General features: G+C 69.3%; 113 protein-coding genes and 3 tRNA genes (2 of these 116 running past the window's edge). 70 read left to right on the forward strand and 46 right to left on the reverse strand.

Annotation, left to right across the window (positions count from 1 at the left end; genetic code table 11):
- From JOF29_RS05615 to JOF29_RS05630, 4 genes are all read left to right on the forward strand, one after another.
- Window positions 1-87 carry the end of a MogA/MoaB family molybdenum cofactor biosynthesis protein gene (locus tag JOF29_RS05615; RefSeq protein ID WP_209693162.1) on the forward strand. The gene continues 402 nt to the left of window position 1, outside the view, so 87 of the gene's 489 nt are visible here — the last part of the coding sequence; its start codon lies beyond the left edge, outside the window; it ends in the stop codon at window positions 85-87.
- Complete coding sequence (locus JOF29_RS05620) at window positions 87-704, forward strand: GNAT family N-acetyltransferase (RefSeq protein WP_209693163.1); 618 nt, start codon at window positions 87-89, stop codon at window positions 702-704. Before JOF29_RS05615 ends, JOF29_RS05620 begins: the two co-directional genes overlap by 1 nt.
- A gap of 97 nt (window positions 705-801) precedes the next feature.
- Window positions 802-1,596: a divisome protein SepX/GlpR gene (sepX, locus tag JOF29_RS05625; protein ID WP_209693164.1), complete on the forward strand. Its 795-nt coding sequence runs from the start codon at window positions 802-804 to the stop codon at window positions 1,594-1,596.
- Window positions 1,597-1,669: 73 nt separating this feature from the next.
- Window positions 1,670-1,742: transfer RNA gene (locus tag JOF29_RS05630), tRNA-Ala, on the forward strand.
- A 417-nt stretch (window positions 1,743-2,159) separates the two neighbouring features.
- Here JOF29_RS05630 and JOF29_RS05635 read toward each other — a convergent pair.
- The 5 genes from JOF29_RS05635 to JOF29_RS05655 all read right to left on the reverse strand — a co-directional run bounded on the left by JOF29_RS05635 (window position 2,160) and on the right by JOF29_RS05655 (window position 7,152).
- Window positions 2,160-2,480 (reverse strand): hypothetical protein, encoded by a 321-nt coding sequence (locus JOF29_RS05635; RefSeq protein WP_245357458.1) that lies wholly within the window; start codon window positions 2,478-2,480, stop codon window positions 2,160-2,162.
- Window positions 2,477-2,830 (reverse strand): nucleotidyltransferase domain-containing protein, encoded by a 354-nt coding sequence (locus JOF29_RS05640; RefSeq protein WP_307863163.1) that lies wholly within the window; start codon window positions 2,828-2,830, stop codon window positions 2,477-2,479. The genes JOF29_RS05635 and JOF29_RS05640 overlap by 4 nt, the downstream gene beginning before the upstream one ends.
- A 949-nt stretch (window positions 2,831-3,779) precedes the next feature.
- Window positions 3,780-4,910 (reverse strand): alkaline phosphatase family protein, encoded by a 1,131-nt coding sequence (locus JOF29_RS05645; RefSeq protein WP_209693165.1) that lies wholly within the window; start codon window positions 4,908-4,910, stop codon window positions 3,780-3,782.
- A 15-nt stretch (window positions 4,911-4,925) separates the two neighbouring features.
- The gene (locus JOF29_RS05650; RefSeq protein WP_209693166.1) at window positions 4,926-6,491 is read right to left on the reverse strand and encodes a S53 family peptidase; all 1,566 of its coding nucleotides are present in this window, start codon (window positions 6,489-6,491) and stop codon (window positions 4,926-4,928) included.
- Window positions 6,492-6,579: 88 nt separating this feature from the next.
- Window positions 6,580-7,152: a TetR/AcrR family transcriptional regulator gene (locus JOF29_RS05655; protein WP_209693167.1), complete on the reverse strand. Its 573-nt coding sequence runs from the start codon at window positions 7,150-7,152 to the stop codon at window positions 6,580-6,582.
- Between the two features lie 84 nt (window positions 7,153-7,236).
- Between JOF29_RS05655 and JOF29_RS05660 the strand changes: the two genes are divergently transcribed.
- From JOF29_RS05660 to katG, 3 genes are all read left to right on the forward strand, one after another.
- Entirely contained in the window at window positions 7,237-8,118 is an 882-nt protein-coding gene (locus JOF29_RS05660) for an SDR family oxidoreductase (protein ID WP_209693168.1), read from the forward strand.
- A gap of 101 nt (window positions 8,119-8,219) precedes the next feature.
- A complete protein-coding gene (locus tag JOF29_RS05665) occupies window positions 8,220-8,645 on the forward strand; it encodes a Fur family transcriptional regulator (protein ID WP_209693169.1) in 426 nt (141 codons plus the stop codon).
- 38 nt (window positions 8,646-8,683) lie between these two features.
- On the forward strand, window positions 8,684-10,897 hold the full coding sequence (gene katG / locus JOF29_RS05670; RefSeq protein ID WP_209693170.1) for a catalase/peroxidase HPI: 2,214 nt from the start codon (window positions 8,684-8,686) through the stop codon (window positions 10,895-10,897).
- A gap of 60 nt (window positions 10,898-10,957) precedes the next feature.
- Here the strand turns inward: katG and JOF29_RS05675 are convergent, their stop codons facing one another.
- Both JOF29_RS05675 and JOF29_RS05680 read right to left on the reverse strand, forming a co-directional pair.
- Window positions 10,958-11,389, reverse strand: coding sequence for a hypothetical protein (locus JOF29_RS05675; protein ID WP_209693171.1), 432 nt, complete (start codon window positions 11,387-11,389; stop codon window positions 10,958-10,960).
- Window positions 11,390-11,818, reverse strand: a complete 429-nt coding sequence (locus JOF29_RS05680; RefSeq protein ID WP_209693172.1) for a hypothetical protein — start codon at window positions 11,816-11,818, stop codon at window positions 11,390-11,392.
- Between the two features lie 329 nt (window positions 11,819-12,147).
- Between JOF29_RS05680 and JOF29_RS05685 the strand changes: the two genes are divergently transcribed.
- The 4 genes from JOF29_RS05685 to JOF29_RS05700 all read left to right on the forward strand — a co-directional run bounded on the left by JOF29_RS05685 (window position 12,148) and on the right by JOF29_RS05700 (window position 15,772).
- A complete protein-coding gene (locus JOF29_RS05685) occupies window positions 12,148-12,543 on the forward strand; it encodes a hypothetical protein (protein WP_209693173.1) in 396 nt (131 codons plus the stop codon).
- Window positions 12,540-12,851 carry a hypothetical protein gene (locus JOF29_RS05690; protein WP_209693174.1) on the forward strand — a complete coding sequence of 104 codons (312 nt, stop codon included), beginning with the start codon at window positions 12,540-12,542 and terminating at the stop codon, window positions 12,849-12,851. The genes JOF29_RS05685 and JOF29_RS05690 overlap by 4 nt, the downstream gene beginning before the upstream one ends.
- 168 nt (window positions 12,852-13,019) lie before the next feature.
- On the forward strand, window positions 13,020-14,459 hold the full coding sequence (locus JOF29_RS05695; protein WP_209693175.1) for a GuaB1 family IMP dehydrogenase-related protein: 1,440 nt from the start codon (window positions 13,020-13,022) through the stop codon (window positions 14,457-14,459).
- A gap of 329 nt (window positions 14,460-14,788) precedes the next feature.
- Window positions 14,789-15,772, forward strand: coding sequence for a helix-turn-helix transcriptional regulator (locus JOF29_RS05700; protein ID WP_209693176.1), 984 nt, complete (start codon window positions 14,789-14,791; stop codon window positions 15,770-15,772).
- 8 nt (window positions 15,773-15,780) lie between these two features.
- Here the strand turns inward: JOF29_RS05700 and proS are convergent, their stop codons facing one another.
- Complete coding sequence (proS, locus tag JOF29_RS05705; protein WP_209693177.1) at window positions 15,781-17,193, reverse strand: proline--tRNA ligase; 1,413 nt, start codon at window positions 17,191-17,193, stop codon at window positions 15,781-15,783.
- A 132-nt stretch (window positions 17,194-17,325) separates the two neighbouring features.
- On the opposite strand from proS, the gene JOF29_RS05710 reads away from it, so the two are divergent.
- Window positions 17,326-18,339 (forward strand): metallophosphoesterase, encoded by a 1,014-nt coding sequence (locus JOF29_RS05710; protein ID WP_307863164.1) that lies wholly within the window; start codon window positions 17,326-17,328, stop codon window positions 18,337-18,339.
- Between the two features lie 46 nt (window positions 18,340-18,385).
- Here the strand turns inward: JOF29_RS05710 and JOF29_RS05715 are convergent, their stop codons facing one another.
- The 3 genes from JOF29_RS05715 to JOF29_RS05725 all read right to left on the reverse strand — a co-directional run bounded on the left by JOF29_RS05715 (window position 18,386) and on the right by JOF29_RS05725 (window position 22,628).
- Window positions 18,386-20,602 carry an NADP-dependent isocitrate dehydrogenase gene (locus tag JOF29_RS05715; RefSeq protein WP_209693178.1) on the reverse strand — a complete coding sequence of 739 codons (2,217 nt, stop codon included), beginning with the start codon at window positions 20,600-20,602 and terminating at the stop codon, window positions 18,386-18,388.
- Window positions 20,603-20,670: 68 nt separating this feature from the next.
- Entirely contained in the window at window positions 20,671-21,333 is a 663-nt protein-coding gene (locus JOF29_RS05720) for a pentapeptide repeat-containing protein (protein ID WP_209693179.1), read from the reverse strand.
- Between the two features lie 458 nt (window positions 21,334-21,791).
- Window positions 21,792-22,628 carry an ROK family protein gene (locus JOF29_RS05725; protein ID WP_209693180.1) on the reverse strand — a complete coding sequence of 279 codons (837 nt, stop codon included), beginning with the start codon at window positions 22,626-22,628 and terminating at the stop codon, window positions 21,792-21,794.
- A 317-nt stretch (window positions 22,629-22,945) separates the two neighbouring features.
- Between JOF29_RS05725 and JOF29_RS05730 the strand changes: the two genes are divergently transcribed.
- The 14 genes from JOF29_RS05730 to JOF29_RS05795 all read left to right on the forward strand — a co-directional run bounded on the left by JOF29_RS05730 (window position 22,946) and on the right by JOF29_RS05795 (window position 35,833).
- The gene (locus JOF29_RS05730) at window positions 22,946-23,482 is read left to right on the forward strand and encodes a hypothetical protein (RefSeq protein WP_209693181.1); all 537 of its coding nucleotides are present in this window, start codon (window positions 22,946-22,948) and stop codon (window positions 23,480-23,482) included.
- Window positions 23,483-23,528: 46 nt separating this feature from the next.
- Window positions 23,529-24,212 (forward strand): YcnI family copper-binding membrane protein, encoded by a 684-nt coding sequence (locus JOF29_RS05735; RefSeq protein ID WP_209693182.1) that lies wholly within the window; start codon window positions 23,529-23,531, stop codon window positions 24,210-24,212.
- A gap of 2 nt (window positions 24,213-24,214) precedes the next feature.
- The gene (locus JOF29_RS05740; RefSeq protein ID WP_307863165.1) at window positions 24,215-24,727 is read left to right on the forward strand and encodes a copper resistance CopC family protein; all 513 of its coding nucleotides are present in this window, start codon (window positions 24,215-24,217) and stop codon (window positions 24,725-24,727) included.
- Window positions 24,724-25,710: a CopD family protein gene (locus JOF29_RS05745; RefSeq protein ID WP_245357459.1), complete on the forward strand. Its 987-nt coding sequence runs from the start codon at window positions 24,724-24,726 to the stop codon at window positions 25,708-25,710. The genes JOF29_RS05740 and JOF29_RS05745 overlap by 4 nt, the downstream gene beginning before the upstream one ends.
- A gap of 38 nt (window positions 25,711-25,748) precedes the next feature.
- Complete coding sequence (locus JOF29_RS05750) at window positions 25,749-26,225, forward strand: MarR family winged helix-turn-helix transcriptional regulator (protein ID WP_209693183.1); 477 nt, start codon at window positions 25,749-25,751, stop codon at window positions 26,223-26,225.
- A 210-nt stretch (window positions 26,226-26,435) separates the two neighbouring features.
- Window positions 26,436-27,968, forward strand: coding sequence for an ABC transporter substrate-binding protein (locus JOF29_RS05755; protein ID WP_245357975.1), 1,533 nt, complete (start codon window positions 26,436-26,438; stop codon window positions 27,966-27,968).
- Entirely contained in the window at window positions 27,969-28,907 is a 939-nt protein-coding gene (locus JOF29_RS05760) for an ABC transporter permease (protein WP_209693185.1), read from the forward strand. It abuts the gene before it with no gap.
- 47 nt (window positions 28,908-28,954) lie between these two features.
- Window positions 28,955-29,749, forward strand: a complete 795-nt coding sequence (locus tag JOF29_RS05765; RefSeq protein ID WP_307863166.1) for an ABC transporter permease — start codon at window positions 28,955-28,957, stop codon at window positions 29,747-29,749.
- Entirely contained in the window at window positions 29,746-31,566 is a 1,821-nt protein-coding gene (locus JOF29_RS05770; RefSeq protein WP_209693187.1) for an ABC transporter ATP-binding protein, read from the forward strand. Before JOF29_RS05765 ends, JOF29_RS05770 begins: the two co-directional genes overlap by 4 nt.
- The gene (locus JOF29_RS05775) at window positions 31,563-32,606 is read left to right on the forward strand and encodes a pyridoxal-phosphate dependent enzyme (RefSeq protein ID WP_209693188.1); all 1,044 of its coding nucleotides are present in this window, start codon (window positions 31,563-31,565) and stop codon (window positions 32,604-32,606) included. Before JOF29_RS05770 ends, JOF29_RS05775 begins: the two co-directional genes overlap by 4 nt.
- A 10-nt stretch (window positions 32,607-32,616) precedes the next feature.
- Window positions 32,617-33,054, forward strand: coding sequence for a phytanoyl-CoA dioxygenase family protein (locus JOF29_RS44330; protein ID WP_307863167.1), 438 nt, complete (start codon window positions 32,617-32,619; stop codon window positions 33,052-33,054).
- A complete protein-coding gene (locus JOF29_RS05785; protein ID WP_209693189.1) occupies window positions 33,051-33,848 on the forward strand; it encodes a Rossmann-like domain-containing protein in 798 nt (265 codons plus the stop codon). Before JOF29_RS44330 ends, JOF29_RS05785 begins: the two co-directional genes overlap by 4 nt.
- Window positions 33,845-35,038, forward strand: coding sequence for an MFS transporter (locus JOF29_RS05790; RefSeq protein WP_245357460.1), 1,194 nt, complete (start codon window positions 33,845-33,847; stop codon window positions 35,036-35,038). The genes JOF29_RS05785 and JOF29_RS05790 overlap by 4 nt, the downstream gene beginning before the upstream one ends.
- 123 nt (window positions 35,039-35,161) lie before the next feature.
- Entirely contained in the window at window positions 35,162-35,833 is a 672-nt protein-coding gene (locus JOF29_RS05795) for a DUF1707 SHOCT-like domain-containing protein (RefSeq protein ID WP_209693190.1), read from the forward strand.
- Between the two features lie 30 nt (window positions 35,834-35,863).
- On the opposite strand, the gene JOF29_RS05800 is transcribed toward JOF29_RS05795, so the two are convergent.
- A complete protein-coding gene (locus JOF29_RS05800) occupies window positions 35,864-37,414 on the reverse strand; it encodes a dolichyl-phosphate-mannose--protein mannosyltransferase (RefSeq protein ID WP_307863543.1) in 1,551 nt (516 codons plus the stop codon).
- A gap of 195 nt (window positions 37,415-37,609) precedes the next feature.
- Between JOF29_RS05800 and rsmI the strand changes: the two genes are divergently transcribed.
- The 3 genes from rsmI to JOF29_RS05815 all read left to right on the forward strand — a co-directional run bounded on the left by rsmI (window position 37,610) and on the right by JOF29_RS05815 (window position 41,193).
- Window positions 37,610-38,452 carry a 16S rRNA (cytidine(1402)-2'-O)-methyltransferase gene (rsmI, locus tag JOF29_RS05805; RefSeq protein ID WP_209693192.1) on the forward strand — a complete coding sequence of 281 codons (843 nt, stop codon included), beginning with the start codon at window positions 37,610-37,612 and terminating at the stop codon, window positions 38,450-38,452.
- Between the two features lie 29 nt (window positions 38,453-38,481).
- On the forward strand, window positions 38,482-40,047 hold the full coding sequence (metG, locus tag JOF29_RS05810; protein WP_209693193.1) for a methionine--tRNA ligase: 1,566 nt from the start codon (window positions 38,482-38,484) through the stop codon (window positions 40,045-40,047).
- Window positions 40,048-40,323: 276 nt separating this feature from the next.
- On the forward strand, window positions 40,324-41,193 hold the full coding sequence (locus JOF29_RS05815) for an NADP-dependent oxidoreductase (RefSeq protein WP_307863168.1): 870 nt from the start codon (window positions 40,324-40,326) through the stop codon (window positions 41,191-41,193).
- A 12-nt stretch (window positions 41,194-41,205) separates the two neighbouring features.
- On the opposite strand, the gene JOF29_RS05820 is transcribed toward JOF29_RS05815, so the two are convergent.
- From JOF29_RS05820 to JOF29_RS45170, 5 genes are read right to left on the reverse strand one after another with little or no spacing between them, the layout of a single operon-like run.
- Window positions 41,206-42,117, reverse strand: a complete 912-nt coding sequence (locus JOF29_RS05820; protein ID WP_209693195.1) for a phytanoyl-CoA dioxygenase family protein — start codon at window positions 42,115-42,117, stop codon at window positions 41,206-41,208.
- Window positions 42,114-43,385, reverse strand: a complete 1,272-nt coding sequence (locus tag JOF29_RS05825; RefSeq protein WP_209693196.1) for an ABC transporter substrate-binding protein — start codon at window positions 43,383-43,385, stop codon at window positions 42,114-42,116. Before JOF29_RS05825 ends, JOF29_RS05820 begins: the two co-directional genes overlap by 4 nt.
- Before the next feature lie 13 nt (window positions 43,386-43,398).
- Window positions 43,399-44,208, reverse strand: a complete 810-nt coding sequence (locus tag JOF29_RS05830; RefSeq protein ID WP_209693197.1) for a carbohydrate ABC transporter permease — start codon at window positions 44,206-44,208, stop codon at window positions 43,399-43,401.
- Complete coding sequence (locus JOF29_RS05835) at window positions 44,205-45,116, reverse strand: carbohydrate ABC transporter permease (RefSeq protein ID WP_209693198.1); 912 nt, start codon at window positions 45,114-45,116, stop codon at window positions 44,205-44,207. Before JOF29_RS05835 ends, JOF29_RS05830 begins: the two co-directional genes overlap by 4 nt.
- On the reverse strand, window positions 45,109-46,437 hold the full coding sequence (locus tag JOF29_RS45170; protein WP_209693199.1) for a glycoside hydrolase family 36 protein: 1,329 nt from the start codon (window positions 46,435-46,437) through the stop codon (window positions 45,109-45,111). Before JOF29_RS45170 ends, JOF29_RS05835 begins: the two co-directional genes overlap by 8 nt.
- 76 nt (window positions 46,438-46,513) lie before the next feature.
- Between JOF29_RS45170 and JOF29_RS05845 the strand changes: the two genes are divergently transcribed.
- Entirely contained in the window at window positions 46,514-47,431 is a 918-nt protein-coding gene (locus JOF29_RS05845) for a helix-turn-helix domain-containing protein (RefSeq protein ID WP_209693200.1), read from the forward strand.
- Here the strand turns inward: JOF29_RS05845 and JOF29_RS05850 are convergent.
- Window positions 47,403-49,562, reverse strand: a complete 2,160-nt coding sequence (locus tag JOF29_RS05850) for a discoidin domain-containing protein (RefSeq protein ID WP_209693201.1) — start codon at window positions 49,560-49,562, stop codon at window positions 47,403-47,405. The two genes, JOF29_RS05845 and JOF29_RS05850, sit on opposite strands and share 29 nt — an antisense overlap.
- Window positions 49,563-49,711: 149 nt before the next feature.
- On the opposite strand from JOF29_RS05850, the gene JOF29_RS05855 reads away from it, so the two are divergent.
- From JOF29_RS05855 to JOF29_RS05900, 10 genes are all read left to right on the forward strand, one after another.
- Window positions 49,712-50,125 carry an SRPBCC family protein gene (locus JOF29_RS05855; RefSeq protein WP_209693202.1) on the forward strand — a complete coding sequence of 138 codons (414 nt, stop codon included), beginning with the start codon at window positions 49,712-49,714 and terminating at the stop codon, window positions 50,123-50,125.
- 9 nt (window positions 50,126-50,134) lie between these two features.
- Entirely contained in the window at window positions 50,135-51,046 is a 912-nt protein-coding gene (locus tag JOF29_RS05860; RefSeq protein WP_209693203.1) for a TatD family hydrolase, read from the forward strand.
- A gap of 88 nt (window positions 51,047-51,134) precedes the next feature.
- Entirely contained in the window at window positions 51,135-51,443 is a 309-nt protein-coding gene (locus JOF29_RS05865; protein ID WP_209693204.1) for a hypothetical protein, read from the forward strand.
- Between the two features lie 21 nt (window positions 51,444-51,464).
- The gene (locus JOF29_RS05870) at window positions 51,465-52,079 is read left to right on the forward strand and encodes a nitroreductase family protein (protein WP_209693205.1); all 615 of its coding nucleotides are present in this window, start codon (window positions 51,465-51,467) and stop codon (window positions 52,077-52,079) included.
- 217 nt (window positions 52,080-52,296) lie between these two features.
- Window positions 52,297-53,430 carry a resuscitation-promoting factor gene (locus tag JOF29_RS05875; RefSeq protein WP_209693206.1) on the forward strand — a complete coding sequence of 378 codons (1,134 nt, stop codon included), beginning with the start codon at window positions 52,297-52,299 and terminating at the stop codon, window positions 53,428-53,430.
- 18 nt (window positions 53,431-53,448) lie between these two features.
- Window positions 53,449-54,327: a 16S rRNA (adenine(1518)-N(6)/adenine(1519)-N(6))-dimethyltransferase RsmA gene (gene rsmA, locus JOF29_RS05880; RefSeq protein WP_209693207.1), complete on the forward strand. Its 879-nt coding sequence runs from the start codon at window positions 53,449-53,451 to the stop codon at window positions 54,325-54,327.
- Window positions 54,328-54,345: 18 nt separating this feature from the next.
- The gene (locus tag JOF29_RS05885; RefSeq protein WP_307863169.1) at window positions 54,346-55,278 is read left to right on the forward strand and encodes a 4-(cytidine 5'-diphospho)-2-C-methyl-D-erythritol kinase; all 933 of its coding nucleotides are present in this window, start codon (window positions 54,346-54,348) and stop codon (window positions 55,276-55,278) included.
- Window positions 55,279-55,309: 31 nt separating this feature from the next.
- Entirely contained in the window at window positions 55,310-55,561 is a 252-nt protein-coding gene (locus JOF29_RS05890) for a type II toxin-antitoxin system Phd/YefM family antitoxin (RefSeq protein ID WP_209693208.1), read from the forward strand.
- Window positions 55,558-55,953, forward strand: coding sequence for a type II toxin-antitoxin system VapC family toxin (locus tag JOF29_RS05895; protein WP_209693209.1), 396 nt, complete (start codon window positions 55,558-55,560; stop codon window positions 55,951-55,953). The genes JOF29_RS05890 and JOF29_RS05895 overlap by 4 nt, the downstream gene beginning before the upstream one ends.
- A gap of 149 nt (window positions 55,954-56,102) precedes the next feature.
- Window positions 56,103-57,986, forward strand: coding sequence for an elongation factor G (locus tag JOF29_RS05900; RefSeq protein WP_209693210.1), 1,884 nt, complete (start codon window positions 56,103-56,105; stop codon window positions 57,984-57,986).
- On the opposite strand, the gene JOF29_RS05905 is transcribed toward JOF29_RS05900, so the two are convergent.
- A complete protein-coding gene (locus tag JOF29_RS05905) occupies window positions 57,970-58,818 on the reverse strand; it encodes a fructosamine kinase family protein (RefSeq protein WP_209693211.1) in 849 nt (282 codons plus the stop codon). The two genes, JOF29_RS05900 and JOF29_RS05905, sit on opposite strands and share 17 nt — an antisense overlap.
- A gap of 60 nt (window positions 58,819-58,878) precedes the next feature.
- On the opposite strand from JOF29_RS05905, the gene JOF29_RS05910 reads away from it, so the two are divergent.
- Complete coding sequence (locus JOF29_RS05910) at window positions 58,879-60,717, forward strand: ABC-F family ATP-binding cassette domain-containing protein (RefSeq protein ID WP_209693212.1); 1,839 nt, start codon at window positions 58,879-58,881, stop codon at window positions 60,715-60,717.
- Window positions 60,718-61,108: 391 nt separating this feature from the next.
- On the opposite strand, the gene JOF29_RS05915 is transcribed toward JOF29_RS05910, so the two are convergent.
- Window positions 61,109-61,594, reverse strand: coding sequence for a MarR family winged helix-turn-helix transcriptional regulator (locus tag JOF29_RS05915; protein WP_209693213.1), 486 nt, complete (start codon window positions 61,592-61,594; stop codon window positions 61,109-61,111).
- Between the two features lie 96 nt (window positions 61,595-61,690).
- On the opposite strand from JOF29_RS05915, the gene JOF29_RS05920 reads away from it, so the two are divergent.
- Together JOF29_RS05920 and JOF29_RS05925 are read left to right on the forward strand one after the other, a co-directional pair.
- On the forward strand, window positions 61,691-62,470 hold the full coding sequence (locus JOF29_RS05920; protein WP_209693214.1) for a methyltransferase domain-containing protein: 780 nt from the start codon (window positions 61,691-61,693) through the stop codon (window positions 62,468-62,470).
- Window positions 62,471-62,473: 3 nt separating this feature from the next.
- Window positions 62,474-62,821, forward strand: coding sequence for a VOC family protein (locus tag JOF29_RS05925; protein WP_209693215.1), 348 nt, complete (start codon window positions 62,474-62,476; stop codon window positions 62,819-62,821).
- 8 nt (window positions 62,822-62,829) lie between these two features.
- Here the strand turns inward: JOF29_RS05925 and JOF29_RS05930 are convergent, their stop codons facing one another.
- From JOF29_RS05930 to JOF29_RS05955, 6 genes are all read right to left on the reverse strand, one after another.
- Complete coding sequence (locus JOF29_RS05930; RefSeq protein ID WP_209693216.1) at window positions 62,830-65,316, reverse strand: ABC transporter permease; 2,487 nt, start codon at window positions 65,314-65,316, stop codon at window positions 62,830-62,832.
- 1 nt (window position 65,317) lies between these two features.
- Entirely contained in the window at window positions 65,318-66,097 is a 780-nt protein-coding gene (locus tag JOF29_RS05935; RefSeq protein WP_245357461.1) for an ABC transporter ATP-binding protein, read from the reverse strand.
- Window positions 66,098-66,195: 98 nt separating this feature from the next.
- On the reverse strand, window positions 66,196-66,864 hold the full coding sequence (locus tag JOF29_RS05940) for a response regulator (protein ID WP_209693217.1): 669 nt from the start codon (window positions 66,862-66,864) through the stop codon (window positions 66,196-66,198).
- Window positions 66,865-68,043: a sensor histidine kinase gene (locus JOF29_RS05945; protein ID WP_245357462.1), complete on the reverse strand. Its 1,179-nt coding sequence runs from the start codon at window positions 68,041-68,043 to the stop codon at window positions 66,865-66,867.
- 74 nt (window positions 68,044-68,117) lie between these two features.
- On the reverse strand, window positions 68,118-68,759 hold the full coding sequence (locus JOF29_RS05950) for a TetR/AcrR family transcriptional regulator (RefSeq protein ID WP_209693219.1): 642 nt from the start codon (window positions 68,757-68,759) through the stop codon (window positions 68,118-68,120).
- Between the two features lie 59 nt (window positions 68,760-68,818).
- Complete coding sequence (locus JOF29_RS05955; RefSeq protein WP_209693220.1) at window positions 68,819-69,814, reverse strand: acyl-CoA desaturase; 996 nt, start codon at window positions 69,812-69,814, stop codon at window positions 68,819-68,821.
- 124 nt (window positions 69,815-69,938) lie between these two features.
- On the opposite strand from JOF29_RS05955, the gene JOF29_RS05960 reads away from it, so the two are divergent.
- From JOF29_RS05960 to JOF29_RS05970, 3 genes are all read left to right on the forward strand, one after another.
- Window positions 69,939-70,010 (forward strand) — tRNA-Gln (locus tag JOF29_RS05960).
- A 108-nt stretch (window positions 70,011-70,118) separates the two neighbouring features.
- Window positions 70,119-70,637, forward strand: a complete 519-nt coding sequence (locus tag JOF29_RS05965) for an RNA polymerase sigma factor (RefSeq protein WP_209693221.1) — start codon at window positions 70,119-70,121, stop codon at window positions 70,635-70,637.
- Window positions 70,630-71,805 carry a WD40/YVTN/BNR-like repeat-containing protein gene (locus JOF29_RS05970; RefSeq protein ID WP_209693222.1) on the forward strand — a complete coding sequence of 392 codons (1,176 nt, stop codon included), beginning with the start codon at window positions 70,630-70,632 and terminating at the stop codon, window positions 71,803-71,805. The genes JOF29_RS05965 and JOF29_RS05970 overlap by 8 nt, the downstream gene beginning before the upstream one ends.
- Window positions 71,806-71,921: 116 nt before the next feature.
- Here JOF29_RS05970 and JOF29_RS05975 read toward each other — a convergent pair whose 3' ends face one another.
- From JOF29_RS05975 to JOF29_RS06010, 8 genes are all read right to left on the reverse strand, one after another.
- Entirely contained in the window at window positions 71,922-72,098 is a 177-nt protein-coding gene (locus JOF29_RS05975) for a hypothetical protein (RefSeq protein WP_209693223.1), read from the reverse strand.
- Window positions 72,099-72,151: 53 nt separating this feature from the next.
- Window positions 72,152-72,436 carry a hypothetical protein gene (locus JOF29_RS05980; RefSeq protein WP_209693224.1) on the reverse strand — a complete coding sequence of 95 codons (285 nt, stop codon included), beginning with the start codon at window positions 72,434-72,436 and terminating at the stop codon, window positions 72,152-72,154.
- Window positions 72,437-73,184: 748 nt separating this feature from the next.
- Window positions 73,185-73,928: a potassium channel family protein gene (locus JOF29_RS05985; protein WP_209693225.1), complete on the reverse strand. Its 744-nt coding sequence runs from the start codon at window positions 73,926-73,928 to the stop codon at window positions 73,185-73,187.
- Between the two features lie 46 nt (window positions 73,929-73,974).
- Entirely contained in the window at window positions 73,975-74,199 is a 225-nt protein-coding gene (locus JOF29_RS05990) for a hypothetical protein (protein ID WP_209693226.1), read from the reverse strand.
- A gap of 214 nt (window positions 74,200-74,413) precedes the next feature.
- Window positions 74,414-74,881: an NUDIX hydrolase gene (locus JOF29_RS05995; protein WP_209693227.1), complete on the reverse strand. Its 468-nt coding sequence runs from the start codon at window positions 74,879-74,881 to the stop codon at window positions 74,414-74,416.
- Window positions 74,882-75,889 (reverse strand): threonine ammonia-lyase, encoded by a 1,008-nt coding sequence (locus JOF29_RS06000; RefSeq protein WP_209693228.1) that lies wholly within the window; start codon window positions 75,887-75,889, stop codon window positions 74,882-74,884.
- 182 nt (window positions 75,890-76,071) lie between these two features.
- A complete protein-coding gene (locus tag JOF29_RS06005) occupies window positions 76,072-76,647 on the reverse strand; it encodes a nucleotidyltransferase domain-containing protein (RefSeq protein ID WP_209693229.1) in 576 nt (191 codons plus the stop codon).
- 171 nt (window positions 76,648-76,818) lie between these two features.
- Window positions 76,819-77,619, reverse strand: a complete 801-nt coding sequence (locus tag JOF29_RS06010) for an alpha/beta fold hydrolase (protein ID WP_209693230.1) — start codon at window positions 77,617-77,619, stop codon at window positions 76,819-76,821.
- A 72-nt stretch (window positions 77,620-77,691) separates the two neighbouring features.
- On the opposite strand from JOF29_RS06010, the gene JOF29_RS06015 reads away from it, so the two are divergent.
- Complete coding sequence (locus JOF29_RS06015; RefSeq protein ID WP_209693231.1) at window positions 77,692-78,675, forward strand: phosphotransferase family protein; 984 nt, start codon at window positions 77,692-77,694, stop codon at window positions 78,673-78,675.
- On the opposite strand, the gene JOF29_RS06020 is transcribed toward JOF29_RS06015, so the two are convergent.
- Window positions 78,594-78,932 carry a VOC family protein gene (locus JOF29_RS06020; RefSeq protein ID WP_209693232.1) on the reverse strand — a complete coding sequence of 113 codons (339 nt, stop codon included), beginning with the start codon at window positions 78,930-78,932 and terminating at the stop codon, window positions 78,594-78,596. The two genes, JOF29_RS06015 and JOF29_RS06020, sit on opposite strands and share 82 nt — an antisense overlap.
- A gap of 263 nt (window positions 78,933-79,195) precedes the next feature.
- On the opposite strand from JOF29_RS06020, the gene glmU reads away from it, so the two are divergent.
- Window positions 79,196-80,671 (forward strand): bifunctional UDP-N-acetylglucosamine diphosphorylase/glucosamine-1-phosphate N-acetyltransferase GlmU, encoded by a 1,476-nt coding sequence (glmU, locus tag JOF29_RS06025; RefSeq protein ID WP_209693233.1) that lies wholly within the window; start codon window positions 79,196-79,198, stop codon window positions 80,669-80,671.
- 33 nt (window positions 80,672-80,704) lie between these two features.
- A complete protein-coding gene (locus JOF29_RS06030; protein WP_209693234.1) occupies window positions 80,705-81,685 on the forward strand; it encodes a ribose-phosphate diphosphokinase in 981 nt (326 codons plus the stop codon).
- A gap of 53 nt (window positions 81,686-81,738) precedes the next feature.
- Here JOF29_RS06030 and JOF29_RS06035 read toward each other — a convergent pair whose 3' ends face one another.
- Window positions 81,739-82,224, reverse strand: a complete 486-nt coding sequence (locus JOF29_RS06035; protein WP_209693235.1) for a hypothetical protein — start codon at window positions 82,222-82,224, stop codon at window positions 81,739-81,741.
- A 131-nt stretch (window positions 82,225-82,355) separates the two neighbouring features.
- Here JOF29_RS06035 and JOF29_RS06040 point away from each other — a divergent pair, with 131 nt between their 5' ends.
- A complete protein-coding gene (locus JOF29_RS06040) occupies window positions 82,356-83,117 on the forward strand; it encodes a DUF1932 domain-containing protein (RefSeq protein WP_209693236.1) in 762 nt (253 codons plus the stop codon).
- Here the strand turns inward: JOF29_RS06040 and JOF29_RS06045 are convergent.
- On the reverse strand, window positions 83,110-83,766 hold the full coding sequence (locus JOF29_RS06045; protein WP_209693237.1) for a hypothetical protein: 657 nt from the start codon (window positions 83,764-83,766) through the stop codon (window positions 83,110-83,112). The genes JOF29_RS06040 and JOF29_RS06045 overlap by 8 nt on opposite strands.
- Before the next feature lie 276 nt (window positions 83,767-84,042).
- Here JOF29_RS06045 and JOF29_RS06050 point away from each other — a divergent pair, with 276 nt between their 5' ends.
- Genes JOF29_RS06050 through JOF29_RS06070 form a run of 5 tightly spaced genes read left to right on the forward strand, consistent with a single transcriptional unit; the run spans window position 84,043 to window position 90,647 of the window.
- Complete coding sequence (locus JOF29_RS06050; RefSeq protein WP_209693238.1) at window positions 84,043-84,663, forward strand: 50S ribosomal protein L25/general stress protein Ctc; 621 nt, start codon at window positions 84,043-84,045, stop codon at window positions 84,661-84,663.
- Between the two features lie 47 nt (window positions 84,664-84,710).
- A complete protein-coding gene (gene pth / locus JOF29_RS06055) occupies window positions 84,711-85,286 on the forward strand; it encodes an aminoacyl-tRNA hydrolase (protein WP_209693239.1) in 576 nt (191 codons plus the stop codon).
- Between the two features lie 13 nt (window positions 85,287-85,299).
- Entirely contained in the window at window positions 85,300-88,929 is a 3,630-nt protein-coding gene (gene mfd / locus JOF29_RS06060) for a transcription-repair coupling factor (RefSeq protein WP_209693240.1), read from the forward strand.
- Window positions 88,930-88,957: 28 nt separating this feature from the next.
- Entirely contained in the window at window positions 88,958-89,587 is a 630-nt protein-coding gene (locus JOF29_RS06065; protein ID WP_209693241.1) for a SurA N-terminal domain-containing protein, read from the forward strand.
- 10 nt (window positions 89,588-89,597) lie between these two features.
- Entirely contained in the window at window positions 89,598-90,647 is a 1,050-nt protein-coding gene (locus JOF29_RS06070; protein WP_209693242.1) for a nucleoside triphosphate pyrophosphohydrolase, read from the forward strand.
- Between the two features lie 190 nt (window positions 90,648-90,837).
- Here the strand turns inward: JOF29_RS06070 and JOF29_RS06075 are convergent, their stop codons facing one another.
- Window positions 90,838-92,790: a 13E12 repeat family protein gene (locus JOF29_RS06075; RefSeq protein ID WP_209693243.1), complete on the reverse strand. Its 1,953-nt coding sequence runs from the start codon at window positions 92,788-92,790 to the stop codon at window positions 90,838-90,840.
- A 253-nt stretch (window positions 92,791-93,043) separates the two neighbouring features.
- Between JOF29_RS06075 and JOF29_RS06080 the strand changes: the two genes are divergently transcribed.
- The 7 genes from JOF29_RS06080 to JOF29_RS06110 all read left to right on the forward strand — a co-directional run bounded on the left by JOF29_RS06080 (window position 93,044) and on the right by JOF29_RS06110 (window position 97,980).
- The gene (locus JOF29_RS06080) at window positions 93,044-93,877 is read left to right on the forward strand and encodes a phosphotransferase enzyme family protein (RefSeq protein WP_209693244.1); all 834 of its coding nucleotides are present in this window, start codon (window positions 93,044-93,046) and stop codon (window positions 93,875-93,877) included.
- Window positions 93,878-93,942: 65 nt separating this feature from the next.
- On the forward strand, window positions 93,943-94,290 hold the full coding sequence (locus JOF29_RS06085; protein WP_209693245.1) for a LysR family transcriptional regulator substrate-binding protein: 348 nt from the start codon (window positions 93,943-93,945) through the stop codon (window positions 94,288-94,290).
- A gap of 28 nt (window positions 94,291-94,318) precedes the next feature.
- On the forward strand, window positions 94,319-94,684 hold the full coding sequence (locus JOF29_RS06090; protein ID WP_281067298.1) for an RNA 2'-phosphotransferase: 366 nt from the start codon (window positions 94,319-94,321) through the stop codon (window positions 94,682-94,684).
- 60 nt (window positions 94,685-94,744) lie between these two features.
- Window positions 94,745-96,025 (forward strand): phosphopyruvate hydratase, encoded by a 1,281-nt coding sequence (gene eno, locus JOF29_RS06095; RefSeq protein WP_209693247.1) that lies wholly within the window; start codon window positions 94,745-94,747, stop codon window positions 96,023-96,025.
- 17 nt (window positions 96,026-96,042) lie between these two features.
- Window positions 96,043-96,600 carry an FtsB family cell division protein gene (locus tag JOF29_RS06100; protein ID WP_209693248.1) on the forward strand — a complete coding sequence of 186 codons (558 nt, stop codon included), beginning with the start codon at window positions 96,043-96,045 and terminating at the stop codon, window positions 96,598-96,600.
- Window positions 96,597-97,079, forward strand: coding sequence for a DUF501 domain-containing protein (locus JOF29_RS06105; RefSeq protein WP_209693249.1), 483 nt, complete (start codon window positions 96,597-96,599; stop codon window positions 97,077-97,079). The genes JOF29_RS06100 and JOF29_RS06105 overlap by 4 nt, the downstream gene beginning before the upstream one ends.
- On the forward strand, window positions 97,072-97,980 hold the full coding sequence (locus JOF29_RS06110; protein WP_209693250.1) for a Ppx/GppA phosphatase family protein: 909 nt from the start codon (window positions 97,072-97,074) through the stop codon (window positions 97,978-97,980). Before JOF29_RS06105 ends, JOF29_RS06110 begins: the two co-directional genes overlap by 8 nt.
- 7 nt (window positions 97,981-97,987) lie before the next feature.
- Here the strand turns inward: JOF29_RS06110 and JOF29_RS06115 are convergent, their stop codons facing one another.
- A complete protein-coding gene (locus JOF29_RS06115) occupies window positions 97,988-98,560 on the reverse strand; it encodes a TetR/AcrR family transcriptional regulator (protein ID WP_209693251.1) in 573 nt (190 codons plus the stop codon).
- 132 nt (window positions 98,561-98,692) lie between these two features.
- Here JOF29_RS06115 and JOF29_RS06120 point away from each other — a divergent pair, with 132 nt between their 5' ends.
- The 4 genes from JOF29_RS06120 (at window position 98,693) to JOF29_RS06135 (ending at window position 102,618) form a co-directional block, all read left to right on the forward strand.
- Complete coding sequence (locus JOF29_RS06120; protein ID WP_209693252.1) at window positions 98,693-100,123, forward strand: MFS transporter; 1,431 nt, start codon at window positions 98,693-98,695, stop codon at window positions 100,121-100,123.
- A 69-nt stretch (window positions 100,124-100,192) separates the two neighbouring features.
- Window positions 100,193-101,038 carry a uracil-DNA glycosylase gene (locus JOF29_RS06125; protein ID WP_209693253.1) on the forward strand — a complete coding sequence of 282 codons (846 nt, stop codon included), beginning with the start codon at window positions 100,193-100,195 and terminating at the stop codon, window positions 101,036-101,038.
- Between the two features lie 49 nt (window positions 101,039-101,087).
- Window positions 101,088-101,837, forward strand: a complete 750-nt coding sequence (locus JOF29_RS06130) for a hypothetical protein (protein WP_209693254.1) — start codon at window positions 101,088-101,090, stop codon at window positions 101,835-101,837.
- 67 nt (window positions 101,838-101,904) lie between these two features.
- Window positions 101,905-102,618 carry a DUF4190 domain-containing protein gene (locus JOF29_RS06135; protein WP_209693255.1) on the forward strand — a complete coding sequence of 238 codons (714 nt, stop codon included), beginning with the start codon at window positions 101,905-101,907 and terminating at the stop codon, window positions 102,616-102,618.
- A 25-nt stretch (window positions 102,619-102,643) separates the two neighbouring features.
- Here the strand turns inward: JOF29_RS06135 and JOF29_RS06140 are convergent.
- The 3 genes from JOF29_RS06140 to JOF29_RS06150 all read right to left on the reverse strand — a co-directional run bounded on the left by JOF29_RS06140 (window position 102,644) and on the right by JOF29_RS06150 (window position 103,792).
- Window positions 102,644-102,726 (reverse strand) — tRNA-Leu (locus tag JOF29_RS06140).
- 20 nt (window positions 102,727-102,746) lie between these two features.
- Window positions 102,747-103,289: a peptide deformylase gene (gene def, locus JOF29_RS06145; RefSeq protein WP_307863170.1), complete on the reverse strand. Its 543-nt coding sequence runs from the start codon at window positions 103,287-103,289 to the stop codon at window positions 102,747-102,749.
- On the reverse strand, window positions 103,286-103,792 hold the full coding sequence (locus JOF29_RS06150) for a glycine cleavage system transcriptional repressor (RefSeq protein WP_209693256.1): 507 nt from the start codon (window positions 103,790-103,792) through the stop codon (window positions 103,286-103,288). The genes def and JOF29_RS06150 overlap by 4 nt, the downstream gene beginning before the upstream one ends.
- Window positions 103,793-103,896: 104 nt before the next feature.
- Between JOF29_RS06150 and JOF29_RS06155 the strand changes: the two genes are divergently transcribed.
- Together JOF29_RS06155 and JOF29_RS06160 are read left to right on the forward strand one after the other, a co-directional pair.
- Window positions 103,897-105,006: a sensor histidine kinase gene (locus JOF29_RS06155; protein WP_209693257.1), complete on the forward strand. Its 1,110-nt coding sequence runs from the start codon at window positions 103,897-103,899 to the stop codon at window positions 105,004-105,006.
- Window positions 105,003-105,662 (forward strand): response regulator, encoded by a 660-nt coding sequence (locus tag JOF29_RS06160; RefSeq protein WP_209693258.1) that lies wholly within the window; start codon window positions 105,003-105,005, stop codon window positions 105,660-105,662. Before JOF29_RS06155 ends, JOF29_RS06160 begins: the two co-directional genes overlap by 4 nt.
- An 87-nt stretch (window positions 105,663-105,749) precedes the next feature.
- Here the strand turns inward: JOF29_RS06160 and JOF29_RS06165 are convergent, their stop codons facing one another.
- Together JOF29_RS06165 and JOF29_RS06170 are read right to left on the reverse strand one after the other, a co-directional pair.
- On the reverse strand, window positions 105,750-107,057 hold the full coding sequence (locus JOF29_RS06165) for an NAD(P)/FAD-dependent oxidoreductase (RefSeq protein ID WP_209693259.1): 1,308 nt from the start codon (window positions 107,055-107,057) through the stop codon (window positions 105,750-105,752).
- 421 nt (window positions 107,058-107,478) lie between these two features.
- A complete protein-coding gene (locus tag JOF29_RS06170) occupies window positions 107,479-108,672 on the reverse strand; it encodes a bifunctional GNAT family N-acetyltransferase/class I SAM-dependent methyltransferase (protein ID WP_209693260.1) in 1,194 nt (397 codons plus the stop codon).
- 83 nt (window positions 108,673-108,755) lie between these two features.
- Here JOF29_RS06170 and JOF29_RS06175 point away from each other — a divergent pair, with 83 nt between their 5' ends.
- Together JOF29_RS06175 and JOF29_RS06180 are read left to right on the forward strand one after the other, a co-directional pair.
- Window positions 108,756-109,523 (forward strand): DUF4118 domain-containing protein, encoded by a 768-nt coding sequence (locus JOF29_RS06175; protein WP_307863171.1) that lies wholly within the window; start codon window positions 108,756-108,758, stop codon window positions 109,521-109,523.
- 148 nt (window positions 109,524-109,671) lie between these two features.
- Window positions 109,672-110,499 (forward strand): Bax inhibitor-1/YccA family protein, encoded by an 828-nt coding sequence (locus tag JOF29_RS06180; RefSeq protein WP_209693261.1) that lies wholly within the window; start codon window positions 109,672-109,674, stop codon window positions 110,497-110,499.
- An 84-nt stretch (window positions 110,500-110,583) separates the two neighbouring features.
- Here JOF29_RS06180 and JOF29_RS06185 read toward each other — a convergent pair whose 3' ends face one another.
- Together JOF29_RS06185 and JOF29_RS06190 are read right to left on the reverse strand one after the other, a co-directional pair.
- A complete protein-coding gene (locus JOF29_RS06185; protein WP_209693262.1) occupies window positions 110,584-111,606 on the reverse strand; it encodes a DUF2252 family protein in 1,023 nt (340 codons plus the stop codon).
- On the reverse strand, window positions 111,603-111,869 hold the end of the coding sequence (locus tag JOF29_RS06190) for a cation:proton antiporter (RefSeq protein WP_209693263.1). 873 nt of this gene lie beyond the right edge of the window; 267 of the gene's 1,140 nt are visible here — the last part of the coding sequence; its start codon lies beyond the right edge, outside the window; the stop codon is at window positions 111,603-111,605. Before JOF29_RS06190 ends, JOF29_RS06185 begins: the two co-directional genes overlap by 4 nt.

The raw sequence follows: 111,869 nt of genomic DNA on the forward strand, positions 1-111,869 counted from the left end.
GACGGGCTCGCCGTACTGGAACCGCTGCTGCGACACGCCGTCGAGCAGGTGCACGGTGGGGACCACCTGCGGACGGACACCGACTGATGGCGATCGTGCAATGGCCGGTCGAGCTGAAGCACGGGCAGGTCGGCCTCCGACCGCTGCGCGCCGGCGACGGCGGCGAATGGGCCGCGGCACGCCAGCGGAACGTCAGCTGGCTACGACCGTGGGACGCGACCCAACCACCAGGCGCAGAGGACGGCGCGCGCACCTTCCGCGCGATGGCCCGCGACTGGAACCGGCAGGCCCGCTTCGGGCGGATGCTCCCGTTCGTCATCACGTACGGCGGTGCGGCCGGCGCCGGCGCCCGCGCGAAATGGCCGCTGGTCGGACAGCTCACGGTGTCCGGAATCACCTACGGCTCTGCCCGTTGGGCGAACCTCGGCTACTGGGTCGACGAGCAGTACGCCGGTCGCGGCATCGTGCCGACCGCCGTCGCGATGGCCGCCGACCACTGCTGGTTCACCCTTGGTCTGCACAGGATCGAGGTCGCGATCCGCCCGGAGAACAAGGCAAGTCTGCGGGTGGTGGAGAAGCTCGGCTTCCGGTACGAGGGCGAGCGGCCGCGGTTCCTGCACATCGACGGTGATTGGCGCGACCACCGGATCTTTGCCCTCAATATCGAGGACGTAGGACCCGGTCTCGTAGCGCGACTGCGCTGACTACGCTGCGTGCTATTCACATCAGTCACACGAGTCTTCTTGCGACACACCGTGCCACGTACCTGATCTGGCCCCCGCCGCGCCTTAGCGTCGTCGCATGGGGACGACAGGACTGATCTATGTGGCGATCGTCGCCGCGTGGGCTGCCTATCTCGTCCCGATGTGGCTGAAGCGCGGTGACGAAGCCCGGCGCAAGCCGGTCGTGCCGTCCTCCGACGAAGCCCGGGTGCTGTCCCGCGATCCGTCCCGACCGCGGTACGTCGTACGCCCGGCCGCAGCCCCCGCGGCCGGCGACCCGTCGCCGCCCAAGCGCTACATCCCGAACCGAGCCCGCCGGGTGGCCGCGATGCGCCGTCGGCGGGTGCTGTCGATCCTGACTCTTTCGCTGCTGTCCGTCGTCGCGCTCGCCGGCCTGTCGATCCTGCCGTGGTGGACCGTCGCGGTGCCCGGGGCAATGATCGCCGGATTCGTCGTCCTCACCCGGGTGCAGCTGCGGCGGCAGGCCCGCGCCCGTGCAGCGATCGCGGCGGACCGACGTACCTGGATCCGCGCCCAGCACGACCGCGGACCCGCCGGCAAGCCCGCGCCGGCCCCCGACGACGAGATGACCGTCGAGGTCGAGCTCCCCGCGGAACCCGCCCCCGCTCCCGCTCCGGCAGCGAAGAAAGAGCCGGCCGCGGAGGGCCTGTGGGACCCCGTGCCGGTGACGCTGCCGACGTACGTCATGAAGGAGAAGGCACCCGACCGTACGGTCCGGACCATCTCGCTCACCGACGACGAAGTGTTCTCCAGCGCCCGCACCACCGACCCCGCGGAGAAGCCCGCCAGCACCGAAACCCCGGCCCCCAGGCCGATCGCCGAACCAGAGGTGAAACGCGCCGTCGGCGACTGATATCCAGTTTTAGATCGCGGGGCTCCACGTGTTAGAGTTTCGCGGTCGCCAGGGAAACCCGGCGAACAAGTCTGGGGCTGTGGCGCAGTTGGTAGCGCGCTTCGTTCGCAACGAAGAGGCCAGGGGTTCGAATCCCCTCAGCTCCACCCAGTAGTCGAAGGGCCGGTCACCCACCTCGGGCAGACCGGCCTTTATTTGTGCGGCGTCCTGGGAGCCCGTCCGCAGACCGACGGCGGCGTTCGATGAGGTCTGACAACTCATCGTCAGGTTTCGAGTCTTCCCCTCGTCGTCCTGGGTGCGCGGCGACATCCGCCTTTTCAGAAGTATCCGACCGTGCACCGACTTCGATCTACGAGCAGCCGGGAGGCTACGATCCTGTACCGGCTTGGACGACACCGGACCTCGGGGACTCAGGAAGTGCAACTCGCCGAGAATGCACCGGTCTATCGGCCACCTGGGCCGGCGCATCAACGGTGCCGGTCAGCGTCCGAGGCGCACGATCTCGATCGCAAGCTCCACCAGTGTGCGTGCCCGGCGGACCGGAGGTTCGGCCTTGATAGCGGTCACCACGTCAGTCCCGTACTCGACATCACCTTTGGCCGCGACCAATTCACGCAGCGCCCTTTCGCCTGCGGTGCCTCGGCCCGTTTGGCCAGCGATTGTCGGAGTTCTTTCGCCGCGGCGGCGTGATCCTTCTTGTTGCTTGTCGAACCGGTGAGCGCGGTGACGATCGCGTCCTTGGCGCTGATTCCGGCGTGGATCGCGTCGCCGGCTGCCGGGGCGTACCTCGTGGCGGCAAGGTTGGCTTCGGCCGAGGCGAGATACTCCTCGGCCTTCTTGAGGAAGCTCTTGGCGTGATTGCGCTGCTCGGCCGTGGCCATCATGCAGCTCCGTGCTTGACGCGCGGCTTGGCGCCGATCAGCGCGACGCCGTCACGGAAGATGTCGCTGACGACCGGCTCTCCCGAGGCGGCCAGCCGATTGAAGTCGGCCTCGGTCAAGACGAGTACATCGCAATTGTTGCCGAGATGCATACGGACACTGTCCTCGAGCTCAACGCGGTTGTCCCAGCCGGGCGGCGCAATGACCGCTAGATCAATGTCACTGTCCGGCGTTGCCTCACCGCGAGCGATCGACCCGAAGAGGAGCACCGCCTGCACGTCGCCGTCGATCACCGCACTGACGGCATCTCGCAGAGCCGCGATCGGGTCCAGCAGAGTCCGCAGCGGAGCCACGGAGGCGTGCTCCTCGTTGATGGTGTGTACGCCAGCCCGCCCGATGGTCTGGGTCTCCGTCAGGCCGAGCTATGGATCTGTCGCCCGGTCAGGGGCGTATCGGTGCGCAGTAGCGCCGCGAGCACGGCGCCTCGTGCCCCGGGGATGATCCCGCCGAACGGCTCATTGAAGAACATATGAACAAATACCTGTCATATGAAAGGTGAGACAGTCATCTGACAGGTGACGTGGGCGAGCAATCCCTGGGGCGGGCGCTAGACATGCCCAGTCTCAGCCGCGAAATCGGCTCAGCCGTCGCGACTATACGCTCGCCGAGCGAGGCGGACACTATGTGCAGGACGATCAGCCGCAGCTCGTCGCAGAGGCGATAGACGAGATCATCCGTGCTTGGCCGGCGGCGGCCGTGCTCGAAGGCGGCCCCCGGGATGTGGTGGCACTCGTCCGCGACGATCAGCCCGTAGCGCGGAGGACCGGCTCGAGGTACCGCGACCCGCTGACATCCCAGCCAACCATCGCCGGAACGTCAAGACCGAGATCCTGTGTGTCTCGCGTGTCGACTCGTCACAAGCGGCCACGTCGGTCCCGCAACTGAATGCTGCGGTTCTGAGGACACGCCGGATCGTCTCAGCATCAACTCCAAGTCGCTCACCCACACGCTTGAGTGACGGGCCCGTCGCATAGAGCCCTTCAGCCTCCACCTCCTGCTCGGGCGAGAGTCCCCGTGGGCGAATTTGGATTCCGTTCCTCCGCAGGATCAATACAGCAATCTCCGGGGGACGCCGAACCGTGTGCCCAGCTTTCGCAGGTTCGAGCCTTCCGCGTAACCGGCGATCAGGTGAGCGGTCTGCTCAGCATCGAGCTGCTTGGCTGTCCGAGTCCGTCTACGCGGTAGGTCGACTGAATCTGGCGTTGAGGACGGCTTCGGTCGTCTTGGGGGCGGTTGGGTCCGTTAGGGGAGGGGGACGTCGTTGGGGGGTGGGAGGGTGCTGCCGTCGCGGAGCAGGATCGGGCCGACTGGGGTGGGGGTGTTCACGGGTGGGGAGGGTGGCGGGGTGGGGGACGGTGTGGGGTTGGGTGGGGGCGGCTGCACGATTGTGGTGCCGTACTTCGGGGGTGGTGGGTTGAGTGCGGCCTGGGGCGACAGGTCGACCAGGTCGGCCAGGCCCTTGTCGTTGTCGACTCTGGCGACCCCGAGTGTGGGCAGGCCGAGGAGGTCTAGCGCGGTCTTGGGGATGCTGGGATGCCAGGACCAGCGGTGATCGATGCCCGGCTTGACCCGGCCGCCGAACATGAGCAGGGGCACCCGCGGACCGTAGGCCAACTGGATGCCGTCGGGCGTCGTCTCGACGTTCGGGGTTTGGACGTGATCGTCGTAGCCGCCCCAGTCGTCCCACGTGAGCAGGAAGACCGTCGAGTCCCAGGCCCCGGCTGCGGTCACCGCGTCCACCACTTGCCAGACCGCATCCATGCCCTGGGTCACGTTCGCGGGCGGGTGCTCGTCGAGCGGCGAATCGTGCCACACCATCGACAGCGCGGGTAGCTTGCCCGCCTTCGCGTCGGTGATGATGTCGGCCGAGCGGACGATGTTCGGAGAACCCTTGAGCTGCTTGTAGAACTCGACCGGGTAGCCGCTGGATCCGGTGTACGCCTTCCACGTCAGCCCGTGGTCGCCGGCATGTCCTGGCAGCGATGGCATGTCCCAGACCGGGCTGGTCCCGCTGCGCGACGGGTTCTTCAGAGTCGGCGTCTGGCCGCCGACGACGAGTAGGTGGTTCGGGGTCGAGTTGGTGCCGTACCCGGAGCAGTGGTTCTCGATGAACGCGCCGCTCGCGGCGAGCCACGCATAGAACGGCAGGTCCTTGACCGTGTCGAACTGGACGTGTGCCCCGGTGCTCTTCTTGGTCAGCCACCGGTAGTAGGCCTTGCGGTCGTGCGGCTGGTCGGACGCGGGCGGATTGGCGCTCGCCGGCCAACCGGTCGCGACGTTCGCACCGAACGCGGCCATCGAAGCGAAGTAGTTGTCGGTGGTGTGGTTCTCCTGGACCATCACGATGACGTGGTCGATCGTGGCGTTGGCCATGGGGACGCCTTTCGGTCAGTGCGTCGGGATCCGCAGTGCCTGCAGGAGCGCTTCGCCGTCGGGAGTGCCGAGCCCGGTACACGCGTCCCAGCCCGGCGCTGCCTGGTAGGCACCGTTGTTTCCGCTCGTGATGTCGTGGAAGCCTGGCTGCACGGTGCCGGCGCGAACGCCCTGGTACAGCTGGGTGTGCACCAGGCCGAGGCTGCGCCCGGTGCCCTGGGCGAGGCGCGCCAGCAGCGCGGCCCACAGCGGGGCGACGGCGCTGGTGCCCCCGACCACGATGCGTTGGCCGTCGACGAGAACCTGGTACCCGGTTGCTGGATCGGCGTTGCCCGCGACATCGGGCACTCCCCGGCCGACGCCACCGCCGGCCCGCGGAGGCACCCCCGCAGCGGACTGGAAGGCCGGCACCGGGAACGCGTCGCTGACGCCGCCACCGGAGGCGCCACCGCCCGGGGTGTTCCATACCGTCTCGGAGGTGATCTTCGGCGGGAGGCCTTCGAGGTGCGTGCCGCCGCACGCGAGAGCGTGCGGGCTCGAGGCGGGGAAGTCCGCGTGCTGCACGCCGTCGCTCTGGCCGTCCGCGCTGCCGTTGTCACCGCTGGCCGCGCACACGGTCACACCGAGCGCCGCGGCGTCGGCGAATGCCTGGTCCATCGCCGTCCTTGCCTGCGCCGTCCACTGGTCCTCGGACTGACCCCAGCTGATGCTGACCACGGTCGGCGTCGGGGTGGCGTGTACCGCGGTGGTGACCGCGTCCAGGAAACCCTGATCGGTGTTGGGCGCGAAATAGACCAGCTGCCGGGCCCCTGGGGCGAGCGCACCCGCGACCTCGATGTCGAGCATCACTTCACCGTCGGCGGAGCCCGGATCGCCGGTCGGGGCGTTCTTGCCACCATCCACCTCGACCGCGCTCACCTGGGGAGCGGGGATCTTCAAGCCGGCGAAGTAGGTGCTGATATCGGCCTGCTTGAATCCACCGCCGAGCTCGATGATCGCGATGGTGTGTCCGGTCCCGTCGGTGCCGGCCGGGAAGTTGTAGAGGGAGCCGAGCTGGTCGGGCGTGAACGCCTGTGCGGCGGCCGGAGCCGCGTGCAGCCGAAACTGGGCGCGCGCCTGCGGGCGGTCGTCGAGACCGAGTACGGCGATGACAATCCCGTCGAGTTCGGCGGGCACCGACACCGCACCGGACCGGACCCGGAGCTCCACGGTGGTGCCGTGGCTGTCCTGGCTGCGGACGAGTGAGAGCTCGGTACCGAAAACGTCCGTCAGCGCGGACGCAGGCCCGCGCACGGTCACCTGCCGGGCACCGACGTGCGTTCCGGTGATGCTCAGCCCGGCTGCCGTGAGCACCTCCTCAACCCGGGCGAGGTCGTCGTCGCCGGCGCCGAACCGTCGGGCGAACTCCTCCGCGGTCACGGTTTCGGGACCGGTCACGAGGTTCTCGTCGAGTTCGGCGCGGCGGCGCAGTACGAGCGTGACCGTGATCGAACTGTCCGGAGAGACTGGGCCGAGTGTCTCGGCGTCAGCGAACGCGGAGCGGGAACTTCCTGGAATGGGAATACGAGCGGAGTTCGACACGCGCAACATCATGAACCACGAACGCCCCCGGAGGCCACCCATTGTGCTGGGATCATTACTCTCAGCGTCTCCTCAGTGAATGTGTGTCTCAGTGCAATGCCGCTGTTGCTGCCTTGAGGTCGTTCAGGGCGGCTAGTACGTGCGGGGCCAGGCCTGACTCATCTTCGGTGGCTGTCCACGATTCGTAGCCCTGCTTGAAGGCCAGGACGCCTAGCTCGGATGCCACGTGGGCCAGCGGGGTGGGTACGCCTCGTGCCTGGAGGGCTGTGGTCATGGCGCTTGCCAGGCCTACGGTTTTGAGGGCGTCTCGTTCTTGGAGTTCTGTGCTTGCGGCTATTGCTGCTTTCAGGCGCGGGCCCAGTTCCCGGTTCATGGGGCCCATGAAGCTTGAGGCTTTGGTGAGACCGGCGGCTACTGCTTCCAGTGGGGTGGCGTCATCGGCGGCGCCGGCGATTCCTTCGGCCAGTAGGCGGCTCAGGGCGTCTTGGCCGGCTACCAGGAGTTCTCGTTTGTCGGGGAAGTGGCGGAAGAAGGTGCTCTTGGTGACGCCGGCGCGGTCGGCGATCTGGGTGACCGTGGTGGCGTCGTAGCCGTGTTCGGCGAACAGGTCCACGGCGGCGAGGACCAGTCGTTCGCGGGCTCCGGGTTGCCATCTCGCCATGAGGGCATTGTAGGTGATGGGACCTTTGTCTCGTCGGTGTTATGGTGATGGGACAAAGGTCTCATCAGGGTTGAGGAGTGTCCTATGAAGGTGTTCGTCACCGGCGGTACCGGGTTGATCGGGTCCGCCGTTGTTCGTGAGTTGCTCGGGAACGGGCATGAGGTCGTCGGGCTGGCGCGGTCCGAGGCGTCGGCGGCGGCGTTGCGGGAGGCCGGTGCCGAGGCGGTGCGGGGTGGCCTTGGTGATCTCGACGTCGTACGGGCGGGTGCTGCGAAGGCCGACGGCGTGATTCATCTTGCCTTTAGCAACGACTTCAGTAGTCCGGAGGCGCTGGCGGCGGGGGTCGCTGAGGAGGGTGCGGCGCTAGAGGCCCTTGGAGAAGAGCTGGTCGGGAGTGGGCGACCACTGGTCACGGTGTCGGGTACGCCGTGGGTGCCGGGGCGGGCGTCCACGGAGGAGGACCCGTTGCCGCTTGACGGGCCGGTCGGTGGGCGGGGGCGGTCTGTGATGGCGGTGCTGGGGTTGGCGTCGCGCGGGGTGCGGAGTGCTGCGGTGCGGATGCCGCGGACTGTTCACAACCAGGGGGACGGCGGGTTTGCGGGGCTGCTGACGCAGATTGCTCGGCAGACCGGAGTGTCGGGGTATCCGGGGGATGGCGCGCAGCGTTGGCCCGCCGTACACGCGCTGGATGCGGCGGTGCTGTTCCGGCTGGTGCTGGAGAATGCACCCGCTGGTACGGCGTGGCACGCGGTGGACGACGAGGGGGATGCCGTACGGGACATCGCCGGCGTCATCGGACGGCGGCTCGAGCTTCCGGTCGAGTCCGTACCCGAGGAGACGTTCGGTGCACTCGGCCCGATCTTCGCGGCCGACCAGCCCGCCTCCAGCGAGTACACGCGCACGACGCTCGACTGGCGACCTCGGCACCCGAGCCTGCTGAAGGATCTGGAGAACATCCAGCCCTGAACGGCGAGGGTTGGTCAGGCGGGTGGTTCGCCGATGTTTCAGATTGAGAATCACGTCAGCTAATCTTGACTCATTCCAGAAAACGCGGAAGACTGCGGGACGTGCCGACGGTGGATGAGCTCCAGGGGTTGTTGCGTGGGGTCTCGCTGCGGGTGACGCGGCCGCGGCTGGCGGTGCTGGCCGCGGTGTACGGGAATCCGCATGCGGACACGGACTCGATTATCGGTGCCGTGCGCAACGAACTGCCCCAGACGTCGCACCAGGCGGTGTACGACTCGCTGCAGACCTTGACGGCGGCGGGCCTGGTCCGGCGGATCCAGCCGCTGGGGTCGGTGGCGCGGTACGAATCGCGGGTGGGCGACAACCATCATCACGCCGTCTGCCGGTCGTGCGGTGCGATCGCCGATGTCGACTGTGCGGTCGGGCACGCGCCCTGCCTGACCGCGTCCGAGGACCACGGTTTCGTCATCGACGAGGCCGAGGTCATCTATTGGGGCCTGTGCGCGGACTGCGCACGACGTACCTGAACTCGAAGTTGAAAACGTCCAGTCCTGGAAGGAATCCGATGTCCGAGAACCACGAGCCCCTGCCCGGCGAGGCCTCCGCGGAGAGCCGCGGCGCCGAGACCGGTGGCTGCCCGGTGAACCACGGTCAGGGCGTGCACCCGACCAGCGGGAACGCCAACCGCGAATGGTGGCCGAACCAGCTGAACCTCAAGATCCTGGCCAAGAACCCGGCCGTCGCGAACCCGCTCGGCGAGGAGTTCGACTACGCCGCGGAGTTCAAGACCCTGGACCTGGCCACGGTCAAGGCCGACATCGCCGAGGTCCTGACCACCTCGCAGGACTGGTGGCCGGCCGACTTCGGCAACTACGGCCCGCTGATGATCCGGATGGCCTGGCACAGCGCCGGTACGTACCGGATCCACGACGGCCGCGGTGGCGCGGGCGCCGGTCAGCAGCGGTTCGCGCCGCTGAACAGCTGGCCGGACAACGGCAACCTGGACAAGGCCCGCCGGCTGCTCTGGCCGGTGAAGAAGAAGTACGGCCAGAAGCTGTCCTGGGCCGACCTGCTGATCCTCACCGGCAACGTCGCGCTGGAGACGATGGGCTTCAAGACCTTCGGGTACGCCGGCGGTCGCGAGGACGTGTGGGAGCCGGAGGCCGACGTGTACTGGGGCCCGGAGACCACCTGGCTCGGCGACGAGCGGTACTCCGGCGACCGCGACCTGCAGCGCCCGCTCGGAGCGGTCCAGATGGGCCTCATCTACGTGAACCCGGAAGGCCCGAACGGCAACCCGGACCCGATCGCGGCGGCCCGCGACATCCGCGAGACGTTCGGCCGGATGGCGATGAACGACGAGGAGACCGTCGCGCTGATCGCCGGCGGCCACACGTTCGGCAAGACCCACGGTGCCGGCCCGGCGGAGAACGTCGGCGCGGAGCCCGAGGGCGCCCCGATCGAGCAGCAGGGCCTGGGCTGGAAGAGCACGTACAACACCGGCAAGGGCAAGGACGCGATCACCAGCGGCCTCGAGGTCACCTGGACCACCAGGCCGACCCAGTGGACGAACGACTTCTTCGAGATCCTGTTCGGCCACGAGTGGGAGCTGTCGCAGAGCCCGGCCGGCGCGAACCAGTGGGTCGCCAAGGACGCCGAGGCGATCATTCCGGACGCGTACGACGGCCCGAAGAAGCTGCCGACGATGCTGACCACGGACCTGTCGCTGCGCTTCGACCCGATCTACGAGCCGATCTCGCGGCGGTTCAAGGACAACACGGAGGAGTTCGCGGACGCGTTCGCGCGCGCCTGGTTCAAGCTGACGCACCGCGACATGGGCCCGATCGTCCGGTACCTCGGCTCCGAGGTCCCGAGCGAGGAACTGATCTGGCAGGACCCGGTACCGGCCGTCGACCACGAGCTGGTGTCCGACGCGGACGTGACCGCGCTGAAGGCCGCGATCGCCGCGTCCGGGCTGACCGTGTCGCAGCTGGTGTCGACCGCGTGGGCGTCGGCGTCGACGTTCCGCGGTAGCGACAAGCGTGGTGGCGCCAACGGTGCCCGCATCCGCCTGCAGCCGCAGAGCGGGTGGGACGTCAACAACCCCGACGAGCTCGCCCAGGTACTGCGGACCCTCGAGGGCATCCAGAAGTCGTTCGGGAAGCCGGTCTCGCTGGCAGACCTGATCGTGCTGGCCGGTGGCGTCGGCGTCGAGATCGCCGCGAAGAACGCCGGTGTCGACGTCGTCGTACCGTTCACCCCTGGTCGTACGGACGCGACCGCGGAGCAGACGGACGCCGACTCGTTCGCCGCACTCGAGCCGGTGGCGGACGGCTTCCGTAACTACTACGGCAAGGGCAACAAGCTCCCGGCCGAGTACCTGCTGCTCGACCGCGCGAACCTGCTCACGCTGAGCGCCCCGGAGCTGACCGTTCTGGTCGGCGGCCTCCGGGTCCTCGGTGCGAACTACGACGGTTCGAAGAACGGCGTACTGACCGACAACCCCGGCACGCTGACGAACGACTTCTTCGTCAACCTGCTCGACCTCGGCACCGAGTGGCACGCCGCCGACGGCAGCCAGGAGACGTTCGAAGGCACCGTCGACGGCAAGGTCAAGTGGACCGGCACCCGCGCCGACCTGGTCTTCGGCTCGAACTCCGAGCTCCGCGCCCTCGCCGAGGTCTACGCCAGCGACGACGCCAAGCAGAAGTTCATCACCGAGTTCGTCTCGGCCTGGCACAAGGTCATGGAACTCGACCGCTTCGACCTGCACCGCTGACCGCACACGAACCGGCTCCCCTTTCGCGAGGGGAGCCGGCTCGCATGTGCGCGGGTCTGCTCAGACGTCTTCGCGGTCGCAGCGGAGGTCTTCGAGGACCTCCTGGAGCTCCGGGCCCATCCGCGCCGCCCAGTCGGCGAGGTCGAGCGGACCGGTGGGTGGGAGCAGCGAGGTGGGGTCGGGGCGGAGTCCCCGGTACTGCGCTGCTGACATCACGACGGCTTCAGGCTCGCCGCGTGCTCCCCACACCAGAGGCTGCGTGCGTTCTGCGAGTACGGCGTCGAACTGCGCGGCGAGTGCTTTGGGTGTCAGTACATCGCCGCCGGAGAACTTCTGCGGGCCGTCGAGAGCGGCGAACTCGTCGTACGTGACGACGACGGCCTGAAGTACACCGTCGCCGAAGCCGATCGCTTGTGTCTTCCCGTTGCGGAAGTGGGCGAGGACAGTCGCAAGATCCGAGCGGAGCCCGGCGACGGATTGCCAGCTGGACATTCAGCTGTGGCAGCTTCGTGGCGTGGTGGACGGGGATGCGGATCCACCGAGGATCACCCAGCATCTGTAGTACTTCGTCCCTGGCGGGTAGTCGGCGCCGTACATCGTCGGCAGCGCCGTGTCCGACAGCGTCAGGTAACAGTGCGACTCCGCATCGAAGAACCCATTCTCGGTCCTCTCGTCGGCATAGCCGCGGCCGTGTCCGTCGCCGGACTGCTGCCGGCGTATGCGAACCCCACGACCGACACACGCGCCGAGGGTCAGATCGTTGATCTGACCGCTGGCGTCTTGCTTGCCCACGGTCAGCGGTTTGATCCAGACGACCTGTACATGTCCTACGGAGTGCCACTTTTTTCCGCGGAAGGTCTCGGCCTGGTTGAGCTCGACTTTGAGCATGGTGCCGCTCGCGTAGCGAGGCAGCGCCGCCACATCGACTCCGCCGCTCCTGTACGACGTGTCTGTTGCCGCGACGAGCCCGCGGTACGTCGCAGATGCGGCTGCGACCGCTTGCGTCTCGGGGGAATCACTCGGTGACGAGGACGGCGTCGGGGAAGGCGAGGGCGCGGTTCTGTTGGGCTGGCCGGCCTCCGGGGAGCCTTGGCAGGCGGTTAGCGCGGTGAGGGCGCAGAGGGCTGCGAAGGTGGGTCCGAGGGCCGGTCGGCGGGGCATGCAGGCTCCCGTTCATGGGTGCTGGTGGGTTAAGGGTTGCATACGGAGGGTGTTCGAAGTGCGGGATATCCACAGGGCTGCAGGTTGGGGTGCCGGAGGCGGTGATGCTGACGTACGACGAGTTCGAGGATCTCGGCGGTGAGACGAAGTTCGAGCGTCGGCCTGGTGTGGCCGCGGTGGAGACCGTGGGGGCGGAACTCGTGTCGATGGTCGCGGCGATCCGGGCCGAGACGTTTGTGCCGGTGGTGTGGGGGGACAGTGGTGCGCCGGAGGCAGTGAGCATGTCGACCTCGCAGTACCGCGAACTGCGAGGTGACGACGAGCCGCCGGCCGGGACGATCGACGACCCGACCCGCAGGGTCTACGCCACCGAACCGCTTCCGGACAGCCGTTCGATGACCCTGGACGAATTCGCCGAGATGATGGGGCCGGAGACGCAGCAGATTCTTGATGAGATCCGCAGTGAAGACGACACGTCACGATGACGTCTGCTGCTGGGTACGAGCTCATCATCAACGAGGGTTTCGCGATGGACTACCGACGGCTCACGGCGGCGGCAGGGCGGAATCCGCGGGGACCAGAGGACTACGTCCGTCGACAGGTCCTTCGTGAGATGCAGGAGTTTGCGGCCGGTTCGTCGGAAGGACGGCACGCGCTCGGATATGAGTCCGGCAAGGGGGACCTGCGGGACTGCGTTACCGCGTATCTGCAGTCCGATCCGCAGGCGAAGGCGGACTATCGGCTGACGTTCCGGGAGATGCCGCCCGCGGCGCCGGGTGGGGGCGTTCGGTGATCGAATGCCCAGCCTGAAGCAGAACCAGGCGCAGCGCCAGAGCTGGTGGGCGCGGGCTCGGCGAGCGGTCGACGTCGTCTGGTCGGACACCGGCTGTAACGGGCCTTGTTCCAGCTCGAGCCGTCTGGCAGGCTGGCTAGGTTTGTACACGGGTGGAAGGGGTCTGTCATGCGGTTTCATCATGATCGGGAGCCGTCGGGCGACCTGACCTTCAGCGATGTGTTCCTGGTGCCGAACCGGTCGAGGGTCGCGTCCCGGCTGGATGTGGATCTGTCGACGGCGGACGGGACCGGGGCGTCGATCCCGATCGTCGCGGCGAACATGACCGCGGTGTCCGGGCGGCGGATGGCGGAGACGATCGCGCGCTGTGGCGGGCTGGCGGTGATCCCGCAGGACATCCCGGTGGACGTCGTCGCCGAGGTCGTTGCCTGGATCAAGCAACGCGACCCGGTGCACGACACGGCTCTGGTGCTGCCGCCGACCGGGACCGTGGGGGAGGCCCTCAACCTGCTGCCGAAGCGGAACCACGGCGCGGTGATCGTGGTCGACAACGGCCGCCCGGTCGGCGTGGTGACCGACGCGGACTGCTCCGGCGTGGACCGGTTCACGCAGCTCGACGCGATCATGTCCCGCGAGTTGCTGACGGTGCCCGCGGGCATCGACCCCGAGACCGCGTTCAACAAGCTGCACGACGGCCGGCACCGGCTCGCACCCGTTGTCGACGGCAACGGTCAGATCGTCGGCATCCTGACCCGCCAGCGCGCCCTCCGCGCAACCCTGTACGACCCGGCACTGGACGCCAACGGCAAGCTTCGGGTGGCGGCCGCGATCGGCATGAACGGCGACGCCGAGCAGAAGGCGAAAGCCCTGCTGGACGTAGGGATCGACGTACTCGTGCTCGACACCGCACACGGCCACCAGGAGCGGATGCTCGAGGTCGTCGAACGGGTCCGCGCCCTCGGCCCCGACGTACCGATCGTGGCCGGTAACGTGGTCACCGCCGAAGGCGTCACCGATCTCGTCACCGCCGGCGCGGACATCGTCAAGGTCGGCGTCGGGCCGGGCGCGATGTGCACCACCAGGATGCAGACCGCGGTCGGCCGGCCGCAGTTCTCCGCCGTCCTCGAATGTGCGACCCGCGCCCGTGAGCACGGCAAGCACGTCTGGGCGGACGGCGGCGTACGGCATCCCCGCGACGTCGCGCTGGCACTCGCGGCCGGTGCGTCCAGCGTGATGATCGGGTCCTGGTTCGCCGGTACGTACGAGTCGCCCGGCGACCCGCACCGGGACAGCCAGGGCCGGATCTACAAGGAGAGCTTCGGGATGGCGTCGGCCCGCGCGGTGAAGTCCCGCACCGCCGAGGACTCGCCGTTCCAGCGGGCCCGGAAGAGCATCTTCGAGGAAGGCATCTCGACCGCCCGGATGTACCTGGACGCCGAGCGCCCGAGCGTCGAGGACCTGCTGGACTCGATCGTCTCGGGCATCCGCAGCTCGTGCACGTACGTCGGTGCCGCGAACCTCACGGAGTTCCACGAGCGGGCCGTAGTCGGACTGCAGACCGCCGCCGGGTACGCCGAGGGCAAACCGCTCGAGACCAGCTGGCTGTGATCTCCTCATACCGAGGGTGAGACCGGGCCCCCGCAAGATCATGCGTAGAGCGATGGTCGCGCCCGGCGAACGGTGGCACTGTGTAGCCAACAGGGGGAGGAAGGGCACCGGTCAACCGTCGGGGGGCCGAGGATCCGCTCTGGGGGCGGCGTGGATCCGGTCGGCGCGGGGGCGCACTGTTGCGGTGTCCTGCTCGTGGGCGCGGGTGGTGGCGACATCACCCGCGACCCACCGTGGCGACTCATGGGCAAGCACATGCTTGATCGACTACGGGGTACAGCGGGATAGTCGAAGGACTGATACCGCAACGGTCGTGGGGAGCCGGCTCCGTGGAAGGGCACAAGACCGCTCCGCTGCGGGTTGACGCGGAGACCGCGATCATCCTGCGCGAGGCGTACCACAAGATCGAGGCGTTGTTCCGGTCCGACCACTACGGCCTGTACGACTACGTCCGGGTGGTGGCCGGCAAGGTCTCGCACGTCGACGCGTTCTTCGTCGGGTTCCTGCAGGGCACCAGCCGGGTCCGGTACCCGTACGGGTACGACGACGGAGAGTACGTGAACCCTGACACCCACAACTTCGGCCCCGACGGGCAGACGGCGTGGTTGATCAAGCACCGGCAGACGTACCGGTTCGCCTACGACAACGGCTCCGCGTTGCATGCCGGCGTACCGGTCGGTGATGCCGCTCGGCGGTCCGCGGACGCGGTGACGGTGCCGATCTTCCGGTCTGCGAAGGACGGACCCGGCCAGCTGTTCGGGTTGCTCTCGATGCAGAGCTACACCCCCAGGTCGTACGACGACAACGCGGTCCGGGCGTTCGAGTGGTTGTGCTCGGTGGTGGAGCGGGTGCTGACCCGTGAGGGCGAGGACCGGGAGGCCTTGCGCCGGCTGCCCGCGGGGGACGTCGGCCCGAACCTGCTGACCTCGGACCATGTGGTGGAGTACCTGACGCATCGGGTCGCGTCGATCCGGGAGATCGCCGGCGAGGCGCTGGACGAGCCGGAGGTGAGCACCACCGTCCACACGCACCTGGAGCGGATCGTCGACGTCGCGGAGCACATTCAGTCCGAGCTGATCGAGATGCTGATGGAGGCCGACGAAGGTCCGGAACGCCGCTTCACCAGTCTCACCAAGGCGCAGCAGGGCGTCGCCGTCCTGCTCGCGGACGGCCTCGACAACGACCAGCTCGCCGCCGAGCTGGGCGTCAGCCTCAACACCGTCAAGACCCACCTGAGCGCGATCCTCCGCAAGTACGGTCTGCGGTATCGCGCCCAGGTGGCCGAGGACGTCCGCCGGTACCTCGCCCGCTAGTACGCCCGCTAGTACGAGCGGGCGACGTACGCCGTCAGGCCGGGCTCGTTGTCCTCCACCGGCAGCGAGCCGTCCGGGCGTTGCAGGCAGCGGACCGTGATGCCGGACTCGCCGAGGCGGTCCTCACCCTCCTCGCCGACCGCGTCGTACGGCAGCCGGGCCCAGCCGGACGCGGCCGCCTCGATCGCCTCCTCGACCGTGGCGACGTCGGCGATCCGGGACACTTGCCGCTCGGTCGCCTCCGCCAGCAGGTGCGCCTGGTCCGCGTCGATCGCCGCGACCACGGTTGCGGCCAGGTCGGTCCGGTTGACGGTGGTCTTGGCCGAGTCGCGCAACCTGCGGACGACGGTGGCGACGCCGGCGGACAGGTCCCGCGGGCCGACCTCGATCCGGACCGGGACGCCCTTCAGCTCCCAGTTCACCGCGCGCCGCCCGAACGGCTGGTCGGCGCGGTCGTCGACCGTGACCCGAACGCCCTGCGCGGTCAGCTCGTCGGCGATGGTGTGTGCGGCGGCGATCGCCTCGTCCTTGACCGCGAGTACGACGACCTGCACCGGGGCGACCGCGGGCGGGACCCGGAGGCCTGCGTCGTCACCGTGCACCATGATCAGCCCGCCGACCAGCCGGGTGGTGCTGCCCCACGACGTCGTCCAGGCGAGCTCGCGCCGGCCCTCGCTGGACAGGTAGCCGATGTCGAACGCGCGGGCGAAGTTCTGCCCGAGCTCGTGCGCCGTACCCAACTGCAGGGCCTTGCCGTCGCCGGTCATCGCCTCGAGCGTCATCGTGTTCACCGCACCGGCGAACCGCTCGCGGCGGGTCTTCCGGCCCGGCACTACCGGGATCGCGAGTACGTCGACCATCACGGCGCGGTAGACGTCGTACAGGATCCTGGTCGCGTACGCCCGGGCGTCCGCGGCGGACGCGTGCGCCGTATGGCCTTCCTGCCAAAGGAATTCGGTGGTCCGCAGGAACAGCCGCGGACGCAGCTCCCAGCGTACGGCGTTCGCCCACTGGTTCAGCAGCAGCGGGAGGTCGCGGTAGCTCTGGATCCACTTCGCCATGTACTCACCGATCATGGTCTCCGACGTCGGCCGGATCACCGCGGGCTCCTCGAGCTGCTTCCCGCCGGCATGCGTGACGACCGCGAGCTCGGGGCTGAAGCCCTCGACGTGCTCGGCCTCGCGCTGCAGGTAGCTCTCCGGGATCAGCAACGGGAAGTACGCGTTCACCGCGCCGGTCGCCTTGATCCGCCGATTCATTGCCTCCTGCAACAGTTCCCAGATCGCGTACCCGTACGGTCGTACCACCATGGTCCCCCGCACCGGGCCGTTCTCTGCGAGCTCGGCCTTGGCGATCACATCCTGGAACCAACGGGGGAAGTCCGTGGCCTGCGCGGCAAGCACGGATCGGGTAGCTGTCATGACGGCCAGTGTAGGAACCCCCCACGAGACGCCGCCACACATTTCCCCATCGCCAGAATTCACGGCGGAGTACCCGGGCGTTCACCACCGCACCGAAAAGTTGGCCCGGACCCGCTCGGACTTGGAGGATTTGTGAGAGTACGTCGTGCACCTGTGATCACCGCGTGCCTGGCACTGCTCGGGCTCGCGGTCGGTGTTCCGAACGCCGCCGCGGACCGGGGACCGGACCCGTACACGTTCGCCGTGATCGGCGACATTCCCTACGGTTCCGCCCAGATCGCCCGGTTCCCGAAGGTGGTCGACCAGCTCAACGCGGACAAGCAGGTCAAGCTGGTCACCCACCTCGGTGACATCAAGGACGGCTCGTCGGTCTGCAGCGACGAGTACTTCGCCCAGGTGAAGACGCAGTTCGACCGGTTCGCCGACCCGTTCGTCTACACCGTCGGCGACAACGAATGGACCGACTGCCATCGCGTGAACAACGGCGGCTACAACCCGCTGGAGCGGCTGGCGAAGATCCGGCAGGTGTTCTTCCCGCAGCCCGGCCGGACCCTCGGTCAGCACCCGGCGAAGGTCGCGAGCCAGGTCGCGCAGGGCATCCCGGAGGACGTTCGGTTCAGCCGCGGCGACGTCGCGTTCGCGGCCCTGCACATCGTTGGCAGCAACAACAGTATGGCGCCGTGGACCGGCAAGACCGCGCCGACCCCGGAGCAGACCGCCGAGGTGCTGAACCGTACGTCGGCCGTCATGCAGAGCATCCACGACACGTTCGCGCAGGCGCGGGCCGACCGCGACAAGGCCGTCGTACTGCTGACCCAGGCCGACATGTTCGACCCGACCGTGGCGAACCCGTCGTACGCCGACTACTACGCGTTCCAGCCGATCGTGCAGGAGATCGCCCGCGAAGCGGCGAACTTCCGCGGCCCGGTCTACCTGTTCAACGGCGACAGCCACGTCTACAACAGCGACAAGCCATTGGCGGCGAGCTCGCCGTGGACCAAGTTCTACGGCGTGACGACGCCGGCCGAGAACCTGTCGAGGGTCACCGTCGACGGCTCGACCAAGGTGAACAACTACCTGCGGGTGACGATCGACGCGCGCAACCCCGCCGTACTGAGCTGGACCCGGGTGCCGTTCACGTCCTGACCAACGCAAAGGGCGCCCGGGAGATCCCGGGCGCCCTTTGTCGACGTCAGAGTGAAGCGAGGGCCTCGTTCCAGGTCTTCGACGGGCGCATGATGGCGGCCGCCTTCGCCGGGTCGGGCTGGTAGTAGCCGCCGAGGTCGGCCGGGCTGCCCTGGACGGCGAGCAGTTCGTCGACGATGGTCTGCTCGTTCGCGGCCAGCGTCTCCGCCAGCGGCGCGAACGCCTTGGCCAGTTCGGCGTCGTCAGTCTGCTTGGCCAGCTCCTGCGCCCAGTACAGCGACAGGTAGAAGTGGCTGCCGCGGTTGTCGATCCCGCCGACCCGACGGGTCGGGGACTTGTCCTCGTTCAGGAACGTGGCGGTCGCCCGGTCCAGGGTGTCGGCGAGGATCTGCGCCCGCGCGTTGCCGGTCGACTGGGCCAGGTGCTCGAAGCTCGCGGCCAGCGCGAAGAACTCGCCCAGGCTGTCCCAGCGCAGGTAGTTCTCCTTGACCAGCTGCTGCACGTGCTTCGGCGCCGAGCCGCCCGCGCCGGTCTCGAACAGACCTCCACCGGCCATCAGCGGAACCACCGACAGCATCTTCGCGCTGGTGCCCAGCTCGAGGATCGGGAACAGGTCGGTCAGGTAGTCACGCAGCACGTTGCCGGTCACCGAGATCGTGTTCTCGCCGCGGCGGATCCGCTCCAGCGACAGCTTGATCGCGTCCACCGGCGCCAGGATCTTGAGGTCCAGGCCCTCGGTGTCGTGCTCCGGCAGGTACTCCTTGACCTTCGCGATGATCTGCGCGTCGTGGGCGCGGGTCTCGTCCAGCCAGAACACCGCCGGGTCGCCGGTCGCCCGGGCCCGGGTGACGGCCAGCTTCACCCAGTCGCGGATCGGCGCGTCCTTGGTCTGGCAGGCGCGGAAGATGTCGCCCGGCTCGACGGCCTGCTCCAGTACGACGTTGCCCGCGGTGTCGACCAGCCGGACGGTACCGGCGGTGCCGATCTCGAAGGTCTTGTCGTGCGAGCCGTACTCCTCGGCCTTCTGCGCCATCAGGCCGACGTTCGGCACCGAGCCCATGGTGGCCGGGTCGAACGCGCCGTTCGCGCGGCAGTCGTCGAGGACGACCTGGTAGATGCCCGAGTAGCTGCTGTCCGGCAGTACGGCGAGCGTGTCGTGCTCGGCGCCGTCCGGACCCCACATGTGGCCCGACGTACGGATCATCGCCGGCATCGACGCGTCCACGATCACGTCCGACGGGACGTGCAGGTTCGTGATGCCCTTGTCCGAGTCGACCATCGCGAGCGCCGGTCCAGCGGCCAGCTCGGCGTCGAAGGACGCCTTGATCGCGGCGCCGTCGGGCAGGTCCGCCAGGCCGTTCAGGATCGAGCCGAGGCCGTTGTTCGGCGACAGGCCTGCCTTGGCGAGCGTCTCGCCGTACTGCTCGAAGGTCTTCGGGAAGAACGCCCGGACGGCGTGGCCGAAGACGATCGGGTCGGAGACCTTCATCATCGTGGCCTTCAGGTGGACCGAGAGCAGGACGTCGTCGGCCTTGGCCTTCGCGACCTGGGCGGTCAGGAACTCGCGGAGCGCGGCGACGTGCAGCACCGACGCGTCGACGACCTCACCGGCCAGCACCGGGACCGACTCGCGGAGCACGGTGGTCGTACCGTCGGCGGCGGCCAGCTCGATCCGGAGCGACCCGTCGGCCGCGATCACGGTGGACTTCTCGGTACTGCGGAAGTCGTCCGCGGACATGGTGGCGACGTTGGTCTTGGAGTCGGCCGTCCACGCGCCCATCCGGTGCGGGTGGTTCTTCGCGTAGTTCTTCACCGAGGCGGGGGCGCGGCGGTCCGAGTTGCCCTCGCGGAGCACCGGGTTCACCGCGGAGCCCTTGACCTTGTCGTAGCGGGCCTGGATCGCCCGCTCCTCGTCGGTCTTCGGCTCGTCCGGGTACGCCGGCAGCGCGTAGCCCTGGGACTGCAGTTCGGCGATCGCGGCCTTCAGTTGCGGGACCGAGGCCGACACGTTCGGCAGCTTGATGATGTTCGCCTCGGGCCGGTGGGTCAGCTCGCCGAGCTCGGTGAGCGCGTCCGCGACCCGCTGGTCGTCCTTCAAGTACTCCGGAAAGAGCGCGAGGATGCGGCCCGCGAGTGAGATGTCCCGGGTCTCCACGCCGACACCGCCCTGGCCGGCGTACGCCTGGACGACAGGGAGGAACGAGTACGTGGCGAGCGCCGGAGCCTCGTCGGTGTGGGTGTAGATGATCGTCGAGTCAGTCACAGCCCCACCCTAATGGGCGTTCCGGCCGGGCCGGCCGCCGCGTGGGCAGGCTCACGCCGGGTGCGGGCTCAGTCGAGGTCGTCCGGGTGACCGAGGGTGATACCGCTTGCCGCGGTCACCGCACTGGTGAAGGTGAGCGTGTCGATCGGTGAGGAGAAAGCGACCGTGGCGCCGGTCAGCGAGCTGAGGCCGCGGGCGCCCTCCCAGGCACAGTCGACGAACACCGCGCCGGCCGCCTTCACCTGGGAGAACTCCGCGCCGGTGAAGTCGCATCCGCGGAACACGCCGCCGCGGAGGTCGGCCGAGACGAAGTCGGCGCTCTGCAGCCGGCAGTCGGTCAGCTCGGCCTTCTGGAACTTCGCGAACCGGAACGACGCGAAGTCCAGCACGGTGTCGCGGACCGTCACGTGCTGGAGGTTCGCGCCCGGGCCGGCGAAACCGATCATCCGCGAGCCGGAGACCGCGACCCGGGTGAGCGCCGCGTCCGCCCAGCGGGAGTTCGCGAGATCACACTGGGTCAGCTCGGTGTCGACCAGGATCAGCTTCTCCAGCTCCGACCCGGCCAGCTTGCACCGGGTCAGCCGGCACCCGCCGATCTCGACGTGCTCGGCCTCCGCGTCGCTGAGATCGACCTCCGTCAGCTCGAGATCGAGCAACCGCTCCTCGTCGTCGAGCTCGTCCGGGGCAGCGGAGTCGAGTTGGGCACGGACGCGCGGCGCGGCGATCTTCACGGTTCGACCGTAGCCGGACCCTCCGACACCCCCCCCCACAACCCCACACCCCGCCGGGTTGCCCCCTCACCTGGAGGGTTGCCCACACACCCACACACCCACGCCCCCGCCGGGTTGCCTCCTCATCTGGAGGGTTGCCCACTGAAAATTTCAGTAGGCAACCCTCCAACTCAGTGGGCGCCCACTGAACTGGAGGGTTGTGCGGACGGGCGGATCCGGGCCGAGGCCGCGAGGGTGGAGGGGGCCGAGGCCGCGAGAGTGGAGGGGGCCGAGAGCGCGCGGGGTGCGGAGGGGGGCCGAGAGCGCGGGCGTGGGGGGGGCTGAGAGCGCGAGGGCGTGGAGGGGCCGAGAGCGCGGGGGTTTGGAGGGGGCCGAGAGAGCGCGGGGGTGCGGAGGGGGCCGAGAGCGCGGGGGTGTGGAGGGGGAGGTGGTGGACGGGTGGGGTGGGGGTGGTGGGGCTAGGGGGTGCGGAGGTAGTGGGCGGCGGTGCCGATGAGGGCGGAGTGTTCGGTGTCCTTGGTGGCGGAGGCGGGGAAGTCGAGCGCGGAGGCGATCAGGTCGAAGGCTCCGGAGATCGAGCCGCCCAGGACTGTGTGGGTTACTCCGAAGCGGTCGATCCAGGGTTTCAGCGCGTCGGCGAGGTCGGTGAAGCAGGCGGTGAGGACCCGGCGGGCCGCCGTGTCGCCGGCGCGAGCCTGGTCGGCGATTTCCTTGACGCCGGGGGCTTCCTTGCCGGTGGTCTCGGCGTACCGGCGGAGGATGGCGCGGGCGGAGATCGAGTCCTCCAGCGGCTTCCCGGCGTACGTCGTCCGGTAGAGCTCGCCGCCCGGCGGTACCGTGCCGCCCTCGCGCAGCACCCGGCCGTCGGCGAGGAACGCCGTACCGATGCCGGTGCCGATCGTCACGCCGACGCAGCGCTCGACCCCGCGGACCTCGCCCGCGGTCCACTCGCCGACCGCGAACGCCTCCGCGTCGTTCATGAACATCAACCGCTCGACCCCCAGTTCGTTGCCCAGGGCAGCGCCGAGGTTGAACCCGTACAGCTGGTCGAACTTCCCCTGATCGCGGTACCAGGCGACCCCGGTGCCGAAGTCGAACGGACCCGGTAGCGCGACCGCGAGACCGTTTGCCAGCGGCAACTTCCGGGCCGCGTCCGCGAGCTGCGTGACCACCACCTCGGCCGTCGCCTGGGACTCGAGCTTCGCCCGGTCCACCTCGGTCACCTGCCACGTCCCCGGCGACACCACGGCCGCCGTCACGTGACTTCCCCCGATCTCCAGCACCGCTACGTCCATCCGGACATCATCGCAGCAGGTCAGTACCTGTCCCGGAACGCCTGCTCCACGTGGGCGTACGCCGCGACCACGCCCTCGCGCTGGATCCGGCCCCAGATCCGGTACAGCCGGATCAGGGCATCCAAGCGTCCTCGGCCCGTCGCCAGTCCCCGCACATTAGGTAACCGGTACGGCACAGAGAGTTCGCATCGTGGTGCACCAACTCGGCGTATTCCCGCTCGGTCTCTGCTTTCACCCGTGCTGTGCTCTGGTTGCACGTGGACCGGGGGAACCCGAGCGCGTCGTTGTCCGTAGAGTGACACGAGCGAGGGGATCGAATGCCGAACGAGAGCAGAACCACGTCCGTGGTCGCGGCGCTGAGCGTCGCGGTGGCGGTGGTCGGTCATGTGCTCGTCGGGGGCGGTGGCGTGCCGCTCGGCGTCCTCCCTCCGCTCGCAGCGCTGGCCGGGGTGTGCTGGCTGCTCGGCGAGTACCTCGAGGGGGAGTGGCTGCTGACCGGCCTGGTGCTGGCCGGCGTACAGCTGTTCGTGCACGTCACGCTGGACTCGGCGACCATGCAGCCCGGGATGTCGATGCAGCACGGGATGTCGATCACGGGCAGCCTGGTGATGACCGCCGCGCACCTTGGCGCGCTGCTCGCCGGCGTCCTCGCGGTCGGTCGGGCCCACCGCTGGGTTCATCGGGTACTGCGGGTCTTCGCGCGGCTGCTGCCGGAGCTGCCGGTACTGCGTCCCGTACGCGTCGTCTCCGCGACACCCGGCGTCTTCACGTCCTGGACCCCGACCGGGTCCCGGCTCGGCACGAGCATCTCCGGGCGCGGGCCTCCCGGCGTACGAGTGACACCAGTCGTCTGAACCGGCCCCAGTGCCGGATTACTCGTATGCCCTGAAAGGTTCTCTCATGCCCAAGAGATATGTCCTGCGCGCTGTCGCGATCGCCGCGGCGTCCGCGCTGGTGGTGATCGGCGCCGCGAGCTCGGCGTCGGCGCATGTCACGGTGTCGTCGCCGGACGCCAAGCCCGGCGGCTACGGCAAGCTCGTGTTCCGGGTGCCGACCGAGTCGGACAACACCAGTACGACGAAGCTCGTCGTCTCACTGCCCACGGACCATCCGTTCGCGTCCGTGGGGGCGCAGGTGAAGGACGGGTGGAAGGTGGAGAAGAAGGAGGAGAAACTGCCGGCTCCGGTGAAGGTCGGCGACGTGACGCTGACCAAGGCGATCACCACGGTCACCTGGACCGCGACCGCGGGCGGGATCCCGCCGAACGACTTCGACGAGTTCGCGCTGTCGGTCGGGACACTGCCGAACGGGGTGGACGCGCTGCGCTTCCCGGCCGTGCAGACGTACAGCGACGGCTCGGTGGTGAAGTGGGTCGACGTCGCGAAGGACGGTGCGCCCGAACCGGAGCACCCGGCGCCGACGCTGAAGCTGGCGGCCGCGATCACCCCGGTGGCGGCGACCACCACCGAAGGCAGCTCCGACACCCTGGCCAGGTGGCTCGGCGGTGGTGGTCTGCTCGTCGGCCTGCTCGGTCTGGCGTTCGGGCTGCGGCCGCGACGGACCGCCGCGGAGTCCGGGAAGTAGCTGTGCGCCGAGTGTTCGCAGTACTGGTGGCGTCGCTGTTCATGCTGGCGGGTACCGCCGGCGTGGCGGCGGCGCACGCCAAACTCGAGTCGATGACGCCGACCGACGGTGCGTCGATGGCGGCGCCGCCGGCCAAGGTGGTGCTGACCTTCAACGAGCCGGTCGGCTCCGACGGCACCCAGGTCCAGGTGAAGTCGCCGAGCGGGAAGGACGTCGCGAGCGGCGACGTACAGGTCATCGACAACACGGTCACGCAGCCGGTCGGTGCGATGGTCGAGGCCGGCAAGTACACCGTCGAGGCCCGCGTGATCTCGGCCGACGGCCACCCGGTCACCATCTCCGGTGCTTTCACCGTGACCCATGCCGGGCATCCCGCGACCGAGCCGGCCGGGACCCCGGTGAGCTCGCAGTCCGACGGCGGCTCGAACACGGTCACGATCGTCGCGATGTGCCTGGTGATGCTGGTCGTGGTGGCCCTGGCCGTGGTGATCGTGCGCCGCCGTCCGGCGTCATGAGACGTCCGCTGGCCATCGGCGGATTGGTTGCTGTCGGCATCGTTGTGATGGTGCTCGCGCTGCTCGCCGCCGGTGGTGCGCCGCAGCGCGCCGAGGACGGCCTGCTCGGGGCCGGGCTCGGGGTCTCGTGGGCGGTTCCGGTACTGCGGATCCTCGCCGACGCGGCCGCGGTGGCGACCGGTGGTGCCGTGGTCGCGGTTGTCCTGCTCCTGCCCGCCACCGACGGAAGGCTCGGCGTCAAGGCGCTGCAGGCCTGTCAGGACGCGGCGCTCGCCGCCGGGATCTGGGCGGTCGCGAGTATCGGCGGGCTGATCGCGACCGCGACCGTCATCCTCGGCATCCCGCTGTCCCACCTCGCGGAGCATGCTGGACCGGCTGGGCGGCTCAGCCAGGTCCGCGCGCTGGCGGTCGCCGTCGTGCTCACCGCCGTACTCGCCGTCCTCTTGAGCGGGACCAAGACGCTGCGCGGCGCCCGAGTTGCCGCCGTACTGACGATCGCGGCGCTGATCGGTCCGCTGCTCACCGGGCACGGCGCGATCGACAGCACCAACCTGTGGTCGGTGCTCGCGACCGTGTCCCTCGTCGTACATGTGGTCGCGGCGACCGCGTGGGTCGGCGGGCTCGGCGCCGTACTGCGCTACACGCGGTCGCGGGAGTCCGTCGAGCTGTTCAGCACACTTGCGCTGGTGTGCGCGGTGACGATGGGGATCACCGGGCTGCTCACCGCGGAGATCCACCTCGACGGGCGCCAGGGCGGCTGGGGGCTGATCACGCAGTGGGTGACGAGCGGGTACGGCGTGCTGGTGCTGGGGAAGACGCTCGCGTTCGCGGCGCTGGTGTTCATCGGCTGGCAGCATCGCCGGAGCAGCCTGCCGCGGCTGGCGAGCGGCGACCCGGCCGCGTTCCGGCAGCTCGCGTTCCTCGAACTCGCGGTGATGGCCGGCACCATCGGCCTCGCCGTCGCCCTGTCCCGCACTCCGTGACTCGATGACATGTCAACGTCCTTCCGTACACTGGGTCCATGACCGGGTGGCTCGACGAGCGTGAGGCGCGGCTTTGGCAGTCGTACCGCGACACGCATCGCGAACTGATGCGCGCGCTCGAGGCGCGGATGATCGGCAACTCGGGGCTGTCCGGCGCCGACTACGCCCTGCTGCACCCGCTGTCCGAGGCCGAGAACGGCGTACTCCGGACGCGCGACCTCGGCCGCTCCGTCGGGTGGGAGCGCAGCCGGCTGTCGCACCAGGTCAGCCGGATGGAGAAGCGCGGCCTGGTCTGCCGCGAGGAGTGCGCGTCGGACGCCCGCGGCTCGATGGTCCGGCTCACCGAGCTCGGCCGCACGGCGATCGACGCCGCCGCCCCCGACCACGTCGAAGCGGTCCGCAGCTACTTCTTCGACCGCCTCACCCCGTCCGAGCAGCTCCAGCTCACCACCCTCCTGGACCGGATCGCTGCCGAACTCCCCGCCACCTGCACCCCGTCGGACTGCACGGACTAGAACCCCGTACCGAAGAACGGGCAGTGGTCCGTCTTTTCGCCGGATCGGCGGGCGGGCTGAGCGTGCCCGCCCCTCGGCGGGGTGACCACTACCCGTTCTTCGGTACGCCCTGACACGCCGCTACGGAGCGCGATCCTGGGTGGGTGGCGGAAAGAATGATGGCTGTCCGGATGCGCGCTGGATTTGACAACCGTTTTCACTAACGTGAGGATGTTACGCGTGTCCGAGGCGTTGCGTAGGCGTGGGTTTCTGGGGATGGCCGGCGCTGCCGGGCTGGCGGCGATCGCGGGGTGCGGGACGGCGACCGCGGAGCCGAAACAGGGCGGGCGGTTGCGGGCCGTCTACGCGGGCGGCGGCGCAAAGGAAGTGCTCGATCCGCACGTGCAGAGCCTGTTCGTGGACATCGCGCGGCACAAGGCGATCTACGAGAAGCTGGTCGAGCTCGGCCCGGACCTGAAGCCGGTGCCGCGGCTCGCCGCGAAGTGGGACCACGACGGTACGGCGACCACCTGGCGGTTCACGCTCCGGGACGCGAAGTTCCACGACGGCGCGCGGTTGGTGCCGGACGACGTGCTGTACAGCCTGAGCCGGATCGCCGATCCCGCCGCACCGGACCGGGTCGCGCAGTCCTCGCTCGGGACGCTGGATCTCAAGCGCAGCAAGGCGATCGGCCCGTCGACGGTCGAGCTGGTGCTGACCGAGCCGAACGCCGAGTTCCCCGCGCTGCTCGCCGGCATCGGCACGCAGATCGTCCGGAACGGGTTCAAGGATCCCTCGAAACCCGTCGGCACCGGCGCCTTCCGGTACGTGTCCTTCGAGGCCGGCCGTTCGATGGTCGCCTCCCGGTACGACGACTACTGGGACGGGCCGGCGCGGATCGAGGAGCTGCACCTCCTGTCCGCGGACTCCGACGCCCGGGCGAACGCCGTACAGGGCGGCCAGGCCGAGTACGCGAACGACATGACCGCGACGTTCGCGCGGACCGCCGAGGGCGGTAAGACCGTGCGGATCGTGGCCGCGAAGGCGAGCACGATGCAGGCGTTCGTGATGAAGGTCGACCAGGCGCCGTTCGACAACCCCGACGTACGGCTGGCGTTCAAGCTGCTCGCGGACCGGCAGCGGCTGGTGGACGTCGTACTCGCCGGGCGGGGCGAGGTGGGGAACGACCTGTTCGGCAAGGGATATCAGTACTATCCGGCCGACCTGCCCGCGCGGGAGCGGGACGTCGATCGGGCGAAGGTGCTGCTGGCGAAGGCCGGTCTGGCCGGGAAAGAGGTGGAGATCTTCACCGCGGACGCGTCGGCCGGGTTCGTGGCGGCGGCGACGTTGTTCGCGGAGCAGGTGGCCGAGGCCGGGGTTCGGCTGAAGGTGTCCACCGGGAGCCCGCAGACGTACGCGAAGGACCTGTTGACGAAGGGGGCTATCGGCAACCATCGGTCCGGGGCGATGCCGATCCCGCAGTACGTCACCGATCGGTTGTTGTCGCATTCGCCGTTCAACGTCACGCACTGGCGGCGGCCCGCGTTCGATGCGGCGTTCGCGGCGGCGCGGGCGGTGACGGACGAGGCGGAGCGTTCGCGACGGTACGGCGTACTGCAGAAGACGCTGCGCGACGAGGGCGGGATCCTCGCGTGGGGGTTGCCTGACTACCTGGTGGCGGTGTCGGCCAAGGTGCAGGGTGTGCAGGCGGTGCCGCCGAACACGTTGGACCAGGGCCGGTTCGACAAGGTGTGGCTGGCCTGAATGCGGTCGTACGCCGTCCAGCGGGCGCTGCTCGCGGTCGTGCAACTGGCCGTGCTCTCGGTGCTGGTGTTCGCGCTGACGTCGTTGCTGCCGGGGGATGCGGCCGACCTGCGGTTCACCGAGACGCTGACGCCTTCGCAGGTTGCCGCGTTGCGAGTTGAGCTCGGACTGGATCAGCCGCCGGCCTCGCGCTTCGTGCATTGGCTTGGGAACGTGCTGACCGGTGACCTCGGTACGTCGTTGATCAGCGGCGGACCCGTCGCGGACATCGTGCGGGGTTCGATCGGCACGACGCTGGTGCTCACGCTGGCGACGCTCGCGGTCGTCGTACCGCTGGCCGTTGCCCTGGGCATCGTGATGGGGACCCGCGAGAACGGGCGGGTCGATCGCGCGATCACGTCGGTCACGGTAGCGCTGTCGGCGATCCCGGACTTCGTGATCGCGGTACTGCTGGTGGCGGTGTTCGCGTTGAAGCTCGGGTGGTTGCCGGCTACCTGGGTCGGCGGGAACCTGCTGTCCTCGCCGGCGCTGCTGATCCTGCCGGTCGCGGTGCTGCTCGGTCGTACCGTCTGCCTGTTGTCGCGTCAGGTGCGGGCGGGGACTGTTGCTGCTCTTCGCGCGGAGTACGTCACGCAGGCTCGTCGGCTTGGGGTCCCGCGGCGGCAGTTGCTGTTGCGGCACGTGCTGCCGAACGCGGCCGTGCCCGGCGTACAGGAGCTGGCTCGCACCGGTGACACGTTGCTCGGTGGAGTGCTGGTCGTCGAGGCGATCTTCGCGATTCCCGGGTTCGCGACGGCGCTGGTCGACGGCGTGGAAACGCGCGATGTGCCGGTGGTCCAAGGGCTCACGCTGGTGCTGGCCGTTGCGGCGCTGTTGATCAACCTGGCGGCGGACCTGGTCTGCAATCGGCTGGTCCCGCGATCCGAGCTTCTCCGATGAGCCGGTCCGGGCCGGACGTCCGCCGTAGGCCGGGGCACGTATCCGGCGTGGGACGCCTGCGCGGTGGGGCTGCGCTTGGGCTGGCCCTGGTGCCGCTCGTCGTCGCTGTGTTCGGGCCGTTCGTGCCGTACGACGCTCGGGAGGGGTTGCCGTACTCGTCGGAAGGATTGCTGGGGACGGACGGGTTGGGGCGGGACGTGTTCGGGCTGCTGCTGGTCGGTGGGCGGTCCGCGCTGGGGATGGCGCTGGGGGCGGTTGTGCTGGCGTACGTCGTGGGCGGGTTGATCGGGCTGACGGCCGCGTCCACCCGGCACCGGTGGTTGGACGAGGGGTTGATGCGGCCCCTCGACGTACTGCTACCACTGCCGTCGCTGCTCGTGATCAGCGTGGTCGCGGTCGGCTGGCGGGCGTCCGCGGTCGCGATCACGGTGGCAGTCGCGATGATGAACGTCCCGACCGTCGCCCGCCTGGTCCGCGCGGCCGCCCTGGACGCCGCCAGCGGGCCGGTGGTCGAGGCGCTCCGGATGCAGCGGGAGTCGTGGTTCCGGATCCAGCTCGGGTACGTCGGCCGCTCGGTCCTCGGCCCGGTCGCCGCCGATCTCGGCACCCGGATCACGCTCGCCGTGTTCCTGGTCGCCTCGGTCAACTTCCTGGGCCTCGGCCTGAGCCCGACCGCCCCCGACTGGGCCGTCACCGTCTCCCGCAACCGCGAGGGCCTCCTGCTCCAGCCGTGGTCGGTACTCGCACCCGCCCTCCTCCTCGTCTCCTTCACCCTCGGCTTCAACCTCCTCGCCGACCGCCTCGTCCACAGATCACGTCGTCTGGTGGAGAGCAGAGCATGAGGCACCACTCGCACGACCGCCGATCAACGGCGGACACAGCGGCGGTGGACGCGGCGGCGGTGGACGTGCCGGCGGCGGACGTGCCTGCGGCGGACGTGCCTGCGGCGGACGTGCCTGCGGTGGACGTGCCGGCGGTGGACCCGGCGGCGGCGGACACGGCGGCGGTGGACGTGCCTGCGGTGGAGGTGCCTGCGGTGGACGTGGCGGCGGTGGACAGGGTGGCGGTGGTGCGTGTCGGCGGGTTGTCGGCGACCGCTGGGGACGCGGTGCTGGTGGACGGGGTTTCGTTCGAGGTGATTGCGGGGGAGGTGACCGCGCTGGTGGGGGCCTCCGGGGCTGGGAAGACCACGGCGGCGTTGGCGTTGCTGGGGGAGTGCGGGGAGGGGGTGCGGCTGGCCGGACGGGTCGAGGTCGCGGGGGAAGTGGTTGTCGATGGCAACGGGGTGACCGGTGTCGATGTACGCGGGCGGGTTGTCGCGTACATGCCCCAGCATCCAGGAAGTGCGCTCAATCCCGCCCGGCGGATCGGGGCGACGCTGCGGGAGCTGGGAAAGCTGCACGACGGTGACCCGGCCGCGGCTTTGCGGGCTGCGCAACTGCCCGCGGAAAGCGCAACCCTAAAACGTTTTCCGCATCAGTTCTCCGGTGGCCAGCGGCAGCGGATCGCACTCGCGCAGACACTGACCTGTCGCCCGCAGGTCCTGATCCTCGACGAACCGAGTACCGGGCTCGACTCGATCACCCGGCTGCACCTCGTCCACGAGCTCCGCGACCTGGCCGCGTCCGGCCTCGGCGTCCTGCTGCTCAGCCACGATCTCGACCTGGTCCGCGCGCTCGCCACCCGCGTCGTCGTACTGGACGCCGGCCGGGTACTCACCGACGCGGTCGGCGGGTCGGCGCCGTACCGCGTGCAGGTGAGCGTACTTCCCGAAGCCTCCGACCTCCCGACGCCGGGAACGTCCGCCTCCGACCTCCCGACGCCGGGAACCTCCGCCCGCGCCCAACCGTTGCTGAAGGCAATGAGCCTGTCAGCCTCGCTGCGCCCGCGCGGCCGCGACCTCGTGCTCCGCGAGGTGGACCTCACCGTCCGCGCCGGCAGCTGCCTCGGCATCGTCGGCCGCTCCGGCAGCGGCAAGACCACGCTGGCCCGCTGCCTCGCCGGCCTGCACGAGCGACACACCGGCACGATCCACCTCGACGACACGCCACTTCCCGTACTCCGCAAACGCACCCGCGACCAGCACCGCCGCGTGCAGTACGTCTGGCAGGAGGTCCGCGGCTCGTTCGACGAGCGCCGCCCCGTCGACCAGCAGGTCGCCCGTACGGCGGAACGCCTGCGCGGCCTCGCGCCGGACCAGGCCCACGCCGAGGCCGTCGGCACCCTCGCCCGGCTCGGCGTCGCCGCGATCACCGCCGCCCGCCCGCCGAGCCGCCTGTCCGGCGGCGAACTGCAACGCGCCGCCCTTGCCCGCGCGGTCCTCGCGCACCCCGACGTACTGATCTGCGACGAGATCACCACCGCCCTCGACGATCGCGGTACGGCGCTGGTCGTCGACCTGCTCGGCGAACTGAGGGCCCGCGGTACGGCGCTGGTCTGGATCGGCCACGACCTCGGACTGGTCGCCGCGGTCGCCGACGAGGTCATGGTCCTGGATGCAGGCCGCGTGGTCGACCAGGGTCCGCCGACGACCCTGACGACCGACCCGCAGCACGACCTGACCCGGCAACTGGTCGCCGCCGCCCGGATCAGTACCCCCGAATCTCCGCCCGTGCCATCCCCGACCGGATCCGACACAAGGAGCGAACCGCGCCGATGACGCGACTGCACGACCACCTGGCGGAGGCGATCAAGGACCCGGACCCGATCCGGGTGGACGACCTGATCTGCCTGCGGTTCGAGACCATGAAGGTGTACTCCGCGCTCGGCGCCGTCCGGCACCTGCTCGACTCCGGGCAGGTCCGCCCGGGCGACACGCTGATCGACAGCTCGAGCGGGATCTACGCGCACGCCCTCGCGCTGGCCTGCCACCGGTACGGGATGAAGTGCCACATCGTCGGCTCCACCACGGTCGACCGGACGCTGAGGATCCAGCTCGAGATCCTCGGCGCGACCGTCGAGCAGGTGCCGTCGTCGAACAACCTGCAGCTCGACCAGAACCTCCGGGTCCGCCGGATCGGCGAGATCCTCCGCGACAACCCGACGTACCACTGGATGCAGCAGTACCACGACGACATCCACTACCTCGGGTACCGCGCGATCGCGGACCTGGTCGCGTCGCTGGTGCCGAGCGGGCCGTTGTGCCTGGTCGGCGGCGTCGGTACGGGCGCCTCCACCGGCGCGATCGCGGCCTACCTGCGGGAGAGTGGGCGGGACGTGAACCTGGTCGGCGTGCAGCCGTTCGGGAGTGTGACGTTCGGGGCCGGGCACACGCAGGACCCGGAGATGATCATCGCCGGCATCGGCAGCTCGATCGAGTTCCGGAACGTGCGGCACGAGCTGTACGACCGGTTGCACTGGGTGTCCTTCGAGTACGCGATGTCGGCGGCGGTGGACCTGCTCCGGACGTCAGGGGTGTTCGCCGGGCTGTCGGCCGGGGCGGCGTACCTGTCGGCGCTCTGGGAACACAACTGCGACCGCGGGCGGAAACACGTTTTCCTGGCTGCGGACACCGGTTTCCGGTACGTCGAGTCCGCGTTCGCCCGGCATGCCGAGGCGCGGCCGATGGCGTCGATGCGGCCGCGGGAGATCACCTCGCTGGACGAGCTCGCGGTGCCGTGGTCGGCGATGTCGTGGGACCGGCGGGAGTCCGCGCAGCTCCAGCGCCAGGAGGTTCCATCTGCGACCCCGTCGCATTAGTCTGTGGTCCGTGAGTGGGTATGTGCTGCTGCCGGAGCTGTTCGGGACGCGCGAGGTCGAGCGGTTGCGGGACGTGGTCGAGCGGGTGCATGCGGAGGTGGCCGCGGCCGGCAAGGCGGTGCGTGTCGCCGGTGTCACACCTGGATCCGGCGCTCGACACGCTGTGGGGCGACCGGCGGTTGGTGGAGCCGACGAGTTCGTACGCCGTGATCCGCAGGACCCGACCGGTCTGCTGGTCGACCCAACGATCGTCGACGAATCCCGCGCCCTGACGATCGAGGCCGCGGCCGGCTCGGTCCTGATGTTCCCCGGCCTGATGATCCACCGCTCCGCGCCCAACCACACTCCGACGGACCGCCGCTCGCTCCTCTACTGCTTCCAGCCTGATGGCCGACCGCACCTCCCCGCCCTGCACTACGACCCCGAAAGGCTGGCCGACCTCCCATGACCGTCGCCGAGCTCACCGCCTCTGTTCTCGCCGGTACGCCCTCACCTGCGGACTTCGACATCACCAGCGCGTTCTGGCTGCACCACACCACCCGCCTCCCCGGCGCCGACGTCACCTACCGCAACTACTACGTGCTGCTGAGAGTGGGAGAGGTCTTCGGCGCCTGCTCCTTCGAAGCCGGCGAGCTCGACCCGGCGTACTGCGCGGAGACCTCCGGCCGCACGCTCGCCGACGTACTCACCTCCGACGACCCGCTGCCGGTACGCATCGCCGCCCTCGACGCCTACCTGGCAGCAGTCGAGCCACACCACACCTCGCCGTACGCCGAGGAGGTCGTCCTCCCGGCCGGCACCCCGAGCATCCGCGCAAAGGCCCGTGACGCCGCCGTGGCCGGACTCCTGGACGTTGCCGAAGGCACCAAAGTCGCCCTGATCGGCGTGGTCAACCCGCTCGTCGACGCGATCACCGACCGCGGCGGCAGCTGTCTCCCGTGCGACTTCAACCTCCGTGAGACCGCCTCCGGTCTGCCGGTCACCCGCGACATGACCGAGGTGATCGACGCCGCCGACGCGGTCGTCGCCACCGGCATGACGCTGTCCAACGGCAGCTTCGACGTCCTCCTTCAACGGTGCCGTGAGCAAGGGAAACCGCTCGCGATCTACGCCCAGACCGGTAGTGCGGTCGCCCGGGCCTTCCTCGGCGCCGGCGTCACCGCGCTGTCCGCCGAACCGTTCCCCTTCTCCCAGTTCAGCTCCCGCCCGAGCAGCCTCTATCGCTACAGGACGGACACATGACCACGCAGCAGCTCACCGCCGCAGTGCCGGGCGACCTCCGAATGGCCAAGCGGCTCTGGCCGTTCCTGCTCGCCTCGACCGTGAGCCTGATCCCGTTCACGGTCTTCGGTATGTACCTGGTGCCGATCTCCGACGCCGCGGGCGGCAGCGTCGCGGAGATCGGCGGCCTGCGCGGCCTCGGCGGGCTCGCGGCACTCGCGGTCGGCGTAACCCTGGCCCCGTTGATGGATCGCGCGCCGCGGGAGCTGGTCGCCGCGGGCGGTCTCGCGCTGCTCGGCGTCTCCGCCGCGTTGGGTGCTGTGGGCAACGTGTTCGCACTGGCCGGGTTCTGCCTGCTGATCGGTGCGTCGACCTCGATCCTCGCGCCGTCGATCGGCGCCGCCGCGGCGGACCGCTTCCGCTCCCCGGCGGCGGCGGGCCGGGCGGCGACGCTGGTGTCGGCGACGACGAGTGCGATGGCGATGCTCGCGGCCCCGGTGCTCGCCGGCCCCGGGCTGATCTGGGGCTGGCGCGGCAACCTGCTCGCCGCGTCGGCGATCGCGCTGACCTTGTCGGCCGCCTTCTTCATCCGCGGACGCGGCCGGAAAGCGCCGATCACGGGCAGGCAGCGCGTCAGCTATCTGGCGACGTACCGGGAACTCGCTCGTATCCCGGGCGCCGTCCCGCTGCTCGCGGTGGCGATGCTCCGGACCGCGGCCTTCATGGGGTACCTCGCGTACCTCGCCGCCTTCTACGACGACAAGTTTGACCTCGCGCCGGGGTGGTTCGCGCTGGTGTGGTCGCTCAGCGGGGCCTCGTTCTTCCTCGGCAACCTGCTCGCCGGCCGCTACCTCGCCACCGATCGCGCGTGGACCGAGCGGCTGCTGCTGATCGGGATCGTCGTCGCCCTGGTAGCCGTCCCGGCCTTCTACTTGTCGCCGACCCTGCCGCTGACGCTCGCGCTGACCGCGGTGATGGGCGCCAGCCACGCGACCGTCGCCGCTTGCGTCACCACGCTGCTGGTCCGGCGCAGCGGCGACCTCCGCGGCTCGGCCCTCAGTGTCAACGCGGCAGGCATGAGCCTCGGTACCTTCCTCGGCGCCGCGATCGGCGGCCTGGGCCTCGCCCTCGGCGGCTACCCCGGTACGGCGGTCACATTCGCCGCGATCACCCTGGTGGCCACCGCCTGCGCGGCCCGCGTCCACCGCTGACCCGCTTTCCGGCACTTTTCCGGCGCTGGGTGCGAACTTGTTACCGCAAACCCCCGAACCAGGGGGAGGTTCAGGGTTGTTGCGGGGTTTCACCGGCCGGGACTCGATATATCGTTCAGGTTTATGGAGAACCTGCCCGACAACCCGCATCCGCACGCACATCTGCGGGCGTCCGACATCGATCGCGACCAGGTCGTCGACGTACTGCGGGATGCCCTGATGTCCGGGCGGTTGACGCAGGAGGAGCACGCCGACCGGCTGGAGGGCGCGCTGCAGGCCAAGACGCTCGGCGAACTGGAGCCGATCACCCGGGACCTGGTCGTCCCGGGGCAGGCGGCGCCGATCGCGCAGCCGGCCGCGACCGCGTCGACCAGCCTGGTCCCGATCGAGGAGCCGGCCGATCCGGCGGCGAGTGTGGACAACCTGGTGGCGATCTTCGGCGGTGGCGAGCGGAAGGGCCGCTGGCGGGTGAAGCGGCGTACCAACGCGCTCGCGGTGTTCGGCGGGCACGACCTGGACATGACCGACGCGGTGTTCGAGGGCCGCGAGGTGACGATCTACGCGGTCGCGGTGTTCGGCGGTATCGACATCACCGTGCCCGAGGGCGTGACCGTGCGTAACGAGGGAATCGGGATCTTCGGCGGATTCGCCGCGCAGGGCTCCGACGACCCGGACCCGAACGCGCCGACGGTCGTGATCAAGGGCCTCGCGCTGTTCGGCGGCGTCGGCGGCCAGTCCTCCGCCAAGCGCCACGGCAAAAAGCTGAGGCACCGCAACCGCCACGAGCTGCACTGACAACACCTACGCCCGAGCGGGCCTGCGCGGTCAGATCCAGGACTTGAACCACATGCGGCTGAGCCAGTCCTGGTGCGGGAGCACCTGGTCGGTCAGGATCGGCCAGATGTAGGCGAAGTTCAGCACCACGAGTACGACGAAGGCGCCGACCACCGCGCTGCCGATCAGCCGGCGCGGGGTCGCCGTACTGAGTGCTGTCCGGGCCGGCCCGAGGACCCTGCCGAGGATCAGCGCCAGCGCCATCACGGTGAACGGGATCATCGTCACCGCGTAGAAGAAGAAGATAGGTCTGGTGTCGAACCCGAACCACGGCACCCAACACGTCACGAACCCCAGGATCGGTACGCCGTATCGCCAGTCGCGGGTGCTGATCCACAGCACCACCGCGGCGATCAGCGCCAGCGCACCGCCCCACCACAGCAGCGGCGTACCGAGGGCAGAGATCACCTGCAGACACGTCTGACCGGCCGGCGCGTTGCACCCCGGCGTACCGGGCTTGATGTCGTTGACCGCGTCGAAACCGATCGGCCGGGCGATGATCGGCCAGCCCGCCGGATTCGACTGGTACGGGTGGGTGGCGTGCTTGATGTAGTCGCCGGTGTGGAACGCGAGCACTTCCTTGTGGTACTCGAGCAGCGACCGGAAGTCGTCCGGCACCACCTTCATCACACCGTGCGCCGGGTTGCTTGCCGCCCAGTTGTGGTCGTAGGCGTTGTCGTGCAGCAGCCAGCCGGTCCAGGTCGCGACGTACGTGACCACGGCCACCAGCACCAGGCTGACGAACGCCGGTACGCCGTCGACCAGCGCGGACTTCACGAACGCGAACCGGACGCCGAGCGCGCGGCGGGCGCCGAAGTCCCAGGCGAACACCAGGACGCCGAAGGCCGCCAGCGTCCAGACCGCGGACCACTTGGTGCCGAGCGCGAGGCCGAAGCAGACGCCGGCCGCGATCCGCCACGGCCGGACCAGGAGCCAGCGGCCGATCGTCCGGCGGCCGCCCTCCTCGACCGGCTTGTCCAGGGTCTCGGCGTGCCGGCGGCGGGTCCAGTCCCGGTCGCAGACCAGGCAGGAGGTGGCCGCGACCAGCCAGAACGCCAGGAAGATGTCGAGCAGCGCGACCCGGGACATCACGAAGTGCAACCCGTCGACCGCGAGCAGCAGGCCGGCCACCGCGCCGATCAGCGTGGACCGGGTCATCCGGCGGACAGTCCGGATCAGCAGCAGCACGGTGAGCGTGCCGAACAGCGCCGGCATGAACCGCCAGCCGAACGTGTTCATCCCGAACAGCTGCTCACCGGCCGCGATCATCCACTTGCCGACCTCGGGGTGCACGACCATGCTCGGCGTGCCCTTGAAGACGTCCAGGTTGCCGGCCAGGATCGCCTTGTCGGCGGCTCCCTCCGGCTGGTCGATGAACTGCCGCTCGTACCCGAACTTGAGCAGGCTGAAGGCGTCCTTGGCGTAGTACGTCTCGTCGAAGACGAACTTCACCGGCGAACTCAGGTGCCAGAACCGCAGGATGCCGGCCACCAGCGTGATCGCCAGCGTCGCGATCCACCCGCCGTCGAAGTCCCGCGGCATCGCCGGGTACAACCGCTCCTTGAGCGGCGGCAACCGCCTGCCGAGCACGTCCCGTCCAAGCATCTCGCGGTCGTCCCCAGCCTCGCTCCGCCGGACGGTCCCGTCCTCGATCACAGCAGCCACGCCCGCCATGCTACGGACCCCCCGGTCCGCCCGCCTCCCCCCGCCTGGGGAAACGGCTGGGATGATGGGCCGATGACCGGGCGATTGGTACTTGCGGGGACTCCTATCGGGGATGTTTCGGACGGTTCGCCGCGGTTGGGGAGGGTGCTGGGCGAGGCGGATGTGGTGGCTGCCGAGGACACCCGGCGGTTGCGGCGGTTGACTTCGGAGTTGGGGATCACGGTGGGTGGCCGGGTGGTCAGCTACTTCGAGGGGAACGAGCGGGAGCGGACGCCGGAGCTGCTGCAGGCGCTGGTCGACGGGCAGACCGTGGTGGTGGTGACGGACGCGGGGATGCCGAGCGTGTCGGATCCGGGGTACCGGCTGGTCGCGGCGGCGATCGACGCCGACGTGGTGGTGACCGCCGTACCGGGGCCGTCGGCGGTGCTGACCGCGTTGGCGTTGAGCGGGCTGCCGGTGGATCGGTTCACGTTCGAGGGGTTCCTGCCGCGGAAGCCGGGGGAGCGGGGGCGGCGGCTGGCGGAGCTGAAGGACGAGCCGCGGACGATGGTGTTCTTCGAGGCGCCGCACCGGCTGACCGCGTCCCTGGAGGCGATGGCCGAGGCCTTCGGGGCTGACCGGCGTACGGCGGTCTGCCGGGAGCTCACGAAGACGTATGAAGAGGTCAAGCGCGGTCCACTCGAGGAGCTCGTCACCTGGTCGAAGGACGGCGTACGGGGCGAGATCACCGTCGTCGTCTCCGGCGCGGACCCGCACAAGGTACTGACGCCGGAGGACCTGGCCCGAGAGGTTGCCAAGGACGAAGAAGCAGGCACCCACCGTAAACAGGCGATCTCCGACGTCGCCAAACGCTTCAACGTCCCGAAACGCACCGTGTACGACGCCGTACTCGCCGCCCGCGACCCCGGTAAATAGCGGTGGCGTGCGGCACTACTCTTTAAGGCATGTCCGAGAAGGCCTATTACGTCACCACCCCGATCTACTACGTCACGGCCCCGCCGCACATCGGCAGCGCCTACACGACGGTGGCCGGGGACGTCCTGACGCGCTGGCACGCGCAGCGCGGCGAGCGCAAGTGGTACCTGACCGGTACCGACGAGCACGGCGAGAAGGTGATGCGTAGCGCCGAAGCGCAGGGCATGTCCCCGCAGGCCTGGACGGACAAGCTGGTCGAGGAGTCCTGGAAGCCGGCCTGGGTGGACGTCGACATCGCGTACGACGACTTCATCCGGACGACCGAGCAGCGGCACACCGAGCGGGTCCGCGAGTTCTGGCAGACGCTGTACGACAAGGGCGACGTCTACAAGGGCGAGTACGAGGGCCTGTACTGCGTGGGCTGCGAGGAGTTCAAGCTCCCCGCGGACATCCGCACCGACGAGGACGGTACGCAGCGGTGCATGATCCACGGCACCGAGCTGGAGACGGTCTCGGAGACGAACTACTTCTTCCGGCTCTCGGCGTACGGCGACAGGCTGCTCGAGCTGTACGAATCGCAGCCGGACTTCGTGGCGCCGTCGAGCGCGCGCAACGAGGTGATCGCGTTCGTCAAGCAGGGCCTGCAGGACCTGTCGATCACCCGGTCGACGTTCGACTGGGGCATCCCGGTCCCGTGGGACGAGGACCACGTCCTGTACGTGTGGATCGACGCGCTGCTGAACTACGTGACCGCCGCGGGCTACGGCACGGACCCGGAGCGGTTCGAGGAGCTGTGGCCGGTCGACGTACACCTGGTGGGCAAGGACATCCTCCGGTTCCACGCGGTGATCTGGCCGGCGATGCTGATGGCCGCCGAGCTCGCCGTACCGCGCCAGGTCTTCGCCCACGGGTGGCTGCTGGTCGGCGGGGAGAAGATGAGCAAGTCGAAGCTGACCGCGATCCCGCCGCACGAGATCACCGACCACTTCGGCTCCGACGCCTTCCGGTACTACTTCCTGCGCACGATCCAGTTCGGGTCGGACGGCTCGTTCTCCTGGGAGCACCTGAGCGCGGTCTACACCTCCGAGCTCGCGAACGGCCTCGGCAACCTGGCCAGCCGGATCGCGGCCATGGTCGGCAAGTACTTCGACGGCGTACTGCCCGAGCCGACCGACCACGGCCCGGCCGAGCAGGCGCTCGCGGACAGGCTCGCGCAGACCGTGGCGACCGCTGACAAGGCGCTGGACACGCTCGCGTTCCAGGACGCGCTGGCCGCGATCAACGAGCTGGTCGGCGCGGTCAACGGGTACGTCACCGAGCAGGAGCCGTGGAAGGTCGCCAAGGACGAGTCGCAGCGGGCCCGGCTCGCGACGATCCTGTACTCGGCGGCCGAGGTACTGCGGGCCGTCGCCGTACTGCACAACCCGACCATGCCGAAGTCGTCCGCAAACCTGTGGACCCTCCTCGGCGCCGAGGAAAAACTCGGCGCCCTGGCCGACCAACACATCCAGGACACGGGCACCTGGGGCCAACTCCCCCCCGGCGCCACCCTGACCAAGGGCGCCCCCCTCTTCCCCCGCCTCGAAGAGAACTGATACCAAGTCGCGCCCGGCTGATCGACGTCGTTGTTGTGTACCGACGAACGGGTAGTGGTCCCGCCAGCTCGGCTACGCCACGCTCTGGCGCTCGAGGTTTTCGCCGGATCGGCCTACCACTACCCGTCCGTCGGTACGCCCCGGCGCGTCAAGAATCTGTCCGCGGCGGGAATGCCGGGCGGCGGCGTCGGCTTTCTTGTAGCAACAACCAGTTTTGGAGGCGGGACGATGCGGGCGGTGGAGTTCGGGGAGTTTGGTGGGCCGGAGGTTTTGCAGGTGCGGGAGCGGGAGGAGCCGCACGCGGGGCCTGGGCAGGTGCGGGTGAAGGTGCGGGCGGCCGGGGTGAATCCGTTCGACTTCAAGGTGCGGCGTGGGTGGACGAAGGGGTTCGTCGATCCGGTGCTGCCCGCCGTACCGGGGTTCGAGGTTGCGGGAGTGGTGGACGAGGCCGGTGACGGGGCCGAGTTCGCGGTGGGTGACGAGGTGGTCGGGTGGTCCGAGGGCGGGGCGTACGCCGAGTACACGCTCGGCGGGAACCTGGCGCGCAAGCCGGCGGGCGTGAGCTGGGAGCAGGCGGTGAGTATTCCGATCGCGGGGGAGACCGCGCAGCGCGTGCTCGACCAGCTCGGCGTGAAGTCCGGCGAGACGCTGCTGATCCACGGCGCGGCGGGCGCGGTCGGGTCGGTCGCCGTACAGCTGGCTGTCGCGGATGGTGTGACCGTGATCGGTACGGCGTCGGCGGCGAACCACGACTACCTGCGGTCGATCGGCGCGGTGCCGGTGGAGTACGGCGACGGCCTGGTGGACCGGGTCCGCGCGGCCGCTCCGCAGGGCGTCGACGCGGTGTTCGACACCGCGGGCAAGGGCGGTCTCAAGGAGTCCGTCGAGCTCCGCGGCGGCACTGACCGGATCGTGACGATCGCCGACTACGGAGCAGCCGGCGAGCTGGGCATCCAGACCTCCGGCGGTGGCGGTACTCCCGAGCGGATCCGGGCCGGCCTCGACGCCCAGTTGCAGGCAGCAGCCGACGGCAAGCTCACGACCCGGATCGCGGCCACGTTCCCCCTCGAAGAAGCGGGCAAGGCTCAGGAGCTGAGCGAGTCCGGTCATGCCCGCGGGAAGATCATCGTCCTCCCTCAGGCGTAGGCGAACCCTCCCTCAGACGTAGGCGAACCGTGACGACGGCGTCGGTACGTCGTCCACCCGCGGATCCCAGCGGTCCACGAACCGAACCCCGGTGGGGACCTCGATGCAGTCGGTCGAGGTCCAGCCGCGGGTGAGGGTGGGGAAGTCGGGGACGTCCGGGTGGTAGTGCGGTTTGCCGGTGCCGAGCAGGTCGCGGGCCATCGGGGCGCTCCGCGCCTGGTAGCGGAAGTCGGCCGACAACCGCAGCCGGTTCGTCCGGTTCGGCATGGCGCCGTGCACGGTGAGGCTCCCGAACAGCAGCACGTCGCCGGGCCGGTACGACGTGGTCCGCCACTCCGGATGGTTCTCGTCCGCCTCGGCGCGCATCATCCCCGGCCCGTCGGACGCCTTCACCGGCAGTACGCCGAGCCGCGGCGACCCGGCGAACACCCGCAGCCCGCCGATCTCCGGCGGCGCCTCGCCCAGCGGCAGCCAGGTCGTCAGCGTGTCCACGGACCCCTGGATGAACCGGTAGTCCTGGTGGATCGGCGTCGGACTCGCCCCCGGCGACGGCGGCGCGATCCGGCAGATGTGCGCCGGATGCGCGAACGCCTCCTCCCCGAGCAACCGCCCTGCCAACGCCAGCAGCTCCGGCCGTACGGCGAGCCGATGAAACGCCTCGGTGCTCTGGATCGCCGTATAGGCCCCGAAGAACCCGGCAGACCCTTCTTCCACGGCCCGCCCCGACGCCATCAACTCCCGCGGATCAGCATCCGGATCCAACCAGTCACTGTCGTAGAGGATCCGCGCCAGCTGATCGTGTACATCCCCGACCACCTCCGTCGGCAGCAGCCCACGGAAGAACAGGTATCCGTCCGCCGCCAGCCGATCCCGCAGTACGCCGGCGTCCTGCACGTCGCCGTACGAATCGGTCAGTTCCTTCATTTCTCGTTTCCGATCTTGTCCATGGAAGCGGCGATGTCCGCGACGCCGACCTTGTTCAGGTAGAGGTCGTTGACGGTTTTGTTGATTTCGGGGGACTTGGCGGTCCAGCCTTCGGCGATCGGGAGGTTGACGGTGGACCCGGCGGCGGAGTCGATGAAGGGCTGGACGTCGATGTCCTTCTTCTTCCAGTACGCCTGGTAGCCGGCGCCGGCGCCGTTCAGGGCCGGGATGACGTAGCCGGCGTCGCCCATCAGGCGCTGGGCCTTCTCGGAGCCGAGGAAGGTGACCAGCTTGCCGGCCTCGTCGGGGTGCTTGGTCTTCGCGAACATCGTCTCGGCGAGCCCGTTGATCACGACCGTGCGCCCGGCGGGTCCGGCCGGCATCGCCGTGACACCGATCGGGAACTTCACCTCGGGCAGCGCGAACGGCAGCAGTGCGTTGTTCGCCGGGAACATCGCGACCTCGCCGCGGTAGAACATCTCGGTCGCCTGCCCGGTCGGCGGGTTCGTCCGGGTACCGTCCGGCGACACCTTCCACTTGAACACCAGGTCCCGGGCGAACTGCAGCGCCTCGACGGACTTGTCACCGGCGAAGTCGAAGGTGCCGTACGGCTTGTCCATCGCGTGGCCGCCGTTCGACGCGATCCAGTTCAGCCACTGGGTCTGGCTGTGGTTCCAGGAGCAGAAACCCCACTGCTTGTCGCCGACCGTCAGCTTCCGCGCGACCTCCAGAAAGCTGCCGGATCCGTCGGGTGCCCAGGTCAACTCGGAAGGCATCGTGATCCCGGCCTTCTCGACCAGCGTCTTGTTGTAGAGCAGCCCGACGATGCCCATGTCCTTCGGCATCCCGAGCTGCTTGCCCTCGAACTTGTACGACTGCACGACGTTCGGGTGGTACGCGTCGAGCTTCAGCCCGGCCTTCGAGATCAGGTCGTCGAGCGGCGCGAGCACGCCCTTGCCGGCGAAGTCCGGGAAGTAGTCCACGGTCAGCCAGAACACGTCCGGAGCCTTGCCGCTGGCCAGCTCGGTGGTGAGCTTGGTCCAGTACTGGTCCCACGGCAGCACCTCCATCCGGACCGTGATGTTCGGGTTCTCCTTGGTGAACTCCGCGAACACGGCCTTGTAGCCGACCTCCTGCTGCTCGTCCCAGAGCCGGTACACGAGCTCGACCTTGCCGCCGCTGCCGGCCTTGTCCTGCGACGAGCCGCAGCCGGCCAGCGCGAGCACACTGCCCGCGCCGATCAGAAAAGTCCTCCTGGACAAAGACATCAGTACCTCCGGATTACTTGAGCCCGGTGACCGCGACCGAGCGGACGATGAAGCGCTGGAACACGACGAACAGCACGAGCAGCGGCGCCAGCGCGATCAGGCTGCCGGCCATCACGGCGTTGTAGTCGACGCCGATCTCCCCCTTGAACAAGGCGATCCCGACCGAGAGCAGCCGCTTGTCGTCGCTGCTGGTGATGATCAGCGGCCACAGGAAGCTGTTCCAGTTCGCCACCACGGCGAGGGTGGTGACGGTGACCAGGATCGGTTTCGACAGCGGCAGCACGATCGACACGAGAGTGCGGACCCGGCCGGCGCCGTCGATCCGCGCCGCGTCCTCCAGATCCGCGGGGATGCTGCGGAAGAACTGGCGGAGCAGGAAGATCGCGTACGGCGTACCGAGCATCGTCGGCAGCATCAGCCCGGCCCAGGTGTCGACCAGGCCGAGTTTCTGCATCATCAGGTACAGCGGGATCATCGTGACCACCGGCGGCACCATCAATGTCGACAAATACACCCAGAACAAGGCGTCCCGGCCCGGGAACGACAGCCGCGCGAACGCGTACGCCGCCAGCACCGCGAACACCACCTGCCCGAGCGTGATCCCGGCGGTGACGAACGCGGTGTTCATCAGGTACCCGCCGAACCCGGACGCGAACAGCCGGTGGAACGCCGCCGTACTCGGCGGCAGCCCGGGCTCCCACGGCATCGTCTCGGACAGTTGCCCTGGGCCCTTGAACGCGGTGAGCACGGTCAGGAAGTACGGGAAGATCGCGAGCACGCAGCCGGCCACCAGGACGGCGTACACGAAGATGCGCAGTTTCATCCGGACACCTCGTAGGTCGTACGGCGTTCGAAGTACACGAACTGGGAGATCGTCGCGACCAGCACCACCGCGAACAGCAGCACCGAGATCGTCGACGCGTAGCCGAAGTCGAACTTGTGGAACGCCTCGTCGTAGATCTGGTACGTCGTGACCTCGGTGCTGTGACCCGGCCCGCCCTCGGTCATCACGAAGATCGTGTCGAACGCCTGGAACGACCCGATCACGTTGGTGATCAGCACGAACAGCATCGTCGGCCGCAGCAGCGGCAGCGTGATCGTGAAGAAGTGCGCGACCGGGGAGGCGCCGTCGAGCGACGAGGCCTCGCGCAGGGACGGCGGGATGTTCTGCAGGCCGGCCAGGAAGAACAGCATGTTGTACCCGGCGAACTGCCAGATGTGCACCGCCGCCACGCTCGGCATCGCCAGCACCGGCGACGACAGCCACGCCGGGCCGTGGATCCCGAACAGCCCGAGGAACTGGTTCAGCGCGCCGCGTCCCGGGTCGAAGATCCAGCTCCAGACCAGGCCGAGCGCGACCGGCGTCGCCATCCACGGGATCACCAGCAGGGCCCGGAAGTACTTCATCCCGCGCAGCTTGCGATCCACCAGCAGCGCGAGCAGCAGCGAGAGGATCGTCGTACCGGGGACGCAGATCAGGACGTAGTACAGCGTGACCAGCAGCGAGTGCCAGACGTCGGAGTCCGCGAACAGCTTGCGGTAGTTGGCGAGGCCAATGAACTCCGGGGTCGAGAGCAACTTCCAGTCGAACAGGCTGAGCACCAGCACGATCACGACGGGCGCCAGCAGGAAGCCGATGACGCCGACCAGGCTCGGGGCCAGGAGCGCGTACGCCGCTGCCGTCTGGGCGTTCCTGCTCCGGCGCTTGGCGCGGGGCGCGGGCCTAAGCATCGGGGTCCTTCAGCGGATGCGGCCGCGGCGAGCTCGGGACGAGCAGCTCGCGGGTGCGGTCGAGCGCCCACCGGTCGAGGGCGCCGATCGGGTCGCTGGACATCCGCAGCCCAGGACCGTCGGCGATGTGCTGCGCCCACTGCTCGCGCTGCTGGACGTCCGGCCGGACGATCAGGCAGTCCGAGTCGTTCGCCCACCAGCGGCCGTGCAGGAACTCGCGGGCCACCGACGTGGACCGGGCGCCGTGCTGACCCGGCTGACTGATGTCACCGGACGGTGGTTCGACCAACGGATCCGTGTCGGGGGAGATGCGCATGCAGTCGACCAGCCCGAGGCTCGGCAGGATCGGGGCGCCGCAGCCGTGCAGGATCCGGTTCGGCCCGACCGCTTCGCGGAGCAGGCGCATGCCATGCCGGTACGCCGCGGTGCCGTCGACGTGCTCGTACCGCGGCCCGTCGATCGCGCCGGCGTACACGAAGTCGAGCTTGAAGTGGTCGTACCCCTGCCGGCAGAGCTCGGTGAAGACGTCTTGGATGTGCCGTGCGGCGCCCGGGTGGGTGACGTCGAGGACCAGTTGCTCCTGGCCCCAGTTCGTCCCGGCGTTGATCCCGGGGACCAGCCAGTCCGGGTGCTTGCGGGCCGTCTCGCTGCCGGCCCCGACCAGGAACGGCGCCACCCAGATGCCGGCGCGGCGACCGCTTGAGCGGATGTCGGCGGCCAGCCGGACGGTCGACCCGAAGTCGTCGCGTGGGGTCAGCCAGTCGCCGATCGCCGTCTGGTACCCCTCGTCGAGCAGGACCAGGTCGACGCTGAGCTCGTGCTGGTCGAACTGCCGTACGTCGTTCATCACGTCGCGCTCGGTGACCTTGCCCCAGTACGCGTACCAGCTGCACCAGGACGGGCCGAACACGCGGACCGGCGGCGCACCGGCACCGAAGCTGTCGGCCCAGTCGGCGAGTGCGTGGTTCGGGTTGACCTGCGTGCTGGTCTTCACCTCGACGTCGCCGTCGGCGGTGATCACGAGCTTGTCGCCGTGGACCTCGGCGCGGATCGACGGGACGACGACGTCGGGCGTGGTCGCGGCGACCACCATGACGTCGCTGCCGTTGGCGACCGCAAGCAGCCCCTCTCCTTGGAAGCTGCCGCCGCTGACCGCCTCGACGCCTGGCCGGTAGGCCATGACGTGATGGTTCGGGGCGGTCGGTCGTGGTGGCGACGCGTCCAGCCGGTACCAGCCGCTCGGGCTCCAGGACTGCCAGCCGTGCTCGAAGACCAGCGTGTTCGCGTCGTGGCCGAGCTCGGCGACCGGTCGGAAGGGCACAGGTTCCTCGATTCCCTGGGGTGCAGGATCTTGCTGCTGTGCCGCTAATCTTGGGGCGCCGACGAGGAGATAGACCATGACGGAGCCTGCTGACTTCGAGCACGATCTTGCTACCCAGGTGCTGATCGAGCTGTACAGCGAGATCCCGCCGCCGAGCAAACTGGTGACCGGGCACTTCCACAGCGGCGGTGACTACCGCGTCGTCCGGCCGGACGGGGTGGGCAGCTGGTACCTGCTCTACACGGCGTCCGGGACGGGCCGGTACGTGCTCGGCGACAACAAGCTGATGCTGCGGCACGGGGACGTCGTACTCGTCAGCCCTGGGACGCCGCACGACTACGGGACCGTGGGTACGTACTGGGAGTCGTGGTGGGCGCACTTCCAGCCGCGGCGCGAGTGGCACTCGTGGCTGTCGTTGCCGCAGGCAATGCCCGGGCTGTCGTACGTACGGCTGAGCAGGTCGTCGGAGACCGACCGGGTGGTGTCCGCGTTCGACCGCCTGCACCGGGACGCGCAGCGCGCCGGGCTCTCGCCGACCGGCGACACGGAGCTGAACCTGCTGGAGAAGAATGTCGCGACCGAGCTGACCATGAACGGCATCGAGGAGGTGCTGCTCACCGCGGTCGCCAGCCTGCGCCAGGAGACGCAGCAGCTGGACGCCCGGGTTCACCTGGTGCTCGAGGCGATCACCGCCGACCCGGCGCGGCCGCACACGCTGACCTCCCTCGCGGGCCTCGCGCAGGTCTCGGTTTCCCGCCTCGCCCACCTCTTCAAGGAGCAGGTGGGCGACTCGATCATGAACGTCGTACTGGCGCTCCGGCTGCAACGTGCGGCGGAGCTGCTCGGCGCCACCGACATGTCCGTCGCGCAGATCGCGGCCGCGGTCGGGTTCGACTCACCGCACTACCTGAGCCGCCAGTTCGGCCGCCGGTTCGGGATGTCCCCGACGGCCCACCGCAGGGCGGTCAGGAACCCTGAGCTAGAGCTATATTGAGCTCGGTCGCCGCCGCGTAGTCCGCGCCCCCGGCGAGTCCGACGAGCCGCACGTAGCGGGCCGTCGTACCGGCTGGGAATCGGGCGATCTTGGCGTCGATGCTGCCGTCCCACGAGCCCTTCGTGGCCGAGGTGAACGTGACGCCGTCGGTGCTCGTCTGGACGTCGTACGACGAGATGCGTCCGTTCGGTACGTCGGCGTCCTGGCGCGGGGTGTAGACCAGCGCCTCGAGCGCGCGCGGTGTCTTGAGGTCGAGCGTGATGTACTGCGGCAGCGGTGCGTGCGGGCTCCAGTTCGAGTGCCACATGGTCGTGCAGCTGCCGTCGATCGCCGCGGATGCGCCGTACGCCGACCCGCCCTGGCTGGTTGCGGTCGCTGTCAGCTCGCTCTGCGGCAGGAGGTTCAGCGGGCCGAACGGTCCGTCGGACGGCGGTGGGGTACCCGGGATCGCGGTCACGCGGCCGAGAGCTGGTGCCTTGAGCAACGGATGCGTCCGCAGGTAGTTGAGGAACACGTCCTGCCCCATCCGCGGCGCCCTGGTGAGATCCGTGTACTGCTGGAACCCGGGATAGCCGTACTGCGCTCCGTGCAGCGGCATCGCCGCGCTGGTCGTGACCCGGTACGTCTTGCCGAGCTGCAGTGGCTTGCCGTCGATCAGCACCTTCGCCGGGTCGACCCGATCGCCGACCGGTCTGCCCAGCTCGTACGTGTAGCGGAAGTTCGCCGAGGTCGCGAGTGCGGACAAGCGCGTGCAGCCGTACGCCGGTGGGATCCACTGCTGTTCCAGGACGGCCTCGACGGTGGAGCCCTTCATCGACTGGGTCGTGATCGGCGAGATTCCCGCGACCGGCCAGGCGTCGCCGTACGTGACCGTGCCCGCTTTCAGGCCGGCCGCGATCACGTCGACACCGAGGTCGGCGGGGACCAGCACGAAGTCGCCGTGGGACTCGGACCTGTAGAGGTCCGCGACGAGGTTCCCGGTGCGGCTCTCCGCCTTCGGAGCGAAGTCCAGGTCCCGGTCGAGCTTGGCCAGCGGTTCCTTCTGGCGGGCCGTCCATCTGTCCATCCAGTACTTCACGATCTTCTGGATGCCCGGATCCGGCGTCACGTCCTTGGTCACCGCGTGGTTGGTCGCCGTCGTCGCGGACCGGATCACCTCGCCGGTCGCCGGATCGAGCGACAGGTTCACCTCGCCGAGGATCCGCCCGTGGTTACTCGCCTCCAGCACCGGCCGCGGTACGCCGTTCGGGTCCGGGACCATGCAGTTGAACGCGGTGTGCCAGTGCCCGCCGAGGATCACGTCGATGTCCGGCGACAGCGCCCGCGCGGCGTCGAAGATCGGGCCGGTCGGATTCTTGCACTCGTCGTACAGGCCGCCCTGCTGGCCGCCCTCGTGCATGCTGACCACGATCGCGTTGACGCCTTGCGCCTTCAGTTCGGCCGCGGCCCGGTTCGCCGCCTCGACGACGCCCTGGAACTCGAACCCGGAGCCCTTGATCGACAGCGTCTCGGTCGGCGTCCCCGGGAAACCCAGCCCGATGAACCCGATCCGCTGCGAGCCGGCCTTCGCGATCCAGTACGGCGGGAGCACCGGCCGCTTGCTCTTCGGGTTCACGATGTTCGCCGCGTGGTACGCGTAGTCGGTGCCGTGGAAGTTCCGGCCGGTCGAGTCCCTGAAACAGCTGTCGAACCCGGGCTTCCCGTAGCAGGCACCGGTCGTCATCCGGCGCAGGAACGGGAACTCCCGGTCGAACTCGTGGTTCCCGGCGACGTCGAAGTCCATACCGAGCGCGTTCAGCACCTCGATGGTCGGCTCGTTCGCGAACGCCTGCGTGTAGTCGGGCCAGCCGCTGAACTGGTCGCCGGAGCCGATCAGGAAACTGTTCGGCTTCCGGAGCCGGTCGAGGTGCGCCTTCAGGTACGCCGCGCCGCCGACCTGCTGGGTTCCGGACGGGCCGGCGATCGTCAGGTTCTCGGTCTCGGAGAGGTAGCCGTGCAGGTCGGTGAGGCTGAACAGCTGCACCGGGATCGGGGCGGCTGCTGCCTCTGTCGCCTTGACTGTTGGCGCGGTGGCTCCCACCACCAGGCCGAGGAGGGCGAGAACTGAGCTGATCCGGAACTTCCTGGGCATCGGCTGCTCCTGTCGGTCGGGGCGGAACCGAGACGAAACCTAATCGCCGCCCGCCGCGCCGGGACATGGCCCGGAGTGCTGACTTCCTGCACGATCCGGCTGACGCTTTTCTACAAGCGCGCGCCGGCCGGGAATCGTACTGTCGAGGCATGACTGGATATGTGGCAGTTGCCGAGATCGACATTGCGGCCTCTCCCGAGCAGGTGTGGGAGGTGCTCATCAAGCCGGCCGAGTTGCCGGAGCTGTGGTTCGGCGCCGTGGTGGAGACGGACTGGCAGGTCGGCAGCCCGATCACCTGGAGCGGCGAGTGGCAGGGTAAGGCGTACCAGGACAAGGGCGAGATCCTCGCGGTCGAACCGGGGCGTTCGCTGAAGCTGACCCATTTCAGTCCGCTGACCGGGCAACCCGACGTACCGGAGAACTACCACACGCTCACGTACACGCTGACCGGCAGTACGCACCTGAAACTGGAACAGGACAACAACGGCAGCGAGGACGAGGCCAAGCACGCACAGGCCATGTGGGAAACACTCGTCGCCAAGGTGAAGGAGGCCGCTGAGTAACCTATCCCCATGTCTGAAGGTGTCGAGGTGGGTCGGCCGACCAGGGAGCGTGCGGCGGTCGGGGAGGACGGGCGGTCGCGGGACCGGAGCCGGCCGGCGGTGCCGGATCCGTTGCCGATCAGCGTGGTCGACGCGCACTGCCATCTCGACATCGCGGACGGCGAGGACGGGGCCTGGCTGAGCCCCGCCGAGGCGATCAAGAAGGCGGCGGCGGTCGGCGTGACGCGGATCGTCCAGGTGGGCTGTGACCTGCCCGGCGCGCAGTGGGCCGTCGACGCGGCCGCGCAGTACCCGAACCTGATCGCCGGGGTCGCCCTGCACCCGAACGAGGCACCGAAGCTGAAGGAGTCCGGCGAGCTGGACAGTGCGCTCGCCGAGATCGAACGGCTGGCGTCGAGCTCCGGCAAGGTCCGGGTGATCGGCGAGACCGGCCTCGACTACTTCCGCACCGGCGCCGATGGCCGGGCCGCGCAGCACGAGTCGTTCGCCGCCCACATCGAGCTGGCGAAGCGCCTGGACAAGACGTTGATGATCCACGACCGGGACGCCCACGACGACGTACTGCGCGTCCTCGACCGCGAAGGCGTACCGGACCGCCTGGTGATGCACTGCTTCTCCGGCGACACCGAGTTCGCCCGCGAATGCGTCAACCGTGGCGCCTACCTGAGCTTCGCCGGCGTAGTCACCTTCAAGAACGCCCAGTCCCTCCGCGACGCCCTCGCCGTCACCCCCCTCGACCACATCCTGGTCGAAACCGACGCCCCGTACCTGACCCCGTCCCCCTACCGCGGCAAACCCAACGCGTCCTACCTCATCCCCCACACCGTCCGCAAAATGGCCGACGTCCTCAACATCTCCGTCCCCGAACTCTGCACAGCCCTCAACACCAACGCAAACAACGCGTTCGGTGGCTCGTGGTGAACGTTGGCGCTGGGCGTTGCGGGGCCCGCCGGGGCGGCGCAGGCTGAGGGTGCCGGCCTCGGCCGAGGCGGCACCCGAGGGAGGGGTAATGAGTGTTCTGATGACGATGCGGGTGACTGGGGATCCGACAGCGATCGAGAAGTTGGGCGCCGACAACGGCGCGCTCTTCCAGGGGGTGGTGGAGGACGCGTCGAGTCGCGGTCTGATCTCGCACCACTTCTACGGCAGTCAGACCGAGGTGCTGGTCGTCGACGAGTGGCCGGACGAGGCCGCGTTCCAGGCGTTCTTCGAGCATTCCGGAGCACAGATCCAGCAGATGATGGCGGAGGCCGGCGTGACGGCCGAGCCGAAGCCGGAGTTCTGGCGGCACCTGGAGGTCGGCGACGACGTGGGCTGATGCCGCTGGTAGACACACCTCATGGAGTTCAGCGAGGTGGTCCGCAGGCGGCGGATGGTCCGGAACTACGACCCGGACCGGGCGGTGCCCGACGAGATCCGTGAGCGGATTCTGGAGAACGGGCTGCGGGCGCCGTCCGGAGGGTTCAGCCAGGGGTGGGCGTTCCTGACCCTGGAGGGGGACGAGCGGGAGCGGTACTGGCGGATCGCGGCCGAGGATCCGGACGAGAAGTATGTTGAATGGATCACACGTCTGCGCCGCGCGCCGCTGCTGATCCTGGCGTTCGCGCACAAGGCCGCGTACCTCGATCGGTACACCGAACCGGACAAGGGCTGGACCGATCGCGACGAGGGTCACTGGACAGCGCCGTACTGGTACGTCGACACCGGGATGGCGGTCCTGCTGATGCTGCAGACCGTGGTCGACGAAGGGCTGGGAGCCTGCTTTTTCGGTCCTCCTGCAGACAAAGCGGGCCGGTTGCTCGAGGGGTTCGGCGTACCGGACGGGTTCGATCTGGTGGGGTTGCTGTCGGTCGGCTACCGGGCTCCGGACAAGCGGTCGCCGTCGCTGAAACGGGGTCGCCGGACGACCGCCGAAGTGGTGCATCGGGGGCAGTGGGGCAATCACACGCCGTAAGGGCGCCGTTACACCTTTTCGCGACACTCCGAACAGGGGATTGGCACTTCCGCTACTTCTTCGTTATGGTCCCGTGATGTTGGCCGGGATCGGGGAAGTTCCCGGACATGCACAACCCCTCGGCGGGGTCACCAACTCTGGACAGCCAGTCCAGCGGCGGCGGCCGGTGCCTGTGCTGTCCCACCCCGTGCCCGGGTAGCCCTACCTGGGAGCTTTAGTGCGTAAGTCCATCATCGTGGCCGTCGGTGCGGCGGCTGCGTTAGCCGTCGCCGGCGGCTCCGTGGCATATGCCTCGAAGAGCAAGACCGTGAGCATCTCCGTCGACGGCCAGGTGCGGAAGGTGCACACCTTCGGCTCCACCGTGGCAGACGCCCTGAAGGACGATAAAGTTCAGGTCGGTGGCCACGACAACGTCGCGCCGGGCCTGGACTCCAAGCTGAAGGACGGCCAGGAGATCGCGGTGCAGTACGGTCGCCAGCTGACCGTGAACGCCGACGGCACCAAGAAGGCCTACTGGACCACCGCCGACAGCCTCAACCAGGCGCTCGCCGACCTGGGTCTGCGGTACGACGGGGCCCAGCTGTCCACCAGCCGGAGCGCGCCGCTCGGCCGCCAGGGGCTGGAGCTGACCGTCCGGACGCCGAAGACCGTGCAGATCGTGCACCTCGGCAAGACCGTGACGATCAAGTCGCTGGCCGACACCGTCGGGCAGGCCTTGACCGAGGCGAAGATCCGCTGGAACGCCGGCGACCGGATCACCCCGGCCGCAGCCACCCCGCTGAAGCTCGGCGTGAACACCATCGGCTACGTGCAGGTCGTGCAGAAGACCGTCACGAAGACCGAGGCGATCGCGCACGGCACCGCCGAGACCAAGTCGGCGACGCTGGTCGAGGGCACCACGAAGACCACTGCCAAGGGCACCGACGGCGCGAAGACCGTCACGTACCTGTACACCTACCTGGACGGCAAGCTGTCCACCACGAAGGTCGTCGGGTCGAAGCTGGTCACCAAGGCCGTCGACGAGCAGGTCCTGGTCGGCACCAAGCCGAAGCCGGCCACTCCGAAGACCACCACGACGACCGACAGCAAGCCGCCGGCGAGTTCGGGTGGCAGCGGCGCCTGGGACCGGATCGCCGCGTGCGAGTCCGGCGGCAACTGGGCGTCGGACACCGGTAACGGGTACTACGGCGGTCTGCAGTTCGACCACGGCACCTGGGCGGCCTACGGCGGTACGGCGTACGCCAGCAACGCGAACGGTGCGTCCAAGGCGCAGCAGATCGCGGTCGCGGAGAAGGTCAAGGCCGCCAACGGCGGCTACGGCGCTTGGCCGGTGTGCGGCCAGAAGGCCTGAAGCTGACACACTGACGGCGTGAGCTCGTCTGATTCATCCACCTCCGCCGGACCGAGGCTGCTCGGTCCGGCGGAGGTGCGTTCGCTGGCCGCCGCGCTCGGGGTCCGCCCGACCAAGCAGCGCGGCCAGAACTTCGTCATCGACCCGAACACGGTCCGCCGGATCGTCCGCGCCGCCGAGCTGAGCGTCGGCGAGCACGTGCTCGAGATCGGCCCGGGTCTCGGATCGCTGACGCTGGCGCTGCTCGCCGAAGGGCACCCGGTCACCGCGGTCGAGATCGACCCGCTGCTCGCGCAGGCGCTGCCGTCGACGGTGGCGACGTACGCACCGGGGCAGGCCGCCGACCTGACCGTGGTGGAGGCGGACGCGATGGACGTCGGCCCGGAGCAGATCGGTACGCCGACCGCCTGCGTCGCGAACCTGCCGTACAACGTCGCCGTACCGGTCCTGCTGCACCTGCTCCAGGTGTCGGACTCGCTGCGGCACGGGCTGGTGATGGTGCAGTCCGAGGTCGCGGACCGCCTGGCCGCGCCGCCCGGCTCCCGGACGTACGGCGTACCGTCCGCGAAGGCCGCCTGGTACGCCGACGTACGCCGGGCCGGGCCGATCGGGCGGAACGTGTTCTGGCCGGCCCCGAACGTCGACTCCGGGCTGGTCGCCTTCGAACGCCGGGACCCGCCGGCGACCGCGGCGACCCGCGAGGAGACGTTCGCGGTGATCGAGGCGGCGTTCTCGCAGCGCCGGAAGACGGTCCGTTCCGCGCTGGCCCGCTGGATGCCGGACCGCTCCCGGCTGGACGAGGTGTTCGCCGCGACCGGGATCGACCCGCGGTTGCGCGGCGAGATGCTCGGGATCACAGAGTTCGCCGCCCTCGCCGGTGCGGGGCGGACGCTGTGAGGCACTAGCCTGTCCGACGTGCCACCTTCTGCTGAGGTCACGGTGCGGGCGCCGGCCAAGATCAATCTCGGTCTGTCGGTCGGTCCGCCGCGCCCGGACGGGTTCCACCCGGTCGCCACGGTGTACCAGGCCGTTGCCCTGTACGACGATGTGACCGCGGTACTGCGGGACGACGACGGCGAGGTCTCGGTGGAGATCTCCGGCGACTTCGCGGACGACGTACCGACCGACGAGACGAACCTCGCGGTCCGGGCGGCGCAGCTGCTGCAGGCGGAGTACGACGTGGACGAGGGCGTCGACCTGACGATCCGCAAGACGATCCCGGTCGCGGGCGGGATGGCCGGCGGGTCGACCGATGCGGCCGCGACGCTGGTGGCGTGCAACCGGCTGTGGGGCCTGCAGCTGACGCAGACCGAGCTGCAGCACCACGCGGCCGAGCTCGGCAGCGACGTACCGTTCTGCCTGGTCGGCCACACCGCGCTCGGACAGGGACGTGGTGAGCAGGTCACCGAGGTGATGTCCCGTGGGACGTTCCACTGGGTGTTCGCGATCGCCGACGGCGGGCTGTCGACGCCGGAGGTATACGGCCAGCTGGACCGGATGCGCCCGCTGCGCCGCGTCGAGCCGCCGCAGGTCCGCCCGGAGCTGCTCTCGGCGCTGCTGTCCGGCAAGTCCGCGGCCCTCGCGGTTGCGCTCAGCAACGACCTCCAGGCGGCCGCGCTGGCGCTCCGCCCGGAGCTGGGCGAGACCCTCCAGTTCGGCCTCGACCACGGCGCCCTGGCCGGCCAGATCTCCGGCTCCGGCCCCACCTGCCTGTTCCTCGCCGCCGACAGCCGCAGCGCGGTCGACCTGGCCGTCGACCTCGCCGAGTCCGGCCTCTGCCGGATGGTCCGCCAGGCCGAAGGCCCGGTCCCCGGTGCCCGGATCCTCCCGGCGATCGTCAGTAGGTAGTACCCTTAGCTAAGTGGACTAAGGAGGCTTGATGAGCGAGCTTGCGCAGTACAACATCCACGAGGCCAAAACCCAGTTGTCCCGGATCATCGACCGCGTCGAGCACGGCGAGATCGTCATCATCAGCCGCGCCGGCCACCCGGTCGCCAAGGTCGTGCCGCTGCCTGCCGTACGCCGCCGCACTGGCTGGGGGTCGCTGTCAGGCCAGATCGCCTGGTCCGACGACTGGGACTCGCCTGAGACGAACGAGGCAATTGCCGACGACTTCGGCATGCCGTCGTGAGCGATCCTGCCGGTGCAGGGCGGTTGCTGCTCGACACCCACGTCCTGCTCTGGTGGCTGGCAGGTAGTCCTGAGCTGTCTGACGAGCTCCGGGAAACGATCGACACCGAGCTCGAGGTGTATGTCAGCGCCGCGTCCGTCTGGGAGTTGTCGATCAAGAAGGCCTCGGGCAAGCTGACGCTGCCGGACGACCTGACGGACTGGATCGGGCACGGTGGTCTGAGCGAGCTGCCCATCACCCTGCGGCACGGTGATCTGGCGGGCAGGCTGCCGATGATTCACCGGGATCCGTTCGATCGGATGCTGGTTGCGCAGGCGCTGGCCGAGAAGTTGACGCTGGTGACGCGCAACAGTTTCATCCAGAAGTACGACGTACGTGTCCTCGAAGCCTGAAAATCCGTTCGTCACCGGCGGGCGTGGGTGCTAGCTTCACAGCGGAGTACTCATCGTCAGACAGGAGACCGGGATGCGCCGCGGATCGATCTACCGCATCGGTATTGATCGTTTCGACGCATTCGCGAGGACTCTTGAACTCTCTGACGATGGGTATTGTGGCGCATGTCGACGCCGGTAAGACCAGCCTGACCGAGCGGCTGCTGTACGCCGCCGGGGTCGTCGACCGGGTCGGACGGGTCGACGACGGGGACACCCGGACCGACTCGATGGAGCTGGAGCGGAAACGCGGGATCACGATCCGCTCGGCGGTGGTGTCGTTCCGGCTCGGGGACCTGCCGGTGAACCTCATCGACACGCCCGGGCACTCGGACTTCATCGCCGAGGTGGAGCGGGCGCTGTCGGTGCTGGACGGCGCCGTGCTGGTGCTGTCCGCGGTCGAGGGGGTGCAGCCGCAGACGCGGTTGCTGATGCGTACGCTCGGCCGGCTGCGGATCCCGACGCTGCTGTTCGTGAACAAGGTCGACCGGGTCGGCGCCCGGTACGACGACCTGCTCGCGGACATCCGCCGCCTGCTGACGCCGACTGCCGTGCCGATGCAGTCGGTGCCGGACCTGGGCACGCGGGCCGCCTCCGTCGTACCGCTCGACGTACAGCGTGCAGAGCTCGGCGAGATCCTTGCCGAGCGCAACGACGACTTCCTGGAGCGGTATCTCCAGGGCCTCGTCGACCAGGCCGTGGAGCTCCGGAAGCAGGTAGCGGCGGGCGACGTCCATCCGGTGTACTTCGGATCCGCGATGACCGGGGTCGGCATCGACGAGGTGATCGACGGCATCCGCAACTGGTTGCCGCGGGCAACCGGGTCGCCGACGGGCGAGTTGAGGGCGCGGGTGTTCAAGGTCGAGCGCGTCGCGGCCGGCCAGAAGATCGCGTCCGCGCGGATCGTCAGCGGCACGCTCGCCGCACGCACGCCGGTCGCCGTACATCCGGGAGACGGACCGGAGTACCAGACCCGGCCGAGCGGGATCGAGCTGTACGTCGACGGCGCCCGGCGGCCGGTGGACCGGGTCGAGGCGGGGCAGATCGTGGCACTGCGGGGCCTGAAGAGCATCCGGATCGGTGACCAGCTCGGCGTACCGTCGACGTACGCGCGACGGCTGTTCGCGCCGCCGACGCTGGAGACCGTGGTGAGCGCGCGGGACCGGGTGCGGCTGTTCCAGGCGCTCACTCAGCTTGCCGAGCAGGATCCGCTGATCCGCGTCCGGAAGGCCGGCAGTACCGGCGACATCACGGTCAGCCTGTACGGCGAGGTGCAGAAGGAGGTGATCGCCTCGCTGCTCGCCTCCGAGTACGGCGTCGAGGTCACGTTCAGCGAGACGACACCGATCCACGTCGAGCGGCTGAACGGCACCGGTACGGCGATCCGCGAGATCACCGAAGGCCCGTGGGCGGCCGGTGTCGGGTTCCGGGTCTCACCCGTTGCCGAGGGCATCGAGTACAACCTGGAGGTCGAACTCGGCGCGCTACCGCGGGCGTTCCACACCGCGATCGAGGAGACGGTCCGGCAGACGCTGCACCAGGGCCCGTACGGCTGGGAGATCCCGAACATCCGGATCGACCTGACCCACACCGCCTACTCGAGCCCGGTGACGGTCGCGGCCGACTTCCGCCGGTTGGTGCCGCTGGTGCTGATGCGGGCGATCGCGGAAGCCGGTACGACGGTCCTGGAACCGGTGAACCAGGTCGAGCTGGACGTCCCGCCGGACACCATCGCCCGGATCATGGCGCACCTTGCCGAGCACCGCGGCGTCGTCACGCAGGCCACCCAGAACCATCTGGAGGGCACGATCCCGGCCGCCGGCACGCACTCCTTCGAGTCCCAGCTGCCGACCCTGACGCGGGGCGAGGGCGTGCTCGCCACCGCCTTCCACAGCTACAGCCCGGTGCCGGCCGCGCCCCCGATCCGGCACCGGACCGACGGCAACCCGCTCAACGAGAAGCAGTACCTCCTGCACCTCAATCAAAGCTCTTGAGGATCGTGTGGATCTCGCTGACGGTGTCGGGTACGTCGGGGGTGTGGGCGGTGATGCAGAGCAGCTCCCGCAGGTGCAGGAGCGGGAGCCGTTCGCGCCAGCCGGGCGTCAACGGGTGCATCTCCTCGTACGCGGTGAAGAGCGCATCGGAGAGGTGGTTGTAGATCAGCAGCGTGGCCAGGTCCGCCTCCGGCCAGCCGTAGTACACCGCCGGGTCGATCAGGGCGGGCCCGCCGGTGGGCGAGGGCAGCAGGTTGCCGTGCCACAGGTCGCCGTGCAGCAGGGCGGGGGCCTGCGGCGGGATCAGCTCCCCGAGCCGATGGGCCACTCGCTCCAGGCGGCGGCGATCCTCGAACGGAAGCTGGTGGTGGCAGTTCGGCTCCTCGAGGTACCGGAGCAGCCGATGCTCCGCGAAGAACGCGTGACCGTCCGTGGTCCACGGGTTCCGCTGCGGCAGTACGCCGAGGTAATTGTCCCGCTCGTACCCGAACTTGTCCGCGGTACGCCGGTGCTGCAGCGCCAGGGCCCGCCCGGCGTCCTCCCAGTACGTCGGCGACGGTTCCGACGTACCGAGATCCGCCAGCACGATGAAGTGCGGCGTGACCCGCAACACCTCCGGTACGGCGAACCCGCCGGGGGAGCGCAACGCGTCGAGACCGTCCGACTCCAGCGCGTACAGGTCCGGCGGCAGGTTGTCCTGGGTCTTCACGACGACCGAGCGCCCCCGGGACGTACGGACGCGGAACGTCTTGCTCGCGTACCCGCCCTCCAGCGGATCGGCGGCGACCGGGTCGCCCAACGAGAGGCCTTCGAGCCAGGCAGGAGTCAGCACTCGGACGATCCTGGCACGATCCGGTTCACAGGGCCGGCGTCGGCTACCCTTGGGCGCGTTATGGCGGCACCTAACTTGGTCAGTCTGGAAGCTGTTTCGAAGGGCTTCGGGACCCGCACACTGCTCGACTCGGTCAGTCTCGGCGTAGGCCGTGGTGAGCGGATCGGCGTGGTCGGGCGGAACGGCGACGGCAAATCCACGCTGTTGCAGGTCCTGGCGCGGCGGGAGCCGCCGGACAGCGGACGGATCACACACAACCGCGACCTGCGGCTCGGGTACCTCGGGCAGAGCGACGACCTCGACCCGGAGCAGACCGTGCTGCACGCGGTCCTCGGCGATGTCGAGACCTACACCTGGGCGGCGGACCCGAGGGCCCGCTCGGTGATGGAGCACCTGCTCGGCGAGGTCGACCACGAGGCACTGGTCGGCAGCCTGAGCGGTGGTGAGCGCCGCCGCGCGTCGCTGGCCAGGCTGCTGCTCACCGAGGTCGACCTGCTCATCCTCGACGAGCCCACCAACCACCTGGACATCGAGGCGGTCAGCTGGCTCGCCGAGCACGTCGTCGACCGCGCCGGTGCGCTGATCGTGGTCACCCACGACCGCTGGTTCCTGGACGCGGTCTGCACGGACACGTGGGAGGTGCAGGGCGGCCGCGTCACGTCGTACGACGGCGGGTACGCCGCCTACGTGCTGGCCAAGGCGGAGCGGTCCCGTTCCGCGCAGGTCAGCGAGGAGAAGCGCCAGAACCTGCTGCGCAAGGAGCTGGCGTGGCTGCGCCGCGGCGCCCCGGCCCGGTCCACCAAGCCCAAGTTCCGGATCGACGCCGCGAACGCCCTGATCGAGAACGAGCCGCCGCCGCGGGACAAGCTCGCGCTGTCCCAGCTTGCGACGTCCCGGCTCGGCAAGGACGTGTTCGACGCCGAGGACGTCAGCCTGAGCTTCGGCGACCGGTTGATGCTCGACCACGTGACGTTCCGGCTCGGCCCGGCGGACCGGATCGGGCTGCTCGGCCCGAACGGCGCCGGCAAGACCACGTTCCTCAGGGTGCTCACCGGGCAGCTCCCGCCGGACCACGGCCTGGTCAAGCAGGGCAAGACGGTCCGGGTCGCCAACCTCTCGCAGCACCTCGAGGAGATCGACACCACGATCACGGTCCTCGACCACATCACCTCGATCCGCCGTACGGCGGCACTGGCCGGCCGCGGCGGTGAGCTGACCTCGTCTCAGCTGCTCGAGCGGTTCGGGTTCACCGGCGACAAGCTGACCACGCGGATCTCGGACCTGTCCGGCGGCGAGCGCCGCCGCCTGCAGCTGCTGCGCATCCTGCTGGACGAGCCGAACGTGCTGATCCTCGACGAGCCGACCAACGACCTGGACGTCGAGACGCTGACCGTGCTGGAGGATTTCCTGGACGGCTGGCCGGGCGTGGTCGTCACGGTCACCCACGACCGGTACTTCCTGGAGCGGGTCAGCGACATGGTTTACGCGATCATGGGCGACGGCCGGGTCCGGCATCTGCCGCGCGGAGTCGAGCAGTATCTCGACGAACTCGCGGCCGGAATTCCCCGGCGGGCGCCGTCGAATGTGTTGACACCGGCGGCGGAAGTGTCCACGGATTTGCCGGTCGCGGTTAATAGCGGGGCGGCTGAGCAGGCCGAGGTGGTTGAACGTCCGACCGCTGACGCGGCAGCGGCCCGGGCGGCGAAGAAGGAGCTGAACCGGATCGAGCGGCAACTCGCCAAGCTCACCGAGACCGAGGCGAAACTGCACGACCAGCTGGCCGCGAGCGCGAGCGACTACGAGCGGCTGGCCGAGCTGGACGCCGAGCTGCGCAAGCTCGCGGACGAGCGTGGCGAGCTGGAAACCGCCTGGTTCGACGCCGCGGAACGCGCCGAATAGCGGGGAATTCGAGCCGCGGCGACCCCTCCGATCCCCTGTGATTCGGAGGGGTGCGCCGAGCTCCTGGGTGAGCGGGCCCCGTGCCGGCCGACGTTGTTCGGGCCCCGAGCCCCGGACACCGTACAGCCGCATTCGGCGGGCCACCTCTGGCCGCCGAAGTCACCATGTTTTGACATTTTGTAGTCGGTTGGCCACCGACGGTCATGACCTTAGTAGGGGTGTAGACCGGTGTCGATAGTCGTCGGCTACAGCAGTCTCTCGATCTTGTTGCAACTAGCAACGACTGAAACAGGGTAGAAGTGACGGGTCGTCTTTTCGGATAATTCCGGCACAATTCTTGTGCGGCTTTGTCAGCGTGAACAAGTCACTTTGTTGGTGGCGTCAAACCGCTTTATTCGAACGGGCGGACCAGTTCGCGCAGCACGCGCGCGATCTTCTGCTGGTCGCGGTCGCCGATGGCGCCGAGCAGGGTGCGCTCGTGGGCGAGCAGATCCGCCATCGCGGCGTCGACCTTGTCCCGCCCGCCGGGGGTCAGCTGGACGAGCACGCCGCGCCGGTCGCTCGGATCCGGCAGTCGCTCGACGAGGCCGCGGGCGGCCAGCCGGTCGACCCGGTTCGTCATCGTGCCCGAGGTGACGAGGGTTTCCTTCAGGAGTTTCCCGGGCGACAGCTGGTACGGCGTACCGGCCCGGCGCAGGGCGGCGAGGACGTCGAACTCCCAGGACTCCAGCCCGTGCGTGTCGAAGGCCTGACTGCGGGCGCGGTCCAGGTGCCGCGCGAGCCGACTGACCCGGGACAGCACCTCCATCGGCGCCACGTCGAGGTCGGGGCGCTCCCGCCGCCAGGCCTCGATCAGCCGATCGACCTCGTCCTCCATGGTTCCGAGAGTACCGATCAAGACTCTTGACATCAAGACAAGTGGCGTGGTTAAAGTATCTCGATGTCAAGATAAACCGAGGGAAGGTGCAGGCTGATGCGCAGGTCACCGGTGTGGAGTCCGGAGCAGTACGGCACGTACGCCGACGAGCGGGCGCGGCCGTTCCGGGACCTGGTGGAGCGGGTCCGGGCGAGCGACGTACGGACCGTGGTCGACCTCGGCTGCGGACCGGGCGCGCTGACCGCGACGCTCCGGGACGTCTGGCCGGAGGCGACGATCCGCGGGATCGACAGCTCGCCGCAGATGCTCGAGGCGGCCGCGCCGTACGCCGACGACCGACTGAGCTTCGAGCTCGGTGACGTCCGGGAGTGGACCGGGTCCGGCCTCGACGTGATCGTCACCAACGCGACGCTGCAGTGGGTCCCCGAGCAGCTCGACCTGCTGCCCGGGTTCGTTCGGGCGCTGCGGCCGGGCGGGTGGCTGGCGATCCAGATCCCGGGCAACGGGGACGCGCCGTCGCACGCGATCCTCCGCGAGCTGGCGAACACCCCGCCGTACGCCGAGTACGCGAAGGACGCCTCGCTGCGGCCCGACGTACCGGGGCCGGCCGAGTACGTCGACGCGCTCAGCGCCGAAGGGTGTGTGGTGGACGCGTGGGAGACGACGTACTTCCACCTGCTGTCCGGCGACAACGCCGTACTGGAATGGGTGAAGGGGACCGGTGCGCGGCCGGTGCTGCAGTCGCTGCCGGACGACGTACGGCCTGCATTTGAAGCCGAGTACGGGACGCGGCTGGCGGAGGCGTATCCGCAGAAGGAGTACGGGACGTTGCTGCCGTTCCGCCGGATCTTTGCTGTGGCCCACAAGGAGGGGTGACCGATGCGACTCGATCACGTGCAGGTGTCCTGCCCGCCCGGCGGCGAGGACGTGGCGCGGGCGTTCTACCGGGACGCGCTCGGGATGACCGAAGTGGAGAAGCCGGAGCTGCTGAAGCCGCGCGGCGGGTGCTGGTTCAAGGCCGATGCCGCCGAGATCCACGTCGGTGTGGAGGAAGCGTTCACTCCGGCGAAGAAGGCACATCCGGCGCTGGCGGTGGACGACCTGGATGCGCTCGCCGCCAAGCTCACCGATCTTGGTTTTCCGGTGACCTGGGACAACGAGACGATTCCCGGCCGCCGGCGGTTTCACACCGCCGACGGACACGGGAATCGGGTGGAGATCGTGTAGCCGCCGGCTTACTCGGTGGCCAGTGCGCCGGCCGGGGAGACCTTGGCCGCGCGGCGGGCGGGCAGCACCGAGGCGAGCAGGCCCGCGACCGCGGCGACGGCGGCGATCGCGATCAGCAGCGTCCCGGGTACGGCGTACTCGACACCGCCGGTGACGGTCTGCCCGCCCATCAGCGCACTCGTTCCGGTCCAGCCGTAGACCAGGCCGAGGACGATCCCGAGACCGGCCGCGACCAGTGCCATCAGCAACGACTCGACGGCGAGCATCCGGCGCAGCTGGCGCCGGGACAGACCCATCGCCCGGAGCAGCGCGTTCTCCCGGGTCCGCTCCAGCACCGACAGACTGAGCGTGTTGCCGACGCCGACAAGGGCGATCAGTACGGAGACCCCGAGCAGGCCGATCCCGACGATCAGCAGCACGTCGAAGATCTTCGTGTACGTCGACCGCTCGGCCAGACCGCCATCGACGCCGAGGTCCTTCACGCTCGGGATCGACTGCTGGACGGCGTCGATCACGTTCGGGCCGTTGGCGTTCGGGTCCGTGGCCAGCCAGTACCCGCTCACCGCCGCGTTCGGTGCCAGCTTCGCGAGATCGGTCGAGGTGACCGTGATCGGGTCGAGGTGCCCCACCGACATCCGGACCGTGAGGCTGAGCTTGTGCTGCCCGGAGACCATCGTGATCTGCGATCCCTCGGTAAGCTTCAGCCCCTGCATCACCCGGTAGGCGACCAGCGCCGTCCCCGGCTCGAGCTGCCCGGCCAGCTGTTGGTTGTGGATCACCGAGCCGGCCTTGTCCTGGTCGATCCCGGTGACCGCGAGGTCCTCGCTACCGGCCTTCGCGTCCACGCTGCCGGCCTTCACGTCCACGGAGCTGACCGGGACGACCTGGGTGATGCCCTTGATGTCGCGGAGCTGCTGCTCGGCGTTGGCCGGCATCTTCTCCTTGTATCCCGTCACCACGAGGTCCACCGGGTACTGCTGGCTCATCGACACGTCGAACGTCTTCTGGACCGAGGAAATCCCGACACAGGTCAGGCTGATCAGCGTGACGCCGATGAGCAGCGCGGACGTGGTGGCCGCGGTCCGCTTCGGGTTCCGTACGGCGTTCGCGACCGCGATCCGGGCGGGTACGCCGCCACCGCGGGCGGGCAGTGCGCCGAGCAGCCGGATCAGCGCCGGTACCAACAGGGAACCGACCGCGAGCACACCGAGGAACGAGATCGCGCCACCCGCGGCGCCGATCAGTACCTGGTGCATCGCGGCGCCGGCCGCCAGCAGTACGCCGCCACCCGCGAGCAGCAGGAAGCCGGCGAGCAACCGCAGTACGCCCGCCCTTGATCCGGCCGCCGGGGCAGCCTCCGGACGGAGCGCGGCCAGCGGTGCCACCTTGGTCGCACGGCGCGCCGGGACGACGGCGGCGATCAGCGTGGCCAGCGTGCCGAGCAACAGCGGAACGAACACCGACGCCACGTCCAGGTGCAGCGGCACCTTCGGGATGCCCCAGTCGAACTCGCGGGACAGCGTCAGCGCCAGCGCGGACAGCGCGACGCCGAACACCACGCCGATCGCGGACGCGACCACGCCGACCACGCTCGCCTCGGCGAGAACGGACGTGAACACCTGCCGCCGGGACGCACCGACACAGCGCAGCAGCGCCATCTCCCGGGTGCGCTGCGCGATCACGATCGTGAACGTGTTGCCGATCACCAGGCACGCCACGAACAGGGCGATCAGCGCGAACATCCCGAACACGCCGCCGAGTACGTCGATGCCGTGCGTGTAGCCCTCGACCTCGTGCTGGATGAACTCCGTGCCGGTGTACGTCGTCAGCTCACCCGCCACCACCGCGCGGGTGGCGTCGGCGAGCTGCACCTGGGAGACGCCGGGCTTGGCCGCCAGCGCGATCCCGCGGACGAACGCGTCCGGGGAGATGACCTTCATCGCGGCCGGCGTGACGACCGCGGGCGCCGTCCCGACGGAGTTCCCGTCGTCGATCAGGCCGACCACCCGGAGCGTCCAGGACTTGCCGTCGTACGAGCCGATCCGCAGCTGGTCGCCGACGCCGACCTTGTGCTTGGCCGCCTGCCGGGCCGCCAGCGCGATCTCGTTCGTTGCGGTGGGCAACCGTCCGGACGAGGTGCCGGGCCCGGCGATCACGGTGGTGTCGTGCAGCTCGTCGATCTCGATGCCGGTCGGCCGGACCTGATCCGGGTACGCGGCGTTCAGGTACGCCGTGGTCAGCGTGACGACCGCGGCCGCTTGCGGGACCTGCTTGGCCTTAACGATGTCGGCCGGCGAGACCGTCGCCCGCGACGGGTACACGACCGCGTCGATGCCCTTGTACTGCGCGCCGACCGTCTCGTCGATGCCGTGCGACGCCGACGAGTGCACGATCATCGCGAGCGAGCCGAACCCGACCCCGAGGACGATCGCCAGGCAGGCGGCGACCAGGCGGCCCAGGTGGGCGCGCAGCGAGGCGAGGAGTGAATGTCGCACGTCAGGCCCCCAGCTGCCGCAGCGCGTCCAGAACGCTCTCCGGGGTGGGCTGCTGCAGTTCGCCGGCCAGTTTGCCGTCGGCGAGCATCACCACGCGGTCGGCGTACGACGCGGCCAGCGGGTCGTGGGTCACCATCACCACGGTCTGGCCGAACTCGCGGACCGAGCGGCGCAGGAATCCGAGCACCTCGGCCCCGGACCGGGAGTCCAGGTTGCCGGTCGGCTCGTCGGCGAACACCGCCTCCGGCCGGCTGACCAGTGCCCGGGCCACCGCGACCCGCTGCTGCTGACCGCCGGACAGCTCCGCCGGACGGTGCGTGAGCCGGTCGCCCAGGCCGAGGACGTCGATCAGCGTGTCCAGCCACTGCTGGTCGGGCTTGCGGTTGCCGAGCTCGAGCGGGAGCAGGATGTTGTCCTTCGCGGTCAGCATCGGCAGCAGGTTGAACGACTGGAACACGAAGCCGATCCGGTCCCGGCGGATCTTGGTCAGCTCCGCGTCCGCCAGCCGGGTCAGCTCGGTCTCGCCGAGCAGCACCTGGCCGCTGGTCGGGGTGTCCAGCCCGGCCAGGCAGTGCATCAGTGTCGACTTGCCGGACCCTGACGAGCCCATGATCGCGGTGAACCGGCCGACCCCGAAGTCCACCGAGACCCCGTCGAGGGCGGCCACCGCGGTGTCGCCCTGCCCGTACACCTTGCGCAGCTCGTGGGCGCGGATCGCGGTCCGCGGCGTACCGTCCTGCGGCAACCGGTCGACCGCGGGCTGCGGTGTCTGCAAGCTCATGTCACTCCTCGACTCAACTGAACGTTGGTGACGAAGTTAGTGAGCGCGGCGACTGATCTCGTCGGACCCCAGACTGGACTCCGAGTACGACCTGGGTATTACTTGGTCGGTTTCACCAGTCCGGTCTCGTACCCCAGGACGACCAGGGCGACCCGGTCGCGGAGGCCGGTCTTCGCCAGGATCCGCCCGATATGCGTCTTGACCGTTGCCTCGGACAACGTGAAGAGTCTGGCGATCTCGGTGTTCGACAGGCCGCGGACGACCTCGATCAGCACCTCGCGCTCGCGAGCGGTCAGGTCGGCCAGGTCGGGGCGCTCGGTCTCGGTGTCGGGCAGCGCGCCGGCGAAGTGCTCCAGCAGGCGTTTCGTCGTACTGGGGGAGACGACCGCGTCCCCGGAGTGCACCTGGCGGATCGCGGACAGCAGGTCGGCGGGCGGGGTGTTCTTGAGCAGGAAGCCGGCCGCGCCGGCCTTGATCGCGGCGAACGCGTACTCGTCCAGGTCGAACGTGGTCAGCACGATCACTCTTGGTGCCTGAGGCAACGAGTTCAGCTGCCGGGTGGCCTCGACGCCGTCCAGGCGGGGCATCCGGACGTCCATCAGTACGACGTCGCACGCCGTCACCTGGATCTTCTCCACCGCCTCGCCGCCGTCACCCGCCTGCCCGACCACCCGCATGTCGGCCTGCGAGTCCACCAGCATCGTGAACCCGGCCCGCACCAGCTCCTGGTCGTCCACGAGGAACACCCGGATGACGTCGTCGTTCACTTACCCTCCGTTGGGCAGGTTGTACGGCAGTCTGGCGATCACCTCGTATCCGCCGCCTGCCTTCGGTCCGGCGCTCACCGTACCGCCCGAGACCGACACGCGCTGCCGCATCCCGACCAGCCCGTGACCCGGATCCGCGCTCGGCGCGACCCCGGCCCCGTGGCCGTCGTCGGTGACCACCACGGTCAGCATCTCGCGCCCGAAGTCCAGCGCGACGGAGGTGCGCGCTCCCGGCCCGGCGTGTTTCAGCGTGTTGGTCAGCCCCTCCTGCACGATCCGGTAAGCCGTCAGCCCGAGCAGCGCGGGCAGCTCGCGGGGCTGCCCGGTCACCGTGTACTCGACGGCCAGGCCGGCCTCGCGGACGTTCTCGATCAGCTCCGGGAGGCTGGAGGTGCCCGGCTGCGGGCGCGCCTGGTCCGGGCCGAGCTCGGACTGCTCGTCCTGTTTCAGCAGGCCGAGCATCTTCCGCATCTCGGTCAGGCTGGCGCGGCCGGTGTCGCCGATCGTGGCGAGCGCCTTCTTGGCCGCCTCCGGGGACTGGTCCGCGGCGTACAGCCCGCCGTCGGCCTGGACGATCATGATCGACAGCCCGTGCGCGACCACGTCGTGGATCTCGCGCGCGATCCGGGTCCGTTCGTTGCTGACGGCGAGTTTCGACTCCCGGTCCCTGGTCCGTTCGAGCTGGGCGGCCCGCTCCTCGAGCTGGGCGACGTACAGGCCCCGGGTCCGGCGGCGTTCGCCGAAGGCCCAGACGGCGAACACGAGCGCGGCCAGCCCGCCCATCGTCGTGACCTGCTGCTTCCAGCCCGAGTTGGCCCAGTACCGCGACGTCGCCATCAGTACGCCGAGGCCGCCGATGCCCAGGGCGATCCGGCTCAGGCGGACATCGCCGTACACGGTGATCGCGTACAGGGCGACGAGCAGGCCGACGTTGCCGGGCTGCAGTTCGACGCCGCTCAGCCATTGCAGGCCGGCGACCGAGCAGACGGCGAAGAAGACCAGTTCGGGATGGGTACGGCGCCAGATCAGCGGCACCAGCATCCCGAACGCGAGCAGTCCGCCCATGCGCGCCTGGGCCAGCGACAGGAACCCGAACACCATGCACAGCCCGCCCGCCAGCAGCAGGTCGAAGGCCTTGCTCCGGGCAGGCAGCGGCCGCGCGGTGAACATCCCCGTCATGCCCGCCAGATTACGGGGTGGCTGCCGGGTCGGGGTCATGCTCAGGGCGGATGTCGGCGTACGACCGGAGTCGTCTAGTGGTGTGGACGGGTGGAGAGGGTCGGCTTGGCCTCGAGGCCGGACAGGCCGTTCCAGGCGAGGTTGACCAGGTGGGCGGCGACGTCCGGCTTCTTCGGCTTGCGGGCGTCCAGCCACCACTGGCCGGTGAGCGCGACCATCCCGACCAGCATCTGCGCGTACATCGGCGCGTTCCTCGGGTCCAGCCCGCGGCGCTTGAACTCCTCGGCCAGGATGTGCTCGACCCGGGTCGCGACATCGCTCAGGATCGAGATGAACGAGCCGGTCGACGACCCGACCGGCGAGTCCCGGACCAGGATCCGGAAGCCGTCGGAGTTGTTCTCGATGTAGTCCAGCAGCGCCAGCGCGGCCTGCTCGACCAGTTCGTGCGCCCGGCCTGCCGTCAGTGACTGCGTGACACCGTCGAGCAACGCCCGGACCTCGCGGTCCACGACCACGGCGTACAGGCCTTCCTTGCCGCCGAAGTGTTCGTACACGACCGGCTTGGAGACCTCGGCGCGGGCCGCGATCTCCTCGACCGAGGTGCCCTCGTACCCCTTCTGCGCGAACAGGCCGCGGGCGATCGTGATGAGTTGCTCGCGACGCTCGGCACTGGTCATCCGGATCCGGCCGGACCGCCGCGGTTTGGGTTCCGTCACGTCGTGATCACGTCAGCATCATGCCGTACTTCCGGTGTAGCCGGTGGGAGTTTTACCGGTCAGGCCGCTTTGAGAGTTCGCGGCGTGGCGTCGGTGCGGCGAGCCTCGAGACGCTCGCGGACCGGCCAGCGGATGTCGGTCGCCCAGCCCATCTTCTCGAAGAACCAGATGCACCGGGCCGACGTGTCGAGTTGGCCCTTGAGTACGCCGTGCCGGGCGCAGGTCGGGTCCGAGTGGTGCAGGTTGTGCCACGACTCGCCCTGGCTGAGGACCGCCAGCCACCACACGTTGCCGGACTTGTCCCGGCTCTTGAACGGCCGGTCGCCGATCGTGTGGCAGATCGAGTTGATCGACCAGGTGACGTGGTGCAGCAGCGCGATCCGGACCAGGCTCGCCCAGAAGAACGCGGTCAGCGCGCCCGTCCACGACCAGGACCAGAGGCCGCCGATGACCGCCGGCGCGAGCAGGCTCACGGCCACCAGCAGCGGGAACATGCGGGAGACCGTGACCACGTCCTTGTCCCGCAGCAGGTCCGGCGCGTACTGCCGCTGCGGGGTCTGCTCGGTGTCGAACAGCCAGCCGACGTGCGCGTGGAAGAAACCCTTGGTCAGTGCGCCCATCGTGTGCCCGTACTTCCACGGGCTGTGCGGATCACCCTCGCGGTCGGAGAACTTGTGGTGCTTGCGGTGGTCCGCCACCCAGCGGATCACCGGCCCCTCGATCGCCAGCGACCCGGCGATCGCGAGCGCGATCTTCAGCGCCCGGTTCGGCTTGAACGACTTGTGCGTGAACAACCGGTGGAAACCGATCGAGATCCCGTGGCCGGCGATCGTGTAGAACACCACCGCCAGTACGATGTCCCGCCACCCGAGGAACCCGCCCCACGCGATCGGCACCGCCGCCAGCACGGCCAGGAACGGGATGCCGATGAACAGCCCCAGCGCCACCTGCTCCCAGAGCTTCTTCTGCTCACCACCGAGTGTCCCGGTGTGCACATCGTCGACAGGCGCGGTACGGGTGGGCGCGTCCGGCAGGGTCGCAGTGGGTGGAGTCATGACCTGTTCTTCTCTCGGCTCCAGGGGTCGTTACCTACGCCACCGTAACCTACGGACCCGTAGGTAAGGAACCCCTCAGCGTGTCATCCACGCCACTCATGGCAAACTGTCCCGGCAACCACGATCCCCCGTGGGGTAATCGGCAGCCCGCGAGACTTTGAATCTCGAAGACCAGGATCGAAACCTGGCGGGGGAGCTGGCTCCAACCCCGGCTCGGGACGCCCTGAGCCGGGGTTTTTCGTGATGCAACCGGATCGGTCTGCCGGGACTCGTGAGGGCAAAGGGTCCGATCTGGGGAGTGGTGATGGCTGACGGCGACACGGCCGACATGGTGCGGGAGCTGTACGAGGGGTGCCACCGGCGGCTGGTCGGGCAGCTGTTCGCGATCTGCGGGAACCTGGGCGAAGCCGAGGACGCGGTACAGGAGGCGTTCGTCCGTGCGGTGGAGAAGCCCCGGCGGTTCGCCCAGCTCGACAACCCGGAGGCGTGGCTCCGTGCCGTCGCGCTGAACGCCGTACGCCGGCGCTACCGGCGCGCGACCCGGTTCCACGGGTTGCTGTCGCGCGCGGGCGCCACGGCGAGCACGACGGCCGGGCTGTCCGCGGACCGGGTCGCACTGGTCGAGGCCCTGCGACGACTCCCGTACGAGCAGCGCGAGGCGATCGTGCTGCACCACATCGTCGATCTGCCGGTGCGTGAGATCGCCGTACAGCTGGGTGTTCCGGAGGGGACGGTGAAGGCGCGCCTCTCCCGGGGCCGGGCCGGACTGGCCCCGCTGGTCCACGAGTTCGCCGACGACGCCGAGGAGGTCAGCCATGTCTGAGCTGAAGGAACTGTCCTGGGAGATCCAGGAGACCGTCGAGCCGTTGCCCTTCGAGGCTCTGGAACGCCGCGGCGTTCGCCGCCGGCACCGTCGGCAGGCGTTGACCGGCGCGGGAGTCGTCGTCGCCGTGACGATCGCGGTACTGGCCGTCGTCCTGCCGCTCCGGAACCTGACCGGCACGGAGCGACCGCCGGCCGCCGGAACCGCGGGCTCGATCCCGGTCGACCAGGCGGCCGAGAAGCTGATCGGGGACAAGAAGTCGGGTGCGGTCGACATCGCGTTCGCCACGCCGACGCGGTGGGCCTCGGTGTGGTCGTCGCCGCAGCCGGGATATACGTACGCTTCCGCCGCGGTGCTGTTCCGTGACGGGGTGCGGGCCACCGCGCCGGTGCGCAAGAACGGGTACGTCCCGGTGCGGAACGGTGCCGACGTACTGGCACTGTCGATGCCGACGAGCATGAAGGGGACCGATCCGGCCTGGGCCCAGTCCGTGATGGTCCGCCTGACGGATCAGGGCCGGGTGGAGAAGAAGCTGCAGTGGGCTCCGCCGACGAGCGAGTTCGCCGAGCAGGACGTGCTGCTGGGATACGGCACGCTCCGGGCGCTGAACCCGGAGACCGGCGTACTGCGGGAGGTGAAGATCCCCGGGATCGACAACGCCCTGCAGCCCCAGCGCGACAGCACCGGCCGATGGTGGCTGATCGGCGCCAAGAACAGCGGCGTCGGCAACATCTACTGGACCGACGACCACGGCAGGACCTGGGGCCACTCCGTCATCAGCCCAGGTCGAGGAGGCGGCCAGCTGGGTGTCAGTCCGGACGGCCGGACGCTCGTACTGATCCCCGGCAGCAAGCCCGGTGCACCGGACGTACAGGTGCCGCTGCGGTTGTCCACCGACCGGGGCGAACACTGGACGACGGTGGCCGGCCGCGACGCGCCGTACCTGTCGTCACCCGTTGCCTTCGACAACGGAACGGGTCTCGCGCTCTATCAGGGCAAGACCCGCGAACTGCTCCGGCCCGGCGCCGGCACCCCGCTCACACCACCGACCGACCTGGGCGGGCTGACGGCAGTCGGCGACTTCGTCTACGGAATGCAGTACCACGGCAACCAAGCCATCACGACCACCGACCACGGCAAGACCTGGAAGTACTTCCTACCCCGCTGAGGGTTCGCACGGCGGGGGCGCGAGGAGCTGAAGTCCACCGATGCGGTCTACGAGTTGGGTTCTGGGACCCAGCAGAGGCAGAACGGGTGGCCGGCCGGGTCGGCGTAGACCTGGACTCAGCGGTACGTGGTTGGGAGCGTGCTGCACACCGAGTGCCCACCCGCCGTCGACCCAGATCGCCCGCCACGTGCTGCCCACTCCTCGACCCGCCCGTCCAGGAACGCGCCCCAGAACGCACTCTCCACATCGATGTCGGCAGCGTCGAACACGATCATCCGGTGCTTGACATCCATGCCAGGCAGTCTGCGGTCATTTGCAGGAACACCTAACTGTTACTGCGAGGCCGCTACCGGCGGCGGTGCGCGTGGATGACTGCGGTTGTCCATGCTGCGAGGGCCATGACCAGGCCGATTGCTGCGCCGGTTGCGGGGGAGTTGGTGAGGCTGCCGATGAGTGCGCCGGTTGCGGTGAGCGTGAGTATGGCGACGATCAGCAGGCCGAAGGCGTCGCCGCCGGTGCCGAGGTCTCGGAGGCGTTTGGCGAGCGGTCGGTTGGGTTTCATGGTCAGCAGCAGTTGTGCACTCACGACGACCGCGACCACCAGCGCGAGCAGATACGGCACGGTTCCCACCGGAACAGTCTGTCGTATTTCAGCCGGCGGGTTGAGGCGTCGGCGGACTCCGGCCGGGACGGGGGGTTCGAGGAGGGGCTGGTCGACGCGTACCTCATCCAGTTGTGGCCGGCACGTGCTGAGCCGACGCGATCCTGCGCGTGGGGAGCGCCGACGCCGTGTACTGGCACGACGCTTCGGGAACCGTCGTCCATGATGCTTTACGCGTTGGTTCCGGGAACCCAACAGAGGCAGAACGGGTGGCCGGCCGGGTCGGCGTAGACCTGGACTCCGCGGGCAGCGGCCATCAACTGGTGGCAAGGAGTGCTGCGGTGGCGCAGGAGCACAGGGCTGGCGGTGGTGGAGACGACTAGGGAGACGAGCAGACCGAGGCCTGACGCCAGTAGGACACGAGGGCGTACGGCGCGGCGTACGCCGACAACCACCAGCGCCACTAACCACAACGCTTGCAGGCCGCCGAGCAGCCAGTACGCATCCACCGGTCACCGATGTCGCGCGGGAGGTCGCGGCAGCGGTGGGACCCGGTGAATGCCGCGCCCCAGGTCGGAAATGCGAGTGCCAGGCTCGCTGCATCACCACCGCCGGGGGGAACCGTCTCCACCGCCTCAGTGTGCGGCACCGTTCGCGTGAGGCGACGTCGGGGACAGCTCGCGGTGTCTGTGAACAGGCAATTGCATGTCCCGCGACCCTTTCGACTGTCTCCGGTGGGTTGCCGAGACGCCGGCGTTGGCGTCCAGTTCCTCAGAGGTCACCTGTCGGTCCGATCTCCCGCCTGTGCGTTGTTGAGTTGGGTGCGGAGCGCAGCTAGTTCGGCGGTGAGGGCTGCGAGTTGGTCCGGGGCTTGTGCACCAGCCCGTTCGGCGGCACCGACGTGTTCCACGAACCACGAGGCGAGGGCAGCGGTGATGGTGCCGACCAAAGCGATGCCGCCGACCATCAGGCCGACGCCGACCCACTTTCCCTGCACGGTGGTGGGGAAGTGATCCCCGTATCCGACGGTCGTGATCGTGGTCACGGCCCACCATGCCGCATCGCCGAAGGACTTGATGTTGGCATTCGCGGCGCCACGTTCTGCGTCCAGGACAGCCACGGCCGACACGAACCCGAGCAGGCCGACAGCGCCGACGACGTACGCAGTGGTCTGGCCGCGGAAGCCCATCGACGCGCGACCGAGCCGGGCGAGTGCTGTCGCAGCCCGCAGAGCTCGCAGGGGACGCAAGAGTGGCAGGGCGAGGACCAGCAGGTCTGGAATGTGATCCCGCACGAACCGAGGCTTACTGGGTGCGAGCGCCAGGCGGACGAGGTAGTCGACACCGAAGGTCGTCCAGATCGTGACGTTGGCGACCGAGCAGGCGTGGACCCAACCGGTTGGTAGATCAGGCTGGAGGATGGGCCACGCGTAGACCACGAGGAACAGCACGGCAGCGGCGGTGAGTAACCAGCTGGTACGCCGTTCGTACGTCGCTGAACGTTCTGAAGTCGAACTGACCATGCCAACAGAACAGCACAGCGCGCCGGATCCGACATGCTCGCAGCTTTCAGGACCGCTGCGGATGTCTCATGCGACCGCACTCTACGATGCGGCCGTCGGCGGTCTCGGCGACGAGCAGCAGAGTTCCTGGTACGTCGACCAGTTGCGGCCAGGTGGTGTCGAAGGCCGTGCGTTCGGGGGTGAAGGAGGTGGCGAAGGCGCGGGCCAGCGGCCAGACGTGGTCGGCGTCGTCGAGGCGGGCCGGGCGGATGCGGATCGGCTGGTCGGGCATGGGACCAAGTCTCACAGCTCGTCGGCGAGGGCGGGTTGGCCGCAGCCCTTGTGTAGAAGGGCCTGCGGTGACGGACGTACAGCAGGTGGCGGGGGCTCGTACGGCGGTAAGGTTCGGGCGGTGATCATTCGGCGGGTGTGCGCGGCGGACATCGCGAGGGGCGGTTGCCGGCGGGCTGCGTGATCGCGGGGATCTGGTGTACGACGAGGTGTGGTTATGGACGAATGTCGACGGGGGTGCTGGGGATGCCGTCGGTGAGCAGGGTGGTCAGTAGGCGGCCGAGGTTGGGCGGGAAGACCGTGTCGTGCGTGGCTTCGAGTTCGTGGGCGTGCCACCAGTCGAAGGTGAGGATCGTGCGGGATTCGTACGGGCTCAGCTCGGCGGGGGACGGGTCGAAGTGGTCGACGCGGTGCAGCAGCCATTCCTCGTGTACGTCGTAGCGCTGGTCGTCGTGCTCGTACGTGTGGTCGCGCCACCAGACGCGTGTGCCTGCAGGGAGATCGCGGAGGCCCGTTTCCTCGTAGGCCTCGCGTGTGGCGGCCTGCTGGAGGGATTCGCCGGGCTCGATGCCGCCACCGACCGGGTACCACCAGGTGGCGTGGGTGTGGGGGTTGTGCGACTGGATGAGGAGGAGCCGGTCGTGGTCGTCGAGCAGGAGGAGTTTGACTGCTTGGCGGACCATTCAGATCCAATTCCGGTACTTGGTCTGGTCGACGTTGCTGCCGCAGATGATCGTCGTCACGGGGCGGTCGGCGAAGCGGGCCGGGTCTTCGAGGACGGCGGCGATGCCGAGGGCGGCGGACGGTTCGGCGATCAGGCCGGCGTGGTCGTGGAGCAGGCGGATCGCGGTGATGATCGAGGATTCGTGGACGAGTACGGCGTCGTCGGCGACTACCAGGAGGTCTTCCAGGACCTCTGGGATCGGGTGCCGGCCGGCCACACCGTCGGCGATCGTGTTGGTGGTGTCGGTGCTGACGACGCGACGCTGGTGCCAGGAGCGGGTCATCGCGGGGGCGCCGTGCGGTTGCACGCAGACCACCTCGACGTGCGGGGTAAGCGTCTTCAGCACGTACCCGATCCCGGTCGCCATCGCACCACCACCGAGCGCAACCAGTACGACCGGTCGCCCGTACTCCGGCGGACGGTCGGCGGACCTGAGCGGCCGAAGCGGGTCGTCGTACGGCTCGAGGCAGGGGACGAGTTCGAGGGCGATGGTGGCGGCGGCTTCGCAGGTCTCCAGGTCGAGGCTGTCTTCCAGGAGGCGGATGCCTTCGGAGTGGGCGATCGCGGCGGCCCGTTGGCGGGCGAGTTCGTGGTCGCCGTCGACGAGTTCGAGGGTGGCGCCGAGGGCGCGGATGCGGTCGAGTTTGGCGGGGGTCGCGAAACGGGACGCGACGACTGTGACGTCGAGGTCGCGGTGGCGCCCGGACCAGGCGAGCGCCTGCCCGAGGTTGCCCGCGCTCGCGCACACCACGGCGCGGGAATCGCTGCGGGCGAGCTGATCCGCGACGACCTCGGTAGCGCGGCCTTTGAAGCTGCGTACCGGGTTCGCGGTCTCGAGTTTGATGTTCAGCGAGCACCCGAGCACCGGCTCCAGCGCCTCACACCGGTACAGCGGGCTGTCCAGGAACACCGGATCGATCACCCGCCGCGCCGCCCGGATCCGCTCCATGTCGAGTCGCGTCTGCATGTCGGCAGCCTAGGTGTTCGGCGATCCTTCCCGGGTTGTCCTAGTCGTGCCGGCAGCAGTCGAGGGTGGCGGCGGTCGGCCTCGCGTGATGGCGCCGGAGGTGGTGCTGGTTGGAGGCACTCGGTGTGCAATGCCCCGTGGTCTCGTGCCGCTGTTCCAGACGCCACCCCGGACCCAGGTGTCTACTTCAGGTGCGCCAGCCAGTTGTGGTCGGGGTGGCGGGGTGCGATGTGGTTGTGGAGCCAGGTACGGCGGGGTGCGTCGAGGAGGTCGGCGACGTCGTGGAAGTCGTCGGTGTCCTTCGTGCGGTCGGAGCGGGACTTGAACAGGAGCGCGATCTCCGGCGCCAGGTACGGCAGGCCGGCGGAGGTCGTGAGGGTGATGTCGTCGAGCGATTTGCGGATGGTGCCGCGGCCGCGGTGGTAGACCCAGTCGTCACCGTCGGAGGCCGCGAGGATGATGCGGACCGGGGTCGGGAACAGGTCGTCGGGGAAGGCGAGTACGTCGGGGCCGGGGGTGAGCGGCTCGCCCGGCTGCCACGGGCGCTGGACTCCGGTGTTCGGGTTCTCGACGGTCGGGCGCGGATCGGTGAAGGTGGCGGCGACGAGGTCGAGGTCGCGGGCCAGGACGAGTACGTCGACGTCGGTGTGCGGGCGACGTACCCGATCCGCGAACAGGTCGAGCGCCCATCCGCCGGCGATCCAGTAGCGGCCGGGGTAGGCGGCGAAGTACGCATGTACGGCGTTCAGAGAATGCATGACGGGACTCCCTCGCATGAGGTCGGATGCGGTGAGCCCCGGTGGGAGAGTCAGAGCCGCCGAGGTTTTCGGGGCGGCACCGCGCATGATCTGCGCATAAGAACCACCTCCTCCACGCTCTGACACTCGACCCACGAGGCTAACGGTGTCGCGCCGGTCCCGCACTTGATTTCAGTCCGCGAGGAAGTGGCGGATGTGGTTGGACCAGGTTTCTGGTTGTTCGAAGTGGCACATGTGGGCGGTGTCGGGGATGACCTGGAGCTGGCTGGGGACGGCGGTGTGCAGGCGGTGGGCGAGTTGGACGGGGAAGCCCATGTCCTTCTCGCCGTGCAGGATCAGGATCGGCCGGGCGAACTCGCGGAGGATCTGTTCCGGGTCGCGGGTGCACCACGGCTGTGAGCGTTCCTCGGACCAGTCGCCGAGGTCGGTGCCGAGGGATTCGAGCAGGTGCAGGTACTCCGGTGCGCGGTCGAGGTCCCACACGAAGACCGTCGAGTTGCGGAGCGCGCCGTTCGCGTCGTCCTCGATCCGTTGCCGCCGGTGGTACTCGGGCCAGTCGGCCAGGTACGGCGCGGCGTCCGCCAACGGGTACGCCGACGTCGACGCGAGCACCAACCGCCGTACCTGCTCCGGATGTACGTCGACGAACTGCATCGCCGCCCGCCCACCCGTCGAGAACCCCACCAGATCGACCACCCCGAGCCCGAGCCGCGAGATCAGCCGGGACGTGTCGCGTACGACGTACTCCGGCTGCAGCTCGTCCGCCGGCAACCCCCGACTGCTCCGCCCACACCCGCGGAAGTCGAACAACACGACGTGATGATCCCGCGCCAACGGCTCGAACCCAGGCACCAGATACCCATGTCCGACATCGGGCCCACCATGGATCACCACCACAGAAGGCCGCTCACTCCGCCGCCCGAGCTCCCGCACGAACAACGTCACGTCGCCCACATCCACCAACTCACCCATCCACCCACCCTGCCAGCACCCACCGACAGAAATCAGCGGACAGGAGGCGAGGGTCTGGCTAGGGTCACGGGCATGTCGTACGCCGAACAGTTGCGCGGGCTCGGGTTCCAGGCGCCGGAGGAGTTGGCGGTTGGTATGCAAGGGGCGGTCTACCGGCTCGGTGCGGGCAAGGTCGCCAAGATCTGGTTCCACGCGCAGGAGCGGGAGCTGCGGATGCTGGGGGAGTTGTACGACGCTCTGCACGGGCGGCTGCCCTACGCGACACCGCGGATCCTGGAGCTGCACCGGCCCGGACCGTACTGGGTGACAGTCGAGGACGAGCTGCCGGGCGTCCCGTTGCACACGGTCGCAGCGCCGTACGGCGAGCCGGGGTGGGAGCGGGCGCGGGACTGCGTCGTCGAGGTCGTGGAGGCGCTCGCGCAGGTGGAGGCGCCGGAGGTGCTTCGGCGTACGGCGGTGCTGGACGAAACCGATCCGTTCCGGCCCGAGGGTATGGCGTGGAGCGAGGCGTTGACGGGGTTGCTCCGGCGGCGGGTGGAGCGGTTCGGGGATCAGCTTGCGCCGGTCATCGACGACTTCGGGACGAAGATCGCGACGTTGCTGGAGCTGCTCGGAGAGCTGAAGGAGCCGGACGCGCGGCTCGTACACGGTGATGTGACGAGCGGCAACATCCTCGTCGACGAGGACCTCCGGCCCGTCACGCTGCTCGACTTCGGGCTGTCGACGATGGCGGGCGACCCGGTGTTCGAGGCGGCCGCGGCCCGCGAGCGTCATCGACCTGTGGTCGCCCAGGGTCCGCGAGATCGAGGCGGCGTACGACGCGGCGTTCACCGCCAGGCTCGGGTACGACGGCGGACAGCTGCTCGTCTACCGCTGCGCGTACTCGCTGATCATCGCGAACGCGCACAACGACGACCCGTACGGCCGCGACAGCCACGTCCCGCTGACCGCGAAGTTCTTCAACACACCCGAGGTCACGGCGTTGCTGTCTCGATGACGCAGAACACCGTTCCGTCGGGGGCTTTCAGTACGACGAAGTCGGCGTCCGGCGGATAGGTCCACTCGACGCGCTCGGCGCCCAGCGAGATGAGCCGCTCCACTTCGGCTTCCTGCGTCGAGCCGTCGACCCAGAGGTCCAGGTGCGTCCGGTCCGTCTCGTCGAGATGGAGCCGGGTCGGCCGCGCGCCCGCGGGCGGGAGCAGGAAATCGGGATTGCCGGCCTGGCCGGTGAAGCCGAGTGCCGCACGCCAGAACTCAGCTGCCGCGCCGTTCTGCGGGACGTTCAGGACGATTGCTCCGAGGGTGAGGGCCATGGTCCCAAGGTTGGCAGATCCGGCTCGTCGTGCGTCCAGGTGGACCTGCGCGCACGCAGAACCGGCAGCCGTACCGTGTCTCGGCGTCGAAATGGCGGGTTCTGCATGCGCGCAGGACCAGCCTGACGAGGGCGTGGGGTTGCTTTCGGCTGGGGCGGGGGTTGGTGGTTCTGGGGAGCAAGTAGGCTTGCGCGGGCGCTGTTTCGGGTGCCCGTGCTGATACTGGTTGAAAGAACTCGCAGGGAACTCGAGGAGAAGACCGCGTGACTTCCCATCGCCCCGCGGCGGTCGTGATCATGGCCGCCGGTCTCGGAACCCGGATGAAATCGGCGACCCCGAAGGTGTTGCACGAGATCGGCGGGCGCACGCTCGTCGGTCATGCCGTGCTCACCGCCCGGGCGCTGACCCCCGAATACCTCGTGGTCGTGGTCGGCAACGGCCGCGAGCTGGTCGAGGAGCACCTGAGGGCGGTCGACCCGGAGGCCCGGACTGCCGTCCAGGAGCAGCAGCTGGGCACCGGCGACGCCGTACGCGCCGGTCTGACCGCCGTGCCGGAGAGCTTCGACGGTTCGGTGATCGTCACGTCGGGTGACGTCCCGCTGCTCGAGGCGGAGACGCTGCACGACCTGGTCGCCGCGCACGACAAGGACGGGAACGCGGTGACCGTGCTGACCGCGCGGGTCCCGGACCCGACCGGGTACGGCCGGATCGTGCTCGCAGCGGACGGTACGGTCGCCGCGATCGTCGAGCACAAGGACGCGACCCCGGAGCAGCGGGCGATCGACGAGATCAACGCCGGCATCTACGTCTTCGACGCGGCTACGCTGCGTGACGGTCTCAGCCGGCTGACCACGGACAACGCGCAGGGCGAGCTGTACCTGACCGACGTTCTCGGCATCGCCCGGACCGACGGCAAGCGGGTCGGCTCGCACGTCACCGACGACGCGATGCAGACCGAAGGCGTGAACGACCGCGTTCAGCTCGCCACGCTCCGCGCCGAGCTGAACCGCCGTACGCTCGTCAAGCACATGCGTGAGGGCGTCACGATCGTCGATCCGAACACCACCTGGGTCGACCGGACCGTCGACCTGGCCCGCGACGTCACGCTGCTGCCGAACACCCAGCTGCACGGCGCGACCGCGGTCGGCAGCGGTACGACGATCGGCCCGGACACGACGCTCACCGACGTCGAGATCGGCGAGGGCGCGACGGTCGTCCGGACGCACGGTTCACTCGCGGTGATCGGCGACGGCGCCAGCGTCGGCCCGTTCGCGTACCTGCGCCCGGGCACCAGGCTCGGCGTGAAGGGCAAGATCGGCACGTTCGTGGAGACCAAGAACTCCACGATCGGCGACGGCGCCAAGGTCCCGCACCTGACGTACGCCGGGGACGCGACCATCGGCGAAGGCGCGAACATCGGCGCCGGCACGATCTTCGCGAACTACGACGGCGTCTCGAAGCACCCCACGTACGTCGGCAGGTACTCGTTCATCGGCAGCAACTCGGTGCTGGTCGCCCCGCGGACGATCGCGGACGGTGCGTACCTGGCGGCCGGTACGGCGCTCACCGAGGACGTCGGCCCGGGCGAGATCGCGGTCGCCCGCGGCCGGCAGCGCAACATCAAGGGCTGGGTCGCGCGCAAGCGGGCCGGCACCAAGACGGCCGCGGCGGCCGAGGCGGCGCTGGCGGACCAGCCGGACGCCGAGCCGGACTCGAAGCCGGACGAGCAGCAGGCCTGAGCAGGACACGCGAGGACAACGGGAGGCGCGGCGATGAGCGGGATGAAACGAACCACCGAGAAGAACCTGATGGTCTTCTCCGGCCGGGCCCATCCCGGTCTCGCCGAGGAGGTGTCCGCGGAGCTCGGCTCCGGCCTGGTCCCGACCCAGGCGTACGACTTCGCCAACGGCGAGATCTACGTCCGGTTCGAGGAGTCGGTGCGGGGCAGCGACGCGTTCGTGATCCAGAGCCACACGTCGCCGATCAACGAGTGGATCATGGAGCAGCTGATCATGGTCGACGCGCTGAAGCGGGCGTCGGCCAAGCGGATCACGGTCGTACTGCCGTTCTACGGGTACGCCCGGCAGGACAAGAAGCATCGTGGCCGGGAGCCGATCTCGGCCCGGCTGATGGCCGACCTGTTCAAGACCGCGGGTGCGAACCGGCTGATCTGCGTGGACCTGCACACCTCGCAGATCCAGGGCTTCTTCGACGGCCCGGTGGACCACCTGATGGCGCTGCCGATCCTCAGCAGGTACGTGGCGGAGAAGTACGGCGACCAGCAGCTGGCCGTGGTGTCGCCGGACGCCGGCCGGATCAAGGTGGCCGAGCAGTGGTCCGCCCGGCTGAACGGCGCGCCGCTGGCGTTCATCCACAAGACCCGCGACATCGACCGCCCGAACGAGACGGTCGCGAACCGGGTCGTCGGCGAGGTCAAGGGCCGGGTCTGCATCCTGGTCGACGACATGATCGACACCGCGGGCACGATCACCAAGGCCGCCGACGCGCTGTACGCCGAGGGCGCGGCCGGCGTGGTGATCGCGGCCACGCACGCGATCCTGTCCGGACCGGCAGTGGACCGGCTGAAGAACTGCCAGGCGAGCGAGGTGATCGTCACGAACACGCTGCCGATCGCCGAGGAGCGCCGCTTCGACAAGCTCACCGAGCTGTCGATCGCCCCGCTGATCAGCCGAGCGATCCGCGAGGTCTTCGAGGACGGCTCAGTCACCAGCCTCTTCGACGGCCGCGCCTGACCACCCCGCCCGGCGCCGGGTGGAAGGCCCGGCGCCGGGCCGCGTCGCCCGCGTCAGGGGCTGATTCGGCGGCCGCTGACCGTTCCGGTGCCGGTGTTCAGGACCTGGGTTTCGCTCATCGGCGCGAACACGGTGACCTGGTACTTCGCTGTGAGCTTCCCGTGCGACACCGAGCCCCACACCCGCACCCGGATCGTCGGCCCGGGTGAGTTCGGTCCCTGCGCACCGGCCTGCCCGGTCCACATCGTCACCCGGAACGACTTCCCCTCGGACGACCACGTGCCGGTGAACGGCGGGCCGGCCGGGCTGATGTCGTGCGACAGGAACACGCCGCCGCCGGCGAAACTCAGCACCAGCCGGATCTTGGCGGGCGACCCGGTGTCCTGCCGCGCGCACATCCAGCTGCCGGCTAAGCCGTTGCTCTCGCCGCCGTCCGCCAGAGCCGGCGTGGCCGTGGCCAGGCCGGCAACCGCTACCCCGCCTGCCGCGATACCCACACCCCTGAGCGCCTGCCGGCGCCCAATTGCGTTCTCACTCATGAACCCTCCCCCTGAGAGCCGCTGTTTTCTTCCACGCTGCACACGGATCCGGCGGGTTGGCAACGGTTTGGCGCGCACTATCACTGACATAGGTTTGGTGGTGACTGACCGGATCGAAGATCGGACGCCGCATGCGGATCGCTGTGTTCCACCCCGGGGCGATGGGCTCGAAGCTCGCCGCTCAGCTGGTTGTGGCCGGCCACGAGGTTCACTGGGTGCCGGCTGGCCGCAGCGAGGCCTCCAAGGTGCGGGCGGACGAGGCCGGTCTGATCGGTACGCCGTTCGCTGAGGCGGTCGCGCTGGCGGAAGCGGTGCTTTGTTCGTGCGCACCGCAGGGTGCCGTCGATATCGCGAGGCAGGTCGGGCGCGCGGGCTTCGGCGGCGTGTACGTCGAGGCGAATCCGTTGTCGCCGATGTCACTGCGGGAGGCGCAGTCCGCCGTACCCGAGGCGACCTTCGTGGACGCCGGGGTCGTCGGCCCGCCGCCGACCGGCGGGACGAGCCCGACGCACCTGATGCTCTCCGGTACGGCGGCGGACCAGGTCGCCGGGTGGTGGACGGGTACGGCGGTCACCCCGATGGTCGTCGGTGCCGAGCCGGGCGCGGCCAGTGCGGCGAAGTCGTCGTACGCGCTCTACAACAAAGGCAAGGCGGCGCTTGCCGTTCTGGCGTTCCAGCTCGCCGAGAAGCATGGCGTGACGGACGCACTCGTCGCGCAGCAGACCCGCGCGGACGCCGGTTCGCTGAAGGACCCGAACCTGCCCGACCAGTTGCGCGCGGTCGCCTGGCGCTGGGGCCCGGAGTTCGACGAACTCGCCGAGACCCTCGACGACGCAGGCCTGGAAGGCGACGCGGCCCGCGCTCTCCGCCAGGTCTGGACGTCCCTCACCTGACCCCGTAGTCCTCGATCACGAACGGCGGGAGCAAGTCGATCAGTTGGGTCATCGCCTGCAGGCGGGCGAAGACGTCCGGGACGGCGAAGCTGCCGTTGCTCCAGGAGATAAAGGCGTTGCCGGCGATCTGCCACTCCAGGCCAGGGTTCGCGAGGACGCACTCCATCATCCGCGGGTGCATCACCGCCGACCCGTACCGGTCGTCCAGGCATTCGACCCGGAAGCGCTCGTTGAACTGCTGGTTCTCGAGTTCCAGGTCACGGCCGCGGAACATCCGGAGGCCGTTCTCGCGCGTCACCGTGATCGGCGGCAGGGCGGTCGGGAGGGTCAGCGCGACCAGGTTGGCGTGGTGCGTCTGGGTGGTCTTGCCGTTGCTGGTGACGTAGGTGTAATCGAGGACACACATGCCGCGACCGTTGTACTCGCCGGCGTACGTCTCGCCGGGGTTGCCCTCCCGGAACAGGTTCGCGGCGATCTCCGTCAGCCACGGGTTCGGCGGGACCGGTTTCCAGCCGACCGACTGCACCTGCATCGCCCGCTGCATCAGCTCGTTGCGCCGACGGCGAGCGGCGTACACGACCAGCATGGTCAGGCCGCTGATCAGGGCCGCCGGGAGCAGCAGGATCAGGAGGAGAGGCGCGGCGTACACCCCGGCAACTTAGCCCAGAGCCGGTCCGCGAAACGGGCCACCCAACCGGTCGCACAATGGCCTCGTACCACGGATTTCCCGTCTGGCCGCGCTCGTGGGTAGACTGTTTTGGTTGCCTCGGCGAGGGACGCCCCCCGAGAACTGTTGGGCGCGGCTCCGTGATCGACGCGGTGGTTCGTTGCCTGACGCCTTCTCCGGGGTCAGCAGGGCGCCCGCTGAGGCCGCACCCGAGTTATCCAGACAACAGATCACCGCAACGCTTTGAGGAGTTCAGTCGTGGCCGAGGTCAAGATCCAAGCCGAATCGCGTACGGAGTTCGGCAAGGGTGCTGCCCGCCGAATCCGCCGGGACAACAAGGTTCCCGCCGTCCTCTACGGCCACGGCAGTGACCCGGTGCACATCACGCTGCCCGGTCACGACACCATGCTGGCCCTGAAGACCGCCAACGCCCTGCTGCTGATCGAGGTCGAGGGCGGCGAGTCCCACCTGGCGCTGCCGAAGCAGGTCCAGCGCGACCCGATCAAGGGCTTCATCGAGCACGTCGACCTGGTCATCGTCCGGCGCGGCGAGAAGGTCCAGGTCGAGGTCGCCGTGCACCTCGAGGGCGAGGCCGTCTCGGACGCGCTGGTCGTCACCGAGCACGCGTCGATCCTGGTCGAGGCCGAGGCCACCGACATCCCGACCCACATCGTGGTCTCCATCGAGGGCCTGGAGATCGGCGCGCAGCTGCACGCGTCCGACCTGACCCTGCCGGCCGGCTCCACGCTGGCGATCGAGCCGGACACCCTGATCGTGAACGTCACCGCGCAGCCGACGGCCGAGCAGCTCGAGGCCGACACCGAGGGCGGCGAGAGCGCCGATGCCGCCGCCGAGCCGGTGGCCGCCGCCGCCGAGTAGTCTGCAGCTCGGCAGCGAACAGCAGAACTTCGGGAGGGCCGGGATCCGTGGCGGACGACGTGTGGTTGGTCGTCGGACTGGGGAATCCCGGCCCTTCGTATGCCCGCACCCGGCACAACATCGGGCACCTGGTCGCCGACGAGCTGGCCGCCCGGACCGGGGCGAAGTGGAAGCAGAGCAAGCAGGTCAGGGCCGAGGTGATCGAGACCCGGATCAGCGGGCTGCGGACGGTGCTGGCCAAACCCCGTTCGTACATGAACGAGTCCGGCGGCCCGGTGTCCGCGCTGCTGAAGTTCTTCAAGCTGGAGCCGGCCAACCTGGTCGTCGTGCACGACGAGCTGGACATCGACTTCGGCGTCCTGCGGTGCAAGTTCGGCGGCGGCGACAACGGCCACCAAGGGCTGAAATCGCTGCGCAAATCGCTTGGCACCGGTGAGTACTATCGAGTCCGGTTCGGTGTGGGTCGTCCGCCGGGCCGGCAGGCGCCCGCCGACTTCGTCCTCAACGAGTTCTCCGCGGCCGAACGCAAGGACCTCCCGTTCGCCGTCGACCGGACCGCGGACGCCGTCGAGTCCCTGCTCACCGACGGCCTCGAAGCAACCCAAGGGAAGTACAACTCTTGAAGCTGGACAACTCGTGAAGCTCAGCGGTCTGGTCGACACCCTGATCACCGATCCGGTGGTGTCCGAGGCCGTTCGTGACGCCCGCGCTGAGAGTGTCACGACCCTCGACCTGAGCGCACCCACGCCGGTGCGCCCGGTCCTGCTCGCCGCGATCGCCGCGGCCCAGAACGGCGCCGACCGCCCGGTGCTCGCGGTCACCGCCACCTTCCGCGAGGCCGAAGAGCTCACCGAGGCGCTGCAGTGCCTCGTCGAGGAGCCCGGCGCGGTCGCGTACTACCCCGCCTGGGAGACCCTTCCGCACGAGCGGCTCAGCCCTCGGTCGGACACGGTCGGCCGGCGGCTCGCCGTACTGCGGCGTCTCGTGCACCCGGATCCGTCCGACGAGACCACCGGCCCGATCCGGATCCTGGTCGCGCCGGTCCGGTCCGTGCTGCAGCCGCAGGTCGCGGGCCTCGCGGACCTGAAGCCGGTGCAGTTGCACGTCGGCGACACGGTCGAGCTCGAGGACGTCGTCGAGCGGCTCGCCGGGGCGGCGTACCACCGGGTCGACCTGGTGGAGCGGCGCGGTGAGTTCGCGGTCCGGGGCGGCATCATCGACGTGTTCCCGCCGACCGAGGAGCACCCGATGCGGGTGGACTTCTTCGGCGACGACGTCGAGGAGATCCGGTACTTCGCCGTCGCCGACCAGCGCTCGCTGGAGATCGCCGCGCACGGTCTGTGGGCTCCGCCCTGCCGGGAGCTGCTGCTCACCGACGAGGTGCGCGCGCGGGCCGGTGTACTCGCGAAGGAACACCCCGAGCTGGCCGAGCTGTTCGAGAAACTTGCCGAGGGCCACGCGGTCGAGGGCATGGAGTCGCTGGCGCCGGTGCTGGTCGACGACATGGAGTTGCTCGTCGACCTGATGCCGGCCGGTACGCACGTGGTCGTCAGCGACCCGGAGCGGGTCCGGGCCCGGGCGCACGACCTGGTCGCGACCAGCCAGGAGTTCCTGGAGGCGTCGTGGGCCGCGGCCGCGGGTGGCGGCGAGGCGCCGATCGACCTGGGCGCGGCGGCGTACATGTCGCTCGGAGACGTCCGCTCGCAGGCGCTGAGCAGGGGGCTCGCGTGGTGGAGCCTGTCGCCGTTCGCGGCCGCACCGACCGACTCGGAGGACCTGCGGGACTCGATGGGCGAGCGGGTCGCGTTCGACATCGACACCGAGTCCGGCGCGGTGACCAGCAAGATCCTCGCCGTCCACGAGGTCGACCCGTACCGCGGTGAGACCGGTGCGGCGACCGAGGACATCCGCGGCTGGCTGCGGGACGGCTGGCGGGTCGTCTGCGTCACCGAAGGGCACGGTCCCGCGCAGCGACTGGCCGAGGTGTTCTCCGAGGCCGAGCTGCCGGCGCGCGCGGTCGAGGGCATCGAGGGTATCCCGGAGCCGGGTGTCGTACTGATCTCGCAGGGGCAGCTCGAGCACGGGTTCATTGCCGACGGCATCAAGTTCGCCGTACTCACCGAGAACGACCTGGCCGGGCAGCGCTCGGCGGCCGAACGCCGTTCCCAGCAACGGATGCCGTCCCGGCGGAAGAAGACGATCGACCCGCTCGAGCTGCAGCCGGGCGACTTCGTCGTACACGAGCAGCACGGCGTCGGCCGGTACGTCGAGATGATGCAGCGGACCGTCGGCACCGGTTCCCAGAGGGCCACCCGCGAGTACGTCGTGATCGAGTTCGCGGCGAGCAAGCGCGGGCAGCCCGGCGACCGGTTGTACGTGCCGACCGATCAGCTCGACCAGGTCACGCGGTACGTCGGCGGCGAGCAGCCGACTCTGGACAAGATGGGCGGCGGCGACTGGGCCAAGCGCAAGGGCCGCGCGCGCAAGGCGGTCCGCCAGATCGCCGGTGAGCTGATCAAGCTGTACGCCGCGCGCCAGGCGACGAAGGGGCACGCCTTCGCGAAGGACACCCCGTGGCAGCGTGAGCTGGAGGACGCGTTCCCGTTCGTCGAGACGCCCGACCAGCTGGCCACCATCGACGACGTGAAGCACGACATGGAACGCGTCATGCCGATGGACCGGATCGTCTGCGGTGACGTCGGCTACGGCAAGACCGAGATCGCCGTACGCGCGGCCTTCAAGGCGGTGCAGGACGGCAAGCAGGTCGCCGTGCTCGTGCCGACGACCCTGCTCGTGCAGCAGCACTACGCGACCTTCGCCGAGCGGTACGCCGCGTTCCCGGTGAACGTGGCTCCGCTGTCGCGTTTCCAGACCGACAAGGAGGCCAAGGCCACGATCGACGGTCTCGCCGACGGCTCGGTCGACGTGGTCATCGGGACGCACCGGCTGTTCAGCGGCGAGGTCGCGTTCAAGGACCTCGGCCTGGTGATCGTCGACGAGGAGCAGCGGTTCGGCGTCGAGCACAAGGAGCAGCTGAAGCGGCTGCGGACCGCGGTCGACGTACTCACGATGTCCGCGACGCCGATCCCGCGGACGCTGGAGATGTCGATCACCGGGATCCGCGAGATGTCCACGATCGCCACCCCACCGGAGGAACGGCACCCGGTGCTGACGTTCGTCGGCGCGTACGACGAGCACCAGGTGACCGCCGCGATCCGGCGCGAGCTGCTCCGCGAGGGCCAGGTCTTCGTCGTCCACAACCGGGTGAACACGATCGAGAAGGCGGCCGCCCGGATCCGCCAGCTGGTGCCCGAGGCCCGGGTCTCGGTCGCGCACGGCCAGATGAACGAGCACACGCTCGAGAACGTGATCCAGGGCTTCTGGGAGAAGCAGTCGGACGTCATCGTCTGTACGACGATCGTCGAGTCCGGCATCGACATCTCGAACGCGAACACGATGATCATCGAGCGCTCCGACCTGCTCGGCCTGTCCCAGCTGCACCAGCTCCGCGGCCGGGTCGGCCGTGGCCGCGAGCGGGCGTACGCGTACTTCTTCTTCCCGCCGGAGAAGCCGCTCACCGAGACCGCCCACGACCGGCTGGCGACGATCGCGCAGCACGCCGACCTGGGCGGCGGTATGGCGGTCGCGATGAAGGACCTGGAGATCCGCGGCGCCGGTAACCTGCTCGGCGGCGAACAGTCCGGGCACATCGCCGACGTCGGTTTCGACCTGTACGTGCGGCTCGTCGGCGAGGCGGTCGCGGAGTACCGCGGCGACACCCAGGCGGAGGAGCCCGAGGTCAAGATCGAGCTCCCGATCGACGCGCACCTGCCGCACGACTACATCCCGTCGCAGCGGCTCCGGCTGGAGATGTACCAGCGGCTGGCCGCCGTACGGGACGACGAGGGCATCGCCGAACTGGTCGAGGAACTGCACGACCGGTACGGCGACATCCCGCAGCCGGTGCTGAACCTGGTCGAGGTGGCGAAGTTCCGTAACCACGCCCGCCGGGCGGGGCTGCACGACGTCACGCTGCAGGGGAACCTGATCCGGTTCGGGCCGGTCGAGCTGCCGGACTCGAAGGTGCTGCGGCTGAACAGGCTGTACCCGAAGAGTCTGGTGAAGCCGCAGTTGCATACCATTCTGGTGCCGAGACCAGCGACCAGGCAGATCGGCGGGCAGCCGCTCCGGGACCAGGAGCTGCTGCACTGGTGCACCCGGTTGATCGACGACGTGATCGCCGAACCTATTGTGGTGCCGGCGTGAGACCTTTATTGAGATACGAGGAGATTCGGTGAGCACACGGCTTCGGGCTCTGGGTGCGGTGGCGGCGATCGTGCTGCTGACCGGCGGTTGCGCGGCGGGTACGCACCCGGGCGCGGCGGCCGTCGTCGGCAAGACCGAGATCAGCGTCAGCGACGTCGACAACACCTCGCGCGCGGTCAGCTCGGCGCTCGGCCAGAACTTCGGCACGGTTGCGGCGCTGAACATCCTGGTCAGCAACGCGCTGGTCTCCGAGATCGGGCAGCAGAAGTCGATCTCGGTCACCCCGGCCGAGACCGCCGCCGCGGCGCTCAGCTCGGTCGGCGAGGACGGCACGATGTACCAGAAGTTCCAGGCCTCCGCGGACACGCGCGACTTCCTGAACTCGGTCGGTACGGCGTCGGTGATCACCGTCAAGCTGGCCGGCGGCACCATCAAGGACCTGCAGAACCAGGCCAAGCTGCAGCAGGGCGTGCTCGCGGTCCGCGAGGCCTCGAAGGGCATCGACGTCTCGGTCGCGCCGCGGTTCGGCAAGTGGAGCGACGGCACCCTCGACAACACGATCTCCGGGTCGCTGTCGAAGGAATCCCCCCAGACCGCCGCCAAGCGCAAGGCCGCCCAGGCCGCCGCCCAGCAGGCCCAAGGCCAGGGCCAGGGCTGAGCCTGACCCGGTGACCGACGTACGCCGACCGACGGGCCGGATCACGGTCCTGGTGACCAGCCCACGGGTGGCACCGGGCCTACTGACCCGCGCCGCCTGGCAAACCCTGGCCGGGGCCACCGAGATCGGCGCCGGCGCGTTGGGTGCCGGCGGGTCTGGTGCCGGCGGGCGGGTGCTGCGGGGCGACGTGCAGGCTGTGGTCGGGTCCGGGCTGGCGGTTACCCAGGTCGAGGGTGATGTCGGCGAGCACTGGAGCTGGCTGTCGTCCGCCGCCGAGGCCGGCCGCGACGTCGCGTGGCTTGTCGGCGCAGACGGGGAGCCGGAGCTGCTGCACGTGGTCGCCGAGCAGGTCGCCCGCGAACCACGCCCGCCGTACGACGTGGAGATCCTGCACGGCTCGTACGACGTACCGGGAGCCAGGCTGATCGACCTGGTCCAGGTGATGGACCGGCTGCGACGGAACTGCCCGTGGGACCAGGAACAGACCCACGAGAGCCTGGCGAAGTACCTGCTCGAGGAGACGTACGAGACCCTCGAGGCGATCGACACCGGCGACCGCGACCACCTCCGCGAGGAGCTCGGCGACCTGCTCCTCCAGGTCGCCTTCCACTCCCGCGTCGCCGAGGACGCCGGCGACGAAGGCTTCACCATCGACGACGTGGCCGGCGGCATCGTCGAGAAACTCATCCGCCGCCACCCACACGTCTTCGGCAATGTCGACGCAGCCGACGCCGCCGCGGTAGAGGCCAACTGGGAAGCCATCAAGGCCACCGAAAAGCAACGCTCCTCGGTCCTCGAAGGCATCCCGCTCGCCCTCCCCGCCCTGGCCCTCGCCGACAAGATCCTCGGCCGCGCCGCCAAGCTCCTCCCCGCCGGGCTCCCCGCAGCCGAACCCTCCAACGACACCGAACGTATCGGGCAGCGAGCCCTGGAGCTGGTTCTCGAGGGCCGCAACGCCGGAATCGACGCCGAACAGGCGCTCCGCGGCGCCGTGCTCCAACTCGCAGCCGAGCTCCGCGCCGTCGAGAACGACCAGACCAGGTCACAACGCGGGCTCTGAATCGAAGAGCTTCCGGCCCGGATGGTGTTGCTGTCGTGCGGGGCATGCTCGCGGCGACGAGCGCCGAGGTGACGTTCACCAGCGCGAGGCGCGTGCGAGATGTGAACCAATGCCGACGGCTCGCGGTGCGATCCCCGGCCAAGCTCAGCTGGACGCCAGAGGCGCTGGCCAGGCACGAGACCGCCGTTGTTCATGCGTCACCTGCCTTGGCGTCCGGTGGCGCGTCGTGGCCAGACCCGGCGCTGGCTGAACGCAGAGGTGATAGCGGCGACTGGGCGGGTGTCAGCCCGGTCGGACGTGGCCGGTCGACGCGGTGGGTCCCTTCGGGGTCGACGTGGAAGGCGAACCCGTTCGGAGTGGTCCACTCCAGCGTCCTGTGGTCGATGCGGCGCGCGCTCCAGCCCCGCGCGTGCGTCTTTACCCGGTGCCCGAAACGACTCAGGGGTGCCAGGTTGGTGGTACTGGTCTGCTTGGCAGGCCCGCGCGGGTCGTACGGCTCGATGTGGTCCAAGTCGATGGTGTGACTGGTTTCGCGGGTGCCGTACGGGAACAACTCGACCGGGTACGTCAGCTTCACCCGATCCCGGATCCGGGACGGGATCTCGTACGCATCGACGGCGACCACGTCGTTCAGGTCGATCACCGGCTGCACCGTGTACGGACCATGCCCGATGAGTTCGGTCAGCTGAGCCGCCAGCAGCGGCCCGATGCCTTCGGCGCGCAGCACGCCCGTGCTGGTGGCTGCGGTGTGGTCGGTCAGGTGTACGACGACCTCGGTCTGCCCCGGACGTACCTGCCCCTTGGACTGAGTGAGATAGCTGGGGTTGGTGTAGGTGTCGTGCTTGATCTGCACGAGCCGGGCACCGAGCGCCCGCACCGCGGCAGCATCCATCGGCGAACCTTCAGCGGGTTCGCCGGCAGCGTCGGTGGCCTCGGTCGCTGTCCGCCGGTCGAACGGGTCGCTCGGCGGGTCGGAGTCGTAGGGCCCGGCGGCTTCCAGCCACGGGTCCTCCCACGGCCCGAACGGCTCCACCAAGTCGGCTCGAGCCCGGCCATCGCACCAATCCCGCTCCCCAGATCGAGCCTGATCGGCGGACAGTGCCTGGTCGTCGGACAAGGCTTCATCGCCGGACGGGACCCGGTCGTAGGACCTGTCGTAGGTCGGGGCCTGTTCCTCGGCCCGAGGCTCGCGGTCGGAGCCGTCCTGGCTGTCGGCTCGAGCCTGTTCCTCGGGCTGGGCGCCGTTCCCGGGCTGCGTCTCCTTCCCGGATCGAGCTTCGCCGGCGGACTCCGCCCGGTCATCTGGTCGAGTCTCGCTGTGGGTCTGCGGGTGGATGTCCGGCTGGGCTTGGCCACTGGGCGGGGCTTGGTTGCGGGCTTGGGTGAGGAGTTCTTGGGTGAAGCGGGGATCGCTCATGATCTCGATGGCCTGGGCGCGGCGGTGCTGGATCGGGCGGGTGTCGCCGAGGCTTTTCAGGGCGTCGGTGAGCTCGGTGATCCTGGCGTCGAACCGGTTGACGGCGGCGGCGCCGGCTTTGATGTAGATGGTTTTGTTGCCGTGTTTGTCGCCGCGTCCGACGTAGACGCCGCGTTCGTCGGCGGCCTGGGCGGCTTCGTCGGCGGCCACGGCGGGGTCGGCGCACTTCTTGGCGGCGGTGATGATTTTGTCCAGCCGGTACGGCGGGAGCGTGTCCACGACGTGCGCGACCCGCTGGTCGACGTAGGCGGCGCCGGCCTGGTCGAGCTTGGTGCAGGCGCGCACGAGTTGGCGCGCCTTCCAGGGGGTGGCTTCACTGGCAAGGATCCGGGCCCAGGTCTCCGGGAACCGGTGCCGTAGCGCGAGGGCGTCGGCGATCAGGTCACGGGCGACGCCGGGCGAGACTCCGAGTACGACCCCGAACTCGGCGATCGCGAACTCGGCGATCTCCGGACAGCCGTCACCGCCCAGGACCACAGACCGTTCCCGCCCGTCGGCCATCCGGCGGGCGGGCCGGACGGCGCAGACGGACGGGTGGTAGCGGTCGGCGTAGATCTGGGCGCACTCCAGCACCCGAGCGTCGGCCCCGTTGGCGATCACGCGGCACTGCGCGGCCTCTTCCAGCAGGTCGCGGGTGCGGAGTGCTTCCAGAGCTTCCTCGAACATGTGTTCGATTCTACGCCAACCCCGCTTGCCTCGCCAACTCGCGCGTGGGGCGGTTTTCCCTTATCCACAAGGGGAAACATTACACCGCAGACCCACCGCGAACATGTATGCGCGAGTTCTTCGTCCGTCACCGGGCCATGTGCGTCAGCCAAGTCAGCCAGCAGGTCGCCGAGACCGTCACTCATGATTTCCGATCTTACGATGGTTGAAATGCGGGTGCGAGTCTGTTGCTGGGCCTGGCAGGGTGGAGCGGGTGGATGTTGCTGAGGTACTGCGGGAGCACTGGGACCTGAAGCACGCAACGCTGGAGGTGCTCACCGGGGGGATGAACTCGGTCACCTGGCTGGCGTCGACCGGAGCGGATCGGGTGGTTCTGAAGGCGGTCGGGCCGGATGACGCGGGGTTCGAGCCTGGATTGAAGCTGGCTGTACGCCTGGACGACGCGGGCGTGCCGACGGGACGGCCGCGGGTGAGTAAGCGCGGTCGGCTGGTGGAGCGGGTCGACGGGCGGCAGGTCGCCGTACTGGAGTATGTCGACGGGGAAGAGCTGGTGCCTTTCGATCAGGCGGCGATCGGGGACGTGCTCGGGCGGGTGCACTCGGCGGCGCCGGTCGCATCCGGGGAGACCGGTGACTGGCTCCGTTTCCTGCTGCCGTTCGAGGGTTCGCTGGATCTCGATCCGTGGATTCGGCCGGCTGTCGAGGGGGCGGTCGCGGAGGCGATCGCGCTGGGGCCGGTGTCGTGGGCTTGGCTGCACGGCGACCCGGCCGCGGAGGCCTTCCGGCGACAGGCCGACGGTCGCGTCGCCCTCATCGACTGGGGCAGCGCGATGCGGGGACCGATCCTGTACGACGTCGCGTCCGCCGCCATGTACGTCGGGCGCCCCGTCGTACCGGCGTACCTAGAGCGACGCCCCGACCTGGCCGACGAGCTCCGGGAAGGCCTGGAGGTCTTCCTCCGCGTCCGCTACGCCGTCCAGGCCGGCTACTTCGCCTGGCGCATCACCACCAACCTCCTGACCGGCATCTCTGGGCCGGAAGACAACCAGAAGGGCCTAGCCGACGCCCGCCGCTCGTTCGGCCTGTAGATCCCGCAGCACCGCCCTCTCCGTTGCCACCCAACACTTGAAGAGGTAGCGGTGGGGGTCGACCGGTGCGCAACGACCACCGCCTCGCGGGCCGTCGTACCGTCCGGTTGAAGGACCTCCAGGACGAGGCCATCGTCGTACCGCCGAGGGATCGCCCGCACCGGCAGCAACTGGAGCGGAGTTTGCTCGACCAGAGCATCCGGTGGTCCGTGGCGGTGGAGGCGGAAGGCTGGGAACTGCTGGTCCACTTCGTGCGTCTCGGTATCGGACCAGCGGTCGTCAACGGTTCGGTCCGTACGACGAGCGCCGTCCGGAAGGTTCCCGTCAAGGACCTGCCGCCGGTGCGGTACTACGTGATCACCCGACCGGGCCGCGACGACCGGGTGGACGGGCTGAGGAAGGCGCTGGGATGAGCCGCGACAGCCACGCGATCTCCAGCTCCTGCGCCATACAGCGGGTGAACGCGGTCTCACGATGAGTATGGACGGCTGGGCGGCGATCACCGACGTACTGCGAGTTCTCCAGCTGACCCGTGAGCGCCTGGGCGTCGCCGTACGGGAGAACGACAAGCGGCGGCTGCAGGTCGACGGCGAGCGGATCCGTGCTTGCCAAGGGTTGCGCGCGGGGCGGCGTACCCACGTGCATCTGGCGGCTGCGAAGGACAGCCGGGTCGGACGGCGGACGAGCGTAGAAGTCTTGCTGGGCGTGGATCCGGGCAATCTCGCGGTCTATCGGGCGCCCAACGGAGTGTTACTGACGCGAGAGGTACCTCCGGATGCGATTGTTGGCAGTGACGCGGTCCACTGAGCCCGGTGGTCTGGGGGCTAGGCTCGGGAGCGATTCGTCATCGAGAACTTGGGAGTCAATGTGGCCACCATCGAGGCCGTCGGCGCGCGCGAGATCCTCGACTCGCGCGGCAACCCCACTGTCGAGGTCGAGGTTCTGCTCGACGACGACACCATTGCCCGCGCGGCCGTCCCGTCGGGCGCGTCCACCGGCCAGTTCGAGGCCGTGGAACTGCGCGACGGCGACAAGGAGCGGTACGGCGGCAAGGGCGTCCAGAAGGCCGTCACCGCGATCCTCGAGGACATCGACAAGGAGATCGTCGGGTACGACGTCCACGAGCAGCGGCTGATCGACCAGGCGCTCCTCGACCTGGACGGCACCCCGAACAAGGCCAAGCTCGGCGCGAACGCGATCCTCGGCGTCAGCCTGGCGGTCGCGAAGGCCGCCGCGGACAGCTCCGGCCTGCCGCTGTTCCGGTACGTCGGCGGCCCGAACGCGCACGTCCTGCCGGTGCCGATGATGAACATCCTGAACGGCGGCGCGCACGCGGACAGCAACGTCGACGTCCAGGAGTTCATGATCGCCCCGATCGGCGCCGCGACGTACGGCGAGGCGCTGATGCAGGGCGCGACCGTCTACCACGCGCTGAAGGCGGTGCTGAAGGAGCGCGGCCTGTCCACCGGCCTCGGCGACGAGGGCGGCTTCGCGCCGAACCTGGACAGCAACCGGGCCGCCCTGGACCTGATCCTGGTCGCGATCGAGAAGGCCGGCCTGCAGCCGGGCAAGGACATCGCGCTGGCCATGGACGTGGCCGCGAGCGAGTTCTTCACCGAGGGTGTGTACGCGTTCGAGGGCGGCAAGAAGTCCGCCGACGAGATGATCGCGTACTACGCCGACCTGGTGTCGTCGTACCCGATCGTCTCGATCGAGGACCCGCTGAACGAGGAGGACTGGGACGGCTGGAAGGCCATCACCGGTGAGCTCGGCAGCAAGATCCAGATCGTCGGCGACGACCTGTTCGTCACCAACGTCGAGCGGCTGCAGCGCGGCATCACCGAGAAGTCCGCGAACAGCCTGCTGGTCAAGGTGAACCAGATCGGCTCACTGACCGAGACCCTGGACGCTGTCGACCTCGCGCACCGCAACGGGTTCACCTGCATGATGAGCCACCGCTCGGGCGAGACCGAGGACACCACGATCGCCGACCTCGCGGTGGCGACCAACTGCGGCCAGATCAAGTCCGGCGCCCCGGCCCGGTCCGACCGCACCGCGAAGTACAACCAGCTGCTCCGGATCGAGGAGGAGCTCGACGACGCGGCGACGTACGCCGGTCGCTCGGCCTTCCCGCGGTTCCAGGGTTAGACCAGGAGGTTTGCCGTATGCCGTCCCGTCGGGATTCTGGTGCACGACCCGGCTCGCGTCCGTCGAGCCGGACCCAGTCGCGTCCACCGGCCCGGCGGGGCGACCAGCCGAAACGCCGTACGGCGGGGACACCGGCCGAGCCCGAGCGGACCCGCGGGTCCCGCAACCTGACGGGACGGGCGGCCGTCGTGCTGCTGGTGCTGGGTGCGCTGATCGTGTCGTACGCGCAGAGCCTGCGGGTGTGGTTCGACCAGCACCAGCAGATCAGCGCGCTGAACCAGGAGATCCGGGACCGGGAGAAGCGCGTCGGCGAGCTGAACGACGAGCTCGCCCGCTGGAAGGACGACGCGTACGTGAAGGCGCAGGCGCGGCAGCGGCTCGGCTGGGTGATGCCGGGCGAGGTCGGGTACCGCGTGATCGGCGCCGACGGGAAACCGGTCGGCGCACCTCCGGAGCCGTCGACGCCGGCCAACGGTACGGCGGACGCGCAGAAGCCGACCTGGTACACGAAGCTCTGGGGGAGTGTGGAAGGCGCCGGCAACCCGCCGGCGCCGTCACCTAAGGTGACCAAGTGACCGTCAGCCCTTCCGACCAGGAAGCAGTCAGTAAGCAACTCGGCCGGACCGCCCGCGGCATCCGCTCGATCGCCCACCGCTGCAGCTGCGGCCTTCCCGACGTCGTCGAGACCGAGCCGCGCCTGCCGGACGGCACGCCGTTCCCCACGACGTACTACGTGACCTGCCCGCGGCTGGCGTCCGCGATCGGGACCCTCGAGTCCTCGGGCCTGATGAAGGAAATGACCGACCGTCTGGCCGACGACGAGGAGCTGGCAGGTCGCTACCGCGCCGCCCACGAGTCGTACCTCGCCCACCGTGAGTCCATCGAACACGTCGAGCAAATCTCCGGCATCACCGCCGGCGGCATGCCCACCCGGGTCAAATGCCTCCACGTTCTGGTCGGCCATTCGCTGGCAGCCGGCCCAGGCGTCAACCCGTTGGGCGACGAAGCCCTCGCGACGCTGGAGGACTGGGGCCGCCGGGGCCCCTGTGTCTGACCGGGTCGCCGCGATCGACTGCGGTACCAACTCCATCCGGCTGCTCATCGCGGAGCTGACGGACGGTGAGCTACAGGAAGTGGACCGCCGGATGACGATCGTCCGGCTGGGTCAGGGCGTGGACGCGACCGGCGCCTTCGCGCCAGAAGCCCTGGAGCGGGTCTTCTCGGCAGCTGAGGAATTCGCAGCGGTTGTCCGGTCCAAGGACGTCAGCAGGATCCGCTTCGTCGCCACTTCGGCGGCCCGCGACGTCAGCAACCGGGACGCGTTCTTCGCCGGCATCGAGCAGCGCCTCGGCGTTCGTCCGGACATCATCTCCGGCGACGAAGAAGCCGAGCTGAGCTTCCGCGGCGCCACCACCGCGCTCGACCTCCCGGAGCCGTATCTCGTGACCGACATCGGCGGCGGCTCCACGGAGCTGGTGCTGGGCGACAGGACCGGCGTACGAGCGGCCCAGTCCCTCGACATCGGCTCCGTCCGCCTGACCGAGCGCCACGTCACCACCGACCCGACCACCCCCGCCGAACTGGCCGCGATCGCCCGCGACATCGACGCCCTCCTCGACACCACCACAGTCCCGCTGCACGAGGCCCGCGCCCTGATCGCCGTAGCCGGCACCGCCACCACCGTCGCCGCAGTGGCCCTGGACCTCCCGGAGTACGACCGGACCGCCGTACACCATGCCCGCCTCACCACAGCTCAACTCCGCGAAACCACCACCTGGCTGACCACCTCGACCCACGCCGCTCGAGCCGCCGTGCACTCCATCCACCCCGGCCGCGTGGACGTCATCGGCGCCGGCGCCCTCATCCTCCAACGCCTCGTCGACCGCCTCCCGATCACGTCCCTCACCATCTCCGAACACGACATCCTCGACGGCGTCGCGCTCTCCCTCGGGTAGCGCGAACTCACCGGGCGCGGACGCCGTCCAGGGCGATGTTGAGGACACGGTCGCGTTGGGGCTGGTCGACGAAGCCGGCGGCGGTGAGGCCGCTGACCATGCGGAGGAGGTCGTCGAAGGTGACGTCGGTGCGGGCCTCGCCGGACTGCTGCGCGCGCTCGAAGAGGGGGGTGCCGGCGGCGTACATCGCGGCGCGGGCGGTCTGGAAGCTGTCCGACTCGCGGTTCAGCGACTCCCAGATCGCGCGCTTGGTGGCGGCGTACTCGACGAAGCGGTGCAGCCAGGTGGTGAGTGCTTCCCACGGCGGTAGGCCGGCCGCGTCCTCGGCGGCGATGCAGAGCTCCTCGATCTCGCCGAAGTACACCGCGTGCAGCAGGTCCTGACGGCTCGGGAAGTTCCGGTACAGGGTGCCGATGCCGACGCCTGCCTGCCGGGCGATGTCCTCCAGCGACGCTCCGACGCCCTTGCTCGCGAACGCGTCCCGGGCGGCGGTGAGCAGGGCGTCGAAGTTCCGCCGCGCGTCCGCCCGCTGCGGCCGCCGTACGTCGACCTGCAGCGCAGGCCGGATCTGCTCGCTCATCCGCTCACCTTAACCAGCTTGATACCGGAGGTACCCCTCCGTTATAGTGGAGGCACACCTCGACTTTACCAGGCCGAGAAACTCCTGCGCTGGATCCCGGCGCAGCACCCTCCTTTTCCGAAGGACTTCCGCATGCCTGTCATCAGGTCTGGCAATCCACGACTGACCCTGGCGGTACTCGCCACGGTGGTCGCCTCGTTCTCCATGCTGCAGTCGCTGGTCAGCCCGGCGCTGCCGGTCATCCAGCACGACCTGCACACCACCTCGGGCACGGTCACCTGGGTCTTCACCGCACTCCTGCTCTCGGTCTCGGTCGCGACCCCGCTGCTCGGCCGGATCGGCGACATGGCCGGCAAGGAGCGCACGCTGTTCGTCGCGCTGGCCGCGCTCGCGGTCGGCTGCCTGGTCGCGGCGCTCGCGCCGAACATCGGCGTACTGATCGCCGCCCGGATCTTCCAGGGGGTCGGCGGTGCCGTGTTCCCGTTGGCGTTCGGGATCATCCGCGACGAGTTCCCGGCCGAGCGGGTGCCGTCCCTGGTCGGCGTGGTGTCGGCCGTCATCGCCGCGGGCGGCGGGCTGGGCATCGTCCTCGCCGGCCCGATCGTCGAGTGGCTCGGCTGGCGCTGGCTGTTCTGGATCCCGATGGCGGTCGTCACGGCCGCCACAGCTTTGGTACGCCGGTATGTCCCGGAGTCGCCGAACCGTGTCCCCGGGCGGATCGACTGGCTGGCTGCCACCTTCCTGTCCGGGTGGTTGATCGCGCTGCTGCTGCCGTTGAGCACGGGCCGTTCGTGGGGCTGGGGCTCGGTGCGTACGGTCGGACTCTTCACGCTGGCCGTCGTACTGTTCGCCGGCTGGATCGCGGTCGAGCTGCGTTCGCGGAACCCGCTGATCGACATGCGGATGATGCGCCGTCCGGCGGTCTGGACGACCAACCTCGTCGCGCTGCTGTTCGGTGCCGCGATGTTCGCGGTGTACGCGTTCGTGCCGCAGTTCCTGCAGATCCCGAAGGCGGCCGGGTTCGGGTTCGGGGCGAGCGTGACGCAGGCCGGGTTGCTGATGTTGCCGATGCTGGTGACGATGGCGCTCGCCGGGTCGTTCAGCGGCGCGCTCGCGGCGCGGTTCAGTGCGAAGGCGCAGGTGGTGTCCGGGTCGTCGGTGATCCTGGTCGGGGCGCTGATGTTCGCGGAGCTCCACGACGCGCGGTGGCAGATCGCGGTGTCGACGGCGCTGTTCGGGCTCGGGCTCGGGCTCGCGTACGCCGCGATGACCAGCCTGATCGTGCAGAACGTCCCGCGCGAACAGACCGGCGTGGCGACCGGGATGAACACCAACATCCGGACGATCGGCGGCTCGATCGGCACGGCCCTCGCCAGCTCGATCATCACCGGTCACGTCCAGCCCTCCGGCCTCCCCGCCGAGTCCGGCTTCACGAACACCTTCCTCCTGATGTCGGCCTTCGCCGCCGCTGCCGTCGTACTGGCCCTGGCAATCCCGAACCGCAAGGTCAGCCGGGCACCGCTCCCAGAATCCGCCCCCACGGCAGCTCACGCCCGCCGCTAGCCCGCGGCTCCCGCAACTGCTCGACGCCGCCGGCCACTCCTGTCGTGCTCATGTCTCTAGTCTGTAGGGATGACGCTGCGGCATCCGTTGACGGGGGAGTTGTTCGAGAGTCCGGTGCCGGCCGGGACGGGGTGGCCGGAGGATCCGGCGGAGGTGGGTACGCCGGTGGCCCTGGACGCCGGCGAGGTGCGGCAGCTCGCGGCGACGGACGACCTGGGCGAGCTGGAAGCCCGGGTGTCGGTCTGCAAGGCCTGTCCGCGGCTGGTGGAGTGGCGGGAGGAGGTTGCCGTCGGCAAGCGAAAGTCGTTCGCGGACCAGCCGTACTGGGGCCGCCCGATCCCCGGCTGGGGCGTGCCGGACCCGAAGATCCTGATCGTCGGCCTCGCCCCGGCCGCGAACGGCGGGAACCGGACCGGCCGGGTCTTCACCGGCGACCGCTCCGGCGACTGGCTGTTCGCGAGCCTGAACCGAGTCGGTCTCGCGAGCCGACCGACCAGCGAACACGCGGGCGACGGCCTGCACCTGATCGACACCCGGATGATCGCCGCCGTCCGCTGCGCCCCGCCCGCCAACAAGCCGACCCCGGAGGAGCGCGACACCTGCGCCCCCTGGTACCGCCGCGAACTCGAGCTCGTCCTCCCCGGCACCAGGTCGATCGTCTGCCTCGGCAAGTTCGCGTACGACGCCCTGCTCGTCGCGCTGATCGCCCTGGGCGCCGACGTACCGCGGCCGCGCCCCAAGTTCGGGCATGCGGTGGAGTACCGGATCCCAACGCCGTACGGCGACGTCACTGTGCTCGGCTGCTTCCACCCGAGCCAGCAGAACACGTTCACCGGCAAGCTCACCGAGGAGATGCTCGACGCGGTCCTGACCCGCGCCAAGGAGTTGTCCACAGGCCGGCCGAAGGGGAGTTGACCATGCCCCCCGCGGTGTTGGAGGCTCTCCACTATGCATGCGGGCGCTCATGAGTCGTGACAACCTGCCCGAGCAGTCTCGGGGCTTTCCGGCAGCGCAACGACCCGCGGGTGGCGGCGTCGAGCGCTCGCAGGGAGGTGGGCCGACGCTGCCCACCTCGCACCAGGCGGCGCCGCTGGGGTTCGTGCCCAGCCCGGACCGGTTCCACTGGTGGGCGGAGCTGTCCAGCGACGTGAAGTCGTACGTCGAGCGCAAGGTCGGGCCGGCCGTCGAGTGGTGGGCCGACCTGCACGAGCGCGAGCGCGACCGCCCGTACGCCGTGGTCCTCGGGCCGAACGGGCTCGCCGTCACCACGCCGAAGGTCAACCAGCACGGGCAGCGGACACAGACCGTGCACGTCGACACGTTCGTCCCGTCCAGCCTGAAGCACGCCGTCGTCCAGCAGCAGCCGACCATGCCGCGGTCCGGCCTGCGGTCGCTGATCTCGCCGCGTGGCGGGGAGCAGCAGCCGGCGGCCGCGCCGCAACTCGCGCTCACGGCGCACATGCGCGGCATCCTCGGCAACCTGCCGCTGGAGGCCCAGCAGCGCCTGCAGACGCCGTTCCTCGGATCCCAGCCGGTCAAGCACTACAAGTCGTACTACTACGGCAACGACGAGGACCTCGACATGTGGCTGTTCCTGGCCGGCGAGCGGACTGTCACGTTCGCCACCGGCCACCGGACGCTGCCGGCCGGGTCCGACCCGCAGCAGGCGGCCTGGCGACTCGTCTGTTACCAGGCGGACGTCACTCGACCGTGAGCGAGCGAAGCGAGGTCACCATCAAATACAGCGCCCCCCTGCGCTCATCGGCGTCCGGAGGACGTTGATGAGCGCTGTCCGGGACTTCCGGGACCTCGACGGAGCCGATCCCTGGAAGTTGCTCGGCGTACGCCGGGACGCGGACGCCGACGAGATCCGCCGCAGCTACCGGCGGCTGTCCCGCAGCCATCACACCGACGTCGGCGGCGACGCGACCCAGCAGGCGAAGCTGAATCGCGCGTACGAGGTGCTGTCCGACCCGGTCCGGCGCGCCGACTACCTGAAGCTGCTCAACGGGCCGCCGGCGCAACCCGAGCCGGAGCCAGAGGAGCCTGCCGGAGACCCCTTCGAGTGGTCGTCCGGGCCGTACACCCAGCGGGCGCACACGCCCCCGCGCCGGCCAGGCCCGCACACGGCCCCGCAGTACCAGGACCGGGCCGACCCGCACACGGTCCCACCGTTCCAGGCCGACCCGCGCACTGCGCCGCCGTACCAGGGCGATCCGCATACTGCCCCGCCGTTCCGCAATCCCTACTCGGCCGCGCCGCACCGCGACCCGTACGCGGCGCCGGTGCACCGCCCCGGCGGCGTGAACAGCGATGCGTTGATCGCGCTGTTCACCTCGATCGTCTGCCCGCCGGCCTCACTCATCCTCGCGATCCGGGGCCTGCGGAAGATCCGCCGGACCGGTCAGCGTGGCAGAACCATCGCCTGGCTGGCGATCGTCATCACGATCGCGTTCCCGACCTGGGCCGTGGTCAACAACCTGCTGAAGAAGTAAGAGGCCCGCGACCTCTGACGAGCCGTGCCCGGGACGGGATTCGAACCCGTACGCCTGTGAGGGCCAGGAGGTTTAAGCTCCCTGCGTCTGCCGTTCCGCCACCCGGGCTCCGGGGACGAGAGTACTCGCTACTGATACGTCTTCCGCGGGTACACGGCGTGGGCGCCCGCGACGCGGTCCAGGAACAGCTTGCCGTTGCAGTGGTCGATCTCGTGTTGCAGGGCCCGGGCCTCGAACGCGTCGGTGGTGATCGTGACCGGTTCCGTCGTACCGGGAAGGACTCCCGCGACAGTGAGGCGCGTCGCGCGCTTGACGTCGCCGGTGAAGTCCGGCACCGACATGCAGCCTTCGCGGGCCTTCTCGTTGCGCGAGGCCTCGACGACGACCGCGTTGCAGAGCACGAAAACGCCGTGGCAGGTACGCGTCTTCGGGTGCCCGGTGACGTCCAGCGAGAACATCTGCGCCGCGACGCCGACCTGCGGCGCCGCGAGGCCGACGCAGCCGGGGGAGACGCGCATCGTCTCGATCAGGTCCGCGGCGAGCTGGATCACCTCCGGGTCGAGCGGGTCCACCGGCGCGCTCTCGGTCGCCAGCACCGGGTGCGGCGCGCGGACGACCTCGAGGATCGCGCCTTCGACGTCCAGCCGGGCGGGTGACCAGTCGGTGATCACAGGTCGTCGCTCTCGGCCGGTCGCAGCGTGACGCCGACCCCGAGCTCCTCAGCGGTGATCTCGAGCGCCCGGTTCAGCATCTCCAGCTCGGCCGTCGGCGGCAGCTCGACCTCGGCGGTCAGCACGTACAGCCCGCCGCTCAGCCGCGTCGACATGTCCGTGACGGTGCCGCCCGCGGCCGCGATCATCCGGGTCACCGCGGCCACGATCCCGGGCCGGTCCGCGCCGTGCACGCTGAGCATGTACGGCGCCCCGAGTGGCGCGTGCCGGTGCTCCGGGCCCATCGTGCGGACCGTGATCACCAGCTCGCCGCGCAACGGCTCGAGCGCCGCCTTCACCTCGTCGAGCGGTCCGGCGCAGACGATCATCATCGCGAAGTGACCGCGCAGCAGCGTCATGGTCGAGTCCTCGAGGTTGACCCCGGTACCGACCAGGGCCTCGGTGACGTCCGCGATGATGCCCGGGCGGTCCGGGCCGATGACGGTGACAGCGAGCTGACTCATGCCCGGAAACCTACCGGGCGACCTAAGTCGCTCAGGCAGCGACTTCGGTATCCGGACAACCGGCAAACCGCCAGAGACCGCTTACCCACCGCTACATTCGACGTATGAGCCGGAAGCGCAGCACCCGCGACTGGATCGTGGACAGCTTGGCGTTCGTGCTCGCGATCCTGATCGCACTGCTCACCTACAGCGACGGCTCGTCCGACCCGGTGCCGCGGATGCTGCTCGCGATCGACTTCTGGTCCGGGATGGCGCTCTGTCTGACGCTGTGGTTCCGCCGCCGCTGGCCCGTTCAGCTGGCGCTGCTCGCGTCCCTGGTCTCGACGTACTCCGACTCGGCGGCCGGTCCGACGCTGGTGCTGATCATGACCGTCGCCGTCCACAAACCGTGGCGTACGTCGGTATGGGTCTTCGCGGCGAACTTCCTCGCCACCGTCGCCTTCCTCCAGATCCGGCACACGCAGGACCGGACGACGCTCCTGGTCATCGCCGTCATCCTGTACGTCGCCGTGGCGGGCTGGGGGCAGTACATCCGGTCCCGCCGGCAGCTCCTGCAGACGCTGCGGGACCGCGCCGACCGGGCCGAGACCGTGGCGAAGCTGCAGGCCGAGCAGGCGCAGCTCCGGGCGCGGGAGGAGATCGCCCGCGAGATGCACGACGTACTCGGGCACCGGCTGTCGCTGCTGACCGTGCACGCCGGCGCGCTCGCGTACCGCCCGGACGCGTCCACCGCGGAGGTCGCCGGCGCCGCCGAGATCATCCGCGCGAGCGCCCACCAGGCGTTGCAGGATCTCCGCGAGGTGATCGGCGTACTGCGGGCACCGGTCGGCGAGCTGCCGCAGCCCGCGTTCTCGGACCTGCCCGAGTTGGTGGAGGGTTCGCGCGCGGCCGGGATCCCGGTCGAGCTGACGCTGGACGCGGACGGCCCGATGCCCGAGCACGTCGGACGTACGGCGTACCGGATCGTCCAGGAAGGACTGACGAACGCGGTGAAACACGCACCCGGTGAACCCGTGACGATCAGCGTGGTCGGTGCCCCCGGCAACGGATTGGCGGTGGAACTGCGCAACCCGGCCCCGCACCGCCGCCGCGGCGACGGCCAAGGACTGAAGGGCCTCGCCGAACGTGCCGCCCTCGTCGACGGCCGCCTCGAACACGGCCGCACCCCCGAAGGCGACTTCCGCCTCTACGCCTGGCTACCGTGGCCGGCATGACGATTCGGGTACTGATCGTTGACGACGATCCGCTGCTGCGGGCCGGGCTGAAGTTGATGCTGGGGGGTGCCGAGGAGATCCGGGTGGTCGGAGAGGCGGGGGACGGGTCCGGGGTGCAGGGGCTGATCGATCGGCTGGCGCCGGACGTGATCCTGATGGACATCCGGATGCCCGGCACCGACGGCCTGACCGCGACCGAAGCGGTACGCCGCCGGCCGGGCGCGCCGGAGGTCGTCATCCTGACCACCTTCGACGCCGACGAGCACGTACTGCGGGCGCTCCGCGCCGGCGCCGCCGGGTTCATCCTGAAGGACACCCCGCCCGCCGAGATCGTCGAATCGGTACGCCGGATCGCGGCCGGCCAGCCCGTCCTGTCGCCGGCCGTCACGAAGCGGCTGATCACGCGCGTCGCGGACTCCGGCCAGGACAGCCGCAAGTCCAAGGCGGTCGCCCGGCTCGCGCAGCTGAACGACCGCGAGCGCGAGATCGCCGTCGCGGTCGGGGAAGGCAAGTCGAACGCCGAGATCAGCGCGACCCTCTACCTCAGCGTCCCGACGGTGAAGACACACGTCTCCCGCATCCTCACCAAGCTCGATCTGAACAACCGCGTGCAGATCGCGCTACTCGTCCACGACGCCGATCTACTGCACGGGTAGCTGTGACTTCTGAAATAGCTGTGTCTTCTGAAAAGAAGAGGCCGGGCCCCCGGCGAGTTGGAGGCCCGGCCGATCAGGTGGTGTTCGCTACGACTGCGTCGCCCGGCGGAACTCCTCGTTCGGGGTCTGCAGGCTGCCGAGGCTGGTCACCTCGCGCCGGAAGAACAGCGCCAGCGTCCAGTCCAGGATCACCCGGGCCTTCCGGTTCAGGGTAGGCACACGGGACACGTGGTACGTCCGGTGCAGGAACCAGGCGAGCCAGCCCTTCACCTTGACGCCGTACAGCTGGGCGACGCCCTTGTGCAGGCCCAGGCTCGCGACGGAGCCGACGTACTTGTGCCTGTAGTCCTGCGGCGGCTGCCCGTCGACGACGCGGAGGATGTTCGCGGCGAGGCGGTTGGCCTGGCGGACGGCGTGCTGCGCATTCGGGGCGCAGTACGCACCGGTCTCGCTGGTCAGGTCCGGTACGGCGGCGTTGTCGCCGGCGGTCCAGGCGTCGTCGACGCCCTCGATCCGGAGGTTCGGCAGCGTCTTGACGCGGCCCTTCTCGTCCAGCGGGAAGTCCGTCGCGGCGAGTGCCGGGTTGGCCTTCACACCGGCCGTCCAGACGATCGTGTCGGCGTCGAACTCGTCGCCGTCGCTGAGGATCACGTGGCCCTTCTCGCAGGACTCCAGCCGGGTCTCCAGCCGGATGTCCATGTTCCGCTTACGCAGCTGGTCCACGGTGTACTTGCCGAGGTCCTCGCCGACCTCCGGCAGGATCCGCCCGGTGGCCTCGACCAGGACCCAGTGCATGTCCTCGGGCTTGATGTTGTCGTAGTAGCGGGTGGCGTAGCGGGCCATGTCCTCGAGCTCGGCGAACGCCTCCACACCGGCGTACCCGCCGCCGACGAAGACGAAGGTCAGCGCGGACTTGCGCAGCGCCGGGTCGGGCTGGCTCGACGCGACGTCGAGGCGGTCCAGCACCTTGTTGCGCAGCGCGATCGCCTCTTCGACGTTCTTGAACCCGGTGGCCTCGTCGGCCAGGCCGGGGATCGGCAGTGTGCGCGCGATCGAGCCGAGCGCGACGACGATCTGGTCGTAGGCGAGCTCGTACTCCGGTCCTTCCTCGGGCATCACCTTGGCGACCTTGTGGGCGTGGTCGATGCCGGTCACCCGGCCGGTCACCACGCGGCAGCCCTTGAGGGTCTTGCGCAGCGGCACCACGACGTGCCGCGGCTCCACCGATCCGGCCGCGGCCTCCGGCAGGAACGGCTGGTAGGTCATCACCGACCGCGGGTCGACCACCGTCACGCGGATCCGCCCCTGACGGGCGGCGCGGCGCAGGCCGAACGCGGTGTACATCCCGACGTAACCGCCTCCGACTACGAGGATGTGCGGCACCTGGGCTGTCATCCGGTTCACTCTCCCTGAGTGGATCTCCGACTTCATGTTCACTTCAACGCTAAACGCTCGTGAAAGATTTCACAAACCCCCCTGGGAGTGATCTCACCCACCGAACATCCCCCACCCGAGGGACCTCTCATCCCCTCATGGTGCGGCCCCCGTCCCCGTGCCCACCACCCCCGCCGGAAAACCGCAAGACACCGGTTATCAGCCCTCGGGGGGCTGGCACATCAGGGTTGCCCACTCACTCGGAGGGTTGCCCCTTGAAAATCCGAGGGGGCAAGCCTGCAGTTGGATAGGCAACCCTCCAGTTGGATGGGCGACCTTCTATTCGGTCGGTCCTTCGAGGGTGAGGCGGTAGCCGCTCGGCGTTCGGAGCAGCAGGCGGCGGTAGATACAGCGTGTCGGTGGTCAGCCGTATCAGCCTGCGTTATGCGTCGGCCAGGCGGTAGACGGAGACGTGGGAGGGGGAGTCGGCGGTGAACGGCGTACCGGACCAGTCGGCGTGGCGGGACTCGCGGGTGAAGCCGGCGAGCTGGGCCATCAGATCGAGCTCGGCGGGCCAGATGTAGCGGTGCGGAGTACGGCCGAGGTGCGCCTCGGTGCCCTCGCCGAAGTGGAAGTGGTGGGAGACGACGTGCTGCTGGAGTACGTCGTACGTGTCCAGCAGGATGTAGCCGGGGTCCGCGACACCGACCGTGGCGGGGATGCCGGGTGGGAGGCGGCGGAGTTCGGGGACCCAGAGCTCGATCACGAAGCGGCCGCCGGGGGAGAGGTGCCGGGCGGCGTTCCGGAAGCAGGCGACCTGCTCCTCCTGGGTGAGCAGGTTCGAGATCGTGTTGAACACGAGGTAGACCAGCGTGAACTCGCCCGGCGTCCGCGTCGTCGCCATGTCTCCGACCTCGACCGGGATCGACTCCGCGGAGGCCTTCGTCCGCAGCTGGTCGAGCATCGCCGTCGACAGCTCGATCCCGCTCACCGGGACGCCGTGCCCGGCCAGCGGTACGGCGACCCGCCCGGTGCCGATCGCGAACTCGAGCGCGCGGCCACCCGCCGCCAGCTCGGCCAACCGGGCCACGGTCGGCCGGATCACGTCGTCCGCGAACATCCCGGTGTCCGGAGTGTCGTACCTGGCCGCGACGTCCGCGTTCCAGAGCTGGTTCTGCTCCACGCCCTTGGTCCAGCGCAGTACGTCCTGGGCGCCGTCCTCGCTGACCTTGACGAAGCCGAGACGGTCGTACAGGCGGCGCGCGTTCGGGTTGTCCCGCTCGACGTTGAGCTGCAGCGGTACGCCGCGACGGACGGCCTCGGACTCGAGGTCGGTGATGATCGCGGTACCGATCCCGCGGTTCTGGATGTCGGGGTGAAGCTGAATACCGTTCAGCTCTACGGCTTCCGGCGTACGGCTGACCCTTAGCCGCCCGGCGGGACGCTCGTCGACGTCGACGACGTACAGCTCCGTACCGGGGTCCTCGATCGACTCGAGCGTCCATTCGACGAAACCCGCCCGCCAGGCCGCCTCGTCGAACCCGTCAGCCAGCCGGCCCTGCGCACGGGTGGCGCTGATCGTCACGTCAGCCAGGAAGCCGGCGTCGGACGCCGTCGCGGGTCGAAGTCGGTACATGCCGAGCAACCTACGCACGCACCTGGCGGACAGCCACCCGTTATCGACAGACTCCTGCGAGAACTGTTGATCCGAGGTGAGATGTGCGCATCAATAGGGGGGTGGAGAACTACCGCGCCCCGGTCCTGACTGCTTCGTTGCTGGCCCCGCCGGCGGTTTGTGCGCTGCTGATTCCGTTCCGGGAACATTTCGACAACGCGAACGCCGCACTGGTACTGGTGGTCGTGATCGTCGCGGTCGCAGTATTCGGTATCCGGCTGGCTGGGGTGCTCGCGGCGGTGTCGAGCGCGCTGTGGTTCGACTTCTTCCTGACCTCGCCGTACGACAGCTTCACGATCGACAACAGCAACGACGTCGAGCAGGCCGTGCTGCTGCTGGTGATCGGCCTCGCGGTCACCCAGATCGCGATCTGGGGGCACCGGCAACAAGCCAGAGCGTCCCGGCGGCGTGGATACCTGGACGGCGTGATCACCGTCTCCCAGGCGGTTGCGACCGGCGCGTCGGCCGACGACCTGATCGAACAGGTCCGCGCGGAACTCACCGCCGTACTGGGCATCGACGGCGTGAAGTTCGTTGCCGGAAGCAAACAGACCACGGCCCCGCGACTGAACCCCGACGGCTCGGTCACCCGCGGATCCCACGTCCTCAAGGTGGAACGCGACGGCCTCCCCACGAACGCCGAGATCGAACTCCCCGTCCAGCACGCCGGCATCCCCCGCGGCCGCTTCCTCCTCACCGCGGCCGCCCGCATCGCCCGCCCCGACCTCGAACAACGCCTGGTAGCCGTGGCCCTCGCCGACCAGGTAGGCGCCGCCCTCAACACCCAAGAACCCGCCCGCCCCCACGTCTGACCCTCCGTAAACTTCATCAACACCCGATACAACTCCTGGAATTGCAGGGGTTTCGGTTGGGAAACATCAGGGGTGATTCTCAGATTGTGTTCAGGAAGGGGTCGTAGGATCTTGATACGGCCCCGGATGTGGGTCATCAGGAGGAAACATGCAGAGCAGTAACCCGGTGCTGAACCGGTCGAGTGCGTTTGCGCCTGGCCACGGGCAGGCCTATCCGGGGGCCGCTCCGTACGGTCAGCAGGCTCCCTACGGCTACGGCGGGTCGGGTATGCCGCCGCAGCAGTACCAGGGGGCTCCGGCGGCGAGCCGGCCGATGACGCTGGACGACGTGATCGTGAAGACCGCGGTCACCCTGGGCGTCGTCGTGGCGGCTGCCGCGGTGGCGTGGTGGATGATTCCGGCGACGCTGGTCACGCCGGCGTTCCTGGGCGGCATGCTGGTCGCCTTCGCGATCGCCATGGTGCTGTCGTTCTCCCGCAAGGTGAACCCGGCGCTCGTGATGGTGTACGCCGCCGCCGAGGGCGTGTTCCTCGGGATCGGCAGCAAGTTCATCGCCCACTGGGTGGGTGACTCCGGCATCATCGTGCAGGCCGTGCTGGCCACGATGGTGACGGCCGGCCTGACACTGGCCAGCTACAAGTACTTCGCGATCAAGGTGACGCCGAAGTTCACCAAGATGGTGATCATCGGCACGATGGGCTTCGCCGGCGTAATGCTGATCAACCTGGTGCTCAGCCTGTTCGGCCTCAGCACCGGGATCAGCGGGTTCGGTCCGATGGGGCTGCTGTTCGCGGCGCTCGGCGCGGGCCTGGCGGTGTTCAACCTGATCCTCGACTTCGACATGGTCGAGCAGGGCGTCCGCCAGGGTGCCCCGCAGAACGAGGCCTGGCGGGCGGCGTTCGCGCTGACCGTCACGCTGGTCTGGCTGTACTGGAACATCCTGCGCATCCTCGCCATCCTCCGCGGCGGCGACTGACCCAGCAGGTAACAGGCAACGGAAGGGCCGGTCCAGGTGGGCCGGCCCTTCCGGCGTTCTCAACCGGCGTACTGCTTGTCGTTCTCAACCGGCGTACTGCTTGTACAGCGCCGTCGTGTCTTTCGTGAGCCGCTGCGTCCCCTCCAGCAACCAGTCGGATGGCAGCGTCCCGACGTGCCGTCGCGCCTCCCGCAAGTGGTGCGGAACGGCACCATGTACGTCGGCAGCCGCGTGGGCCATCGACGTCAGCACGAGCTCGACCGCGCGCGGGCGCAGCGACTCGATCGCGATCCGCTCGACGTCGGGGGAGAGCCCGCGGAGCTGCCATCCGGCGATCCGGCGCATCGGATCCGGCCCGCGGAGGGTGCTCAGGATCCGTCCGTACAGCAGGTCGTCCGGCTGCAGCCCGACGTCCACGTAGTCCGCGGTGGCCGGCCCGACCACCTTCACCTCGCGTGCGAGGTCGTGACCGACCGCGACCAGCCGCGGATGCCCGAGCGACCCGGTGCCGGCCTGACGGCGATGCCACGACGCGTCCGGGACAGCCACCGCCTTCCGTACGGCGGCCGGCAGACTCGACGGATCGGCGGCCGCCCCCTCTCGGAGCTTGCCGTAGTACCGAGCGGCGCTGGGCGGCTTCGGTACCAACGCCCGCAGGTGTTTCGCGCCCGGGCCGGCCAGGTCGACGGCCCGCCCCGGCTTCGCCGTCGACCACGCGTCCAGCAGCACCCGGCAGATCCGCTTCGGGCTGATCGCCACCTGCGGCGTCAGTACGGCGGACACCGCGAGCCGCAACAGATCGAGCGTCGGCGGCCCCCACGCCAACTCGTCGAAGTCGTTCACGCCCCAGCGCCGAACGCCGCGATGATCCCGCCAGGTCCCGAAGTTCTCCACATGCAGATCGCCGACCGTCGGTACCTGTGGCCCCGCCAGCAGGTCGGGCGCCAGTACGGCGACCCGCTCCAGCCACAGGTAGTACGTCCCGCGCAGGAACCGCAGCGGATCACCCGCCAGTTCGTGATGCTTGAGCTTCAGATCCTCCGGTACGACGGGAATCCTGGCCGCCAGCCACTTCTCGTACGCCGCGGTCGCGGTCTGTACTGTCATTTCGTTGCCACCAATCCACGCCGTACGGCGAATCCGCCCGCGACGGCGCTGATCGCGATCGTGATCAGTGCGCCGAGGATCAACGCAGCCGGCTCACCCGGCTGGAGCACGTGCAGCGACGTACCGACGGTGGCCGCCGCCACCGGGACGCCGAGCTGGGCCGCCGCGAGCGCGCCGATGCTCAGCGGCTGCCGGGTGAGCTTCCCGGACAGGTGGCTGATCACCGCGCCGACACCGAGCGCGGCGCCGAGACCGATGAACGC

The organism is Kribbella aluminosa, from assembly GCF_017876295.1.
Taxonomy (GTDB): domain Bacteria; phylum Actinomycetota; class Actinomycetes; order Propionibacteriales; family Kribbellaceae; genus Kribbella; species Kribbella aluminosa.

What these genes read in the sequence shown, in the direction of transcription:
- JOF29_RS05620 (WP_209693163.1), top strand. Translation starts at nt 87, where the DNA reads ATGGCGATCGTGCAATGGCCGGTCGAGCTGAAGCACGGGCAGGTCGGC.
- sepX (WP_209693164.1), top strand. Translation starts at nt 802, where the DNA reads ATGGGGACGACAGGACTGATCTATGTGGCGATCGTCGCCGCGTGGGCT.
- JOF29_RS05635 (WP_245357458.1), bottom strand. Translation starts at nt 2,480, where the DNA reads ATGATGGCCACGGCCGAGCAGCGCAATCACGCCAAGAGCTTCCTCAAG.
- JOF29_RS05645 (WP_209693165.1), bottom strand. Translation starts at nt 4,910, where the DNA reads ATGGCCAACGCCACGATCGACCACGTCATCGTGATGGTCCAGGAGAAC.
- JOF29_RS05655 (WP_209693167.1), bottom strand. Translation starts at nt 7,152, where the DNA reads ATGGCGAGATGGCAACCCGGAGCCCGCGAACGACTGGTCCTCGCCGCC.
- JOF29_RS05660 (WP_209693168.1), top strand. Translation starts at nt 7,237, where the DNA reads ATGAAGGTGTTCGTCACCGGCGGTACCGGGTTGATCGGGTCCGCCGTT.
- katG (WP_209693170.1), top strand. Translation starts at nt 8,684, where the DNA reads ATGTCCGAGAACCACGAGCCCCTGCCCGGCGAGGCCTCCGCGGAGAGC.
- JOF29_RS05675 (WP_209693171.1), bottom strand. Translation starts at nt 11,389, where the DNA reads ATGTCCAGCTGGCAATCCGTCGCCGGGCTCCGCTCGGATCTTGCGACT.
- JOF29_RS05690 (WP_209693174.1), top strand. Translation starts at nt 12,540, where the DNA reads ATGACGTCTGCTGCTGGGTACGAGCTCATCATCAACGAGGGTTTCGCG.
- JOF29_RS05695 (WP_209693175.1), top strand. Translation starts at nt 13,020, where the DNA reads ATGCGGTTTCATCATGATCGGGAGCCGTCGGGCGACCTGACCTTCAGC.
- proS (WP_209693177.1), bottom strand. Translation starts at nt 17,193, where the DNA reads ATGACAGCTACCCGATCCGTGCTTGCCGCGCAGGCCACGGACTTCCCC.
- JOF29_RS05725 (WP_209693180.1), bottom strand. Translation starts at nt 22,628, where the DNA reads ATGGACGTAGCGGTGCTGGAGATCGGGGGAAGTCACGTGACGGCGGCC.
- JOF29_RS05730 (WP_209693181.1), top strand. Translation starts at nt 22,946, where the DNA reads ATGCCGAACGAGAGCAGAACCACGTCCGTGGTCGCGGCGCTGAGCGTC.
- JOF29_RS05735 (WP_209693182.1), top strand. Translation starts at nt 23,529, where the DNA reads ATGCCCAAGAGATATGTCCTGCGCGCTGTCGCGATCGCCGCGGCGTCC.
- JOF29_RS05745 (WP_245357459.1), top strand. Translation starts at nt 24,724, where the DNA reads ATGAGACGTCCGCTGGCCATCGGCGGATTGGTTGCTGTCGGCATCGTT.
- JOF29_RS05750 (WP_209693183.1), top strand. Translation starts at nt 25,749, where the DNA reads ATGACCGGGTGGCTCGACGAGCGTGAGGCGCGGCTTTGGCAGTCGTAC.
- JOF29_RS05755 (WP_245357975.1), top strand. Translation starts at nt 26,436, where the DNA reads ATGTTACGCGTGTCCGAGGCGTTGCGTAGGCGTGGGTTTCTGGGGATG.
- JOF29_RS05760 (WP_209693185.1), top strand. Translation starts at nt 27,969, where the DNA reads ATGCGGTCGTACGCCGTCCAGCGGGCGCTGCTCGCGGTCGTGCAACTG.
- JOF29_RS05770 (WP_209693187.1), top strand. Translation starts at nt 29,746, where the DNA reads ATGAGGCACCACTCGCACGACCGCCGATCAACGGCGGACACAGCGGCG.
- JOF29_RS05775 (WP_209693188.1), top strand. Translation starts at nt 31,563, where the DNA reads ATGACGCGACTGCACGACCACCTGGCGGAGGCGATCAAGGACCCGGAC.
- JOF29_RS05785 (WP_209693189.1), top strand. Translation starts at nt 33,051, where the DNA reads ATGACCGTCGCCGAGCTCACCGCCTCTGTTCTCGCCGGTACGCCCTCA.
- JOF29_RS05790 (WP_245357460.1), top strand. Translation starts at nt 33,845, where the DNA reads ATGACCACGCAGCAGCTCACCGCCGCAGTGCCGGGCGACCTCCGAATG.
- JOF29_RS05795 (WP_209693190.1), top strand. Translation starts at nt 35,162, where the DNA reads ATGGAGAACCTGCCCGACAACCCGCATCCGCACGCACATCTGCGGGCG.
- JOF29_RS05800 (WP_307863543.1), bottom strand. Translation starts at nt 37,414, where the DNA reads ATGCCGCGGGACTTCGACGGCGGGTGGATCGCGACGCTGGCGATCACG.
- rsmI (WP_209693192.1), top strand. Translation starts at nt 37,610, where the DNA reads ATGACCGGGCGATTGGTACTTGCGGGGACTCCTATCGGGGATGTTTCG.
- metG (WP_209693193.1), top strand. Translation starts at nt 38,482, where the DNA reads ATGTCCGAGAAGGCCTATTACGTCACCACCCCGATCTACTACGTCACG.
- JOF29_RS05820 (WP_209693195.1), bottom strand. Translation starts at nt 42,117, where the DNA reads ATGAAGGAACTGACCGATTCGTACGGCGACGTGCAGGACGCCGGCGTA.
- JOF29_RS05825 (WP_209693196.1), bottom strand. Translation starts at nt 43,385, where the DNA reads ATGTCTTTGTCCAGGAGGACTTTTCTGATCGGCGCGGGCAGTGTGCTC.
- JOF29_RS05830 (WP_209693197.1), bottom strand. Translation starts at nt 44,208, where the DNA reads ATGAAACTGCGCATCTTCGTGTACGCCGTCCTGGTGGCCGGCTGCGTG.
- JOF29_RS05835 (WP_209693198.1), bottom strand. Translation starts at nt 45,116, where the DNA reads ATGCTTAGGCCCGCGCCCCGCGCCAAGCGCCGGAGCAGGAACGCCCAG.
- JOF29_RS05845 (WP_209693200.1), top strand. Translation starts at nt 46,514, where the DNA reads ATGACGGAGCCTGCTGACTTCGAGCACGATCTTGCTACCCAGGTGCTG.
- JOF29_RS05850 (WP_209693201.1), bottom strand. Translation starts at nt 49,562, where the DNA reads ATGCCCAGGAAGTTCCGGATCAGCTCAGTTCTCGCCCTCCTCGGCCTG.
- JOF29_RS05855 (WP_209693202.1), top strand. Translation starts at nt 49,712, where the DNA reads ATGACTGGATATGTGGCAGTTGCCGAGATCGACATTGCGGCCTCTCCC.
- JOF29_RS05860 (WP_209693203.1), top strand. Translation starts at nt 50,135, where the DNA reads ATGTCTGAAGGTGTCGAGGTGGGTCGGCCGACCAGGGAGCGTGCGGCG.
- JOF29_RS05865 (WP_209693204.1), top strand. Translation starts at nt 51,135, where the DNA reads ATGAGTGTTCTGATGACGATGCGGGTGACTGGGGATCCGACAGCGATC.
- JOF29_RS05870 (WP_209693205.1), top strand. Translation starts at nt 51,465, where the DNA reads ATGGAGTTCAGCGAGGTGGTCCGCAGGCGGCGGATGGTCCGGAACTAC.
- JOF29_RS05890 (WP_209693208.1), top strand. Translation starts at nt 55,310, where the DNA reads ATGAGCGAGCTTGCGCAGTACAACATCCACGAGGCCAAAACCCAGTTG.
- JOF29_RS05900 (WP_209693210.1), top strand. Translation starts at nt 56,103, where the DNA reads ATGGGTATTGTGGCGCATGTCGACGCCGGTAAGACCAGCCTGACCGAG.
- JOF29_RS05910 (WP_209693212.1), top strand. Translation starts at nt 58,879, where the DNA reads ATGGCGGCACCTAACTTGGTCAGTCTGGAAGCTGTTTCGAAGGGCTTC.
- JOF29_RS05915 (WP_209693213.1), bottom strand. Translation starts at nt 61,594, where the DNA reads ATGGAGGACGAGGTCGATCGGCTGATCGAGGCCTGGCGGCGGGAGCGC.
- JOF29_RS05920 (WP_209693214.1), top strand. Translation starts at nt 61,691, where the DNA reads ATGCGCAGGTCACCGGTGTGGAGTCCGGAGCAGTACGGCACGTACGCC.
- JOF29_RS05925 (WP_209693215.1), top strand. Translation starts at nt 62,474, where the DNA reads ATGCGACTCGATCACGTGCAGGTGTCCTGCCCGCCCGGCGGCGAGGAC.
- JOF29_RS05935 (WP_245357461.1), bottom strand. Translation starts at nt 66,097, where the DNA reads ATGAGCTTGCAGACACCGCAGCCCGCGGTCGACCGGTTGCCGCAGGAC.
- JOF29_RS05945 (WP_245357462.1), bottom strand. Translation starts at nt 68,043, where the DNA reads ATGACGGGGATGTTCACCGCGCGGCCGCTGCCTGCCCGGAGCAAGGCC.
- JOF29_RS05955 (WP_209693220.1), bottom strand. Translation starts at nt 69,814, where the DNA reads ATGACTCCACCCACTGCGACCCTGCCGGACGCGCCCACCCGTACCGCG.
- JOF29_RS05965 (WP_209693221.1), top strand. Translation starts at nt 70,119, where the DNA reads ATGGCTGACGGCGACACGGCCGACATGGTGCGGGAGCTGTACGAGGGG.
- JOF29_RS05970 (WP_209693222.1), top strand. Translation starts at nt 70,630, where the DNA reads ATGTCTGAGCTGAAGGAACTGTCCTGGGAGATCCAGGAGACCGTCGAG.
- JOF29_RS05975 (WP_209693223.1), bottom strand. Translation starts at nt 72,098, where the DNA reads ATGGATGTCAAGCACCGGATGATCGTGTTCGACGCTGCCGACATCGAT.
- JOF29_RS05985 (WP_209693225.1), bottom strand. Translation starts at nt 73,928, where the DNA reads ATGGTCAGTTCGACTTCAGAACGTTCAGCGACGTACGAACGGCGTACC.
- JOF29_RS05990 (WP_209693226.1), bottom strand. Translation starts at nt 74,199, where the DNA reads ATGCCCGACCAGCCGATCCGCATCCGCCCGGCCCGCCTCGACGACGCC.
- JOF29_RS05995 (WP_209693227.1), bottom strand. Translation starts at nt 74,881, where the DNA reads ATGGTCCGCCAAGCAGTCAAACTCCTCCTGCTCGACGACCACGACCGG.
- JOF29_RS06000 (WP_209693228.1), bottom strand. Translation starts at nt 75,889, where the DNA reads ATGCAGACGCGACTCGACATGGAGCGGATCCGGGCGGCGCGGCGGGTG.
- JOF29_RS06005 (WP_209693229.1), bottom strand. Translation starts at nt 76,647, where the DNA reads ATGCATTCTCTGAACGCCGTACATGCGTACTTCGCCGCCTACCCCGGC.
- JOF29_RS06010 (WP_209693230.1), bottom strand. Translation starts at nt 77,619, where the DNA reads ATGGGTGAGTTGGTGGATGTGGGCGACGTGACGTTGTTCGTGCGGGAG.
- JOF29_RS06015 (WP_209693231.1), top strand. Translation starts at nt 77,692, where the DNA reads ATGTCGTACGCCGAACAGTTGCGCGGGCTCGGGTTCCAGGCGCCGGAG.
- JOF29_RS06020 (WP_209693232.1), bottom strand. Translation starts at nt 78,932, where the DNA reads ATGGCCCTCACCCTCGGAGCAATCGTCCTGAACGTCCCGCAGAACGGC.
- JOF29_RS06030 (WP_209693234.1), top strand. Translation starts at nt 80,705, where the DNA reads ATGAGCGGGATGAAACGAACCACCGAGAAGAACCTGATGGTCTTCTCC.
- JOF29_RS06035 (WP_209693235.1), bottom strand. Translation starts at nt 82,224, where the DNA reads ATGAGTGAGAACGCAATTGGGCGCCGGCAGGCGCTCAGGGGTGTGGGT.
- JOF29_RS06040 (WP_209693236.1), top strand. Translation starts at nt 82,356, where the DNA reads ATGCGGATCGCTGTGTTCCACCCCGGGGCGATGGGCTCGAAGCTCGCC.
- JOF29_RS06075 (WP_209693243.1), bottom strand. Translation starts at nt 92,790, where the DNA reads ATGTTCGAGGAAGCTCTGGAAGCACTCCGCACCCGCGACCTGCTGGAA.
- JOF29_RS06100 (WP_209693248.1), top strand. Translation starts at nt 96,043, where the DNA reads ATGCCGTCCCGTCGGGATTCTGGTGCACGACCCGGCTCGCGTCCGTCG.
- JOF29_RS06115 (WP_209693251.1), bottom strand. Translation starts at nt 98,560, where the DNA reads ATGAGCGAGCAGATCCGGCCTGCGCTGCAGGTCGACGTACGGCGGCCG.
- JOF29_RS06120 (WP_209693252.1), top strand. Translation starts at nt 98,693, where the DNA reads ATGCCTGTCATCAGGTCTGGCAATCCACGACTGACCCTGGCGGTACTC.
- JOF29_RS06125 (WP_209693253.1), top strand. Translation starts at nt 100,193, where the DNA reads ATGACGCTGCGGCATCCGTTGACGGGGGAGTTGTTCGAGAGTCCGGTG.
- JOF29_RS06130 (WP_209693254.1), top strand. Translation starts at nt 101,088, where the DNA reads ATGAGTCGTGACAACCTGCCCGAGCAGTCTCGGGGCTTTCCGGCAGCG.
- JOF29_RS06135 (WP_209693255.1), top strand. Translation starts at nt 101,905, where the DNA reads ATGAGCGCTGTCCGGGACTTCCGGGACCTCGACGGAGCCGATCCCTGG.
- JOF29_RS06150 (WP_209693256.1), bottom strand. Translation starts at nt 103,792, where the DNA reads ATGAGTCAGCTCGCTGTCACCGTCATCGGCCCGGACCGCCCGGGCATC.
- JOF29_RS06155 (WP_209693257.1), top strand. Translation starts at nt 103,897, where the DNA reads ATGAGCCGGAAGCGCAGCACCCGCGACTGGATCGTGGACAGCTTGGCG.
- JOF29_RS06160 (WP_209693258.1), top strand. Translation starts at nt 105,003, where the DNA reads ATGACGATTCGGGTACTGATCGTTGACGACGATCCGCTGCTGCGGGCC.
- JOF29_RS06165 (WP_209693259.1), bottom strand. Translation starts at nt 107,057, where the DNA reads ATGACAGCCCAGGTGCCGCACATCCTCGTAGTCGGAGGCGGTTACGTC.
- JOF29_RS06170 (WP_209693260.1), bottom strand. Translation starts at nt 108,672, where the DNA reads ATGTACCGACTTCGACCCGCGACGGCGTCCGACGCCGGCTTCCTGGCT.
- JOF29_RS06180 (WP_209693261.1), top strand. Translation starts at nt 109,672, where the DNA reads ATGCAGAGCAGTAACCCGGTGCTGAACCGGTCGAGTGCGTTTGCGCCT.
- JOF29_RS06185 (WP_209693262.1), bottom strand. Translation starts at nt 111,606, where the DNA reads ATGACAGTACAGACCGCGACCGCGGCGTACGAGAAGTGGCTGGCGGCC.